The sequence below is a fragment of the Cellulophaga omnivescoria genome, assembly GCF_001999725.1.
Taxonomy (GTDB): Bacteria; Bacteroidota; Bacteroidia; order Flavobacteriales; family Flavobacteriaceae; genus Cellulophaga; species Cellulophaga omnivescoria.
Map to the genome: position 1 here is coordinate 57,672 of NZ_MDDP01000043.1, position 115,343 is coordinate 173,014.

The window sequence follows — 115,343 nt, forward strand, 5'->3', positions numbered from 1 at the left end:
TCTGTATAATACAGAGTTTGTTATACTACTAGTTTCATCTATAAAATATTCAAAACCAACATTTGCATTGTAGTTTTTACTGCTACGGTCATAATTTCTGTATTCGTTTTCAAAACTTGCAGTTGTGCCATCTTCATTAAAGTATTCATTTTCAAAAGTGGCGTTTCCAGGTCCTGTTCTGTCTCTGTAGCTTAAGTTTGTGTACAGGTTAAATTTATCTCTTCTTAAGTTGATATTAGCAGAACCAGCGTATTGTTCTGGATCACCAACTGTTGCAGATACAGATCCGTTTAGGCCAGCAGTTTTACTTTGCTTTAAAATGATATTTAAAATACCAGCAGTACCTTCTGCATCATACCTTGCAGATGGGTTTGTAACAACCTCTACTTTTTCTATAGCATCTGCAGGTAAAGATTTTAAAGCGGCATTGTCTAAACCAGAAAGTGCAGAAGGCTTACCGTTAATTAAAATTTTAACGCTTTCATTACCTCGTAAACTAATAGCTCCCTCTACGTCTACATCTACAGACGGCACATTGTTTAAAACATCTGTAACAGAACCTCCTTTTACGGTTAAATCTTTACCTACGTTATAAACTTTTTTATCTAACCTAAGTTCTACGGTGGTTTTCTCTGCAACTAAAACAACATCGTCTAGCTGTTCTACGTCTAAAGCTAATTTAATAACACCTAAATCTGTAGATTTATTTAGGTTTTGGTTGTTAACAGTATATGTTTTATATGATAAGAACTCTACTTTAATATTGTATAATCCTGCATCTGCAGTAACATCAAATTTCCCTTGTTGGTTTGTTATTCCTCCTGTAACTACAGATGGGTCTTTAACACTTTGTAATACTAGTGTAGCATATTCTAAAGGATCTCCTGTTTCATCATCAACCACAGTACCTGTGATTTTAATTTTTTTAGGATTAGTAGATTTAGCATTGGGACCTTGAGCGTACGTAATTACAGTTGCAAATACCAGTACTAAGGAAAGTAGTTGTTTCATTCTTTTTGTTTAGTTTTTTTCTTTTTCTTTTTTTTAGCTTTTTTAAAGCCTTCTTTTTCTAAAGCAACATAAGCCTCATATTTTTCTTTTGGCAGAGCAGCTTTTAATTCTTCAGTCTGTTGTTCTTTTAATTTTTCTATGCTTTCTTTCATTTTTTCACCATCTAGCTTTAAAATTTGCAGTTCCATATACTTTTTAATGTATTTGGTTAATGTTGTGCTTAATACTGCTTCTTCAAAACTATTAAGATCTATAACTTCTAAAATTTTAGGCATTTGTAGCTCTACAATTTCCTCTGCTGTTAGCGGTTCTGGTTTTTCATTAGATTGTGTTTGTGGCATTTGGTTTCTAACGCGGCCGTTTCCGTAGCCATTATTATAACCGTTACCATAACCATACTGTGCCTCTACAGTTGATAATGAGAATACAAATACTACTGCTGCATAAAAAAATATTTTATTAGTTTTCATAACTTTCTGAATTAGTAAGAGTTTAAAAATTAAAGAAGGTTTAATTTAGTTTGGTTAAAGATTTGTTAAAAGAATTTAGCAATAAAAATGCCAAAAATTAAACTGTTCCTAAATTACAGTTTTTATTGCTTCAGTAGGTCTTCCAATAACGGCTTTATTTCCGTTAATAACAATTGGTCTTTCTATTAGTTTAGGATTGGCAATCATAGCATCAATAATTTCATTATTAGATAGTTGCTTGCCTTTGTAGTTCTCTTTCCAAATAGCCTCATTTTTACGTACTAAAGCTATAGGATCTATAGCTAAAAGGCTAATAATGTTTTGTAGCTCTTGTTTTGTAGGTACATTTTCTAAATATTTTACAATTTCAAAAGGTTTACCAGTTTCTTCTAAAAAAGCTACTCCTGCTCTAGATTTACTACATCTGTTGTTATGGTAAATTTTTATCATTATTAAATTATTAAAAATTAATCTTCATTTTTTTGTCCCATCATCATTAAATAAGCTTTTAAAAATGGGTCTATTTGTCCGTCCATTACAGCATCTACATTGCCTGTCTCTTCGGCAGTACGCACATCTTTTACTAGTTTATATGGGTGCATAACATAGTTACGTATTTGTGAACCCCACTCAATTTTCATTTTACCAGCTTCAATTTCGCTACGTGCTTCTTGTTTTTTACGCAATTCAATTTCATATAATTGAGATTTAAGCATTTTCATAGCAGTAGCTCTGTTGTCATGCTGAGATCTAGAATCTGAGCAAGAAATTTGTATTCCGGTTGGTTTATGAGTTAACTGTACTTTAGTTTCTACCTTATTAACATTTTGTCCGCCAGCGCCACTAGAGCGTGCTGTTGTAATTTCTATATCAGCAGGGTTAATTTCTATTTCTATACTGTCATCTGCAAGTGGGTATACATATACAGAAGCAAAAGAAGTATGTCTTTTAGCATTACTATCAAAAGGAGAAATGCGTACTAATCTGTGTACTCCGTTTTCACCTTTAAGCCAGCCAAATGCATAATCTCCTTCAATTTCTAAAGTAACAGTTTTTATGCCAGCAACATCACCTTCTTGGTAATTAAGTTCTTTAATTTTATAGCCATTTTTTTCTGCCCACATTAAGTACATACGCATAAGCATTGCTGCCCAATCACAACTTTCTGTGCCACCAGCACCAGCTGTAATTTGCAAAATTGCTGTAAGTTCATCACCTTCATCAGAAAGCATATTTTTAAACTCTAGGTCTTCAATATGTATTTTGGCTTTGTTGTAATGGTTTTCTAATTCTTCCGCAGTTACATCACCTTCTTTTAAAAACTCTAATAAAACCTCTAAATCGGTGACAAGTAGTTTTGCATCATCAAAGTCTTTAACCCATTTTTTTTTGGCTTGTAAAACTTTCATTTGGGCTTGTGCTTCCTGAGCATTATCCCAAAAGTTAGGAGCTAGTGTTTTTTCTTCTTCGTTTTCTATTTCTATTAGCTTGGCATCTATGTCAAAGATACCTCCTTAACGCACCAAGGCGATCTAAAAGATCTTTGTATTGATCTGTTGTTATCATTTTTTAAAATAATTTAAAAGCAAAAATAGCACTAAACTATGGTTGTACAATCTATTTTATATAAATTTAGAAAATCAAAAAAAATTTATCTATGAAACGTATTTCTATTTTGTTGTTTATTCTTGTTTATTGTGCTATTTGCAATGCACAGTTTAGTAACAAATACAGTACTTTTAAAAAGTTTGATGGATTATTTTCTTTTTTTTATGATGATAGTACAGATAAAATTTATTTAGAAGTTACAGATTTAGAAAAAGAGTTTTTATATGTAAGCTCTTTAAGCAGTGGTGTAGGTAGTAATGACATTGGTTTAGACAGAGGCCAGTTGGGTAAAACTAGGGTTGTTTATTTTAAAAAAGCCGGTAATAAGTTACTGTTAATACAACCAAATTTAAAATATAGAGCTTTAACTAATAATGCTTTAGAAAAACAATCTGTAGAGCAAGCATTTGCAAAGTCTATTTTAGGTGGTTTTAAAATTGAAGAAGAGGCCAATGGAAAATATTTAATAGATATTACGTCTTTATTTATGCAAGATACCCACGGTGTTGCTAATAAACTTAAAAACACTGCTCAAGGTAATTATAGTTTAGATGCAAGCAAAAGTGCTTTTAACTTAGAGCGTACTAAAGCTTTTCCTAAAAATATAGAGTTTGATGTTTTTTTAACCTTTAAAGGAACTGCAAAGGGAAGGTATATTAGTTCTGTAGCCCCAACTTCTGGCTTGGTAACAGTAGCTCAACATCATTCCTTTGTAGAGTTGCCAGATAACAAATTTAAAAAAAGGAGTTACCATCCGCGTAGTGGTTCTTTTATGTTCTCTTATTATGATTATGCCACGCCTATAGAGCAAGACATTCATAAACGTTTTATAACTAGGCATAGATTACAAAAGAAAAACCCTAATGCCGCAATTAGTGAAGCCGTAGAACCTATTGTTTATTACTTAGATAATGGCACACCAGAACCTGTGCGTACTGCATTGTTAGAAGGTGGTAGGTGGTGGAATCAAGCTTTTGAAGCCATTGGTTATAAAAATGCTTTTCAGTTAAAAATATTACCAGCAGACGCAGACCCAATGGATGTTAGATATAACGTTATACAATGGGTCCACAGATCTACACGGGGGTGGAGTTATGGAGCAAGTGTTACAGACCCAAGAACCGGAGAAATTATAAAAGGACACGTAAGTTTAGGTAGTTTGCGCATTAGACAAGATTTTTTAATTGCACAAGCCTTAACAAATAAACCTTTTGCTAAGAGTGATGATAACAATAACAAAATGCTTGAACTTGCATTAGCACGTATAAGACAGTTGTCTGCACACGAAATTGGACATACTTTAGGTTTTGCTCATAATTTTGCAGCTAGTACCAACAACAGAGCATCTGTTATGGATTACCCGCATCCACAATTTAAGTTGAAAGGAAAAAATATAGATTTTTCTGGTGCATATGTAGAGGGTATAGGTGAGTGGGATAAATATACAGTAGCTTATTCTTATTCAGATTTTAAAGAAGACAAAAATGAAGATGAGGAGTTAAAAAAAATAATACAAAAAGCACAAAAGGAAGGCTATAGGTTTGTATCAGACAGAGATGCCAGAGCCAGTGGAGGTGCACATGCATATGCACACCTTTGGGACAATGGAGGTAATGCAACAGAAGAATTAAATAAGGTGTTAAAAATTAGAGCAGTAGGTATTTCTAATTTTTCTATTGATAATATTAAGGAAGGACAACCAAATTCTGTGTTAGAGGATGTTTTTGCGCCGCTTTATTTTTTTCATAGATACCAAACTGAAGCTGTAACAAAATTAATAGGTGGTTTAGATTATAATTATACTGTTAAAGGAGACCAGCAACTTACGGTTAAAGCTGTCTCAAAAAAAGAACAACAAGAAGCACTACAAAGTTTATTACAAACAGTAAACGCAGAGCAAATTGCAATTCCTAAAAATAAATTATCACTTTTTCCACCTAGAGCTTTAGGTTATGGTAGTACAAGAGAATCTTTTAACGGAAAAACAGGAATTTCTTTTGATGCGCTTTCTGCTGCAGAAACTGCAGCAGATATGACTCTTTCCTTTTTATTGCATCCGCAAAGAGCATCTAGATTAGTACAACAAAAAAGCTTAGATTCAAAACAAATTGGTTTGCATGATGTGCTAGATCAGTTAATAAATAACACATTTAAAAAGAGTTATAAAGATACTTATTTAGATGAAGCGCAACAGAATATTAATTTTAGAGTCTTGTATTATATTAAAAATTTAGCAGCAAGCAAAAGTGTGCACCCAAAAGTAAATGCAATAGCTAATTTTAAATTACAAGAATTAAAAGATAGATTTTTAGATAGAAACAAACCTTATGCATTAGAGGTTGTAAATAGAATAGAACATTTTCAAAAACACCCAGAACTTTTTAAGCCAATAGTTTCTCCTAAAATACCAGATGGTTCACCAATAGGAATGGAATGTATGACTAACTAAAAACACAATATTTAAAATGAAAATAAATCTTATAAGTGACACCGTAACAAAGCCAACATCAGAAATGCTTAGTGCAATGTTTGCATCTGATGTAGGAGATGATGTTTTTAAGCACGATCCTACAATTAATGCTTTAGAAGAAAAAGTGGCGGCAATGTTTGGTAAAGAAGCAGCATTATTTTTTCCTAGCGGTACAATGGCAAACCAAACGGCAATAAAGTTGCATACACAGCCTGGTGATCAATTAATTTGCGACAAATATGCTCATATTTTTAATTATGAAGGTGGTGGAGTAAGTTTTAACAGTGGTGTGTCATGCAGGTTGGTTGATGGCCACAGAGGTATGATGACAGCAAAACAGGTAGAAGAGGCTATAAACCCTCCAGATTTTTATCATAGCCCACTTACTACCTTGGTTTGTATAGAAAACACAACTAATAAAGGTGGTGGCGCTTGCTGGGATTTTGAAGAGCTAAAAAAAATTAAGATGGTTTGTGAAAAACACAACTTAAAATACCATTTAGATGGGGCTCGTTTATGGAATGCATTGGTAGCTAAAAATGAAACTCCAAAACAATATGGAGATTTGTTTGATACTATAAGTGTTTGTTTGAGTAAAGGTTTGGGCTGCCCAGTGGGTTCTGTTTTAGTTGGCTCTAAAAAAGACATACAAAAAGCCATAAGAATACGTAAAATATTTGGGGGTGGTATGAGGCAAGCAGGTTACTTGGCCGGTGCAGCTATTTATGCACTAGATAATAATATAAATAGATTAAAAGAAGACCATACTAAAGCTAAAGAAATAGGTGATGTGTTACAAAAACTAAGCTACATAAAGAGTGTAGAGCCTATAGAAACAAATATTGTTATTTTCTCTATTGATGAAGATAGATTGACACAAAAAGATTTTTTAGACAAACTATTAAAAAACGGAATAGAAATAATTGGTATGGGACAAGGAAAATTGCGCATTGTTACCCATTTAGATTATACTAATGCTATGCACAGTAATTTTTTAACTATATTAAAGAGTTTGTAAATTGTTAATAGATAAAAAACTATTTTTTAAATTTTTAATACCATTCTCCATACCTGCTTCAGATGAGTAAAACTGGCTTTTACCTATAACTTTGCCGTTTAAGGTTTTTAAATTAAATAAAAATTTGCCATTGTAGGCAGTTTTACGTTCAAAAACGTTTAAACTGTTTATAGATGGCATTATTTCTTTTATAGCACTATTTAGTTCTTCTTTTGTATTAAAACTATTGCCATGCAATAACACAACATTGTTTTTAGTTTTTAAACTAAAAGTGAACGTATTATCCTCTTTTTTTACAATATCTATCATAACTACACATTTTTCTTAAAGATAACATTTTTTTTAAAGTTACAGTTAATTTAAATTTAAGACTTTGTTAAGAGTAGTAGTTTATTTTAAAATTAACGCTTGTTAAGCTCTAAAACACTAGTAAAATAGGGTTTTTTTATAAAATAATACAGTTTTTCTATGATTAGTTGAACATAAAAATTATATTTGCACTATAATTATTTAACATATTTTAACATTAATTAAACACATTAACCAAAAATGAAAAAATTATTATTCTTATTTGCAGTTATGACTGCATCTGTTACTATGGCTCAAGATTTGCCTACAAATCCAGAACCAGGTAAATGTTATGTACGTTGTACAACTCCTGACGTATATGTAAATGAATCTATTACAATTACAACTAAGCCTGCATATTCTGTATTAAAAACAGTACCTGCAACTTTTAAAACAGTTACTGAGCGTGTTTTAGTAAAAGACGAGAGCAAAAGTTTAAAAATAGTACCAGCTAAATGGGGAACAGAGACTGTTACTTATGTAGCAAAAGAAGGTGGTAACACATTAAGTATTACTCCTGCTAGTTTTACACCTAGCTCACAAACTATAGAAGTTAAGCCTGCTTACGCAGTATGGGAATTAGGTGCGCCAGCTCCTGATTGTGCTTCTAGCAACCCAGATGATTGTAGATACTGGTGTTATAAAGGTTACCCAGCAGAGTTTACTACAATACAAACACAAGAGTTAGCTTCAGATGCTACTGTATCTAAAACCCCAATTGGTTCTAGAAATGCTACATATAAAAAGACTGTTTTAGTTTCTGGTCCTTCTGTAGTAGAAACTATAATTCCTGCTGAATACAAAGAAATTACAAAAACTGTATTAGATAAGGATGCTTATACTACAAGTGTTTCTGTACCTGCTGTAACTAAAACAATTACTAAAGAGGTATTAAAGCAAAAAGGTGGCCTTACTACTTGGAGTGAAGTTGAGTGCTCATTAGTACAATACCAAGCTTTACCAATAAACTGGAATACTGGTAGCTCTACTTTAACTGCTGAAGCAAAAAGAATTATTGATTCTAGATTAATGCCAGTTTTAAATCAAAACCCAGGAGTTAAATTAGAAATTGCTTCTCATACAGATTCTAGAGGTAACAGTGTATCTAACCAAAGCTTATCTGAAAGAAGAGCTAAATCTGTAGCAGATTACTTAATCTCTAAAGGTGTTAACTCTAGCTTATTAGTAGCTAATGGTTACGGTGAAAACAAATTGAAAAACAGATGTAAAGATGGTGTTTCTTGTACAGAAAGAGAGCACGCTGCTAACAGAAGAACTGAATTTAGATTAATTAACAACTAGTAGTAAAATCTATTATAGTTAATCACTAACCAATAAAAAGGGCTTTCAATTAATTTTGAAAGCCCTTTTACTTTTTTGTTATTGTAACCAGGGTAATATATAAACCAATTTTAATGGTTAGCCAGTTTACATTTTAAAACTAAAATATAGTGTAAGAGTTTCTAAGTCTTGGGTTAGTAATAAACGTAACAGAGCTATTTGTTTTATAAAAAAAATAAGCCTTCAAAATTAATTGAAGGCTTTAAATAAATTTTATTCTATTTAAGATTTTTTAATCTATATATTTTTTTAAAAATTTTATATGGTGTTGTACTTCGCCGTTCATACTATAACCGTGTAATGCACCTTTTTCTCTTCCTTTATTGTCTAGTATTTTTAAGTTAGGAAACACACCTTTCTTGTTGTACTTAGCCATTAAGTCCATATTGTGCTTTAACTGCTTTTCGGTTAATAAATCATTGTTTCTTGGAATATCAATATACAATAACTCATAATTTTTAGAAATTTCTCTAAATTCGTCGGTATCAAACAAATCTTTTTTTAACATTTTGCAAGGTCCGCACCAATCACTACCAGTAAAATAGACTAAAATATTTTTGTCTTCTTTTTTGGCTTTTTTCAATACAGTCTCATAATCTGTGTTCCATTCTACATCTCCAATAACTTTATTAGTTGGTGTAAAACCAAATAATAAAGGAAAAATTAAGGCAATTAATAAGTGTTTCATCTTTATATTTTTTATTATTGATACAAAAAACTTGCCAGTTTTTATTTAAATAACGAATCCATTCCAGGAATATTGGGTAAACCATCTTTTGCAGCTGCGGCTAATTCAGTTTCATTTACCTGTGTTGCTCTTTCAATAGCCTTATTTAAAGTTACTATTAAATAATCTTCAAGCTGTTCTTTATCTTGTAAAAGACTTTCGTCAATATCAATACTTTTAATAGTTCTATTAGCAGTTATAGTAACCTTAATTGCGTTATCAGTAGATTTTTCATCAATTAAAACAGTATGTAATCGTTGTTTTGTTTCTTCAACTTTTTGTTGGGTTTCTTTAAGTTTTCCCATCATACCCATCATATCTCCAAACATAATTTTTTAGTTATAGTTAATATGTTTCAAAATTACTAAATTGTTGGTCAATCAACCTTAAAAAGAAATGAAAGTCATAAAAAAATGTATTGTTCTGTTAGTTAGTATTATTTTTGTTGCTTCATGTAAAAATATAAATAAGCCTATGGCTACTATTAAAACTCCTGTTGCTAAAAAAGTACCAAAAGAATTAATTAAACATAATGATGTTAGAATAGATGATTATTATTGGTTAAATAATAGGGAGGATAAAGAAGTAATTGCATATTTAGAACAGGAAAATACGTATTACAATACCTTAACTGCCCATACTAAAGATTTTCAGAAAACACTTTTTAATGAGATGAAGGAGCGTATTAAGGAAGACGACTCTTCTGTTCCTTATAAGTTAAATGGTTATTGGTATGAAACTAGGTATGAGTTAGGAAAAGAATATCCTATTTACTCTAGAAAGAAAGGGGAAGAAACGGCAGCAGAAGAAATTATTTTTAATTGTAATGATTTAGCTATAGGTCATGATTATTTTAATTTAAGTGGTATTGCAATTAGTCCTAATAACAAGTTAGCAGCTTTTGGTGTAGATATTGTTTCTAGAAGAGAATATACAATTAGAATTAAAAACTTAGAAACAGGGGAAGTTTATAAAGATGTTATAGAGAAAACCACAGGTAGTAGCGTATGGGCTGCAGATAACCAAACTTTGTTTTACACTAAAAAGGACCCTGTAACGCTAAGATCAGACAAAATTTACAAACATAAACTGGGTACGCCAACTTCTGAAGATGTTTTAGTGTATCATGAACAAGACGAAACTTTTAATACTTACATATATAAAACCAAGTCAAAAAAATACATAGTAATAGGGTCTTCTAGTACGTTAACATCTGAGTATAGATTTATTAAAACAGAAGAACCCGATTCAGATTTTGAAATATTTTCTCCAAGAGAAAGGGGACTAGAGTATTCTATAGCACATTACGGAGATAAGTTTTATATTTTAACTAATAAAGATGGTGCTTATAACTTTAAATTAATGACTTGTAGTGAGTCTGCAACGCCAGCTACAAATTGGAAAGAATTTATACCTCATAGAGAAAATGTATTGCTAGAGGATTTAGATATTTTTAAAGATTACTATGTATTATCTGAAAGGGAAAATGGTTTAAATAAATTGAAAATTGTTCGTTGGGATACCAACAAAGGATATTATTTGCCTTTTGAGAGCGAAACCTATACGGCATATGTTGGCATTAACCCAGATTTTAATACATCCATCCTAAGGTATGGTTACAACTCATTAACAACGCCTAGTTCTGTAATAGATTTTAATATGGATACCCATACCAAAGAAGTTAAAAAAGAACAGGAGGTACTGGGGGATAAATTTAATAAAGAGAATTATAAGTCTGAACGAGTTTGGGCAACAGCCAGAGATGGTGTAAAAATACCTATGTCCGTAGTATACCATAAAAACACTAAGTTAGATGGTACAAGCCCTTTATTGCAATACGCCTACGGATCTTATGGATATACAATTGACCCTTATTTTTCAACAGTACGTTTAAGTTTGTTAGATAGAGGTTTTATTTATGTAATTGCGCACGTTAGAGGAGGTGAATATTTAGGTAGAAAATGGTATGAAGATGGTAAACTTTTAAAAAAGAGAAACACCTTTACAGATTTTATAGATTGCTCTAAATATTTAATAGATAATAAATATACTAGCAGTAAACATTTATATGCATCTGGTGGTTCTGCCGGAGGTTTACTTATGGGAGGTATACTTAATATGGCACCAGAATTATATAATGGCGTAATTGCAAGTGTGCCATTTGTGGATGTTGTAACAACAATGTTAGACGATTCTATACCGCTAACCACTGGCGAGTATGATGAGTGGGGCAACCCTAATGATAAAGAGTATTATGATTATATGAAGTCTTACTCTCCTTATGACAATGTAACAGCACAACAATACCCAACAATTTTGGTAACCACTGGTTTACATGATTCTCAGGTACAATATTGGGAACCTGCTAAATGGGTAGCAAAGTTAAGAGAACTTAAAACAGATAGTAACTTACTATTTTTAGATACAAATATGGATGCAGGTCATGGCGGTGCATCAGGTAGGTTTGAAGCTTTAAAGGAAGTAGCAAAAGACTACGCGTTTTTAATAGATTTAGAGGGAAAAATCGATAAGTAAAAAAAAAAACCTAAATTTGTCACGTAATTGATAAGCTAACCAACAAAGTCTTATCATTTTATAACCAAATACGCATGGAAAATAAAATTAATGCCTATAACAATGTTTTAGAGTTAATAGGTAACACTCCGTTAATTAAAATTAATAATGTTACTAATTCCTTTAAAGGAGAATATTACGCTAAAGTAGAGGCTTTTAATCCAGGACATTCTGCAAAAGACAGAATAGCAATTCATATAATTGAAGAAGCAGAACGTAAAGGATTATTACACGAAGACAGTACAATTATTGAAACAACATCTGGTAATACAGGTTTTAGTATTGCAATGGCAAGTATTGTTAAAGGATACAAATGTATATTAGCAGTAAGTTCTAAATCATCTCCAGATAAAATAGATATGTTGCGCTCTATGGGAGCACAAGTATATGTTTGTCCTGCACATGTAAGTGCAGATGATCCTCGCTCATATTATGAGGTAGCTAAAAGGTTACACAGAGAAACAGAAGGTTCTATATACATTAATCAATATTTTAATGAACTTAATAGAGCTGCGCATTACGCTTCTACAGGTCCAGAAATTTGGAAACAAACAAATGGTAATATTACCCATTTAGTTGCCTGTAGTGGTACAGGTGGTACTATTTCCGGTACAGCAAAGTATTTAAAAGAGCAAAACCCAAATGTAAAAGTTATTGGAGTAGATGCTTTTGGTTCTGTATTAAAAAAATATCATGAAACACGTGAGTTTGATGCTAATGAAATTTACCCATACCGTATAGAAGGTTTAGGCAAAAATTTAATACCAGGAGCAACAGATTTTGACGTTATAGACAAGTTTGTAAAAGTTACAGATGAAGAAAGCGCACATACTGCAAGACAAATTTCTGGTACAGAAGGTTTGTTTGTGGGTTATACTAGTGGTGCTGCAATGCAGGCTGTAAAACAATTACACGCAGATGATGAATTTGATGCTAATAGTAAAGTAGTTGTTATATTTCCAGACCACGGTTCTAGATATATGAGTAAAATATATAGTGATGAATGGATGGAGGCTCAAGGTTTTTTACATACAGAAGTAGAACAGGAAAAGCCAGAAATTCAATTTGTTAAGTAATAAACTTAGAAATTAAAAAATAAAAAGACAATGAATTTTACTTCATTGTTTTTTTTTGTTCATAAAATTGTTATGAAACCTTGCTGAAATTCTGTACTTTTGCAGACAGCCAAAATAGCTTAGATGAGAGATTTATTTGATAGAATACTAGCGAACAAAGGACCATTAGGAAAATGGGCATCGCAAGCAGAGGGATATTTTGTTTTCCCTAAATTAGAAGGAACTATTTCTAATAGAATGAAATTCCAAGGGAAAGAAGTAATTACTTGGAGTGTTAACGATTATTTAGGTTTAGCAAACCACCCAGAAGTGCGTAAAGTAGATGCACAAGCAGCAGCAGATTATGGTTCTGCTTACCCAATGGGAGCACGTATGATGTCTGGACACACAGACTTACACGAACAATTACAAAATGAGTTGGCTGAATTTGTTAAAAAGGATGCAGCTTATTTATTAAACTTTGGTTACCAAGGTATGGTATCTACTATAGATGCTTTGGTTTCTAAAGATGATATTATTGTTTACGATGTAGACTCACACGCATGTATTATTGATGGTGTACGTTTGCATATGGGTAAACGTTTTACTTATAAGCATAATGACGTTGAGAGTTTAGAAAAAAACTTAGAACGTGCTACTAAAATGGCAGAACAAACTGGTGGAGGTATATTAGTTATCTCTGAAGGTGTTTTTGGTATGCGTGGTGAGCAAGGTAAATTAAAAGAGATTGTTGCTTTAAAAAAGAAATTTAACTTTAGATTTTTAGTAGATGATGCTCACGGTTTTGGTACATTAGGAAAAACTGGTGCTGGAGCAGGTGAGGAGCAAGGAGTGCAAGATGAAATAGACGTGTACTTTGCTACTTTTGCAAAATCTTTAGCTAGTACTGGTGCATTTATTGCAGCAGATCAAGAAATTATAGATTACTTAAAATACAACTTGCGTTCGCAAATGTTTGCAAAGTCATTGCAAATGCAATTAGTAGTAGGAGCGTTAAAGCGTTTAGATATGCTTAGAACAATGCCAGAGTTAAAAAATAAACTTTGGGAGAATGTAAATGCATTACAAAGCGGATTAAAAGAGCGTGGTTTTGATATAGGAACAACTACTAGTTGTGTTACACCTGTGTTTTTAAATGGTAGTATACCAGAAGCTATGGCATTGGTTAGAGATTTAAGAGAGAACTATGGTATTTTTTGTTCTATAGTTGTTTATCCTGTAATTCCTAAAGGACTTATTTTATTAAGAATGATTCCTACAACGTCTCATACTTTAGAAGATGTAAACGAAACACTTAATGCTTTTGATGCAATACGTGAGCGTTTAACAAATGGTACATATAAAAGATTATCTGCCGCTGTTGCAGCTGCAATGGGAGAGTAAAAAATCTTTTTATTTTATATTAAAAAACCCAAGTATATTATGCTTGGGTTTTTTAGTTTATAAATTTTTTCTGTAAGTTCTTCTTCTTCTAAATATTTTAGGGTCAAAATTTTTCCAAATCTGTCTTATAGCCGTATTTTCTTCTAATTCTGGTGTTCGTATACAGTTTTCTATACCCTTATCTTTAAATGTTTTGTAATATTCATTAAAAATAATTGCTGTTACGCCTTTGTTTTGGTATTCTGGATGTACGCCAATTAAGTAAAAAATAACATCTTTACTCTGCTTTTTAGCTTTAAGTAAATGGTAAGCGCCAAAAGGAAATAGCTTCCCTTTAGATTTTTGTAAAGCTTTAGAAAAAGAAGGCATTACTATAGAGAAAGCAACAAGATTATCATCCTTATCTACAATAAATTTTATGTACTCTGGATTAATAAAACTTATATATTTTTTCTTAAAATGTTCTTTTTGTATGTCGTTTATTGGGACAAAGGAAGATAAAGATGCGTAAGACTCATTAAACAAATCAAACATTTTGTCTGCTAAAGGCATTACGTCTTTAGTTTTTGTAAAATTTATTTCTCTTAAATTATATCTCTTTTTTATTAAACCCTGTATTCTTTCAAAAAACTCTGGCTTGGCATTGGCAAAAGGAAACTTGTTTTCCAAGTATTCTTTTTCCTTTACAAAACCTAAACGCTCGTAATGGTTAACGTAGTATGGGTGGTTGTACCAAGTTATCATACTACCAATATGGTCATAACCTTCTGTAACAACACCCACTTTATCTAAATTAGAAAATCCTACAGGACCTTCCATATATTCCAAATTATGTTTTTTTCCTATTTCTTCAACCTTTTGTAGTAATGCTTCAGATACGTTTATATCATCAATAAAATCAAACCAACCAAAGCGCATTTTTTTTACTTTTTGGTTGTTAATTTCAATCCAGTTAATTATTGCAGCAACTCTACCTACAATTTTAGGTCCGTTGTAAGCTAAAAGAAACCAGGCCTCTGCATCTTTAAAAACGGGGTTTTTTTCTTTATTAAAAGTATCTAATTCATCGTTAATTATTGGAGGTACCCAATATGGTGAATTTTTATATATACTAAACGGAAATTTTACAAACTGTTTAAGTTCAGCCTTAGTTTTAGCCTCTACAATGGTAATCATATTCTAATATCTTTATCTATATCAATATTAGGAATATTAATTAATAAGAGAAAGTTTTAGGCTTATTAAAATTAAAAGATGTTTTTAAAAATCTATTGGTTCATCATCTTTAGATTTCTTTTTCTTACTATTTTTATTTTTGGCATCTCTTTTAGCTTGTTTTCTTTTCTTTTTTAAGTCCTTTTTTCTGATTTTTCCGTCTTTGGTTGTTGCATTCTGATCTTCAATAGCAATTACTTTATCTTTATGCATGTCTAACCTATATGAAAAACCGGCAGCAAAAAATAGGCGGGTAGGAGTATCTTTTATATTGGCACCCAAATGTAAATCTACTTGCATATTTTCATCAATTAAATAAGCAGTACCACCTCTAAAAATTACATCAGAATATCTGTCGCTTTTAATGCCTTGGTTTTCTGCAAAAACACTCCATTTTGGGTTTCTAAATGCGTGAGATAAAGATACAATGTAGCTCCATTCAGGAAAATCTGTTCCTATGCGGTCATACGCTACATTGGTTATAAGTACAAATTTAGGAGAAAGCCTACTTTGTGTAGCAATCATACCTCTAGGCGAAATTGTTGCTTCACCAGGGTAGTATGGATTGTCTCCCAAAACAAAGTTGGCACCTGCATAAACAGATATTGCAGGTATTAAATTTTTTAGCTGAAATGTGTTATTAGCTTTCCAGCTATATAAATTTGGCTTGTTTGCTTCTTCACTCTTGTAAGGGTCAAAAATTAAATATTTTAATCCAATTCTATTTCTTTTAAAATCTGTATACTTTTGATCAGGAAAACCAATGGTAGAATATGTTCTGTTTTCATTAGTATATGTTCCTTCATATATAATTTCTAACTCTTCAAAAAACAAACCATACCTTAAAGCTAAATCTACTCCCAATAATTTAGAATCCGTTTTTAGTGTGTTATGACTTTGTTTTTCGTAAGACATTCCGGCTTCGGCCTGTAAAACTCCTGTGCCAATTGCATATGCACTTACAGATTGTCCTGGTCTGTTAGAGTTTATTACGTCTGTGTATTGTGAGAGTCCTAAAAATGGAAGTGCAAAAAGAAATAAAGAGAATATATTTTTTAATTTTTTCATACCTGTAAGCTTACCTAAATATACTTTTATTATTATTTTAAGAGATATAATCTTTATATACAACGGTAGAATTGTATTTTTGATATAAATTTTTAGAACAAATATGGATTTTTTAATAGCTATTCTTGTAATTATTGCGGTTTATTACCTGCTTAAGTTTTTGATACGCTTATATGCGCCAAAAATGATGAATTATGCAGCTAAAAAAACGGAAGAACATTTAAAGAAAAAATTTGAAGAGTTTAGTCAAAACCCTAATCAGGGATATACAAATACAACCGAAAATTCTTCTACCAAGGTTAATAAAACTAAATTTAAATCTAACCCTTCTAAAAAAGTTGGTGAGTATATAGATTTTGAAGAAGTTGAATAACTAATTGTAAATAACAACCAACCTTTACTAGGTTTAGACTTTAAGCAACTAAAAAATGCTTATTTTGCTAAACTTATGTGTGATATTAATACAACACCAACAACATAATGAAAATTAATTTTAAATCTGTTTTAACAAACTTTTTTGTTCTTGTTTTATTTGTAGTGGCTTCTTTGGCTTACTTTACTCCTGTTTTGCAGGGTAAAAAAATATTTCAGTCAGATATTGCCCAATATACAGGAATGGCAAAGGAGCAAAATAATTTTAGAGAAAAAACAAATACAGAGCCTTATTGGACAAATAGTGCTTTTGGAGGTATGCCAACATATCAGTTAGGAGCTAATTACCCTCATAATTACATAAAAAAATTAGACAAATTAATACGGTTTTTACCTAGACCAGCTGATTACTTATTTTTATACTTTTTAGGATTTTATATTTTATTATGCTGTTTAAAGGTAGATTATAGGTTAGCTGTTGTTGGTGCTTTAGCTTTTGGCTTTAGTACATATTTAATAATAATTTTAGGTGTTGGCCACAATGCAAAAGCGCACGCTCTAGGTTATATACCAATGTTATTAGGAGGTATAGTTTTAATGTTTAGAAAAAAATACATTTTAGGATTTATACTCACAGCATTTGCAATGGCTTTAGAGGTTAATGCCAACCATTACCAAATGACCTATTATTTTATGTTGCTAATTTTAATATTGGGTGTAATTTATTTAGTATACGCATTTAAAGAAAAGCAACTAAAGCATTATTTTATTTCTGTAGGATTACTTTTTGCTGCTGTGTTAATTGGTATTGCAACAAACGCAACTAATTTAATGGCAACAAAAGAATATTCTGATTGGAGTACCAGAGGTACATCTAAATTAACCATAAATAATGATGGATCTGATAGAGAGAATACTGGAGGACTAGATAAAGAATATATTACACAATACAGTTATGGAATAACGGAGTCTTTAAACATATTTGTGCCAAGACTATTTGGAGGGTCTAACTCTGAAAATTTAGGAGAAGAATCCAAAACTTATGAGTTTTTAGTGCGTAAAGGTTTATCTAGAAAACAAGCATTAGATTTTGCAGAAGGTTTGCCGTTATATTGGGGAGACCAACCGGGTGTTTCTGGAGCAGCTTATGTAGGTGCAGTATTATTTTTTCTATTTGTTTTAGGTTTGTTAATTGTAAAAGGTAAATTAAAATGGTGGCTTTTAGGTGGTACTATTATGTCATTAGTGCTTTCATGGGGAAAAAACTTTAGTGGTTTAACCAATTTTATGATAGATAATTTTCCTTTATATGATAAGTTTAGAGCAGTTTCATCTATCCAAGTAGTATTGGAGTTGTGTATTCCTTTGCTTGGTATTTTAGCTTTAATGACCTTATTTAAAGAGAAAGAAAATAGAGCTAAATACAATAAATCATTACTAATAAGTGCAGGGTTAGTTTTAGGAACATTAATACTATTATTTTTAGCTAAAGGAACTTTTACTTTTGATGGGTTAAGTGATGATAATTATAGAAAATATTTTGGAGATGAAGTATTAGCTATGATAAAACTAGACCGACAAGAGGTGTATACTAATGATGTTTTACGTTCTTTAATATATGTATTACTATCAGCAGCTACATTGTCATTATTTATACATAAAAGGTTAAAAAACAACGTTTTTGTAGCGGTAATGGGTGTATTAATTTTAGCAGATTTAGTACCTGTTGCTAAAAGGTATGTTACAGAAAATGACTTTGTACATGCAAGACAAATGGAGCAACCTTTTCCTATAACAAATACAGATAAACAAATAAACCAAGATACTTCTGTATTCCGTGTTTATAACCCAAGAGAAGGGTTAAACGGAGCAAGTACATCTTATTATCATAATTCTATTGGTGGTTACCACGGAGCAAAACCAGCTGCAATGCAGGACTTGTTTGATTTTCATATTTACAAAAACAATGTAAGGGTTTTAAGTATGCTTAACGTAAAATATGTAATTCAGGAAGATGAAGAAGGACGTACTTATCCAGCAGTAAACCCTAATGCAATGGGTAATGCCTGGTTTGTACAAAACCTAAAAAAAGTATCTTCTGCCAATGAAGAGATTATGGCATTGGATAGTTTAAATATTAAAACAGAAGCTGTAGTTAATATAACCGAGTTTCCAAAATTATCTAAATTTAGTTTTGCAAAAGACTCTACAGCCACAATTATTTTAGATAAGTATGAGCCAAACCACTTAACATATACATCTATTACTACAACAGATGCCTTAGCGGTATTCTCTGAAATGTATTATAAAAATGGATGGAATGCTTATATTGATGGAAAAAGTTCGCCATACTTTAAAGTAAATTATACGCTTAGAGCTTTAGAAGTGCCTGCTGGTAAACATAAGATAGAATTTAAATTTGAGCCAGAAGTAGTTGTAAAAGGCAGTAAAATAGCTTTAGCAAGTAACATACTTTTAGCTATAATTGTTATTGGAGGTATTATTTTTAGTTTTAAAAAAACAACTAAACGGGAAGATGCATAATGCAAAAGGTGCTAATTATTGCCTATTATTGGCCACCAGCTGGTGGCCCTGGAGTACAGAGGTGGCTTAAATTTGTGAAATATTTAAAAGATTATAATATTGAGCCTGTAGTATATGTGCCAGAAAATCCTAATTATCCTATAGAAGATGCATCCTTTGTAAATGAAATTCCCAAAGGTGTAAAAATTTACAAACAGAAAATTAATGAACCTTATGGTTGGGCTAATTTTTTATCAAAAAACAAAACAAAAAAAATTAGTTCTGGTTTAATACAAAGTAAAAATCAATCTATAATAGAAAAATTTTTGCTGTGGGTACGTGGTAATTTTTTTATACCTGATGCTCGTAAAAATTGGGTGAAACCTTCTGTTAATTATTTAACTAAGGTTGTAGAAGAGGAAAATATAAATACAATAATAACAACTGGCCCCCCACACAGTATGCATTTAATAGGCCTTAAGCTTAAGGAAAAGTTAGGTGTTAATTGGGTGGCAGATTTTAGAGATCCTTGGACTTCTATTGGGTACCATAAAAAGTTAAGATTAAGTAAGTCATCAGCTAAAAAACACAAAAATTTAGAACATTTGGTTTTAAATTCTGCAGATAGTATTTTAGTAACTAGTAAAACCACTAAAAAAGAATTTTTAAATATTACTAGCAAACCTATTGAGGTGATAACAAATGGTTTTGATGGTGATATCGCCAGTAAAAAAACTTTAGATAAAAAGTTTACAATATCGCACATAGGATCTTTACTTACAGGTAGAAATCCAGAAAATTTATGGAAAGCATTGTCTGAGTTGTGTGAGGAAAATAAAGACTTTAAAAGAAGTTTATGCCTTCAGTTTATTGGTGTTGTAAGTGAAGATGTTTTAGAAACAATTTATAAATACAACTTAAAATCTTGCGTAAATTTATTAGGATATGTCTCACATAAAGAGGCATTAGTGTATCAAGAAAAATCTCAGGTATTATTACTCTCAGAAATAGATTCTCCAGATACAATAGGTATTATTGCAGGTAAGCTGTTTGAGTATATGCGAGCTAAGAGACCAATTTTAGCTATTGGACCAAAAGGATGGGAGGTAAGTAGTATAATAAAAGAGACAAATACAGGCGTGGCTTTTAATTATAGCGATACATATAAATTAAAAAGTTTACTTTTAGATTGGTTTGGTACATACCAAACAGAAAAATTAAATGTAAATTCTACTAACATTAACACATATAGTAGAAAAGAGCTTACAGCTAAACTAGCTAATCATTTATATGGGTATTGTATTTAAACAAACTTTTAGTAATACCATTGTAACTTTTTTAGGCTTTGGTATTGGTGCTATTAATACACTTTTTTTGTACACTAATTTTTTATCTAAAGAAAATTATGGTTTAGTTACAGTAATACTTGCTACAGCAGCATTATTAATGCCTTTGCTAACTTTTGGAGTACAGAATACATTAGTAAAGTTTTATAGTAGTTATAAAGATGGTAATGAAGCAAAGTCTTTTTTAAGCCTTATGCTGTACTTACCAATGCTTATAATTATACCATTTACACTTATTACTTTTTTTGCTACTGATTTTATAGGTGATTTTTTAGCAGAAAAAAACCAAGAAGTTAAAGGATATGTATGGTATATTTTTTTTGTAGGACTAGCAATGTCTTATTTTGAAATATTTTACTCTTGGGTAAAGGTGCATATGAAATCTGTTTTTGGAAACTTTATGAAAGAAGTTTTTGGTAGACTATGTATTGCTATTTTACTGGTATTGGTTTATTACAAGCTTATCTCTGTAGACTTTTTTTTAAAAGCTTTAGTAGGAGTTTATGTTTTGCGCTTGTTAGTGATGAAATGGTATGCTTTTAGCTTAGAAATGCCTGGTTTTAATTTTAAACTTCCAAATAATTATATTTCAATTATAAAGTATAGTGCACTTATTATTTTGGGCGGTTCTGCAGCCGTAATTTTACTAGAGATAGATAAGTTTATGCTTAACCAATATGTAGCTATAGAAAATGTAGCATTTTACGGCGTTTCTGTTTTTATAGCAACAGTAATAACGGTACCCTCTAGAGCTATGCACCAAATAACTCATCCTTTAACTGCTAAGTTATTAAATAGCAAAGACAAGCCAGAATTACTTAAGCTATATAAAAAATCATCATTAACCTTATTTATAATATCAGGAATTATTTTTCTATTAATTGTACTTAACTTGAATGAACTGTATAAATTAATGCCCGTTGCATATAGAGGAGGAATGCTTGTTGTTTTTTTAATTGGTTTAACAAAAGTGTTAGATGCTCTTTTGGGTAATAGTAACTCCATTCTTTTTAATTCTGATTATTATAGAGCAATATTAGTTATGGGAGTTTTGCTTGCTATTTTGGTAGTTGCTTTAAACTATGTATTAATTCCTGCTTACGGTTTAGAAGGAGCAGCTTGGGCATCATTTATTGCTATAGCAGGCTTTAATGCTGTAAAAATAGGCTACGTATATGCCAAGTTTAAAATGCATCCTTTTAGTTTAGATACATTAAAAGTTTTATTGGTTTTATGTGTGTTAGGTGGTTTGTTTTTCTTTGTAAATTTTAAATTTTATCCGGTAATAAATATTGCTTTAAAAAGTATTATAATTAGTGTTGTTTATATTTTTGTGCTTTATAAGCTTGGAGTTTCCAAAGATGTTTACGGTATAGTATCACCTTATTTAAAGAAAAAAAGAAAGCAAAAGTAAAGCCCCAGAAGAATAAATTCTCCTAGGGCTTTAACAACTAACAACCTAAAAAACTGTCTTTATTATCTTCTGCTTCTTGTACTAGAACTAGTTCTACTAGATCTAGATGGAGCTTTTGTGCTACTTGATGTTCTAGAACTGCTTCTTGTTGATGCAGCTCTACTTTTAGATGAACTACTTCTACTAGGAGTTTTTGTTACTCTTATAGTTGTTCTGGTAGTGCTTCTTGTAGCTCTACTATTAGTACTTTGTGGTTTTCTATTAACCGTTGTAGTTCTTTTAGTAGTGATTCTAGCTGGTGTTTTAGCAGTACTTCTTGTATTACCAACTCTGCTATTTGTTCTGCTTTTTGCAGGAGTTTTATATGTTGTAGATCTCGTAACAGATCTAGATGTGTTAGGGTTTCTACTAGTTGTTCTAGTTACAGTAGTAGATCTAGTATTAGCTCTGTTATTTCTATCTATAACAGTTTTATTACTTTTTCTTGAGTTTTGTACAACAGCTCTAGAGTTTGTTCTAGCAATGCCAACTGTTCTGTTACTTCTTGTAGTTACTCTGTTATCATTTCTGTACACTTTAGAAGATCTGTAATTGTCTCTATTGTTGTATTTATATGATTTACCAACTCTTACATAAGATTTTCTATAATTGTTTGTATAAGGTCTATAATACGTATATCTAACAGGAGCATAATACCTTCTGTATGGTCTTGGTTGTACTAAACAAAAGTTAACTGCTGGTCTATGAAAATAACTATTGTATCTGTTAAATGTAAAATTTCTGTTATACCTGTTAATATATCCTCTGTGATAATCATAAAATCCTCTACTATTATAGTAAACATACATACCTCCAAGCCTGTGAACTCTATTGTTTCTGTAATTAATGTTTACATCACCAATTTGTTCTACTCTTCCGTAATAGTCATAATAAATAGGAACATTTTCTACTTGTATTACAGCTCCGTAATCATCATACTGTACATATGCATTATAATTGTAACCTGTATTAAAGGTGATATTTGCGTTTCTGCCTAAATTTATATTAGCATTTACATTTACTCTATTATCAATAAAGAAATCAAACTCACCATCTGGGAAAACTGAAAATGTTACGCCGTTCTCTACAAAAGTAAAAGAGTTGTTTTGTAATAAAGTATTGCTGCTTGCAACCTTATTCTCTGTGTTTTCTGTAGTTACAGCCATTGTACTAAATGTACCAACTAAAAGTGCTGTAAAAAGTAATACTGATTTTTTCATACTATAAGGTTTTATAAATTCAGAATGCAACTATTTACATTCTGATATTTATATTACAAACAGCGTGCCAAAAAACAGTTTTTGTATTTAACTATTTGATTATTAGTAAATTAATTTAGTTTAATTTTTCCTTAAGATATTTAGCTGTAAACGATTTTTTACTTTTTGCAATTTGCTCTGGAGTACCAGTAGCTATTAATTGTCCTCCTTTTGTACCACCTTCTTGCCCTAAGTCAATTATAAAATCTGCACATTTAATTAAATCTATATTGTGTTCTATTACAACAACAGAGTGTCCTTTATCTAAAAGAGCATTAAAAGATTTTAGTAATTTTTTTATATCATGAAAATGTAAACCAGTTGTTGGTTCATCAAAAATAAATAAAGATTTGTTGGTTGTTTTACCTTTTACTAAAAATGAAGCTAATTTAATACGTTGAGCCTCACCACCAGATAGGGTAGAAGAAGACTGCCCAAGTGTAACGTAACCTAAACCAACATCTTGTAAAGGTTTTAGTTTGTTCATTATTTTTAATTGTTGATGCTCTTCAAAAAAGGCAATGGCATCATCAATAGTCATAGTTAAAACATCATCTATATTTGCGTCCTGAAATTTTACCTCAAGTACTTCTTTCTTAAAACGTTTACCATTACAAGCATCACAAAGTAAATGTACATCTGCCATAAACTGCATTTCTACAGTTATTTCACCTTCTCCTTTACATTTTTCACAACGGCCGCCATCTACATTAAAAGAAAAGTGCTTTGCTTGGTATGCTCTAAGTTTGCTTAATTTTTGTGAAGCAAATAACGCTCTAATATCATCATAAGCCTTAATATAAGTTACAGGATTAGATCTAGAAGACCTACCAATAGGGTTTTGGTCTACAAACTCTACATTTTTTATATCCTTATATTCTCCTTCTACAGAAGTAAATTGTCCGGCTTTTTCTCCGTAGCCTCCAATTTCTTTTAATACTATAGGGTAAAGTAATTTTTTAACCAATGTACTTTTTCCGCTACCAGATACCCCTGTTACCACAGTTAGTATGCCTAAAGGAAAAGTAACATCTATATTTTTAAGGTTATTTTCTCTTGCGCCATTTATTCTAATAAAATTGGTAAAGTTTTTTCTTTTTTTAGGTACTTCAATTTTTTTAGTGCCATTTAGGTAACTAGCAGTTAAAGAGGTAGATTTTAAAATATCTTCCATAGTACCATTTGCTACAACCTCTCCACCATGTGTACCCGCCTCAGGACCTATATCTATAACCTGGTCTGCGGCATTCATTATATCCTCATCATGTTCTACAACAATAACAGTGTTACCTAGGTCTCGTAAAGATTTTAAAACATCTATTAAATTTTCTGTGTCCTTTGGGTGTAAACCAATACTTGGCTCATCTAATATATACATAGACCCAACCAAGCTACTGCCTAAAGATGTTGCTAAGTTTATACGTTGACTTTCACCACCAGATAATGTATTAGATTTTCGGTTTAGTGTTAAATATGTTAATCCTACTTTATTTAAAAAACTAAGTCTTGTAGTTATTTCCACCAACAAGCGTTTTGCAATTTGTGCATCATGTTTATTTAGCTTAACCGAGTCAAAAAAATCTGTTAGCGTATCTATAGGTAGTTCTACTAGTTCTGATATGCATTTATCATTAATCTTAACATAGTCTGTCTCTGGACGTAAACGTTTTCCTTTACATGTAGCACACTTAGTTTTGCCTCTGTACCTAGAGAGCATAACACGGTTTTGTATTTTGTAACTCTTTTCTTCTAACATTGCAAAAAAGTTATTTAGGCCTGTAAAATATTTATTACCGTCCCAAACTAATTGTTTTTGCTCTTCTGTAAGTTCAAACCAAGGTTTGTGTATAGGAAAATCAAACTTATATGCAGCAGCTATAAATTCATCCTTATATTTGCCCATACTTTCTCCTTTCCAAGGAAAAATTGCACCCTCATAAACAGACAACGCAGTATTTGGAACAACTAAATCTTGGTCTATACCAATAACATCACCATAGCCTTCACAAGTTGGGCAAGCACCAAAAGGATTGTTAAAACTAAATAAGTGTACGTTTGGCTCTATAAATTTAATGCCATCTAACTCAAACTTATTGCTAAAAGTAGTTTGTTTACCTGTTTCTAATTCTTCAATAATACAATTGCCTTCACCTTCAAAAAAAGCAGTATCAACAGCATTTGCTAATCTATTATAAAAATCTTCATCATCTTTAGTTATAATTCTATCTACCACCAAATAAAACTCTCTATCCATTTGTGTAATAGAATCGTCTATACGTAAAACTTTACCTTTGTGTTTTATTCTGGCATACCCTTGTTTAGAAAACATTTCTAAAGCTTTTAAAGGCTCTCTATCTTCTTTAACCTTAATAGGAGCAAGGAGTAATAGTTTTGTATTTACACTATACTCTTTAATAAAGTTAACAACATCTGTAACAGTGTGTTTTTTTACTTGCTTACCAGAAACGGGAGATATTGTTTTACCAACCCTAGCATACAATAGTTTTAAGTAATCATAAATTTCTGTTGTAGTACCTACAGTAGAACGTGGGTTTGTAGAGTTTACTTTTTGCTCTATAGCAATTGCAGGAGCTATACCTTTTATATAGTCTACTTTAGGTTTGTCCAATTTACCTAAAAATTGGCGTGCATATGAAGATAAACTTTCTACATACCTACGTTGGCCCTCTGCATAAAGTGTATCAAAAGCAAGGCTAGATTTACCAGAACCAGATAAACCAGTAATAACAACAAGTTTATTTCTGGGAATTACAACATCTATATTTTTGAGGTTGTGCAGTTTAGCACCTTTAATAATAATATTATGTTTTGGGTCGACGTCTAAAAGTGTATTCATATCCGTAATTAATACTGTAAAGATACAATTTGTACCTTTTAATAACCATAAAAGACGCTTTTACATCAAAAATAGGGGTAATCACAACATAGATTTTTTGCGAACCTCTTATTTTATATATATTTGAAGTGTAATTAAACTTATAGGCCTATATAGCGAACATTACTTTTTTAAAATTATTAAACACTATTAAATGAACTTATTCCCATATAGGGAGGCGGTACGCATTAAATAACCAAAAAAAGTAACTCGAAATGGATCTACAAATTGAAGACTCAGTATTAGTAAAAAAGTATATTACAGGAGATGAAAAATCTCTAGAAATATTAATTAATAGACACAACCAAAGAATTAGTAGTTTTATTTACTCTAAAGTATTAGATAGAGACATTACTGAGGATATATTTCAAGATACTTTTATTAAAGTGATAAAAACTTTAAAAAAGGGTTCTTATAGTGAAGAAGGTAAATTTTTACCGTGGGTAATGAGAATTGCACACAATTTAATTATAGATCACTTTAGAAAAAATAAGCGTATGCCTATGTTTGAAGGTAGCGATGATTTTAATATTTTTTCTGTAATAAGTGATGATAAGTTAAATGCAGAAAAACAATTAATAAAAAACCAAATTGATTCTGATTTAAAAGTTCTTATTGAAGAATTACCAGAAGATCAAAAAGAAGTTTTATTAATGCGTATCTACAAGGATATGAGTTTTAAAGAAATCTCTGAAAATACAGGAGTTAGCATAAACACTGCATTAGGAAGAATGAGATATGCTTTAATTAATATGAGAAAAATAATAGAAAAGCACAACATCGTTTTAACGAATTAATAGGTTTTTAACCTAAGAGTATAATATTTCTAAAATAGTAGCGTTATCTTACTATAACAATACTATTTTATATGGAAAAAATTTACTCTAAACAACAAAACAACTCTTGTGCAATAATGGCAACATCTAAAAGTACAGTTCAGTTTTTACTGAATTATTCTAAATCGATGAATGTAATTACATACAATGAGATGCAATTTGAAAACATTTTGAACTAAAAAAAGAGCCTTAACGGCTCTTTTTGGTTTTATAATATTCTTCAATCACTGTTTTTCTCCCTATTGTTTTTGTAATTATATCTTTATCTAAATCCCAACCTCTGGCTGGAGAATACTCTCTACCGTACCAAATAATTTGCAAATGTAGATCGTTCCATAATTCTTTAGGAAACAATCTTTTTGCATCTTTTTCTGTTTGTATAACATTTTTTCCATTTGTAAATCCCCATCTGTACATTAGTCTGTGTATGTGGGTGTCTACAGGAAATGCAGGTATTCCAAAGGCTTGTGATACTACCACTCCTGCTGTTTTATGTCCAACAGCTGGAAATTTCTCTAACTCATCCATATCTTTAGGAACAATGCCATTGTGTTTTTCTATTAACATTTGTGATAAACCGTGTATTCCTTTGGCTTTCATAGGAGATAAACCAACAGGTTTAATTATGTCTCTAATTTCATCTACAGTTAATTTAACCATATCATAAGGGTTGTCTGCCTTTGCAAATAGTAATGGCGTAATTTTATTTACACGTACATCTGTGCTTTGTGCAGACATTAAAACTGCAATTAATAAAGTATATGGATCTTTATGGTCTAAAGGAACTGGTATTGTAGGGTATAGTTCTTTAAGTTTGTTTATTGTAAAAGTAACTTTTTCTGCCTTGGTCATTTTTGATTAGCTTTACTAAAAATTAGAAAAAACGAATTTAAATAATTTACTTATGAATACTTTAAAAGTAGGTGATAAAGTAGCAGATTTTACATCTAAAGATCAAGATGGTAATGCTGTAAGCTTATCTGATTATAAAGGAAAGAAATTAATTGTATTTTTTTATCCAAAAGCAAGTACTCCTGGTTGTACTGCAGAAGCTTGTAATTTAAGAGATAATTATAAAGAATTGCAAGCGCAAGGGTATGAGCTTTTAGGTGTTAGTGCAGATTCTGCTAAAAGACAATCTAATTTTAAAACAAAGTATGAGTTTCCTTTTCCGCTATTGGCAGATGAAGACCATACGGTGTTAAATATTTTTGGTGTTTGGGGTACAAAAAAGTTTATGGGTAAGGTTTACGATGGTATTCATAGAAAAACATTTATTATTGATGAAGATGGTGTAGTAACTAAAGTTATAGACAAGGTTAAAACCAAAGACCATGCAGCACAAATATTAGAATAAAAACATTAAAAAAAGCCACATTTAAAATGTGGCTTTTTCAATTATTTTTTATCTGCCTTACGTACAAATAACTCTTTTCGTTTTATAATTTCGGCAATACCTTCTGGTAACATTTTTTCCCAGTCTTTATCTCCGTTGGTAATTTTCTTTAATACATCTCTAGAGAAGATATGTAATATCTCTGGGTCATAATCAAAGATATCCATTACCTTGCCGTTATACTTAAAGAATTTGTAAAGCTCTTTCATTCTTGGGTGTACTTTAACGTTGTTACTTGTCATAATCTGACCAGTTTCTTCGTTTTTCATTGGGTATAAGTATACCTTTAAATCTTTAAAGAATAATTTGCCAAATGCTTCAAGTATACCGCCACTTAAATGTCTATAATACTTTTCATCAAAAACCTCTACAAGGTTATTAACACCCATAGTTAAACCAATTTTAGCTTTTGTATAATTATTAAAGTATTCTACAAGTCTAAAATATTCCTGAAATTTAGATATCATTACTGTATGGCCAAGAGAACATAATAGTTCTGCTCTATCCATAAAATCTTGCTCATCTATTTCTCCACTAGCTTTTAAATTGGCAAGTGTAATTTCAAAAATTACAATAGTTTTGTCAGGGTTTACTGTTTGTTCACTCATAAAAATATTATGAGATTTTTCAAACATATCCATATTTACTTTGGTTACTGGTCTGTAACTACCACGTAACGCTAGTATATTTTTTTTGTAAAGTACAGCAGCTGGTAAAAGGTTATTACCATCAGGGCCAAACATAACGGCATCCGTCATATCATTCTTAATTAGCTGTAAGCTAATTAGTCTATTGTCTACTTTTTCAAAATTTGGACCAGAGAAATTAATCATATCAATTTCTACAGTATCCTTATCTATATGGTCATAAAGGTATTTAAGTAGTTTACGTGGTTTGTGATATTTGTAAAACGCTCCATAAATAAGGTTAACACCTAAAATTCCTAAAGTTTCTTGTTGCAACCTAGCTTCGTTTTGCTTAAAACGAACGTGCATAATAATCTCGTCAAACTCTTTCTGGTCTGGATCTAACTGAAAACGGATACCAACCCAACCGTGACCTTTGTATTTTTTGGCAAAATCTATAGTAGCAACAGTGTTTGCGTAAGAGAAAAATAAACGTTCTGGGTGCTTTTCTCTACTAATACGTTCTTCCATTAATCCCATTTCATGAGAAAGCATTGTTTTTAAACGTGCTTGGGTAACATATCTACCATCGTTTTCTACGCCATAAATAGCGTCACTAAAATCTTTATCATACGCACTCATTGCTTTGGCAATGGTTCCAGATGCGCCACCAGATCTAAAAAAGTGTCTGGCAGTCTCTTGTCCGGCACCAATTTCTGCAAAAGTACCGTAGATATCAGGATTTAAATTTATTCTTAGGGTTTTGGCTTTAGTAGAAGGAATATTCTCAAAAGCAAAATCTTTTTTTAAGACTGATGACATTCTTTGTTGTTTTTTACGGTATACAAAGTTAACAAGATAGATTTATCTATTAAATAAATATGTTATAAATTTGATAAAAAAGGCCGAATTGTTAAAAATCACATTTTTGGGTACAGGAACATCTCAAGGAATACCAGTTATTGGTAGTAAACATCCTGTATGTTTAAGTAAAAATCCAAAGGATAAAAGATTAAGAGTATCTGTTTTAATTTCATGGGAAGAGTACAATTATGTAATAGATTGTGGTCCAGATTTTAGACAGCAAATGTTGCAAAACCCTATACCTAGTTTAGATGGTATTTTGTTTACTCATGAGCACTCAGACCATACTGCAGGTATAGATGATATAAGACCATTTTTCTTTAGACAAGGGGATATACCTATATATGCAGATAGACAAGTAATTGAAGCTCTTAAAAAGCGTTTTGCTTATATTTTTGCAGATATTGACAGGTATCCTGGGGCTCCTGCTGTTGCTATACATGAAATTAAAGAAAATACTCCTTTTAAGTTAGGAAATAAAGTAGCTATACCTATAAAGGCATTACACAATAGGTTAGAAGTATTTGGTTTTAGAATAGATGATTTTGTTTATTTAACAGATGTAAAAAGTATTTCTAAAAAAGAGATTGCAAAATTAAAAGATGTAAAAGTATTGGTGGTAAATGCATTACGTATAGAGGCGCATCATTCTCATTTTAATTTAAAAGAAGCATTAGAGTTTATAAATACAGTAAAACCTAAAACAGCTTACTTAACACATATAAGTCATTTATTAGGTTTTCATGCAGAAGTAGAAAAATCTTTGCCAAATAATGTACATTTGGCCTATGATAATTTAACCATAAACATTTAGAATAATACCAAATGAAAAAGTATTTATATTTATACCTATTTATTTTTGCAGCTTTAATTGCATTATATCAGTTTGTAAGTGCTAATAAAATGATTGATGCTACTAATACGAAGTTTGCTCAGTTACAAGATAAAATTGAGAGTCTTGAAACTAAAAATACTAGACTTGAAGATTCCATACAGCAGTCTACTATTAATATGTTAGATCTTAAATACTTTTTATTAGAAAATAATGATGATGCGTTAACAAGTTTTGATCATTTAAGGTTAGAAAACCCTGCAAGATATATTGAAGATAAACTAATAGAAACCAATGAGTCTAAAGGAGATAATCCGTTAGTGCCTTACGCTGGTATGGAAGGTAATTTTAAAATTAACAAGATAAAAGTTTTAAACCACAAATGGATTATTGCGGATTTTTCTGATGGTAAATATTGGGGTGAATTGTTAATTAAGTATAATCTTAAAGATGATTTAGGAGTGGATTTTACAATGATGGATCATTTATTATACAGAAGAGATTAGTCTTTTTTACAAAAAAAAAATAACCCCCTGAATAAAATATTCAGGGGGTTATTTTTTTGTAATATTATTTTTAAATTTTATCAGATAACCATTCTTTAAAAGAATAAAAACCTTGTGGAGAAACACCATGACCAACAGGGTATTCTTCATAAGTACACGCTATACCTAAACCTTTTAAATAATTAGGTGTTTTTTGTGCCCAGCTAATTGGTATTACTTGGTCTACAGTACCGTGAGAAGCATAGATATTTAGTTTGCTAGGGTCTTTATCTGTCCTTAATTTGGCTATTAAATTCTCATTAATATATCCACTAAGTGCAATTACATTTTTTACTTTTTCAGGATAACAAATTGCTGTAGCGTAGCTTAAAATTGCACCTTGACTAAAACCTAAAAGTGTAACATTACTTTCATCTAAATTATAGGCTTTACAGGCCTCATCTATAAAAACAAGTATTTTTTCTATAGATTCTGCGGCTTGCTCGTCATCACTCCATTTTCCTTTTTCCGCATCAAAATTTATGGCATACCAAGCATTACCATATGGTTGCATAGGGTAGGGAGCACGTACAGATATAATGCAAAGCTCTTTTTGTAATTCTGTAGCAAAAGAAAAAAGATCTTCTTCATTACTGCCGTACCCGTGTAGCATAAATAAAACGGGTGTTTTTTCTTGTTCTACAGTTGCTGGTTGTATAATGTGTTCTAAAGATAAAGGTGCTGTAGTCATACTAATTTATAAAAGTGAACCATTTTTGAGAAGCTTTTCCTATAAGCGGAATTGCTTGTTTTTTGTTATTTAACATACCAATAAAACCATAGGTCCATAATACTATGTAAGAGATGTACAAACCAGCCGAAGCATATAAGTTTAACCATTGGCTTATAAATAGCGCAAAACCTAAAAAAAATAAATTTAAACCAAAGTTTTGTCTAATATGAAAACGAGCAAAATCGTGCTTATCATCCATATTCATAGTAATTGCAATTAAGGTGCCTACACCAGTTAGGTAAGCTACTATTGCTGTAGTTTTTCCTTTAGGATTTGTACTCATTATATTTTTTTGTGCAAGGTAAAAATTTTGTAAAAAAAAAGAGGTCTAATTAAGACCTCTTTTTATTTTTTATTATTTGTATTGTAACTTTTTAAAAAAACAATATGCTTGTAACTATTTGCCAAATACCTAATGCAATAGCTGCCATACCTAATTTCCCTTGTAAAGGTCTTAGTTTAGCTAATAAAACTTCTCCTTTTGCTTTTGCTTCTTCATTTTTAGCTAATAAATGTTTGTTTATCATTCCATAACCTAAAATAAATCCTAAAGCAGCCAAAAGTACGTTTACAGCTAGCCAAGTTATCCAGTATATTGGACTGGTAGTTAATATACCTAATCTTAATATACAAGAAATAATCCCCCAGACTCCCCAAATACAAAATGCCAAACCTATCCAACCTTGGTAAGGTGTAATTTTGTCTAATAGTTCTTGGGCATTTGGCTTTTTAGATAATAGTAAAGATGGTGCGGCTAAAATACCTAGTAGTATTAAGGTAATTCCAAAAATCATAATTTATTAATTAGTTGGTTAAAAAAAGTTGACTATCTTTTAGTCTATTTAATAACGCAACTAAATACCTTAAAGTATTGCCAGGCTATCACAATTTAAAATTCCAAAAACTTGACCTTTTAATTTTTCTTTAAAAAACATACAGTTTTTAGCAGTGCTAATAGATGTGTTTTTATCAAAAAAATGCAATGTATCTTCATCAAACAAAGTAAAACAAGCCTTAGCTCCTTCCTTTATTTCTGGCTTTTGTAAGCCGTAACGTTCTCTTCCTTTTGTTAAAATTTGTACAGTAGTTTCTGTGTTAAAAATAGTATTTAACATACCAAATGATGATTCTAGACCAATGGTACCATAAGCTGCATTATCAAATTCAACTTTTTTCTGTTCTATATCTAACGGTGTGTGGTCTGTGGTTACAAAATCTATTGTACCATCTGTTACACCACTAATAAGGGCTTCAATATCTTTATTAGTTCTTAAAGGAGGTAGTACTTTATAAGTGGTATCAAATTCAGTTAATTTTTCATCGGTAAAAAGTAAATTGTGTAATGCTACGCTACAGCTTATATCTAATCCTTTTTTCTTAGCTTCGGCTATTAGTTTAACAGATCCTGCAGTAGAAATTGTAGGTATGTGTAATTTACCACCGGTATATTCTAAAATAAATAAATCTCTGGCTACTTGTAACTCTTCTGCTAATGCCGGAATACCTTTTAACCCTAAACTTGTAGATACTTCACCTTCGTTCACAATTCCTTTTCCTGCAATTTTTGTGTCTAACGGAAAAGAATAAATTAACCCGTTAAAATTTTGTGCATATTGTAGTGCTATTTTTAAAAGGTTAGAGTTGGTTGTAGCTTTTTTATAATCAGAAAACCCAACAGCGCCAGCGTTTTTCATATCATACAATTCCGCTAAATCTACAGTTTCACTATTTACAGTTAATGCACCTAGCGGATGTAAATTTGTTACTTCTTCTTTGGCTTTATCTTTAATATAAGCAAGCGTAGAGCTAGTGTACGGAATTGGATTGGTATTTGTGTTTAAAATAATATCTGTAAAGCCACCTTTAGCAGCAGTTTTTAATCCGTTTGCTATTGTTTCTCTTTCTTCAAAACCTGGTTCTCCAAAACACACACTAGTGTCTAGCCAACCAATAGATATACATAAGTTTTTTTTAGATATAACCTTTGTTTCTTGCTCTGGAGTTATTGCATCTGCAATTTTACTTATAACACCATTTTTAACTAAAATATCTTTAGTTTTTAGGTGAATATCCTTGTTTGAGTTATCAAAAATTTTGGCAGATTTTATTAATATATTCATTTAAAATATTTTTGAATAAGAACTTCTAGTATTACAAAAAACAAAGCAAAAATAACAAACCATTTCCAAAGCTCATGTACCTTTTGGTTATTTTCTAAATTGGTTAATAATTGACTAATACTATTGCTTTCTGTACTATTAATTATAGTGTTAGTGTTTATGTATTGTAGTTTACTTTCTTCCCTGTTGTAATTAAAACTTATAGTACCTAAATCTATATTTCCTTTTTTAATAGTGTATATACCCGCATTTTTTGGGGCGTTTGTAAACGTTAATGTAGTTTTGTTGGTAAACGCTTGTTGTTGTGGAATAATTTCAGACTTATCTTTTACAATTTTTAAAACTACATCTTTATCTAATGTTGTTTCTATATCTAAATTAGTAGGTTTATTAATTGTGGAATACAGCTTAGGAATATTAAAACTATTGTAGCCAATGTTGTATATTGTTGGTACTATTAGTGGAGACCCTTTAAAGTTAGAGTTTTCTGTAGATAAACTACTAGTAAAAAAATAAAAGCCATTTGCGCCTAATAAAAAAGGTGATCCGTCTTGATAATTTAAAATTGATGGGGAAGTAGTTGATACAATAAATGAGCTATTAACAGTTGGATACTGAAAGTTTGTAACTCTTTTTTGAAACACATTTTTATATAAATTATGAGAAAAATTAATACCAGTAATTTTACGCTCTATTTTGGTAATTCCTTTAATATTTGTGTTAAAATAATTAAATAGTAATGCATTGTAGTTTTTAGGTTCTACCTGTAAAGAAGGTATTACTAATAAACTACCTCCATTTTTGGTAAATGCAATTAAAGCATTTTTTAATGATTCTGGTATGGAGTTAATCTCATTTAAAACAATTAAGTTTTGACTAGTAATTTTACTGTAGTTTAATTGATTTAGTGTTGTTACAGAAGTCGTAAACTCATCATTAGACAATATTTTATTTAAAAAATTAGTTTCTGTGTTTGAAATTATTAATGCTTTTATTTTTTCTTTTTTATTAATGGTAAAATAAAAGTTGTTGTCGTATAATAAGCCGGCATCAGTAAGCTCTATTCTGCCATTTATTTTTACATTTTTTGGTAACGTAAATTTTACTTTTGCTTTTTTTGTTTTATTAAATGCAGCAGATGTTTTTGCTATTAAAGTATCATTATTATATAATGCCACAGCAGTATTATTGGCGTTTTTATTAGCAGTTAAATTAGCGCTAAGTTCTATGTTTGTTGCATCTGTATTAGAAACGTATACACTATCTATACTAATATTTGTAAAAGTGTTAGGTTGTTGTTTAACTGTATAAACGTTTATATTTGCTATACTGTCTATTACGGCAGAATTATTTTTTTTCTGAAAATCTGATATAATTATAAAGTCTTTAATACTACTGCCATTACTGCTAAAAAGTGTATTTGCTTTTAATATAATATCTTTTAATTGTAGTTGGTTGCTACTAAACTCTAACGACAACAAATTGTTTTGTATTTCCTTTAAAACAACATTTTTATAAGTATCAGTATTGGTAAAAAGACTAAATTCTTTTTCTTTAGGAGTATTTTTTATGAGCTCTTGTATGGTATTTTGTAAAATACTTGTACCATTATTTGGTGCTTGCATACTAAAAGAATTGTCTATATAAATAATAGTTTCTCTTTTTTTAAATACATCTTTTTTGGCGAAATACGGCTGGGCAAAAGCAATTATTAAAGAAGTAAATAATAAAAGTCTGGTACATAAAAGTAACAACTTTTTTAAGTTTTTAGCTTTTTTAGACTGTGTTTTTACCTTTTGCAAGAGTGCAACATTGGTAAAAGGAGTTTTTTTAAATCTTCGGAGTTGAAAAAGATGAATAAATATAGGAACTAATAGTAAAAATAAAGCCCAAAGAAGATCCGGATATTTAAACTGCATTCCTTAATTTGATTTGTCAAATATAATGAAATTGATGCAAAGCAAATAATACTTTAGCAAAAGAAAAAATAATCTTTTACTGTGTTTAATTTAAGGGTATTAAGGTAAGCCCTTATGCTTGTTTGTTCTTTATGGTTAGCAACAGTAATAATAATTTGCAAATCTTTTACTTCTTTAACTGTTGTAAAGTGTTGTAGTTTTATATTATAAATGTTTTTACCTATTTTTTGTTGGTTGTTACAAACCCAGGTAAAGTTTATATTTTTAGTTTGTAGTTTTTTAGCAATTTCTTTCCCTTTTTTACCAGCACCCCAAACAATTAGATTTTTAGTTGCTTTGTACTCTAGCTCTAAAAAATAATCAAGTTTTATGTCTAAAAAGTAATTTTGAGCGTAATGATCACTAGTTCTAGAGGTTCTTTTACTGTAATCTCTCCATTTATGTAAAATAATATTACAAGGTATACATTTAATATTGTGTTTGTAAAATCTAAATGCTAAATCATAATCTTCAGGATAAGTAGTAGGGTTAAAAGCATCCACCAAATCAAAGTCAGTTTTATGTACCATCCAACACGGAGAAGGTATTACGCATTCTTTATATATTTCAGAATAGTTATTACCTGTTTCGGTTAGCTTGTTTAACCATTCCTCGTACTTTTTATAACCATCATTTACCCCATTTTTAGCAAAATATTTTACTTTACCAATAGCTATATGTTTTGGGCCATTTGTTAATAGTGTAGAGAGCATAACTTCAATCTTATTAGGTAGCATTATATCATCAGAATCCATTCTAGTAATATACGTGCCGCTACTTAACTTATAGGCATATTGTAAGGCACTAATAATACCCTTGCCTGTATTTAATGCAGATTTTATTCTTTTGTCTTTTACAGCGTATTTTTCTAATATAATAGCACTTTTATCTGTAGAGTGATCATTAATTGCAATAATTTCCCAGTTAGTGTATGTTTGAGAAATGATTGAAGAAATACACTCATCTAAAAATTTCTCAACATTTTTAAAAGGAATTAAAATACTTACTAGAGCGTTATGCATAGCACTATTGTTTTAGTGCTTTGGCTATAGCTTCTTCTGCTAAAGGAGCCATAACTTGATATCCTTTTTTATTTGGATGTACGCCATCACCAGAGTGTTCTTTTTTTAGCCCATAGTCTTTGGTAGCCATAGCAGAAAAATAATCTAAATAAATTAAATTATTATCTGCAGCATAAGCTTTTAGTTTTTTATTTAAGGCTGGTATTTTTATATTAGGTTCTTTGTTAGGAGACCAAGGATAATCAAAAGCGGGTAGCGTAGAACAAATAATTACTTTTATATTATTTGTAGTGGCAAGTTCTGCCATACTTTTTATATTATTTGTAATTTCCTCTAGAGTAGTAGGACCAGTATTTCCAGCAATATCATTTGTGCCAGCTAATATTACAACAACTTTGGGTTTTAGGTTTATAACATCTTGCCTAAAACGTATAAGCATTTGAGGTGTAGTTTGTCCGCTTATTCCTCTATTAATAAAATTTTTATTTTCAAAAAAGCTAGGCATCGCATTACTCCAACCTTCGGTTATAGAATTGCCCATAAAAACAACTCTGTTATCACTTTCTGTTGGAGCTTTAAGTTCTTTATTTGCCTGTTTATATTTATTTAAATTAGCCCAATCTTGAGCTTTAGAATTACACGACATAAAAAAACATAAAATTAAAATATAAACAGTATGTACTATTTTCATTTCTTTTTTGCTTGATGAAAACACCAAGGTACTAAAAATAAAAATATAGTTAACAAAATTAAATATTAGGGGTAGGTAATCCTTAATATATAATTAAATTTATGCTGTTTTATATTTTTTTAATGTTTGCGTTTAAGCCTTCTACAATACCAAGAATATTATTAATTGTTTCTGTAAAATGATGCTTTATTAAATCATTGGGGATACGAATAGTTGTAAAGCCATTTTTAAAAGAATGCATTGCTTCTTCTAAATCGTTTATTGCTTGTTCATGTGTTAACATATGGTACTCGGTATCAATTTCTATATTTAGTTTAACTCTAGAAATAGCTATATCTATAGATTTTTTACCGTCCCACCATTCTAGCATTGGTGTTAAGCCTCTTTCTTTAAGACCATAATATAACTGTATAGCTTCTTTAGGCGTATTGTTTTTTATAATAAGCCTGTTTAATCTCACTTGATGCTTTGCACATAACTCAACTCCAAATGCATCAATAGCATTTTTATGGTCAATATAGCTTAGCTCTTTCTTACATTCTAAACATGTCATTAATAGTAGGTTTAATAAGGTTTGGGATTATTATAACCGTGCTTTTTTAGGTTTATTATTTACGTTTCGATGAAATACACACAAGTTTTTGATTTTTAGATGAAATGCACACTTTTTAGACATTAACATGTGGTTTATGCCTGATTCTAATGAAATATAAAATAGTGATGTTTGTTAAATTATTATGAATATTTGTTAAAAATAAGCTAAATTATTGTTGAAAATTTATATTTGAATAGCCAACCAAAGTTATTAGTATACAAATGAATTATAAAATCACACTATACATAGTGTTTATTACTATGTTTACTGTTCCACTTCACTTATGCAGTCAGTCATCAAGTAGTAAACTTACAAAGCACGATGAGGCTATTTATCGATGGTTTGATAAACAAATTGGGTTAGAAAATACATTATTATATAATGGATATTTAGATGATGGAGATGCTTATTTTGAAAAAGAAAATGCTTACAAGGATAGTCATAGGTACTATAATCAGTTTGATTTTTATGAAGGATCATTAATTTATGATAATCAGTTCTTTAATAACATTAATATTAAATACGATTTATTTGAAGAAAGTTTACTACTTACTTTAAAAAACAGTGATAATAATTTAAGAACTATAAGGCCATTAAATAATAAGGTAAAAAGCTTTTCTATTGATGATAAATATTTTGTAAATATTGATTTTTTGGAAAACAATGGTGAGGTATTAAAAGGTTATGCAGAATTATTACTAAATACAGCAAATTTTAATTTTTACAGAAAGCATTTTAAACAAAAAAATGAAGTTTGGTCTACAGGTAAGCTACAATATAAATTTTCTTATAAGTCTCAAGATTTTTTATACTACAAAAATGAGTTTATAAGAATAAATAAAAGCCGGCAATTATTTAAAATTTTTCCTGAATATAAAAAGGTAATTAAGGAATACTCAAACGGAAAAATGAACAATGACAAAAATACTATTGTTCTTTTGAAAAGGTTAAACATGTTAATGAGTAAAAAAGCTAATTCTTTATAGATGAAAAAATTTACTATAATAGTTTTAATACTAATTTTTTGCAATAAAGCATCTTCTCAAGAAAAAGAAAACTTAATTTCTTTAGATTTTAATAGTTCTTCAATAGAAGAGGTTTTAAATAAAATAGAGAGTGTTTCTGAGTATAATTTCTATTTTTCTAATAAATGGTTTCTCAATTTAAAAATATCAGGTAAGTTTAGTGATGCCAACTTAACCACAGTTTTAGATAAAATTTTTGAAAATACAGATTTAAACTATTTTATAATTAATAAAAATGTTTACGTTTTACAAAACAGAGTAATTTATAATAAACTACCTAGTAGCTTTGATGAGCCAATTTATGATAGTATTAGCAAATTAAAACCAAAAGTTAATTTGCAAAATCCTGTTTTTATAAGTAAAAAAAATAAAGATATTGAAAATGATTTTGTAGAAACGATTAGGATTGGAAAGTCCAACTTAAATGATTTAAGGGATAAATTTATTTTAACGGGTTATGTTAAACAACATTCAAGTAAATTACCCTTAGCCGATGTAACTATTTATGTTAAAAATAAAAATATTGGAGTTTCAACAAATAGTAAGGGGTATTATAAATTAGAATTACCTAAAGGAATAAACCTAATAGAAGTTAGCTCTATAGGAGTTAAAAAACAAGTAAAAAGAGTTTTACTGTTTAATGATGGGAATTTAAATTTTAATTTACTTGAAGATGTTGAAGAGTTAGATGAAATTGTTTTAGATGGTGAGCAAGATCAAAATCTAGAAGAGACTTTAATGGGTACATCTGAGGTAGATTCCGAAGAGTCTAAAAATATACCTTTAGTATTAGGGGAAAGAAATATCCTAAAAGTTGCAACAACATTACCAGGTATAACAACAGCAGGAGAAGGAGCTACTGGCTTTAATGTTAGAGGAGGAAAAACAGATCAAAATTTAATACTTTTAGATAACGCTGTTATCTACAATCCATCTCATTTTTTTGGTATTTTTCAGGCTTTAAATCCATTTACTACAAAAAGTCTAAAAGTTTATAAAGGGAGTATCCCTTCAGAATTTGGAGGACGATTGTCTTCTGTTTTTGATATCAAATCCAAAGAAAGTAATGTAAATGATTTTAAAGGAGAGGCATCTATAGGTCCTATCACTAATAATATTGCAGTAGAGATTCCGGTTATAAAAGATAAATCATCATTAATGTTAGGTGGCAGATCTACTTATTCAGATTGGGTTTTAAAATCATTAAATGATGATAATTTAAGTAAAAGTAAAGCAAATTTTTATGATTTAATTGGAAAATATAATTATAAAATTAATGATAATAATGATCTTAAAGCCACTGCATATTACAGTAAAGATGTTTTCAGTATCACTTCAGATTCTTTATATAGTTATAATAATACTTTGTTTTCTTTAAGTTGGGATAATAAGATAAATAGTAAAAATTTAGGAAGTTTATCATTATTCAACACTAACTATGGCTTTAATATAGATTATGAAGGAGAAACAAATAACGATTTTACTTTTGATTATGGAATTAGAGAAACAGGATTTAAATATAAAATAATTTATTTGTACAATAACAAGCACAAATTTAACTACGGTATAACAAGCAAATTATACAATGTAACTCCTGGTAATAAACAACCAATTGGTGAAGATTCTGATGTAGAAACAGTTAGTTTGGATAAAGAAAAAGGGGTAGAATCAGCCATTTTTTTAGCAGATGATTTTGAGGTTAACAATAAATTAATGTTTAATTTGGGGGTTAGATATTCAACTTTTACAGCCTTAGGGAGAAACACTACAAGAGTTTACAGAGAAGGAGAACCTAAAAGTGATGAAACAGTTGAGGAGGAAATAAACTTTGGCAATAATGAAAAAGTTAAAACTTATGGAGGTATTGAAACTAGAATTGCAGCTAGGTATTTGCTAAAAAATAATTTATCTATTAAAGGTAGTTATAATAAAATGTATCAATACATACATACTTTATCAAATAATACAACAGGATCTCCAATTGATACCTGGAAATTATCTGACTATAATATAAAACCACAAAAAGCAGAACAATTTACTTTGGGCCTATATAAAAATATAGATGGAAATGATTACGAAATTAGTTTAGAGGGTTATTATAAATTATCTAAAAATGTACCCGATTTTAAAACAGGAGCCCAACTAAATTTAAATGAAAATATTGAAACTGAAATTTTACAAGGAAAAGGAAAGGCCTATGGTGTAGAATTTTTAGTGCGTAAGAATTCAGGAGATGTTAATGGCTGGTTAAGTTATACGTATTCTAAATCTTTAATACAGTTAAACAGTAAATATCCCGAAGAACAAGTAAATGGCGGAGATTATTTTCCTGCTAATTATGATAAACCTAACAATTTTAATTTAGTTTCCAATTACAAAGTAACAAGGCGATTTAGCTTTTCTGGAAATTTTACTTATCAAACTGGTAGACCTGTAACATATCCAACAGGTAATTTTACATATCAAGGATCTAACTATACAACCTATAGTGAACGTAATAAATTTAGAATACCAGATTATTACAGACTAGATTTAAGTTTTAATGTAGAGGGAAATCACAAACTTAAAAAAATAGGTCATAGTTTTTGGAATATTTCAATCTATAATGTTTTAGGAAGAAATAACCCATATTCTGTTTATTTTGTTACAGATAATGGAGAGGTAAAAGCTTATAAAAGTTCAATTTTTTCTATTCCAATACCAACAATAACGTATAATATAAAATTTTAAACTTTATGAAAAATTATATAATAAAACAATACAGAGTTGTACACACACTTTTAGTTTTATGTATTTTATTAATTGGTTGTATAGAAGAGTTTACACCAGAAACAAAGGACTACGAGAGTCTTTTGGTAGTTGAAGCAGTATTGACAGATGAATATAAGTATCAAAAGGTAAAATTAAGTAGAACCTTTAAGTTTGAAGAGGAAGGAGCTAAAAAAGAAGAAGGTGCTGAAATTTTTATTTTAGATAACTTAAATAATAAGTATAATTTTAGTGAATTAGAGCCAGGTGAGTATGTGTCTGATGTAGCTTTTAAAGCAGAAAAAGAAGAATATCAATTGTTTATTAAGACAGCAAATGGTAAAGAATATGTATCATCGCCAAATACATTAAGTGAGGGGAGTGGTATTACTAACTTATTTGGCAAAATAACTACAAACTCAGACAAAGTAGAGGGTGTTTCTTTTGTTGTTAATGTTCAGGAAGCTTCTGGTGATGCAAAATACTATAGATACGAGTACGAAGAGACACATAAAATAATTGCCCCGTGGTATAGAAATAGAAGGGCTGTGATAGTTTCTGAAAATCCGCCTCAAATAGAAATAGAATACAAATCTGATCAAATTGGAAAAATTTGCTATAGTACAGCCATATCCTCATCTATGATTATAGCTTCAACAGAAGGTTTAAATAATGGTCAATTAGTGGATTTTCCAATAAGATTTCTAGAAAGAGATGATTATAAGATTTCCAACCGTTATTCAATCTTGGCAAAACAATATGTTATATCTAGAGAAGCTCATACTTTCTATAAAACTTTAAATGACTTATCTAGTTCAGAGAGTTTATTTTCTCAAATACAACCCGGATTTTTAAAAGGAAATATAGAGAATATTAATGATGAAAGTGAAAAGGTAATAGGATTTTTTGAGGTTTCATCTGTATCCTCCAAAAGGATATTTTTTGAGTATAATGATATTTTTACAGATGAGGTTTCAAGGGCTAAATATCCTTTTAGTTGTTCTTTTATTGCACCTGAAGAAATTAACAGGGTAATTAATATTATTAAAAATAAGTCACACACATGGGTAACTGATGAACCAGAACTTTGTTCAATAGAATTTTGTCCTTACGGTAATATTGAATCCGGACCTAATGTATATGTTTCAATTGCTTGTGGAGATTGTACCGTTTTTAGTAGTAGTATTGTCCCAGATTTTTGGGAAGATTAAAAAAAAAGAATAATGAAAAAATTATACAAAGTTTTTATTTTTTGCCTTTTAGTTCATTTATCTAATAATCTACTTGGTCAACAAAATTACAAAACCAAAAGTGTTTCAAATGCTTTAAAAGAACAAGTCTATATTCATTACAATTCTAATTTACTGTTTGTTGGTGAGTATGCACATTATACAATGTATTGTACATATTTAAAAAATCAAAAACCTAGTGAAATCAGCAAAATTGGTTATGTTGATTTAATAGGGGAAGGTAATAAAGTTGTTGTTACTCAAAAAGTTTTTTTAAAAAATGGTATTGGTAGAGGAGATTTTTTTATACCAACTTCTGTTGCTAGTGGAAACTATAAAATTATTGGTTACACAAGTTGGATGAAAAATAACAAAGTGTCAGCATTTTTTTCAGGAGACATAATTATTATTAATCCTTATCAGGAAAACCAAAATATAAACTTTGTTTCAAAAACAAATATGCCTTCTAATACAGTAAAGTTTATTGGTGAAAATTTAAATAAAGGAGATTTAAATATAGAGTTTTCTAAAAATGCATACAACAAAAGGGCAAAAGTAACACTGCAACTATTTCCAGAACAAAAACATATAAACGGTACTTATTCTTTATCTGTTCATAAAACTAATGCAATTGTTTTAAATTCTCAGGAATATTCTAATAATTACAATTCCTTTAAGGATGAGATTAATCCATACGTACTGCTAAAAGAAGAAAAAGATATTACTTTACCAGAATTACGTGGAGAAATTATAGAGGGCAATATACAATCAATTAGTGATTCTATACCAATTAATAATATTTCGGTTTGTATCTCTATACCAAGCAAAAAAGGATATTTTTTTAAAAATTCTAAAACTAATAATTTGGGTGAATTTAAATTTATTATAGATAAAGAATACGATACCTCAAAAGCAATTATACAAGTATTTAATAAAAATAAAGAAAATTACACCATAAATATTAACAATCCTAAACCTGTAAATTTATCATCTCTAACCTATAAAAATCCGTCAATTCCTTTTTCCGCAAATAAAGAAATTAAAAAAAGAAGTATTCACAATCAAATAGAGAATGCATATTTTGAGCTTAAACCGGATTCTATTTTGGTAAAAGATAAAATTTTGCAATTTACTACAGAAAATAAACTTACTTACCAGTTAGATGATTATACTCGTTTTAAAACAGTAAAAGAAACATTGGTAGAAATAGTAAATAATGTCTGGTCTAAAAAAATTGGCGATGATAAATATATTTTCCAAGTTAGAATGGTAAATAGTAATAATGATTATTTTGATTATTCTAATATTAAAGCACTTGTAATTGTTGATGGTATTATGGTTCAGGATCATACAATACTAATGAATTATGATGCTAGAAATATAGATACTATTAGTATAGTAAGGAATAAGTATGTATATGGTGAGGAAATTTATGAAGGAATAATAGAAATTAATACAAAAAAAGGAGATTTTAAATTGCCTTACTCTAGTTTAGGTATTTTAAATTATAGCTTATCTCCTCCAACAAAACATTTAATCTATTATAAACCTGATTATGATAATTTAGAAAATAAAAAAAATATTCCAGATTTAAGATATCAATTACTTTGGCAACCATATATTAGTTTTGATACTAAAAACATTAAGAAGATAGAGTTTTACACATCAGATATTACAGGAGAATTTAAAGCAACTCTAAGAGGATTTACCAATGAGGGCGAAGACGTTTTTTTTGAAAAATATTTTACGGTAAATTAATTTCTCAAAAAAATTATTGTCAATAAATAAAATTTTTTTAATATTGCTATAACAATGAAAGCAAACAATATAATTATTATCGTATTAGTCATTATTATCTCTCTCGGGGGATGATGCGGTCTTATATTGATTTTAAGAAAAGCCTGTGTCATACTAAAATTGACACAGGCTTTTTTTTGTTTTTAACGTAACTAAAACCATAATACATTTAAACTATTAAAGTAAATAAAATAGCTGAATGTGATACATTTTAAGGTTTTAAAACACTGAATATCAGATTTTTAAATAAATATATGGTGAGTTGAATTTATACTAAAAAACATTGTTAAAAAAATGAAGAAAGTGAAAGAATTATATTTGAATAGTAAATTATATTCAATAAACAATAAGAATTACAAGATATAGCCAAATGGAGTTAAATAAGTACAGTAAAAATGTAACACAAGATCCAACACAACCTGCAGCACAAGCAATGTTGTACGGTATAGGTTTTAAAGATGAAGATTTTAATAAACCTATTGTGGGTATTGCAAGTACTGGTTACGAGGGTAATCCGTGTAATATGCATTTAAATGACTTGGCTAAAGAAGTTAAAGAAGGTGTAAATACAAACGAGTCTGTTGGTTTAATATTTAATACTATTGGCGTAAGTGATGGTATTTCTATGGGTACACCAGGAATGCGCTTTTCATTACCTTCAAGAGACATTATTGCAGATTCTATGGAAACTGTGGTACAAGGTATGTCTTATGATGGTTTGGTAACCGTTGTAGGTTGTGATAAAAATATGCCAGGTGCTCTAATGGCAATGATTCGTTTAAATAGACCATCTATTTTAGTTTATGGGGGTACAATTGCTTCCGGTTGCCATAATGATAGAAAACTAGATATTGTTTCTGCGTTTGAAGCTTGGGGAGAAAAGGTAGCTGGCACAATGCAGCAAGAGGAGTTTGGTTGTATCATTAAAAAAGCAATACCTGGTGCAGGTGCTTGTGGTGGTATGTACACAGCAAATACAATGGCTTCTGCTATAGAGGCGTTGGGTATGTCTTTACCATACAATTCTTCTAATCCTGCAATTGGTAAAGAAAAAAAACAAGAGTGTGTAGAGGCTGGTAAGCAAATGTATCATCTACTTAAAAATGATATTAAACCTTTAGACATTGTTACCAGAAAATCATTAGAAAATGCTATTCGCCTAGTTACAATTATGGGTGGTTCTACTAATGCAGTATTACACTTTTTAGCTATCGCAAGAGCAGCAGATATAGATTTTACGCTTCAGGATTTTCAAAAAATTAGTGATACCACACCTTTTATTGCAGACCTAAAACCTAGTGGTAAATATTTAATGGAAGATGTACACCGTATTGGTGGTATTCCGGCTGTGTTAAAATATTTATTAAAAAACGGATTATTACACGGTGACTGTTTAACTGTTACTGGTAAAACATTGGCAGAGAATTTAGAAAATGTGCCAGATTTAATAGAGGGACAAGATGTTATTCGTCCTCTAGAAAATCCAATAAAAGCAACAGGCCACTTACGTATGCTGTACGGTAATTTGGCAGAAAATGGTTCTGTAGCAAAAATTACAGGTAAAGAAGGATTATTATTTAAAGGTACAGCTAAAGTTTTTAATAGTGAGTATGATGCTAATGATGGTATTAGAGATGGTAAAGTTAAAAAGGGAGATGTAGTCGTCATTAGGTACGAGGGACCAAAAGGCGGACCAGGAATGCCAGAAATGCTTAAGCCAACAGCTGCAATTATGGGTGCTGGTTTGGGTAAAGATGTAGCCTTAATTACAGACGGTCGTTTCTCTGGAGGTACGCACGGTTTTGTTGTAGGTCATATTGCGCCAGAAGCCCAAGACGGTGGTACTATTGCTCTTGTAAAAGACGGTGATATTATTACAATAGATGCAGAAACTAATGCTATTAATGTAGATGTTACACCAGAAGAATTGGCTAAACGTAAAGCTAATTGGGTGGCTCCAGAATTAAAATTTAAAAAAGGTGTATTGTACAAGTACGCTCGTTCAGTATCATCTGCAGCCCAAGGTTGTGTTACAGATGAGTTTTAATAAAAAATAAAAAATTGAAAAAGTACTATTGTTTAAGCTCTAAAACAGGACAATAACACTTTTTACTTTAACTCTTTGAAAATGGAAACAGTAAAAGAACAAAAGACAACATCAAAAAATAATAAAACCATAAAAATTAGTGGAGCAGAAGCTATTATACATTGTTTATTAGCAGAGGGTGTAGATTTAATTTATGGTTATCCGGGTGGAGCAATTATGCCTGTTTATGACGAATTATACAAGTTTCAAGATAAACTAACACACATTCTTACTCGTCATGAGCAAGGAGCAACACACGCTGCACAAGGTTACGCAAGAGTTTCTGGTAAAGTAGGTGTTGCTATGGCAACTTCTGGTCCGGGAGCAACAAATTTGGTTACAGGATTGGCAGATGCCCAAATAGATTCTACTCCTATGGTATGTATTACAGGCCAAGTTCCAAGACATTTATTAGGTACAGATGCTTTTCAGGAGACTGATATTATAGGAATTTCTACTCCTGTAACCAAATGGAATTACCAAGTTACCAGAGCAGAAGAAATCCCAGAGATATTAGCAAAAGCCTTTTACATTGCCAGGTCGGGTAGACCAGGACCAGTACTTGTAGATATTACCAAAAATGCACAGTTTGATGAGTTAGATTTTACTTATGAGGCTTGTACAGGTGTACGAAGTTATAATCCGTATCCTAAAGTAGATGTTAACCAACTTAAAGCTGCTGCAGATTTAATAAATTCAGCAAAAAAACCATTTATAGTATTTGGTCAAGGTGTAATTTTAGGAGAAGCAGAAGAGCAATTAAAGAAGGTTATAGAAAAAACCGGTATTCCGGCTGCTTGGACAATTTTAGGTGTTGCAGCTTTAGATAGTGAACACCCTTTAAATGTTGGTATGGTTGGTATGCACGGTAATTATGCGCCTAATGTTTTAACTAATGAGTGCGATGTTCTAATTGCTATTGGTATGCGTTTTGATGATCGAGTAACAGGTAATTTAGATAGCTATGCTAAACAGGCTAAAATTATACATTTTGATATAGATCCGGCAGAAATAAACAAAAATGTTCCTACGGATGTTGCTGTACTGGGTAATGCTAAAGAAAGTTTAGAGGCTCTAATTCCGCTATTAAATAATAATAAGCATACAGATTGGCACAATGTCTTCAAAGAAAAATATCAATTAGAGTATAGCACAGTTATAGAAAAAGATATTCATCCTACTAAAGAAAAATTAACAATGGGTGAGGTTATAGAGCAAATAAATGTTGCCTCTAATAACAGTGCCGTTATTGTTAGTGATGTTGGTCAGCACCAAATGATAGCTTGTAGATATGCTAAATTTAACCAGACAAAAAGTAATATTACTTCTGGTGGTTTGGGTACTATGGGCTTTGCTTTACCTGCGGCTATAGGTGCAAAAATGGGAGCAATGAATAGAGAAGTTGTTGCAATAATAGGAGATGGAGGTTACCAAATGACAATACAAGAGTTGGGCGTAATTTTTCAGCATAACGTACCTGTAAAAATTATTGTTTTAAATAATGATCATTTAGGTATGGTACGCCAGTGGCAAGAGTTATTTTTTGATAAAAGATATGCGTCTACAGTAATGGTAAACCCAGATTTTGTAAAAATAGCAGAAGGGTACCATATAAAATCTAAACGAGTAAGTGAGCGTAGTGAGTTAAAATCTACTATAGAAGAAATGTTAGCTTCTAAAGATCCTTATTTTTTAGAGGTTAAAGTAGAAAAAGAAGATAACGTTTTTCCTATGATTCCTTCGGGTGCTTCAGTATCAGAAGTTAGGTTAAAATAAGTTTAATTAAAAAATTCCAAAATAGCTTTTGTGTAAAGTAATATTGGGGCAATAAAAAAATGGAAAATAATTGGTATACCATATCGGTTTATTCAGAAAACAACGTAGGGTTGTTAAACAGAATATCGGGCATATTTTTAAAACGACATATTAATATTGAGGCTTTAAATGTTTCTAAATCAGAAATTAACAGTGTTTCTAAATTCACTATTGTTGTAAACACAACAGAAAAATGGGTGCAGAACATTGTTGGTCAAATTGAAAAACAAGTAGAAGTAATTAAGGCTTTTTATCATAACGATGAAGAAATTATTTATCAAGAATCTGCTTTATTTAAAATTAAGTCAGATTTATTATTTGATGAACGTAATATTCAAAACATAATTAAAGAAAACAACTCGCAAATTGTAACGGTGGCCAGAGATTTTTTTGTGATTTCTAAATCAGGAAAAAGAGAAGAAATAAATAAAATGCATGACCAGCTAGAACCTTACGGTATTATGCAATTTGTACGTTCTGGTAGAATTGCAGTGAGTAAAGCAGAAATGCGTATTAGTAGCTTATTAGAAGAATTTCAACATAATTAATTAATCATTCTCAGTTTAGATATTGAGAGAAAAAAGAGTACAGAAAATGTCAAATTATTTTAACACCTTATCATTAAGAGACAAATTAACCCAATTGGGTAAATGTAGATTTATGGATACTACAGAATTCTCTGATGGGGTAACAGCATTAAAAGGCAAAAAAATAGTAATTGTTGGCTGTGGAGCACAAGGTTTAAATCAGGGTTTAAATATGAGAGACTCTGGATTAGACATTTCTTATGCTTTGCGTGATGCTGCTATAAATGAAAAAAGAGCATCGTACAAAAACGCAACAGAAAATGGTTTTACTGTTGGTAATTATGAAGAATTAATACCAACGGCAGATTTAGTAATCAATCTTACACCAGACAAACAGCATACAAATGTTGTAAATACGGTAATGCCGTTAATGAAAAATGGTGCTACACTTTCATATTCTCACGGTTTTAATATTGTTGAAGAAGGCACCCAAGTGCGTAAAGATTTAACCGTAATAATGGTAGCTCCTAAGTCTCCAGGATCTGAGGTTCGTGAGGAGTATAAAAGAGGTTTTGGTGTGCCAACACTTATTGCTGTGCACCCAGAAAATGACCCAGAAGGTAAAGGTTTAGCACAAGCAAAAGCATATGCTGCTGCAACTGGAGGTCATAAGGCGGGTGTTTTAGAATCTTCTTTTGTAGCAGAAGTAAAGTCAGACCTTATGGGAGAACAAACTATTTTATGTGGTTTATTGCAAACAGGATCTATTCTTTGTTTTGATAAAATGGTTGAAGAAGGTATTGATGCTGGCTACGCATCTAAATTAATACAATACGGATGGGAAACTGTTACAGAAGGTCTTAAATATGGTGGAATTACTAATATGATGGATCGTTTGTCTAACCCAGCTAAAATAAAGGCTTTTGAATTGGCTGAAGAGCTAAAAGATATTATGCGTCCGTTATTCCAGAAACATATGGATGATATTATGGAAGGTGAGTTCTCTAAAACTATGATGGAAGACTGGGCTAACGGAGATAAAAACTTGCTAGATTGGCGCGCTGCTACAGGAGAAACTAATTTTGAAAAAACTCCTGCTGGTGATGTAGAAATTTCTGAGCAAGAATTTTATGATAATGGTGTGTTAATGGTTGCTATGGTTAGAGCAGGTGTAGAGCTTGCTTTTGAAGCAATGACAGAATCTGGTATTATTGCAGAATCTGCATATTACGAGTCGTTACATGAAACACCACTTATTGCCAATACAATTGCCCGTAAAAAGTTATTTGAAATGAACAGAGTAATTTCGGATACTGCAGAATATGGTTGTTATTTATTTGATCATGCTTGTAAGCCTTTATTAAAAGATTTTATGGCTAAAGTAGATACCTCTATTATTGGCAAACCATATGCTGCAAACGCAGGTAATGGTGTAGATAATGCTAAATTAATTGCTGTAAATAAAGCATTAAGAGAGCATCCGGTAGAAATTGTTGGAGCAAGATTAAGAGCATCTATGACTGCAATGAAACCTATAGTGTAAACCCAACTAAACTATTCTATAGCCTGTCTGGTTTTTTAGAAACTGGGCAGGTTTTTTTATTTTAACTAAAATGAATTATTTCCCAAATATAGAAGATATAAAAAATGCTGCACAAACCATAAGTGCAGTGGCAGATGTAACCCCTTTGTTAGAGAGTATCCGTTACTCTAAATTATTTAATACAAATATCCTTTTAAAAAGAGAAGATTTACACCGTGTTAGATCTTATAAAATTAGGGGAGCATTTAATAAAATTAGCTCTTTAAGTAATAAAGAAAGACAAAAAGGTGTTGTTTGTGCTAGTGCAGGCAATCACGCTCAAGGTGTAGCATTTGCGTGTAACCATTTAGGAATTAAAGGCACAATTTATATGCCATCGGTTACGCCAAAACAAAAGGTAGAGCAAACAGAAATGTTTGGTGGAGATTGGGTTACTATTGTTTTAGAAGGTGATACTTTTGACGATTCTTCTAAAGCTGCTCTTCAATTTTGTGAAGAACACCAAAAAGTTTTTGTACACCCTTTTAACGATCCAAAAACTATAGAGGGGCAAGCTACTGTTGGTTTAGAAGCCATTCATCAATCTAAAAAACCAATAGATTATATTTTTGTGGCTATTGGCGGTGGTGGTTTAGCTGCTGGTTTATGTGGTGTTTTTAAAGCGTTATCTCCTACTACTAAAATTATAGGAGTAGAGCCTGCTGGTGCACCATCTATGAAAACTAGTATAAAAAACGGAGTAAATACAGAACTAAAAGATATAGATAAATTTGTTGATGGTGCTGCAGTACAGCGCGTGGGCGATTTAACTTTTAATATTTGCAAGCAGTATTTAGACGATGTTATTACTGTGCCCGAAGGTAAAGTATGTCAAACTATTTTAGACTTGTACAACAGAGATGCTATTGTTGTAGAACCTGCGGGAGCTTTAACTATTGCAGCATTAGACCAATATGCAAAACAAATAGAAGGCAAAAATGTGGTTTGTGTTGTAAGCGGTAGTAATAATGATATTACAAGAACTGCAGAAATTAAAGAACGTGCTTTGTTATTTGCCAATTTAAAGCATTACTTTATAGTGCGTTTTCCGCAACGTCCTGGTGCTTTAAAAGAGTTTGTTGCAGAAATTTTAGGACCAACAGATGATATTACTCATTTTGAATATTCTAAAAAATCTAGTAAAGAAAATGCTCCTGCTGTAGTTGGTATAGAGTTAAAAAAACCTGAGGATTTAAAGCCATTAATTGCTAGAATGAAAGAAAATAATTTCTTTGGCGACTACTTAAATAATAAACCAGACCTGTTTCAATATTTAGTATAAAAAGACACATTTTACTAAATTTTTATTAAAAAATGAAATTGAAAACGTTTTCGTATTAAAAGCAATAAATATAATGGTTTATAACCTCTGTTTTAAGCGTAAGATTTAGTAAATTCACTATTCAAGATACTAGTAATAGTCTTTAAATTGATAAAAAATGAGTACAACAGTTATTCCTGAAGAATATAAAATAACCGAGTTAATAGAACAAAAAGAATACTTGGTTGGTGGTGATCTTAAAAAATGGAGCGGACCAACTACAGAAGTATTTTCTACAATATCATCTACAGAAGAATACAAACCTACATTATTAGGTAGTATTCCAGATATGGGAGAAGAAGAAGCTTTAGATGCATTAAATGCTGCTTTAAAGGCGTATGATCAAGGTCAAGGTGCTTGGCCAACTATGCGTGTTAAAGAGCGTATAGATTGTATGGAGAAGTTTGTAGAAAAAATGATTACTAAGCGTGATGAAGTTGTAAAACTTTTAATGTGGGAAATTGGTAAGTCTTTACCAGATTCTGAAAAGGAATTTGACCGTACAGTAATATATATTAAAGACACTATTGAAGACTATAAACAGTTAGATAGGGATGCGGCTAAGTTTCAAAAACACGATGGTGTTTATGCCCATATACGTAGAGGTCCTTTAGGTGTTGTACTTTGTTTAGGGCCTTACAATTACCCGTTAAACGAAACTTTTGCATTACTTATTCCTGCAATAATAATGGGGAATACTACAATATTTAAACCTGCTAAACACGGTGTTTTATTAATTACTCCTTTGTTAGAGGCTTTTCAATCATCTTTCCCAAATGGTGTTGTAAATATTATTTTTGGTAGAGGTAGAGCTGTAGCTAGTCCTATTATGAAAACAGGTAAAGTAGATGTACTTGCTTTAATTGGTAATAGTAAATCTGCAAATGCTTTACAAGACCAACACCCAAAAAGTAACAGATTGCGTTTGGTTTTAGGTTTAGAAGCTAAAAATCCTGCAATTATTTTACCAGATGCAGATTTAGATTTAACTATAGATGAATGTATTGCTGGTACATTATCTTTTAACGGTCAGCGTTGTACAGCTCTTAAAGTTGTATATGTACATGAAAGTATTGCAGATGAGTTTAACAAACGTTTTGCTAAACGTGTAGACGAACTTAAATTTGGTAACCCTTGGGATAACGGAGCAAAACTTACACCATTACCAGAGCCTAATAAACCTGCATATATACAAGAACTTATAGATGATGCTAAAGCAAAAGGGGCATCAATTTTAAATAAAAAAGGAGGCGAAACTACAGATAATTACATATGGCCAGCAGTTTTATACCCTGTTTCTAAAGATATGCGTGTGTACCAAGAGGAGCAATTTGGACCAGTAGTGCCTGTTGTTTCTTTTAGTAATATTGAAGAACCTTTAGATGATATGGCTGCGTCTAATTACGGACAGCAAGTAAGTTTATTTGGTAAAGATGTATACACATTAGCTCCGTTAATAGATACTTTGGTAAACTTGGTATGTAGGGTTAACTTAAATAGCTCTTGCCAAAGAGGTCCAGATGTTTACCCTTTTACCGGCCGTAAAGACTCTGCACAAGCAACTTTAAGTGTACATGATGCTTTACGTTCTTTCTCTGTACGTACGTTTGTAGCGTCTAAAGACAATGATATTAATAATGAAATTATAGAACAATTGTTAGAGACTAGATTGTCTAACTTTATTAGCACAGATTATATTTTATAATACCTATAGTTTTAAGTTATATAAAAATCCTCTCAATTAATTTTGAGAGGATTTTTTTTCACAGTTTTCTAATATTTCTTTAGCTCTTTCTAAACCACTATACGGGTAAAATTTAATGGTTTGTTCTTCTTTTTTAAATAATTCTATAGCTTTTTTTACATCTTTACAAAACGGTTCTAGTGGTTGTCCAAAGAACTTTGCTGCTCCCATATCCCATTCTGCTTTACCTAAAACTACTCTTGGGTTATTTGGTGCAATTGCTAATGCTTTGTTATAAATAGCTACGTTTTTACCAGATAATGTCATTCCGTATTTTTGTCCATCAAAAGCAATATATGCTGTGTTTAGTAACGCATATGACATTAATATTTCTGGGTTATTTTCAGATAATTTGTCAGCAGCATCTAATAACGTTTTTGCTTTGTTTAGTTTAGCAGTTAGTTCTGCTTCATCTTTTATGTCAAAAGCACTTATAATTTCTACGGTAGCTGCATAATATGGCGGTAACCAATTGTCTTTTTCTACACTAGAAATACGCTCAAACATTTGCACTGCTTTTGCACTCTCGTTATTTTTCCATAGCTCAAAAGCTTTGGTCATTCCTTTTTCATACTGTGTTTGTGCACTTAAACTTGTTACACATATAAAGGCTAATAATATGGCAATCTTTTTCATTTTTTTAAGGTTTTATATTGTTATTTATTTCTTTGTTCAAATATCATAACCTTTGGCTAGTTATGCATTTTTATGTTACTCAGCTGTAGTTTTAAGTAGCTGAAATGTATATTTATAAATTGTCTAACTGGTTATCTTTTTTATTATCACTAATGGTCCAAAAGAAACCAACAAAAAAGAAACGGTCAGCAGCTGGTTTAATAGTTCTGCTTTCAAAAATGCCGTTGGTATTTGCTTGGTTTTTAAATTGATAGCCGTTTACATTTTGAGTACCAAATACATTGCTAACAGAAAAATAAAGTATTTTTTGTGGACTAATTAAGTATGCCCAATTGGCATTTACAGCATTGTAATTTTTTGCTTTACTATTTAAAAAACCACTTTTATTTGGGTCTGTATAGTTACGCCCAGAAGCAAAATTATAGCTTAATCCAACCTGACTTTTTAAATCGCTAATAAAATGTTTTAGAACTACTGAAGCGTTGTGTTGCGATGCAAAACTAGGTGTAGCTCTGGTCGGATAATTTTTATAGTCTCGTTCCGTATCTAAATACGAATAAGACACCCAGTATTCTGTATTTTTAATAGTTTTATTATCTCTCCAAAATATATCTAAACCCTTAGCAAAACCACCACCATTATTGCTATAGTTTGCTGTTGGTAGTGGTTGCTCTGTGTTGTATTTAACAAGCTTGTTATAATCTTTGTAATAAGCTTCAGCCCTAAATATTTGCTTGTTTTTTACATATTGATAATTGGCAATTAAATGTGATGTATTTTCTGCAGAAAAATTGGTGTTAAATTTTAAATATTCATTTTTAGGGTTTTGGTAAAATTGCCCATATGCTAATGATACCTGAGAATTAGCACCAGATTTATATGCTACAGAAGCTCTAGGTGAGGCGGTAAATTCATTTAATAAACTAGAATACTCGCCGCGTAAACCTATGTTCGCTGCCAGTTTTTTAGAGAAGAAAATATTTGCTTCTGCAAAAGATGCAGTTATATTGTTATTAAACGTATAATTATAAGTATCCTCATTTAATGCAGTATAGTCTTCATTAAAACTTGTAATAAAATATTCTGCTCCAAAATTTAAACGAAATCTGCTGTTGTAAAATTTACTTAACTTTAATTTTAAATGAGCAGCGTTTTCTGTGTCTTGTACACTATCGTCTATAATATCTAAATCAGAATAATCATTGGCATAAGACAAGCCAGTTTGTATGCTCCAATCATTTTTTAAAAAGTCTTTATAGGATGCATTAAAATATAAATTTCTATTTTTCATACCAAAACGTATACCTTCTTGCATGTTTATATCTTGTTGTGTTACATCAAAATTTACAGTGCTAAATGCTCCATATAGCTTAAGTAAACCATTAGTATTAATTTTATGTCTGTATACAGCTTCACCACCAAAAGACTGTACCGGTTTATGCCATTCATTATTGTCTGGGTAAAGCTCTTGGTACGGTTGTAAGTTTATGTATGATGCATTTATACTAAGTGAATTTTTTTTCCACTTTTGTGTATTTCCTATACCTAAACCAACAGTCATTAAAGATATGTCTGTACGTTCTTCCTCTGGCTCATCAATACTATTTAAAAGTAAAACACTAGATAATGCTTGTCCGTATTCTGCCGAATAACCACCAGTAGAAAAAGTAATACCTTTAAATAAAAAAGTAGATAGTCTACCTCTTGTAGGTATACTATTTGCTGTAGGTGAGTATGGACTAAATACGCGCATGCCATCTACAAAAATTTGTGTCTCTTCGGCATCACCACCGCGTACAAACAAGCGTCCATCTTCTGCAACGTTAGAGGTGCCTGGTAAGGTTTGTAAAGCTCCAACAAAATCACCCATAGCGCCAGCTGTAGTAACAACATCTAACGGTTTTAATGCTGTAACTTTTGCATTTTCACCTGCTTTAAAAGCGCCTGCGTTAACAATTACAGCATCTAAAGTATTTACATCTTCTTTAAGTTTTATTGTTAAATTTTGTAAATTTTTAACCAAGTTAGTTGTACTATAAGTTTCAAAAGAAATAAAGGATACTATTAAAGTTTGTTCTCCTGTTTCTTCAGTGGTAAATGTAAATGTTCCATTGTCTATAGTTGCAGTACCATCATAAGTACCATCTAAATACACATTGGCACCACTAATAGGCGCTCCTTTTTTATCTGTTACAATACCACTTATGGTTGTTTGTGCAAATAAAGAACAAGTTGTAAGCACAAAGAGTAAAAAAAATAGTTGTTTCATTTTAAAAAAAGTTTAAATGTTTTTTGTTGATTGATGAAGCAAATGTCTATTAGTGAGAGTTATTCTGACAAAAAGAAATACCCAATTGTAGAATTTTACAGACCAGTTGTTTTTTATATATTAATTAACATAAATGTGTTAATACTGCATACAAGATTGGGTAGTATTCTAGTTACCTTTGTTTGCTTATTTCATCTAAAAAGAGCTATCTAGCTACTATAGAAAGACCTAGAAAAAAATGAGCACGAAAAAAATGAACAAAAAGGCGTTAATAGCTTTAGCAATAGGCGGTTTTGGCATAGGAATGACGGAGTTTGTTATTATGGGAATTTTGCCAGATGTAGCAAATGCACTACACATAACAATACCAGAGGCTGGTCATTTTATTGCTATTTATGCATTAGGTGTTGTTGTTGGCGCACCAATACTCTCTAGTCTTGGCAGTAAGTGGCCGTCTCATAAAATGTTATTAGGTTTAATGCTGTGGTTTACAGTTTTTAATACACTGTCTGCTTTTGCAGATAATTATACGTCGTTACTAATTTTTAGGTTTTTATCTGGCTTACCACACGGTGCTTTTTTTGGCATAGGGGCTGTTGTAGCAGGTAAATTGGCTGCCCCTGGTAAAGAACCTCAAGCAATGGCAATTATGTTTGCGGGGCTAACTATAGCTAATGTTATTGGTGTACCAATAGGTACATATTTTGGACATCATTTTAGTTGGAATGTAGCTTTTATGATGGTAGGTGTTGTAGGTATATTGGCAATGGTAACCGTTTATTTTTGGATGCCCACGCTACAACCTGCTTCTAAGGTAAGCATTAAAGAAGATTTTAAGATTTTTAAAAGAGTAGAACTTTGGGTTTTAATACTACTTACGACCATAGGTACAGGTGGCTTTTTTGCTTGGTACAGTTATATAGCACCGTTAATAACTGATGTTACTAAATACCCAGAGTATATGATTGGCTATGCTATGATTTTAGCTGGTTTAGGTATGGTAGCTGGTAATTTTTTGGGAGCAAAACTAACAGAAAAGCTATCCCCAATGCGAGCTGTAATTACAAGCTTAGGCTTAATGGCAACTGTTTTAATAATTAATGCATTAGTGGCTGCTAGTCCGGTTTTAGTTTTAATACTTACATTTATTATTGGCGCAATTTCTTTTAGTGTGGTAACACCTTTACAAATGGCAATTATTAATGCCTCTAAAGGATCAGAAATGTTAGGTTCGTCTATGAACCAAAGTGCATTTAATATGGGTAACGCTTCTGGTGCGTTTTTAGCAGGCTTACCTATTGCAATGGGATATAGTGTGGTATCTTCTAGTTATTTAGGGGCTGTGTTAGCTAGTACAGGAGTATTAATGGCTGTAGGAATTGTAATTAGTAGAAGACAAAAAAGAAAATCATAGATCAGTAATGATCAACACCTAAATAATTTTAGTTTGCTTGCCTTACTTTTTATTTCTAGTTTAGTTTGATATAATACTAACTTATGATATTCAAACACTATTGCTATTTCTTTTTGTTTCTTTTATTAGTTACATCTTGTAAAGACCAAAACAAAGAGGAAATAGATTATTCTGCAATTGAAGAAGCAGTAATTTATGATGATTCAATTGATGAAATAGTTATAGAGTTAAACACAATTGAAGAAAAGGAAGAAGGGAAAGTTGAAGTTGCTGAAAATGAAGATTATATAACAAATGTAGAAATACCTGAAGAAATAGTTGAGAATGTAGCTTCTGATGAAGCAACACTAACTAAACAAACTAACGGGCCTTACAAATATCCTGTTTTTACGGCGCCAACATATTCAAATAGGGAAATAGATTATTACTCTATATTAGAAATTCCTAAACCTAGAGGAGAGGGTGTTTTAGGCTACGTATCTGATCCTGATGGTTATATTTCTGCTATTTACGAAGAAGAAATTAATAAAGTATTATTTGAGTTAGAAAGGAATACATCTGCAGAAGTTGCCATTGTTGTTGTTAAAAGTATAGGTGATGAAATACCTAAAAAATTTGCGACAAAACTTTTTAATAAATGGGGAATTGGCAAAGCTGATAAAGACAACGGCTTGCTAATTTTAACGGTAATAGACCAGCGTAGAACCGAGTTTGAGACGGGTTATGGCTTAGAGGCTGTATTAACAGATAATATTTGTTACAGAATTGGTACAGATGAAATTGTTCCGTTTTTTAAAGAAGGTAATTATGGAGAGGGACTTTTAAAGGCGGTAGACAGGGTTAAAGAATTTTTAGAAAATCCAGATGCTATAGATTACATATATTCTAATGATATTACCTATGAAGTAGATAATGGCGATTCTGCATTTTTATTATTTATAGACGACATACTAGCAATAAACAAATGGGTTCTTTTTTCAGTACTATATGTATTTTTCTTAATTTTTCTTACCATTTATTATTCTCTTAAAATTAAATTTATAGATGCATCTAAAGAAGATTATTATGATAAATATAATAGTCTTAAAAAAGTTGAAATAGGATGTTTTGCGTTCTTATTTCCTTTTCCGTTATGGGGAATAAACGAAACTATAAAGACAAGGTTAAAGCAGTATAGGTACGACCCAAGATTTAGTAAGGTAAATGGTAAACCTTTAATTTTATTAGATTCTAAGAAAGAAAGAGATTTTTTAAAAGAAGGTGAAATAGTAGAAGAAAATATAAATTCTGTAGATTATGATGTTTGGGTAACAGAAGATAAAAGTGATATTTTAATATTGAAATATGATGGTAATTCTAGTAGAAAATACTCAAAATGTTACCAATGTAATTATAAGACTAAAGGAAAAACAAGGTCTGTAGTTACTAAAAGGCCAACTTATGATAGAGAAGGAGAGCGTGTAGACTATTACGAATGTAAAAATTGTAATGATAAAACATCTAACATAGCTATTTTAGCTAAATTGGTAAGAGAAAGCTCTAGTTCATCAAGCAGTTCTAGTTCCTCAAGTAGTAGTTATTCTTCATCATCTTCTTCCTCTTCATCATCTTCAAGCTTTGGCGGTGGTAGATCTGGTGGTGGTGGTAGCGGAGTTAGCTGGTAATAAATAAAATAAAAGCCTCTAATAATACATTTAGAGGCTTTTAAACTACTATATAATTGTACTAAGATTATACGTTTTTAGCTAACCAATCTCCAACTTCACTGGTTTTGTATGCTTTTGCTCCTTCAGATAAATCTTCAGTAACAATACCTTCGGCTAAAGATTTGTTTACAACATCTCTTATAGCTTGTGCTTCTTCAACCAATTTAAAATCTTCAAATAACATTGCGGCAGATAAAACTGTTGCTAAAGGGTTTGCAATATCTTTACCAGCTGCTTGCGGATATGATCCGTGTATAGGTTCATATAACTTTGCTTTTTCACCTACAGATGCAGATGGCATTAATCCCATAGAGCCAGATATAACAGAAGCTTCATCAGTTAAAATATCACCAAAAAGATTTTCAGTAATCATAACATCATAAGAGTTTGGCCATTGTACCAAACGCATTGCCACAGCATCTACAAACTCATAAGAAACTTCTACCTCTGGGTATTCTTTTTCCATTGCTTGTACAGTTTCTCTCCATAATCTAGAAGATTCTAAAACATTTGCTTTATCTACGCAACAAAGCTTTTTAGAACGCGTCATAGCCAATTCAAATCCTTTTTTAGCCAAACGTTGTACTTCTGCTCTTGTGTATGTACAAGTATCAAAAGCAGTATCGCCATTGTCTTTACGTCCGCGTTCTCCAAAATAAATTCCGCCCGTAAGTTCTCTTAAAATAATAAGATCTGTACCTTCTATACGCTCTCTTTTTAAGGGAGATTTATCTATTAAAGAAGGAAATGTAAATGTTGGTCTAACATTAGCAAACAAACCTAATTTTTGTCTCATTTTAAGCAAACCTTGTTCTGGTCTTACTTTGGCAGATGGGTCATTGTCAAACCTAGGATGACCAATAGCACCAAACAAGACAGCATCTGCAGCTTCGCAAATAGCATGTGTTTCATCTGGGTAAGGTTCTCCAACTGCGTCAATGGCTGCAGCACCCGTTAATGCTGGTGTCCAATTAATTTCATGATTAAACTTCTTTGCAATAGCATTAGATACTTTTACTGCTTGGTCTATTACTTCTGGACCAATACCGTCTCCTGCTAATAGTGCTATATTTAATTTCATAAGTATATTTTTCTCTTTAATTTATTATTTTAATTCTGCTAAATAATGTTCAACATTTTTTCTGTTGCTTTTATTGCCGATACAGTTTGGTCTGAATCTAAACCTCGTGTTTTAAATTCATTTTCTCCATTTTGCCATGTAATAATGGTTTCACAAAGTGCGTCAGAATTACTGCCAGGTGGTATACGCACAGCATAATCTATTAATTTAGGAAGCTGAATTTTTTTAGTTTTAAAAATTTTGGTAACTGCATTCATAAAAGCATCAAATTGTCCGTCTCCCTGCGCATTTTCTTCAAACAATTCATTTTCTATTTCTACGGCAACCGTTGTGCTTGGTTTTAAGCCCTTAGAATGGGTAAGCACATAGCTTTTTACAATAACTTTATCTTGGTAACTATCACTATCAAGAACATCAGAAATTATATAAGGTAAATCCTCTTTAGTTACTTTTTCCTTTTTATCACCCAACTCAATAATTCGTTGTGTAACTTTTCCTAAATCATCATCATTTAGTGTAAGACCTAGCTCTTGTAAGTTTTTTAAAATATTAGCCTTGCCAGATGTTTTTCCTAAGGCATATTGTCTTTTTCTACCAAAACGCTCAGGAAGCAAATCATTAAAATAAAGATTCTTTTTGCTATCGCCATCTGCATGAATACCTGCGGTTTGTGTAAACACATTTTCGCCAACAATAGGTTTGTTTGCAGGAATACCAAAACCAGTAAATGTAGATACTAGTCTGCTTACCTTGTATAAAGATGTTTCTTTTAAATCAATTTCTACATCAGGTAAAAAATCATTAATTACCGCAACAACACTTGCCATTGGTGCGTTACCGGCACGTTCTCCCATACCGTTAATGGTTAGGTGTAAACCGTGACAACCAGCTTTAATAGCCTCCATTACGTTAGCAACACTTAAATCATAATCGTTATGACCGTGAAAATCAAAATGAAGGTTTGGGTATTTTTTTACCAGTTCTGAGATGTACGTAAATGTTTCAGTGTGTGTTAGTACACCTAATGTGTCTGGTAATAAAACTCTTTTTATAGGTTGATGAGATAAAAAATCTAAAAACTGATACACATATGCTTTAGAATTTCGCATACCGTTGCTCCAATCTTCTAAATATACATTTGTTTCTATTTGATGATTTTGAGCAAGAAGAATAGTTTCTTTAATTTCTTTAAAGTGCTGTTCTGGTGTTTTTTTTAACTGATGAGTTAAATGATTTAAAGATCCTTTGGTTAATAAGTTTTGCACTTTAGCACCAGCATCTTGCATCCATTTAATAGATACACCTTTATCTACAAAAGTTAAAACCTCTACATTGTTAATGTAGTTGTGTACAGTTGCCCAACTTGTAATTTGTTGTACAGCTTGCAGTTCACCATCAGACACACGTGCAGATGCAACTTCAATCCTATCAACCTTTAACTCTTCTAATAATAATTTAGCAAGAGTTAATTTTTCAGAAACAGAAAAGGACACTCCAGAGGTTTGTTCACCATCACGGAGTGTGGTATCCATTATTTCAATCTTTCTTTTCATTATAGTATTGGCGGGTTATTCTGGTACGTATTAAATTACAAAGGAGTATTTTCAGCAAAAGCTGTAATTTCTTCTTTCATATTTAACAGGTAGTCAATATCATCAAAACCATTAAGCATATTTTCTTTTTTATACGCATTAATGTCAAAAGATTCTTTGTCGCCAGTATTAACAATAGTAATTGTTTGTTCTTGTAAATTTACCTCTACTTGTGAGTCAGCGTCTTTTTCTGTCTCTGCAAATATTTTTTCTAAAAATTCAGGAGAAACCTGTACAGGTAATACACCAACGTTTAAACAGTTGTTTCTAAAAATATCTGCAAAAAAACTAGATACTACACATCTAAAACCATAGTCATATACAGCCCAAGCTGCGTGCTCACGAGAAGAACCAGAACCAAAGTTTTTACCACCAACTAGTATTTTACCAGAGTATTTATCTTGGTTTAAAACAAAATCTTTTTTAGGAGAATTGTCCGCATTGTAGCGCCAATCTCTAAATAAATTATCTCCAAAATCTTTACGTTCTGTAGCTTTTAAAAATCTTGCTGGTATAATTTGGTCGGTATCAACGTTTTCTATTGGTAGCGGAACAACACTACTTTTTAGGATATTAAATTTATCGTATGCCATTTTAAATTTAGTTTTTATCAATAGCTATTGGCCATTGTAATATTTTAAATATTGTTTTTAAGCTTTAAATTGAGAGTTAAACTATATAATCTCATACGGTTTATAGCAATTCTCTAGGGTCTGTAACCTTACCTGTTACTGCAGCAGCGGCAGCTACTAAAGGGGAAGCTAACAATGTTCTAGATCCAGGACCTTGCCTACCTTCAAAATTTCTGTTAGATGTACTTACGGCATATTTACCAGCTGGTACTTTATCATCATTCATAGCTAAACACGCAGAACAACCAGGTTCTCTTAACTCAAAACCAGCAGCTGTTAAAATATCTAATAAACCTTCTTCTTTAATAGCTGCTTCTACTTTATGCGAGCCCGGCACCAACCACGCAGTTACATTTGGCGCTTTTTGCTTGCCTTTTACAATTTCTGTAAAAGCTCTAAAATCTTCAATTCTTCCGTTAGTACAGCTTCCTAAAAACACAAAGTCAATTGGCTTACCAATCATAGAATCTCCTTCATTAAAAGCCATATATTGTAAAGACTTTTTATAGGTAGATACACCACCCTCTAAACTCTCTGCAGTTGGTATATCTTTGCCAATACCCATTCCCATACCAGGATTAGTACCATAGGTAATCATAGGTTCTATATCTGCTCCTTTAAAAGTAAGTTCTTTATCAAATGTAGCGTCTTCTTCTGTGTATAAAGTATCCCAGTATGCTTTTGCTTTATCCCAAGCAGCACCAGTTGGTGTAAACTCTCTTCCTTTAACGTATTCTAATGTTTTTTCGTCAGGAGCAATCATACCTCCACGGGCACCCATTTCTATACTAAGGTTACAAACCGTCATACGGCCTTCCATAGTCATATTTTTAAATACATCACCTGCGTATTCTACAAAGTAGCCTGTAGCACCAGATGTGGTAAGTTGAGATATAATGTATAAAGCAACGTCTTTAGGTGTTACCCCTTTATTTAGGTTACCCACAACGTTAATACGCATACTTTTTGGTTTAGGTTGCATAATACATTGTGTAGCTAAAACCATTTCTACCTCAGATGTTCCAATACCAAATGCAATAGCGCCAAAGGCACCGTGTGTAGACGTGTGTGAGTCTCCACAAACAATAGTGGCTCCTGGTTGTGTAATACCATATTCTGGACCAACAACGTGTACAATACCGTTTTTTTCATGACCTAATCCCCAATAACTAATACCGTGAGCTTTAGAGTTTTCTTCTAATGCTTTTAATTGGTTAGCAGATAAAGGATCTTTAACGGGTAAGTGCTGATTAATAGTTGGTGTGTTATGATCCGCAGTAGCAAATGTTTTTTCTGGGTGTTTTACGCCAATATTTCTACTTTTTAATCCTAAAAAAGCAACCGGACTAGTAACTTCATGTACCATATGGCGATCTATAAAAAGAACATCTGGTCCGTTTTCTATTTTTCTTACTACGTGGGAATCCCACACCTTGTCAAACAGTGTTTTCATGTATTATTTATTTTCATCTTAGTTTAGCAAAAGAATAGGGTAGTTTTACTCTAATCTTGTTTTACAAACCGTGTAAAACCTCTAACTCTCAAAAATAAAGAATACCATAAATTAATTGTTAAAAGATGATTTTAAATTACGATGTTCAACTTATGTAGGTCCATATGTTTTTATGCTTTACAAGTTGCGCGTAAGCTTGTGAAACCACGTTATTATTGGGGTGGCTAAGGCTAGGGTCTTCTTTTAAAATTTTAATAGCATAATGCCTAGCTGTTTGTAAAATGTCATTATCTTTTACAATATCTGCTATTTTAAGATTTAAAACTCCACTTTGTTGTGTACCCATAATGTCTCCTGGACCGCGTAGTTTTAAATCTACCTCTGCAATTTCAAAACCATCATTGGTGCGTACCATAGTTTCTAGTCTTGTTTTTGCGTCTTCAGATAGTTTATGACCAGTCATTAAAATGCAATAACTTTGGTCTGCACCTCTACCAACTCTGCCACGCAATTGGTGTAATTGAGATAGGCCAAAACGTTCTGCACTTTCTATAATCATTACAGATGCATTGGGTACGTTTACACCAACCTCTATAACAGTTGTGGCAACCATAATTTGAGTTTCTCCTTTAATAAAGCGTTGCATTTCAAACTCTTTATCATCTGGTTTCATTTGCCCGTGTACAATAGATATTTGGTATTTTGGAGCCGGAAAATCTCTAGCAATACTCTCATAACCATCCATTAAATCTTTATAATCTAAAGCTTCAGATTCTTTTATTAATGGATATACTACATACACTTGTCTTCCTATATTTATTTCATCTTTTAAAAATCTAAAAACTTTTAAACGGTTTGCATCAAACCTATGCACAGTTTTTATTGGTTTACGTCCTGGTGGTAGTTCATCTATTACAGAAATGTCTAAATCACCATACAAACTCATAGCTAATGTTCTAGGGATTGGTGTGGCCGTCATTACCAAAATATGAGGAGGCATTGTGTTTTTACGCCATAATTTTGCGCGTTGCGCTACTCCAAATCTATGTTGCTCATCTATAATTGCTAGTCCTAAATTTTTATACTGTACTTTGTCTTCTAAAAGTGCGTGAGTGCCAATTAAAATGTGTAAGTCGCCACTCTCTAGTTCTTCATGTATAATTCTTCGGGCCGATTTTTTTACAGAACCTGTTAGTAAAGATACTTTAATATTTAAACCTTGTAACAACTCCGTTATTCCGTTGTAATGTTGCGTGGCTAAAATTTCTGTAGGTGCCATTAAACACGCCTGAAAACCATTGTCTAAAGCCAATAACATTGTCATTAATGCCACAATGGTTTTACCAGAGCCAACGTCTCCTTGTAAAAGTCTATTCATTTGTGCGTTACTACCCAAATCTGCCCTAATTTCTTTTACAACACGTTTTTGAGCATTGGTAAGCTCAAAAGGTAAATAATTATTATAAAAGTCACTAAAATAGGTGCCAACAGCGTTAAAAGGAAAGCCTTTAATTTTATTTTTACGCACCATTTTTTTAGCAATAAGTTGTAATTGTATATAAAACAACTCTTCAAACTTTAGCCTAAATTGTGCTTTTGCTAAATCTTGCTGACTTTTAGGGAAGTGTATATTCAGTAACGCATCACTTTTACTTATTAATTTTAAATCTTTTAATACACTAGCAGGTAAAGTTTCTACAAACTGTACTTTTGTATCTATAAATAACTGCTGTAAAAGTTTGCTTGTTACTTTATTTGTAATGCCTTTGTTAGTTAGTTTTTCTGATGAAGGGTATATAGGCTGCATGCTAACTTTAAGCCCCTTTTTGTGGTCTTCTAATAATTCCATTTCTGGGTGAGGCATAGAAAATGTACCATTAAACCAATTTGTTTTGCCATAAATTACATAAGGCACATTTAGTTTAATATTTTCTTTAATCCATTTTTGGCCTCTAAACCAAACTAGTTCCATTTTACCTGTATCATCTACAAAAGTGGCAACTAGCCTTTTTCCTCTTTTTTGTTCTACAGCTTTTAAATGTATAATTTTACCAATTACTTGTACCTCTGCACTGTTGCGCTGTAACTGACTAATTTTATAGTATTGGGTTTTATCCAGATACCTGTTAGGAAAAAGATTAAGTAAATCCTGATAGGTATATACACCCAACTCACTCTGTAGGGTTTGGGCTCTACTTGGCCCAACACCTTTTAGGTATGCAATAGGAGTTTGTAAATAATTAGGATTCATAGGACTAAAATAAACCGAATCTGAACAACCACAAAAGATGAAAATGCTTATTTTGGTTGAAAATTAAAAAGATGATTTTTTTTAGATACTTTATACTGTTTTTAATTTGTATGCAATGCTTTGTTTTACAGGCACAAGAACAACAAAATGTAGATTTTTTAACTGCAAATATAGATGTACAACCAAATGAGCAATCTAAAAAAATTAGCGGTACTGTAACATATACTTTTAATGTGTTAGCTACTATAGATTCTGTTTTTTTAGATGCCAAAAAAATGGACTTTACAACAGTGTTACTTAACAATAAGCGTGTAAAATATAAGGTAGATGAAAATAGAATTACCATTTATAAAAAGCTAAAAAAGGGTAAAAAATATAATTTAAAACTTACTTATCAAGCACAACCAAAACAGACACTGTATTTTGTAGGTTGGAATAAAAAAGATGATAAAAACAATCAAATTTGGACACAAGGTCAAGGGAAATATACAAGCCATTGGCTACCAAGTTTTGATGATATGAATGAGAAAGTTATTTTTAACTTAACTATTACTTTTAATAAAAATTACCAAGTTATAGCTAACGGTAAGTTAAAAACAACTAGTGTAAAGGATAACTTAAAGGAATGGGAATTTAGGATGAAAAATCCAATGTCTAGTTATTTGTTAGCCTTTGCAATTGGTAATTACAGCGTACATAAAGAAGTCTCTGCTTCTGGTGTGCCTTTAGAGTTGTATTACTACCCAAAAGATTCAGCAAAAGTAGAAACCACTTATAAATACAGTAAAGCTATTTTTAATTTTTTAGAGGCAGAAATTGGTGTTGCTTATCCTTGGCAAGTGTACAAACAAATACCTGTGCGCGATTTTTTATATGCTGGTATGGAAAACACAACAACTACTATTTTTTCTGATGCTTATGTGGTAGATTCTCTGGCGTATAATGATACCAACTATGTAAATGTAAATGCCCATGAATTAGCCCATCAATGGTTTGGAGATTTAGTTACTGAGGTTAGTAGTAATCATCATTGGTTACATGAAGGTTTTGCAACTTACTATGCCTATTTAGCAGAAAAAGAAGTATTGGGAGAAGAGCACTTTAATTGGAAACTGTTTGCTACAGCTTTACAACTAGATAAGGTTAATCAAAAAAATAAAGGAGAAGCCTTAACAAATCCTAAGGCCAGTAGTTTAACCTTTTATGAAAAAGGTGCTTGGGCTTTACACGCATTAGTAGATTTAGTTGGTAAAAATGCTTTTAAAGAAGGAGTAAAAAACTATTTAGAAAAGCATAAATACAAAAATGTTACTGTAGCAGATTTTTTATTTAGTATAGAACAGGCAAGTGGTATTAATTTACAAGACTATAATTCTACTTGGTTAACAGCAAAAAACTTTCCAACAAATAAGGCAAAGGAAATTTTAAAAAAATCATCATCATCTATAACTACTTTTTATAAATTACAGAAAGAGCTTACCGTTAGTAAAGAGCTAAATAGTGTAATTATAGATAGGTATTGGAACAAGGCAACATCAAATCAATTAAAAAAATACATTGTAGAATTTTATTCTAAATCCCTATCAAATGCTGTTAAAAACGGTATTTTAAAGTCTAATGATGTTAAATTAAGGCAAAAATTACTCTTAAATACGCAAAAATTTACTTTAGAAGATATTGCCTATTTTGAATCTTTTTTAACGGATAAAAGTTATACTACTGTAGAAAATGCACTCTATAAGCTTTGGATTTACAATCCAGACAAGCGTGCAGTTTATTTAGAAGAAACCAAAGATATATTGGGCTTTTCTAATAAAAATGTGAGATTGCTTTGGCTTTCTCTCGCTATTATGACCAAAGAGTATAATGTAGCTTTAAAAAATGATTATTTAAAAGAATTAAGAAGTTATACAAGTGAAAAAGAGTATTTTGAAACTAGGCAGTTGGCTTTTTCTTATTTAAACGATTTATTTTATTTAGATGAAACTAATTTAGTAGATTTAATACACGCAACCAACCACCCTGTTTGGCAATTTAAAAGTTATGCAAGGAACTTGGTTAATGATATTTTAGAAAAGAAAGAGTATAAAAAAATGCTTTTAAAACTAGAGCCACAAGTATCTAAAGAAGATTTTAAATACATTAAAAGTAGATTGTAATTATGCGCGCAATGGTAATTTCTGGAGGAGGTAGTAAAGGCGCTTTTGCAGGAGGTGTTGCACAGTATTTATTGCAAGATGCTAAGCACAAATACCATATGTTTATTGGCACCTCTACAGGTAGCTTGCTTATTTCTCATTTAGCTTTGCAAAAAATTGAAAAAATTAAGAAAATTTATACATCCGTAAATCAAGATGATATTTTTAGCTCTTGCCCTTATACTATAACTAAAAAACAAGGTATAGAGACTATTGCAATTAATCATTTTAAAGTGTTAAAAAACTTATTACGAGGTAGTAAAACTTTTGGAGAGAGTTATCACCTTTTAAATCTGATAAAAAACTCTATTACGGAGCAAGAGTTTCTTCAACTTAAAAAAAATAATACAGAGATTGTAGTTACTGTAGCCAATTTGTCTTTAAATAAAGTAGAGTATAAATCTATTAAAAACTGTACTTATAATGAGTTTTGTGAATGGGTTTGGATATCTTGTAACTATACGCCTTTTATGAGCTTAGTTAAAAAAAATGGATGCGAATATGCAGATGGAGGACTAGGTAGTATGGTACCAATTGAAGAGGCTATAAAAAGAGGCGCAACAGTTGTAGATGCTATTATTTTACAAACAGAAACCAATTTATTTAATAGAATGCCATCTAAAAATGCTTTTTCATTATTAACTAATATGTTTGCTTTTATGGCAGATAGAATAGAGCAACAAAACATACGTATAGGTAAGTTTGTAGCCAACCATAACAATGCAATTATTAACTTTTATTATACTCCTACAGTTTTAACTACAAATTCTCTTATTTTTGAAGAGAAAAAAATGACCACTTGGTGGAGTAGTGGTTATAATTTTGCAAAAAACAAGAATACAGAAACCAACCATATAGATATAGAATGAGAGCATTAGTAATTAGTGGCGGCGGTAGTAAAGGTGCATTTGCTGGTGGAGTTGCTCAGTATTTAATGGAAATTGAAAATAGAGATTATGATATTCTTGTGGGAACATCTACAGGTAGTTTGTTAATTTCTCATTTAGCATTAAACAATGTTGGCTTATTGTATGATTTGTATACAAATGTAAACCAACGTAAAATTTTTAGTTTAAATCCTTTTGTGGTTAAACGAAAAGGAGATAGGGAGTTTGTTTCTATTAATTATTTTAATGTTTTATTACAGTTTATAAAGCGCAAAAGAACATTTGGAGAAAGTAGATCTTTGCGTTCTACTATAAAAAAGAACTTTACAATATCAGACTTTAGACAAATAATAGAAAACACGTCTAAAGATGTTGTGGTAACTGTCTCTAATTTATCAAAAAATAGAGTAGAGTATAAGTCTATTAGAGATTTTACTTATGAAGAATTTTGCGATTGGGTGTGGATTTCCTGTAACTATATACCTTTTATGTCTTTAGTAAAAAAAGATGGTTATGAGTACGGTGATGGTGGCTTGGGTTGTGTTTTACCTATTAGAGAAGCAATAGAACGTGGAGCTACAGAGGTAGATGCCATTATTTTAGAATCAGAAAAAATGGAACATAACAAAGTATTGGGGAAAAATCCGTTTTCTTTAATGCTTAGTATTTATGGGTTTGTTTTAGATCAAATAGAATATCATGATATCTCTGAAGGGGTTATTTATGCCAAACACAAAGGCGTTAAATTAAACTTGTATTATACTCCAACAAAACTAACAGAAAACTCTTTGGTTTTTAACAAAAAACTAATGGCGCAATGGTGGGAGCAAGGGTTTAGTTATGCAGAAAAAAAAGCAGCAAAATTAAAAGTTAGCATTCCTAACTCTAAATAATAAACAATTGTTGTTATAAAAAAAAGACTGCTTTTAAAAGCAGTCTTTAGTATAAGTTAAAACGGATATAAGTTTACCAAAGTTCACTAATTTCCTTTTTAATGTAGCTTAATGCTGTAGCAGATGGAGATGCCTTATCCATTGTATCATTTAAAATATCTTCACGTAATTTATCTGCAGAATCTGCTTCACTCATAGCGGCTTTGCGTATGGTTTGTATTGTAGCGCTTTTAGCCGTTTTAATAATATTCCAGCTTTCATCAGACAAATATATTTGTTGAGACAAGTTGTGGTCAAACTCTTTTTCAATATTCTTTATTAATAAAGTTTCATATGCATTTTTATCATTACCAACAGGAGCAACACGTACTACTAAACTAGGTATAGATATACGCTCTAAAAATAAAGCCATACGCTCATAAGCTTGTAATCTGGTAGGTATGGTATTTTTTTGAGAATCTTTATGTAATAAAAAACGTCTTCTGCCTTCCTCATTTTTAGTATGCATTTTAAAAAAATAAAAAGCTACCATACCAGTTACTACACTTGGTAATAAATAGGCAAACATTTGTAATATTATTTCTGTTGTCATTGCGCGTTATATTTAAAGTTTGATTACGGTTGTAAAACGCACAATTTGCATAAAAATTATATGAATATTAAATATCAACAAACATCACATTAGTTAATACTTTTCATATGCTCTCTAACTCGCAAATAAAAGTTAGCATAGTCTGTATGTATTTTAAACAAAACAGTATTGTTATTCTGTGTAGTACTTTCTAAGCTAATACGCTCTGTAATAACATTAAACTTACTAACTAGGTTATTTTGTAATGCAGATAAGCTAGGGCTTGTACTAGTTATAGTTAATTTAGAGTCTATATTTAACTCTAGTATTTTAGATATTTTTTCAAGAAAAGCTTCTCCTGTAGCGCTTACTTTTGTTTTAGTAGCATCTAATATATTTTGCTCTGTCTCTGTAATAACAACTTCACCATTGGTTACTGCAATTTTAGCATTTTCGCCTAAAGACTGTTTAGCGTTTGTTAATATAACAATAGCAGTAGAATCGTTTTTACTAAAATAGTCTTCAATAATGGACAGTTGAGATTCCTTAGCCTTTAAAGCTTCTAAAGTTCTTGCCATATTTTTAGAATTTTGACTAGATACTTGCGTAAAGTTTTTAAGGTTGGTTAATAATGATTTATTTGCGTTTTGTAATTCTGTAGCTTGGTTTTTATACAAATCTGCTTCAGCCACACTTACTTTAGCAACTTTGTTTGCTTCTGCTAAGGCTATATTTGTTTGCGCAATACTATCTTTTAGTGCATCTATTTGTGCAATTAAATCGCTCTTTTTTTGTGAAACAGATACAATTGTAAAACATAAAAGTAGTAGGGTAGATAGGGTATTTTTTTTCATAAAAAGTATAAGATTTAAGAGACAAATTTAAACATTTAATTTAGCTTACAAATTATATTTTATAAGTTACATTTAATAGAGATGAATACATATGTAACTTAATAATAACGTAAAGATGTGTGGTAATAATGACTGGCATATTGTTTTTTAATATCTTGCACCCCAAAATTAATTAGTGTTGCATATGTCATATACTACCTGTGTAGTAATACCTTGTTATAATGAAGTTAAAGAACTTAAAAATAAAGTTTATAATGGCTTTCTAAATAAAGATACAGATACGCTTATTTGTTTTGTAGATGATGGCTCTACAGACGGTACATATACAGAACTAAAAAGTTTAGAAAAACAGTACCCAACCAAGGTTGTAGTTTATAAAAACCCCAATAATGTTGGTAAAGCAGAATCAGTTAGAAACGGAGTAAATTTTGCTTGTGAAAATTATGAAATAAAACTTGTGGGTTATTTAGATGCAGATTTGGCTACATCTTTAGAAGAGTTTTATGCATTAACAAGCCATATAAACCAAAATGTTTCTTTTGTTTTTGGATCTAGAATTATGAAGCTTGGCTCTACAATAGAGCGCAAAGCATCTCGTTTTTTTATTGGTAGGTTTATAGCTACAGTAATTTCTACAATTTTAGATTTAAAAGTTTACGATACACAATGCGGCTGTAAAATATTTAAAAAAGATTTGGCTTTAGAAGTTTTTAATAAACCATTTGTTTCTCGTTGGCTTTTTGATGTAGAAATATTTAATAGAATTGTAGTATTTTACGGTAAAGAAAAAGCATTAACAAAAATGTTAGAAGTTCCTTTAAAACGATGGGTAGATCAAGGAGATTCTAAAGTTAAAACCTCTTATTTTTTTCAGCTCTGGCTAGATCTTTATAAGATTAATAAAATATGTAAGGAAGGTGATAAAACACAATAATAATATAAATATGACTGATAAGAAAACTACCATAAATTATATGCTGATAGCTGTATTGTCTATCGTAGTATTTAGGTTTATAATTACAGGGGCCATACCTTTATTAGATAAAACAGAAGCTAGGTATGCAGAAATATCTAGGTTAATGCAAGAAACAGGGGAATGGGTTGTTTTGCAAATAGATTATAATGAGCCTTTTTGGGCAAAACCGCCATTATCTACTTGGATGTCTGCCGTTAGTTTTGAGCTATTTGGAGTAAATGAATTAACAGCAAGGTTACCATCATTTTTATTAGGTGTAGCAATGCTTTTTATACTGGGGTATTTTGTTAAAAAAACAAAAGTATCTCCGTTAGTGCCAGCTTTAGTTTTAGTTACTACACCAGAGTTTTTAATTCATATGGGCGTGGTTTCTACAGATTCTGCTTTGTGTTTTAGTGTAATGTTAATTATGCTATCATTCTGGAAAAGTATCTCATCAGACAAAAAAACAATTTGGAATTATCTCTTTTTTGTTGGTTTAGGCCTAGGTTTTTTAGCCAAAGGACCATTAGTACTGGTGTTAACTGGTGCTCCTGTGTTTTTCTGGTTATTGTTAAACCGCAAAACATTTTTCTCTAACTTAGGTAAATTACCTTGGATTGTTGGTTTATTAATTACTATAGCCATTGCATTGCCTTGGTATTTGTTAACAGAACAAAGATCACCAGGTTTTATAGATTATTTTATAGTTGGTGAGCATTTTAATAGGTTTTTAAAACCAGGATGGAGCGGAGATTTATATGGTCAGCCAAAAACACAACCATTAGGTTTAATTTGGGTATTTATGTTGTCTTTTTGTTTGCCTTGGTTTTATATAGTATTGGCAAAAATAGTAAAGTTTAAAAAGCGCATTTTAGATGATAAGTATGTAGCGTTTTTATTGTTTTGGTTGTTTTGGACACCAATTTTCTTTACCATATCTAAAAATATTTTACATACCTACATTTTGCCTTCTACAGTACCAATGGCACTTTTAATTGCACATTGGTGGCCAGAATACAAGCATAAAAAGAAGGCACTAATTGCCTGTTCTATATTTCCTATTTTAGTTTTTATAGCAGGTGCAGGACTTTTGGTTACGGACCAATGGAAAGTATATATGAACTCTGATAAATTACTAGTAGCTAAATCAGAAGAATTAAAAATTGATAAGAATCCGCCTATTTTGTACCTTGATTCTAAAACCTATTCTAGTCAGTTTTACAATAAGGGTAATGTTACAGACACCAGAGATAAACCTGCTAAAATAGACTCTATTTTAGAGGCTTATGATAAACTTTATATTTTATCGGATAAAAGAGAGTTTTACCTTTTACCTAAAAAGTACGTAAGTAAATTACAGGTAATAGATACAACAAAAAAAGCACGGCTTTATTTGTACAATAAATAAGTGCTTTTGCTATTATAATTTAAAAAGAAACGAGCCTATTTTTTAGGCTCGTTTTTCATATATTCTTTTCCGCCTAAGTGTACACAATCATAAAGTTCTTGCATACCATTAAAAGGAACTTTTGCTTTGTTGTAACCATAAGTAAAAGCTAAACTTCTATTTAACTCGTTATCATCTAAGTTAACCTGTATGTCATCCATAGTGTATTGGCAAGGATGCTCATAACCAGATGCATGGGTAATCTCTATTAATTCTTTTCTAAAACTTTTAAAGTACTGAGCTAAACGATCTGACTTAAGAGGAACATTTATGCCTCTTTGTAACCATTGGTTTTGCGTTGCTATACCAGCCGGACACGTGTTTGTATGGCAAGATTGTGCTTGTATACAGCCTATACTCATCATAGCTTCACGTGCAACATTTATACAATCTACTCCCATTGCAAACGCCATTGCAGCTTTAGCAGGGAAACCAAGTTTACCACTACCAATAAACACAATTCTGTCTGTTAATTTTTTTTCTAAAAATAGTTTGTATAAGCTAGAGAAACCATAAACCCATGGTAAAGAAACGTGATCTGCAAAACTTGGTGGAGCAGCACCAGTACCACCTTCACCACCATCTACAGTAATAAAATCTGGTCCTTTACCTGTTTTTAACATAATATCTGCTAGCTCTTCCCACTGATCTAATTTTCCTATAGCTCCTTTAATACCTACCGGCAATCCTGTTTTTTCTGCTATTTCTTCAATTAAATCTACCAATTCTGGTACAGTACTAAAAGCTTTATGTGTAGCCGGTGACAAAACATCTTTACCAATTTCTACGCCACGTATTTCTGCTAACTCAGCAGTTATTTTAGCACCGGGTAAAACACCTCCTTTACCAGGTTTTGCGCCTTGAGATAGCTTTATTTCTATAGCTTTTATGCAAGGGTTATTTTCTACTAAAGCAACTAGTTTTTCTAAAGATAAATTACCATCCTCAGATCTAACTCCAAAATAACCTGTTCCAAAATGAAAAATTACATCTCCTCCTTGTTTATGGTAAGGAGATAAACCACCTTCACCTGTATTATGGTATGCGCCACTTTTTAAAACACCAATATTCATGGCTTCTACTGCTGCTGCAGATAAAGAACCAAAACTCATTGCAGATACATTTATTGCAGATGCAGGTCTAAATGGTTTTTTACGTTTATTGTATGCACCTATTACTTTAGCACAAGGTAAAAATGTTTTGTCTTTTGCGTTAGGATGGTTATCGTTAATTTTATAAGCCATCATTTGGTTTTTAACAAAAATATGCTGGTGTGCATACACATCTCTGTCTGTACCAAAGCCTTCGTAATTATTTTCTTTTTTGGCAGATGCGTAAATCCATCCGCGTTCTATACGGTTAAAAGGTAATTCTTCTCTGTTGTTAGCCACAAAATACTGTCTCATTTCTGGACCTATGCTTTCTAGCATATAACGTATATGCCCTACAATAGGAAAGTTGTGAGAAATAGTGTGCTTTTTCTGAAAAAAAATGTCTCGTATAGCAACTAAAGCCAATGCTAATAATACCCATATCCACCATGATATGTTAGCTATAAAACTTAAAAAAGAATCCATTAAAATTGTATTTGTTAAGTAAAACCATAAATAATTTAAATATGGTTTATTAATTATATTACAAAAATAACCAAATATAAAGTCATTTATTGTTTGGTTTTAGGTTATTTATTTAAATAATCTAAACTCATTTCTGTTAGTGTTTTTACACCTAAAAGCATTCCCTTATCATCAATTTTAAAGTCTGGAGTATGGTGTGGATACGCTTCTTTGTTTCCAGGAGTCATTCCGCCTAAAAAGAAATAGAAACCAGGTACAACCTCCTGGAAATAAGAGAAATCTTCTCCGCCAGTTGTAGCTTTAGTTAATTGCACATTTTTATTCCCTGCAACTCGTTGCATTGTTGGTAACATTTGGTTTACTAAGGCAATATCATTATAAGTAATAGAGGTCTGACTTTCTACACTAAATGTTGCACTACCACCATATGCTTTAGCAATAGTTTCTGTCATTTCTTTCATTCTACGTAAAATAAGCTCACGCATATCTGGGTTTAAAGTTCTTACAGTGCCAATAAGTTCCGCACTTTCTGGAATAATGTTAAAACGTACACCACTTGTAATTTTACCAACAGTAATAACAGCTGCTTCTTCAGTTAAATTAGATTCTCTACTAATAATTGTTTGTAAACCATCTATAATTTTTGCAGAAATTACTATAGGATCTACACCAGACCAAGGTTGTGAACCGTGTGTTTGTTTACCTTTTACGTTAATAACAAAACGCTCTACTGCGGCCATTATACCCTCGGTTTTGTATTTAATAACACCTACTGGTGTACCAGAATTAATGTGTAATCCAAAAATAGCATCTACTTTAGGGTTTTCCATAACACCTTCTTTTATCATTAAAGCTGCACCACCTTCTTCTCCTGGAGGTGCACCTTCTTCGGCAGGTTGAAAAATAAACTTAACAGTACCATTTATTTTGTCTTTATTTTTAGCTAAAATCTCTGCAACACCCATTAAAATTGCTGTATGCGTATCATGGCCACAAGCATGCATAACACCAGTTTCTACACCCAAAAAAGTATCTGTAACGTTAGATTTAAATGGTAAATTATTGCGTTCAGTAACAGGTAAAGCATCTATATCTGCCCTTAAAGCAATTACTTTGCCTGGTTTTTTACCTTTTAATATACCTACAACACCTGTTACAGCAACCTTAGTTTGTACCTCAATACCCAAAGATTTTAAATGAGCAGCGATTTTTTCTGCAGTTTTAAATTCTCTGTTAGATAGTTCTGGGTTTTGATGAAAATGATGCCTCCATTCTATAACCTTTTTTTCTATGTTTTTGTAATCGTTCTCTAACTTATAATTTTGTGCTTGTAGGGCAGCACCGCAAAGTAAGAGAGTTAAAATAAATTTGTTTTTAGTTTTCATATAATTCTAGTTAGTTAGTTAGTTAGTTAGTTAGTTAGTTAGTTAGTTAGTTAGTTAGTTTTTTGTCAGTAATTAAATTTTCATTCTCATATTTACCAAGTGCTTTTTAAAACCAGCTTTTTCGTATGCTTGTAATGCAGCGGTATTTTTGCTATACACATCTAGTCTAACTTCGGTAATGTGCTGCTTTTTTATCCAAATAAATAAAAAATCTATAATTTTTTTATTTATTCCTTTGCCGCGGTATTGGGGATCTACATACATAAAACCCAAATACGCGTAGGTGTTGTGTTTTAAATGTTTTTTAGCTTCTTTAACAGTGGCGTAAGCAGAACCAATAAGCGTATTGTTTAATGTAGCAACAGCCACAAGTGTTTTAGGGTCTTTTAATAAATCTTCAATACTGTAATAAGAAATTGGATCTGGTTTAAGAGTTTCATCAAAAGGGCGCTCTGCATAAATAATGCCTTGTTCAAAAGATTTTAAAGTTTCTAAATCTTTTAATTCTGCTGCTCTAATTTCAATTTCTTTCAATATTCTTATGGTTTAAATTGTAGTATTCTCTAAAGATATTTAAAATTAAACTGCTATTAAATTTTATTGTTTATAATTATTAAAACTACTTGTTTTATCTGGACTTAATTATGGTTAAATTTACACTTCTCTAAATTATATAAGAAAAAACAATTGGAAGAATTTATTGCCCAACTAAACGAGGCTCAAAAAGCACCTGTTTTACACACAAAAGGACCATTAATGGTAATTGCCGGAGCTGGTTCTGGTAAAACTAGGGTGTTAACATACCGTATTGCATATTTAATACAGCAGGGTGTAGACCCTTATAACATTTTATCGCTTACGTTTACTAACAAGGCTGCAAGAGAAATGAAAGTGCGTATTGCAGATATTGCTGGTAGTGCAGAGACCAAAAGTTTATGGATGGGGACTTTTCACTCCATTTTTGCAAAATTATTGCGTTATGAAGCAGATAAGTTAGGGTACCCTAACAATTTTACTATTTATGATACGCAAGACTCACAGCGTTTAATTGCATCTATAATTAAAGAAATGCAGTTAGATAAGGATATATATAAGTACAAGCAAATACAAAATAGAATATCATCTTACAAAAACAGCTTAATTACTGTTAAGGCATATTTTAATAATCCAGATTTAATAGAGGCAGATGCAATGGCAAAACGCCCACGTACTGGTGAAATTTATAAAAATTATGTGGATAGATGTTTTAAGGCAGGAGCAATGGATTTTGATGATTTATTATTAAAAACCAATGAGCTTTTAAACGTTTTTCCAGAGGTGTTGCAAAAATACCAAAATAGGTTTCAGTACATAATGGTAGATGAGTACCAAGATACAAACCACTCACAATATTTAATAGTAAAAGCTTTATCAGATAAATTTCAAAATATTTGTGTGGTAGGGGATGATGCACAAAGTATTTATTCTTTTAGAGGAGCAAACATTAGTAATATTCTAAACTTTCAAAAAGATTATGATAATGTTGCAATGTATAGGTTAGAGCAAAACTACAGATCTACTGGTAACATTGTAAATGCCGCAAACTCTATCATAGAAAAAAATAAAAATCAGCTTGAAAAAGTTGTATGGACCTCTAATGATGATGGACCACTAATTAAAGTTCATCGTAGTATTACAGATGCAGAAGAAGGTAGGTTTGTTGCAGGAACTATTTTTGAAACTAGAATGAACGAGCAATTGCATAATGGAGAATTTGCAGTATTGTACCGTACAAACTCACAATCTAGAGCAATTGAAGATGCTTTGCGTAAAAGAGATATACCTTATAGAATTTATGGTGGATTATCTTTTTACCAACGTAAAGAAATTAAAGATGTTTTGGCATACTTAAGGTTAGTAATTAACCCTAAAGATGAAGAGGCATTAAAGCGTGTTATTAATTTTCCGGGCAGAGGAATTGGACAAGCCACAATTGATAAATTATTGGTGACAGCTAACCATTATGGCCGTTCTATGTTTGAAGTTATGGAAAACATAGATAAAATAGAATTAAAAATAAACGCTGGTACCAAACGTAGATTAACAGAATTTGTTAATATGATTAAAGGTTTTCAGATAATGAATAAAGGAGCAGATGCTTTTTCTTTGTCTGAACACGTAGCTAAAAAAACAGGTATTCTTTTAGAGTTTAAAAAAGATGGTACACCAGAAGGTATTGCCAAAATGGAAAACATAGAAGAGCTTTTAAATGGTATAAAGGATTTTGTTGAAGGGCAAATGGAACTTGCTGATGCAACAGGTAATATAGCAGAATTTTTAGAAGATGTTGCACTTGCTACAGACTTAGATAATGATAAAGGTGATGATGACCGTGTTGCTCTTATGACTATACATATGGCAAAAGGGTTAGAGTTTCCGCACGTATTTATTGTTGGTATGGAAGAAGACTTGTTTCCATCAGCAATGAGTATGAACACGCGTACTGAGCTTGAGGAAGAACGAAGATTATTTTATGTAGCTCTAACCAGAGCAGAAAAACAAGCGTATTTAACGTATACAGAAAGTAGATATCGTTGGGGTAAATTAGTAGATGCAGAGCCAAGTAGGTTTATAGAGGAAATAGATGAAAAGTATATAGAAAACCTAACTCCGGTAAGTAATTATAAGTACAAATCTTTAATAGATAAAAACATTTTTGGTGAAGTAGATAAAAGTAAACTTAGACAAGTTAAACCTGTGTCTGGCATACCACCAAGTGTCCCTAAACCAAATGAAAACCAGCTGCGTAAGTTACGTAAGTTAAAACCAGAACTTGCACAACCAATAGCTAATAATACCAACCTAGATCCTAATTTGGTAGAAGGTGCAGCAGTTAACCATACTAGGTTTGGTAGGGGAGTTATACTTAAAATTGATGGTGTTGGGAACGATAAAAAAGCAGAAATTAAGTTTGATAAGGGTGATATAAAAAAATTACTGCTACGTTTTGCTAAGTTAGAAGTACTGTAAGCCGTGATGTATTTTTCTTACTAAATAGTTTTATTTGCATTATATTTATTACAAATAACAACCACAAAGCCTTTTAGTATGATTTTTTACGGATCTAATTCATCACATTTAAAAACAAAATTAACAAGACAAATACCTTGTGCTAACTGTAATGAGAGTGCAAAATTTAATGTAGAAGTTTATGGTAAGTACGCACATTTGTATTGGATACCAATTTTTCCAATAGGTAAAACAGGCGGTGCTGTTTGTTCCAATTGTAATACTGTTTTTGAGCCAAAGCAAATGGATCATAACTTAAAACTAGAATACCAAAATGTTAAAGAAGAGGCTAAAACACCTATTAAGCACTTTTCTGCATTGTTTTTAATTGTTTTAATAATAGGAGGTCTAGCTTTTTCTTCATTTTTAGACAACAAAAATTCTGAAAAATATATTGCTAACCCTATGGTTAATGATTTGTATGAGTTTAAAACCGAAGCTAATTATTATTCTACAATGAAAATATCTACAATTTCTGATAGTATTTACTTTAGGTTTAATGAATACGAAACCAATAAAAAATCTGGAATTTCTGAAATTGATATCCCCAAGAATTATGAAGATGAGGAATTTGGATATACAACTGAAGAATTACAGGGACTTTTTAAAGACAATATTATTTATGAGGTAAAAAGAAACTAAGGGTATTGTAAGTTTTTTTATAATACTAAGACTTATTTTTATCTGCTATTAAATACATAAAATTATGGCTCAGTTTATTAAAATATACCCAGAGAATCCTAATGCAAATGCAATTAAAAAAGTTGTAGATGTGTTAAAAAAAGGAGGTTTGGTTATATACCCTACAGATACTGTTTACGGTCTAGGTTGTGATATAACCAATACTAAGGCTTTAGAGAAAATAGCACGTATTAAAGGAGTTAAGCTTGCCAAAGCTAATTTTTCATTTATTTGTGCAGACCTTAGCAATTTGTCTGAGTATGTAAAACAAATTGATACAGCTACATTTAAAATTTTAAAAAGAGCATTACCAGGGCCTTATACTTTTATATTGCCTGGTAATAATAATTTACCTAAAGATTTTAAAAAGAAAAAGACTGTAGGTATACGTGTGCCAGACAACTCAATAGCCAATGCCTTGGTACAAGCACTAGGTAACCCCATAGTGTCTACATCTATTAGAGATGAAGATGAGTTGTTAGAATATACTACAGACCCAGAATTAATTTATGAAAAATGGGATAATTTAGTAGACATTGTTATAGATGGTGGTTACGGAGACAATACGGCATCTACTGTTGTAGATTTATCTGATGGCGAACCGGAGATAATAAGGGAAGGTAAAGGAAGTATAGATATATTTTAATTGTAAATAAAAATATAAGTTAAGGAATAAAAAAAGCCTCGCATAATGCGAGGCTTTCTTATTATAAATAATAATTAATACTATTTGTTTATTGCAGGATCTTTCATTCCTTCTTCAATCATACTATAAAACTGATCAATTTTAGGAAGTACTACAATTCTTGTTCTTCTGTTTTTAGCTTTATCTGTAGAAGATACTGGTATGTATTGAGATCTACCTGCAGCTGTCATACGCTTAGGATCTACTCCGTACTCATTTTGTAATATACGAACTACAGCAGTTGCACGCTTAACACTTAAATCCCAGTTGTCTAATAAAACACCTTTTCTGTAAGGTACAGCATCTGTGTGTCCTTCTACCATAAATTCAAAATCTGGCTTGTTATTTACAACTTGTGCAACTTTACCTAATACTTCTTTAGCTCTTGTTGCTACGTTGTAGCTACCGCTGCTAAATAATAATTTATCAGATATAGAAACAAAAACTACACCTTTTTCTACGCTAATTTCAATATCCTCATCATCTAAGTTTCCAAGAACACCTTTTAAACTTTGTACTAAAGATAAGTTTACAGAGTCTCTACGTGTAATAGCGTCATTTAATTTACGTATTGTTAAATCTTTTTCTTTTAAACTTTCTAAAGATTTCTCTAAATTTTCTGCACCCTTAGCAGATAAATCTGTTAGGTTACCCATATTATCTACTAACACTTGGTTGTTTGCTTTAAGAAAATCGTTTTGGTCTTCTAAAGTTCTTAACCTTGCATCTGCTGTAGCTTTTTCTTCTATGCAGCTATTTAGCTTAACTGTTGCTGAGTTTAATAAATCTTCAGTTTCTTTATTTTTTGCCTCTAACTCCGCATATTTCTTTTGCGATACGCAAGAAGATAATAATATTGTAGCTCCTAAAGCGCCTAAAAAAATCTTTTTCATATTCATATTACTATTAATTGTTATTTGTTTCAAAATTATATAAAATGTTCTATCTATCGGTATTATAATTTAGTTAATCTTTTACTAAATTGTTAAATTCCTTATTACCATTTACGAAATAAGACCACACAACGGATTTAATTAAATAATATTTTTTTGTATTATTGTTTAATCTTCTCTTTTTTAGTGTTTTAGGGATATTCCAGTAAAAACTAAAGTGTGCTTTTACAATAGCCAAACAATGCTTAAATCTCATTTGTGTCAAAAATCGTAAACCTGCTATACCATCCAACAATAACCTTGCCATAACTATAAAAAATGCCTTATAAAGTGATGTATTTTTTACAATACTAAATAAAGAATTTCTAAAGTTTAAAAATGTTTTTTTCGGATTCATTTCACTAAGTGTAGATCCGCCTAAATGGTATACTGTAGATGCACCTACGTACATAATTTTTAAACCTCTATTTTGCGCACGCCAACATAAATCTATTTCTTCTTGGTGAGCAAAGTAATCTTCATCAAAACCACCTAAATCAAAAAATGTAGTTTTACGTATAAATAAGCAAGCGCCACTTGCCCAAAATATGGGCAAATTGTCATTGTATTGCCCTTTGTCTTCCTCTAATGTGTCAAAAATTCTTCCTCTACAAAAAGGGTATCCAAAACTATCTAAAAAACCACCAGCTGCACCGGCATACTCAAAATGAGTTTTCTTTTTTAAATCCAAAATTTTTGGTTGTACAATAGCTGTGTTTAAATCTTCATTAAAATAATTTAAAATAGGAGTTAACCAATTAGGTGTAACTTCTACATCAGAATTAAGCAAACAAAAAATATCTTCTTTTACGTGCTGCAATGCATCATTATAGCCTTTGGCGTAACCGCCATTACTAGCGTTTAATATTATCTCTACGCTAGGGAAATTATCTTTAATAAATTGTACAGACGAGTCTGTAGATGCATTATCTGCAACATAAATTTTTTGGTTGTTAGCATATTTTATAACCGAAGGCAAAAAACGTTCTAATAGTTGTACGCCATTCCAGTTTAAAATAACAACAGCAATTTTAGGCATAATTTATATGTTACTTTATCTATGTTCTGTTACAAATTTAACGGTTAAAATCAGGAATATCACGTAAAAACGTATAATTATCTTCTGTACTATTTGTTTTACAATAAAAATGATTTAATCCGTTAGTTACCATTAAATAATTTGCATCTAATTGCATATTGTAACGTGCAATTTGGTCAAAAGTAGCTTGTGTAATTGTAATTTCAGGAGCTTTACATTCTACCAAAATGTTAATGTTTCCATTAGGTTTAAAAACAACAACATCATACCTTTTTTTTAAGTTATTAATAACCAGTTGTTTTTCTACATTAATAAGGCTAATTGGGTATTTTTTTTGATAAATAAGATGGTGTACCACGTGTTGCCTAACCCATTCTTCAGGTTGTAAAACCACAAACTTTTTTCGTATTACATCAAATATATAGACTTTATTTTCGCTATTTTTGAAACGGAAGTTGTACGTAGAAAAATTTAGCTTCTGCATACTGCAAATTTGATGATTTTTTTTAAATGGACGAAGTAAAAAAACTAATCTCCGATATAAAAAACGGAAACGTAAAACCTATTTATTTTTTAATGGGAGAGGAGTCTTATTACATTGATAAGATATCTGAATATATTGAAAAATCTGTATTAACAGAAGAGGAGCGCGGTTTTAACCAAATGGTGCTTTATGGTAAAGATGTTACTATTGATGATATAGTGTCTAATGCTAAGCGCTACCCAATGATGGCAGAAAAGCAAGTTGTAGTTGTAAAAGAAGCCCAGCATTTGTCTAGAACTATAGATAATTTGGCTAGTTATGCTAATAACCCGCAGTTAACAACAGTGTTGGTCATTTGTTACAAATATGCTAAGCTAGATAAGCGTAAAAAGTTGTACAAAGCAGTACAAAAAAGTGGTGTATTATTTGAGAGTAAAAGTTTATACGAAAATAAAGTTGCAGACTGGATAATGAAAGTTCTTAAAGGTGGTGGTTATACTATAACGCCGGTTGCCGCACAATTACTTGTAGAGTATTTAGGAACTAGCTTAAGTAAAATTAATAATGAGTTAGAAAAACTAAAAATTGTAATTACTAAAGACACACAAATTACACCAGCCACTATTGAAGAGCATATAGGAATTAGCAAAGATTTTAATAATTTTGAGCTTAAAAAAGCAATAGGTGAGCGTAATACCTTAAAAGCTGCTAGAATTATAAATTATTTTGCTCAAAATCCAAAAGACAATCCTTTTGTGGTTACGGTAACTGTTTTACATACTTATTTTACACAAATACTACAATACCACGGATTAAAAGACCACTCTAAGAGCAATGTGGCTAAAGTTTTAGGAGTAAACCCTTATTTTGTTAATGAGTACCAAACAGCTGCCAGAAATTTTCCAATGAAAAAGGTAAGCGGAATTATATCTGCATTACGAGATTTAGATCTTAAAGGCAAAGGTGTTGGTGCGTATAATATGTCTCAGGCTGACTTGTTAAAAGAGCTTTTGGTAAAAGTTTTTTAATTATTTACCATCTACACTTAATCTACCAGGACCTAATAGAAATATAATTACAAAAAATAAAAGATAAAGTACCGCCATTTCTTTTACACTAAACGGATCTGCACCGTGTTGAACAAATGCCGCAATTAGCATTGTTACAGCAGTTGGTACGGCAAACCATCTTGTTTTGTATCCTAATATTATAAAAATTGGACATAAAACCTCGCCAATAACTGCTAAAAATAATGATGGGCTAGCTCCAATACCTATAGGGTCTGGAAATTTTATTTCATCACCACTAAAAAAGTTTTGTAATTTAGGTATTCCGTGTGTAAGCATCATTGCAGACGGCACAATACGTAAAAGTGCCAATCCTATGTTTGTCTTAATATTATCTCTCATTATCTTAGGCTCCGGGGATAAAAAAATCTATGTATTCCAAATTTAGAAATATTTTTCTAATACACGAAAAATAACAGCTAATAATAGAGTAAAATTTAGACAAAAAGTGTTATTTACAACAATTACCTCAATTTTGGAAAATTACTAGGATTAGTTTCGTGCATTATTGCGTATATTTTTTCAAAAATATCTTCAGCATTTGGCTTAGAAAAATAATCGCCATCTGTTGCATATGCAGGTCTATGGGCATTAGCAGTTATTGCTTGTGGCATACTGTCTAAATACTTATAAGCTCCTTGCTTTTCTGTTATTTCTTGTATTAAATAAGCAGAACATCCACCAGGTACATCTTCATCTACAACTAGTAGTCTGTTGGTTTTTTGCACACTTTTTAATACATCATGATTTATATCAAAAGGTAGTATACTTTGTGCATCTATTACTTCTATATCAATACCAACTTCTAGTAATTCTTTTGCAACTTGTTGCACAATACGTAATGTAGAACCATAAGATAATACAGTTAAGTCTGTACCTTCTTTTACTGTTTCAACAACACCTATAGGTGTACAATGTTCGCCTAAGTTTGCTGGCTTATCTTCTTTTAATCTGTAGCCATTTAAACATTCTATTACTAAAGCAGGCTCATCAGACTTTAATAGCGTATTGTAAAAACCAGCTGCTTTAACCATATTACGTGGCACAAGAATATGCATGCCTCTTAATAAGTGTATAAAACCTCCCATTTGTGAACCAGAATGCCAGATACCTTCTAATCTGTGTCCTCTTGTTCTAATAATTAACGGCGCTTTTTGTTTGCCAACTGTACGGTATAACAATGTAGCTAAATCATCACTTAATGTTTGTAAGGCATACATTAAATAATCTAAATATTGTATTTCGGCTATTGGTCTTAAACCCCTAAGAGCCATACCAATTCCTTGGCCAATAATAGTAGCTTCTCTAATGCCAGTATCTGCAACTCTATGTTCTCCGTATTTAGCTTGTAAGCCCTCTAGTCCTTGATTTACATCTCCAATAGCTCCTGCATCTTCACCAAAAATTAAAGTGTTAGGGTTGCTTCCAAAAATGTGATCAAAATTATCTCTTAGTATTACTCTACCGTCTACAGATTCTGGGTTTTCATCATAAACTGGTTTAACCTCTTCTATATTTGTAGCTTTGTTAGGTAAATTACTATATAAATGAGAGCTATACTTAGGTTGCATTTCATTTAAGTAATCTGTAATCCAGTTGGTTAAAGCTTGTTTTTCAGGTGAGTTTTCACCTATTAAATAACGCAAAGCTTTCCTTGCACTAGATGCTAAGTCTCTTTTTATAGGTTCTTCAATTGCAATTAAATCGTTTTTAATTTTTGCAATAAAGTTTTTGTTTGGGCTTTTACTAGCAGCATTTTCTAAAAGAACAACTAACGTTTTTTTAGCTTCTTTATTAGGGTTAATAAATTCTGCCCAAGCTTCTTTTTTGGCAGTACGTACTTCTTTTTTTGTTTCTTTATCTATAGCTGTTAGTTCTTCTTCTGTAGCTATATTGTTTTCTATAATCCACTCTTTAAAACGCTTGTTACAATCGTTTTCTTTTTCCCATTCTAATCTTTCAGGAGATTTGTATCTCTCGTGAGACCCAGAAGTAGAGTGGCCTTGTGGTTGCGTTAATTCTTTTACATGAATAAGTACAGGAACGTGCTCTGTTCTTGCAATTTCAGATGCATTCTCGTAAGCATGAATTAAAGCGGTATAATCCCAGCCATTAACTTTTATAATTTCATATCCTTTATTGTCTTCATCTCTTTGAAAACCTTTAAGAATTTCAGAAATATTTTCTTTTGTAGTTTGGTGTCTTGCGTGTACAGATATACCGTAAGCATCATCCCAAACACTAATTACCATAGGTACTTGTAAAACACCTGCGGCATTTATAGTTTCAAAAAAATGGCCTTCGCTTGTACTTGCGTTACCAATTGTACCCCAAGCAACCTCATTACCGTTATTTGAAAATTTGGTGGCATCAATACCAGAAACATTTCTGTATATTTTAGATGCTTGTGCTAAACCTAATAATCTAGGCATTTGCCCAGCAGTTGGAGAAATATCTGGACTACTATTTTTTTGTTCAGTTAAGTTTTTCCAGCTTCCATCTTCGTTTAAGCTATGTGTGCCAAAATGCCCACCCATTTGTCTTCCAGCACTCATTGGATCTTTGGTAATATCTGTGGTGGCGTATAAACCGTGAAAAAACTGTTTAGCGTTTAACAGTCCTAAAGCCATCATAAAAGTTTGGTCTCTATAGTAACCACTTCTAAAATCACCATTTTTAAAAGAACGCGCCATTGCTAATTGTGGAAGTTCTTTACCGTCACCAAAAATGCCAAATTTAGCTTTACCAGTTAAGACTTCTCGTCTTCCTAATAAGCTGCACTCCCTGCTTAGTACGGCTATTTCATAATCTTTAATGATTTGCGATTTAAAATCGTCGAAAGAAATATCGTCTTTTGTTTGTGGTTTTACGCTCATAGCTTACGAAGTTATATTTCTGCAAAAGTACCAAATTTGATTGGTTTTTGCAATAGCTATTAATGATATGTTATTGAATATTTAATAAAATAAGATGTAGTAGTGGGTTTTAAATTATGAAATATGTAAAATATTTTGTTTAAAATGATAATTTGTTATTTAATTAAAACCATTTTCTTGTAAATAACCCAGTTAAGGACTTTGGACTTAAGGTTACAATAAATCGTATTTTTTCTCCGTAATTTGGTTGAGACACTTCCCATCCGTTGTTAGAATACATAGGGAAAAATAATTCAAAATAATCAGTTACTAAGTTTAAACGTATACCAGCATCATATACAAAGCGTGCATTAGAGCCTTTGTTTTTTAAGTAGCCAATATCTCCGTAAGCTTCTATCCACCTATAAATATTGGTACTTGCGTTTGTTGTAGCTATCCAATCATTAGCAAAGGGGTTATCTAATTTAGACTTAAATCCGCCCTCTGCAATAATTATTTGTTGGCTATAAATACCAGAAGATGCCGATCTACCTAAATAAGAGTAATCAAATAAATAATCTGTAGGTCTGTCTAATGCATAACTAAAATAGTCATCATCAGTTTTATTGTTTATAAACTTACCAGCAAAAAACCTTAAATTAAATTGTCTGTTATTTTGAAAAAGTTTGCGATATTCTAAGTCAAAAGAAAGTTTAGAAAATTTACCTGCATATTGTGCATCTACAAACCAAGATAAATAATTTATTAAGTCGTTATTTGTATCTCTAAATCTTGCATTTAAAACACTATAATCTGGCTCTAGTTCATTGGCTTCAACAAAAGCTGGGTCAAAATCACGAAATACATTTATATAGCGCACAAAAAGACTTTGACTTCTGTTAGATCTTAGGTCTTTTGGTCTCCATCTTAACCCAAAAGAAGGAGTAACGGTAGAGTACCTAGAATTTTTTTGAAAATGAAACGTAGAAAAGCTTAATGAATACGTACTTAGAAATAAGTTTTTGTTTTTATGTTGATCTCTAATCGTAAAATTACCAGAACCTACAAAAGCATTTTCTTTTGTTGCGTAGCCAGGGTTTAGTGCAAATACAAAAGGCCTATCTAGTAAAGTTTTATTGTGTAGTTTTAGAATTGGAGTAAAACCATCATAGGCATTAAACCTCATTTCTGGATTGTAAAATATTTGATTGTAATAAGGATTTTCTGCATCCTTAAAGAATTGTAATCTTAATTTTTTGTTGCTAGCCAAAAAACCTTTTAAAGATTTCCAGTTATCTCTTTGGTTAAATTCTGGTATTTTTTTATCATAATTTAGTACCAGTTTATCTTCACCGTTTCTGGGTATTGTAATTTTTTTCTGGTTTATTACATTGGAGACCCAATATTTAGATATTACAGAGTCTTTTTGTAAACCAAATAAGGATATTGGAAGATTTGTAGATGTTTTATTTTTTATAGTGACAGTTAGTGAGTCTTCTGTTTTTTCTATGTTTTTTATTTTAAAATCTATTCTGTCATTAGTAGATATAAATTCATTAAAAAACCAATCTATATCTTTGTTGGTAGATTTTTTTAATATATTTTCAAAATCGTTAGTAGTAACATTTTGTTGTTTGTATTTTTTGTAAAATTCTTTAATGCTCCCTTTTACATTGTTATAACCAATATATTCTGATAAATAAGTTAAACCTAAACCAGATTTATAACTATTTGCTATTTGTTGATTAAACTTAATTAAAGAGTCATTTGAAGCAGTTAAGGGTTGATCTAAGTTTTTTCGGCTAGTTAACATAGACATTAAAGCATACTGGTCATTAAAATCGTACTTTGCTATTTCAAAACTTCTAACGCCCCAAATTTTTGAAAATTTACCTAATAATTTTTGACCGTTATAGTATTCGTCTACATAGGTAATCATTAAATAATTAACAATAGCATCTGTAACCCATTTTTCTTTTCTAGGGTTTAAGTATAGGCTTTCATTTAAAATTTTATACAATGAAGTTTTTAACAGTTTTAATTCGTAATTAAATGCCTCAGAATACGGTACTATAAATGACGGTAATTGATTTATACCATATAAAGGATTTTTTTTATAATCCAATTCACTTACTAATACTTTTTTATGTGGATATTCTCCTAAATTATCTTTTATATATTTGGTAACTTTATTAATAGAAATTCCTTGTAAAATTTCGGGGTATTTTGAAGCTTTAAAATCGGTTTCTATTGTAAGGTCTGGAGTAATATGGGTAATAAACTCTTTTTGATTACTTAAAATTACTTCGGCACTTTTTCTGTTTTCTCCATCAATAACTATTGTTTTATTCCCGTTTAAACTGTATTCATTAGTTTTGTTAAGGTTTGTAGTAACGTTATAGTCTTTATTAATAGTTAAGTAGAGTTTGGTTGTAGTAGCATCTGTTTGTAAGTCCTCTAGGTTTTTATTGGAGTAAAGGTTCCATTTGCCATTGTAGGTTGCAGGTGTTAAATACCAGTCTTTTAGGTAGTAAGTGCTATCATTACTATAACCAAAATTAGTATATTTGTTTGGTGGTAATTGTACTTTGTAGTTTATTTTTAGTGTTAAGGTAGTATCTGGAGCTAGTGGTTTATTAAGTATAAACATTACTATGTCTTTACTTTTTGTATGTTTATTAGCAAGTGTGTTACCTTTACTATCTTTGGCCTTAATAATATTTGTAAATCCTCTTTCTTTTGGTTTTGCTAAGTGTAAACTTTTTTTAAATTCTTCTGTAAAACGTTTAGCTAAGGCAGTTTTTTTGCTAGAGTAAGCGTTTGCCCAATCATTAAAGTACAATACTTCTAGTGTATCTTTAGAGGTGTTTTTATAACTAAACTCTTGCTGAATAGTAATTTCATGGCAAGATGTATCTAATGAAGCATTTATAATAGTTTTGTGTTGCCCATGCAATTGTACACAGTATAGGAAAAGTGCTCCTATAGCTGTGTATATTACATTGCTTTTTATTTTAAATGCTGTCATACTTTATTAGAAGTTAGGACTTAAGTCATGTCCTTTGTAGAAGGCATCAATTATTTCTACAACTTCATCTGCGGTATCTACTATTTTAATAAGATCTAAATCTGAAGCGCTAATATTACCCTCACCAAGCATAGTTTCCTTAACCCAGTCCATTAATCCGGTCCAAAAACTAGTACCAACAAGTATAATAGGAAATTTACCAATTTTATTAGTTTGTATAAGTGTAATAGCTTCAAAAAGCTCATCTAAAGTTCCAAACCCACCAGGCATAACTACAAAACCTTGTGAATATTTAACAAACATTACTTTTCTAACAAAAAAGTAATCAAAATTAATACTCTTGTCGTGATCTATATACGGATTGTCATGTTGTTCAAAAGGTAATTCTATATTTAAACCAACCGATGTACCGCCTGCCAAATGCGCTCCTTTATTACCGGCCTCCATAATACCTGGGCCACCACCAGTAATAACACCATAACCGGCTTCTGCAATACTTTTAGCTACATCTACAGCAAGCTCATAGTATTTACTACCTTCCTTTGTACGTGCAGAACCAAAAACAGATACACAAGGACCAATGGCACTCATTTTTTCAAATCCGTTTACAAATTCTCCCATTATTTTAAAAAGTGCCCAAGAATCGTTTGTTTTTATTTCATTCCAGCCTTTTGGGTGTTTTTCTCTTCTCATTTTATTCTAATTTATTACCTGCAAAACGTTATTCTGTCTGCAATATTTTTAATTTTATAATTCTTTTTTAAGAAATTTAGCTGTGTAGCTTTTTTTGTCTTTGATAATTTCTTCAGGGGTGCCTTTAGCAACTAATTTGCCACCTCCACGGCCACCTTCATAACCTATATCAATAATATAATCTACCATTTTAATTACATCCATGTTATGTTCTATAACTAAAACCGTATTACCTTTGTCTACTAATTTGTTTAAAACTTCCATTAATACACGTATATCTTCAAAATGTAAGCCAGTTGTAGGCTCATCTAAAATATAAAATGTATTTCCAGTATCTCTTTTAGATAGCTCTGTAGCCAACTTTATACGTTGCGCTTCACCACCAGATAATGTAGTAGATTGTTGTCCTAATGAAATATACCCTAAACCAACATCTTGTATAGTTTTTAATTTGCGATTAATTTTTGGGATATTTTCAAAAAAAGTAACGGCTTCATTAATAGTCATTTCTAATACATCTGCAATAGATTTTCCCTTATATCTAATTTCTAAGGTTTCTCTGTTAAAACGCTTGCCATTACAAGTTTCACAATCTACATATACATCTGGCAAAAAGTTCATTTCTATTACACGTAATCCTCCACCTTGGCAAGTCTCACACCTACCACCAGTAACATTAAAACTAAAACGACCTGGTTTGTAGCCTCTAATTGCTGCTTCTTGTGTTTTAGCAAATAAGGCTCGTATTTCTCCAAAAACACCTGTATATGTTGCTGGGTTAGAACGTGGAGTTCTACCAATTGGAGACTGGTTAATATCTATTACTTTATCTATATGCTCTAAGCCTGTAATTTTTTTATACGGCATTGGTTTTTTAACACCGTTAAAATAGTAAGCATTTAAAATAGGGTAGAGGGTTTCATTAATTAAGGTAGATTTTCCACTGCCTGAAACTCCTGTTACTCCAATCATTTGACCTAAAGGAAATTCTACCGAAATATTTTTTAAATTGTTACCAGTACAACCCGTAAGTTTTATTTTTTTACCATTTCCTTTTCTTCGTTTTTTAGGAACGGAAATTTCTCTCTTACCTGTAATATAATCAGCAGTAAGTGTATTGTAATTTTTTAAATCTTCAGGTTTACCTTCAGAAATTATTTGTCCGCCGTGCTTGCCCGCTTTTGGTCCAATATCTATTACGTGGTCTGCACGCTCTATCATATCTTTGTCATGCTCTACAACAATAACGGAGTTTCCTATGTCTCTTAAATCTTCTAATGATGCTATTAAACGTTCATTATCTCTTTGGTGTAAACCAATACTTGGTTCATCTAAAATATATAAAACACCTACTAGTTGAGAGCCTATTTGTGTGGCCAAACGTATACGTTGTGCCTCACCACCAGATAAAGATTTAGAGCTTCTGTTTAATGATAAATAATCTAAACCAACATTTAATAAAAATTGTAGCCTAGTTTTTATTTCTTTAATAATTTCTTCGGCAATTTTAAGTTGATTTTTAGTGAGCTTTTTATCAACCTTACTAAAAAAATCTGCCAAGTCAACAATATCCATTGTTGCTAAATCTGCAATATTTTTATCATCAAATTTAAAATATAAAGATGCTTTTTGCAGTCTAGAGCCTTCACAGGTAGGGCAAACAACTTTATCCATAAACTCTTTAGCCCAACGTTTAATAGGAGCAGAGTTAGCCTCGTTATATTGGCTTTCAATAAAATTAGAAATACCCTCGTATTCTATTTTATAGTTTCTTTTTATACCCAATGTTTTGGAGTCCACCTCAAAACTCTCGTTCCCACCATTTAAAATTACCTCTATTGCTTCCTCAGGTATTTTTTCAATAGCATCTGTTAACTTAAAATTATAGCGTTGTGCAATAACATCTAACTGTTTAAAAGCCCAAGAATTTTTATATTTTCCTAAAGGAGCAATACCACCATCTTTTATAGATAATTTAGTATCTGGAAAAATTTTAGTTCTATTAACCTCATATTTATGCCCCAAGCCATTACAACTTGGACACATACCCTTTGGAGAGTTAAAGGAAAATGTATTTGGTTCTGGTTTTGGATAAGATATACCTGTAGTAGGGCACATTAAATCTCTACTAAAATAGCGAGGTTCTTTTTTACCTTCTTCCAAAATCATTAATACATTGTCTCCACTATACATTGCTGTATTTATGGTTTCTGTAATACGTTTATCTAGGTCCGCGCTATCTGATATTTTTAACCTGTCTATAACTATTTCTATATCATGTACTTTGTAGCGGTCTAATTTTAAACCTTTAACAATGTCTACAATTTCACCATCTACTCTTACTTTAACAAAACCTTGTTTAGCAATTTGTTCAAACAACTCACGGTAATGCCCTTTTCTAGATTTAATAACAGGGGCAAGAACGTTTATTTTTTTGTCTTTAAAATCGTTAATTATAAGCTCTTTTATTTGAGCATCACTATAACTAACCATTTTTTCTCCTGTGTTGTAACTATGTGCATCTGCAGCACGAGCAAAAAGGAGTCTTAAAAAGTCATATATTTCGGTAATTGTGCCAACTGTAGATCTAGGAGACTTAGACGTTGTTTTTTGTTCTATAGCAATTACTGGCGATAATCCATCTATTTTATCCACATCAGGACGCTCTAAACCACCTAGAAACTGACGAGCATAGGCAGAAAAAGTTTCTATATACCTACGCTGGCCTTCAGCATAAATAGTGTCAAAAGCTAATGAAGACTTACCACTACCAGACAGGCCTGTAATAACAACGAGCTTTTCTCTAGGTATTGTAACGTCTATATTTTTAAGGTTGTGCACACGTGCACCTTTTACCTCTATGTTTTCTTCGTATGTAATCATTTACTAATTTGGCAAAGTTGCTAAGTTACGATTTTGGATTTTAATTTAATAATTGCGTCTATTTAGTTTTTGTTAATTAGTGCTGTAATTATATTTTAGCAGCATTAACTAAAAAAATACAACAATGCAATTATTAGGAATAGGCTCTAGAATACAACATAATGAATTAGGAAAAGGCGTGGTAACCAATGTTACAAGTAAACATTATTGGGTTACTTTTATAGAGAATGGTTTAGAAACTATAGATATAGATTCTGATTTTGAGGTTATTGAAGCTGTTGAAGATGAAGTAGATAGTGTAAGTTTTTCTGATGTGGAAAATTCTTTAATTGCAATTTTAAGAAAATGGAGTGATGCTACTAGTATAACACCAATTGCTGATAAATGGAAAAAAGGAACCTTGGTATTAGAACCTGGAGACGGTAAATCTGCAAATAAAGAAATGCCTATTGATACTTTTTTTCATAAAATAGTTATGGTGCGCGACAGAATTAGAGTAATGGAGCAAAAAATTAATTCAAGTAAAAATCTTGTAGATCAAGAAAAAGTAGATTTACAACAATATATTACGCGTATTTATGGTAGCTTAACGTCTTTTAATGTGTTATTTAAAAGTAAAGAAGATCAATTTGTAGGAGAACGTAGTAAATAGAGAAAATATTAAAAAAGCCCAGACTAAAACATAGTCTGGGCTTTTAATCTATTAATTTTAGATTAGTTATTCTTTTTCGAAAAAATATTCGTAAATATCTACTTCTATACCATCATAAGAATCTGATTCTGTAATTTTTAAAGTAGAATCAGAAAGATCTAATGGACCATCTAATCCTAAATCACCAAATTCGTATGTTTCAGATTCTATTTCATCACCATAATCAAACACATCAGAAAAAATAACTAGAGTAAGTCTGTTTTCTTCCTCATTGTATGCCCACTTACCTGTAGATTTATAAGTGAAATCTGATTCTTTATAGATAACCTGGCAAGCAGCTTCACTTTCTTGATAGTTTAAGTATTTCTCAGTTTGAGAAGTATTTAATTCGTAAGTTCCATCATTGTTAAATTTTAGCTGAATAGAGTTTAATATATCGCATTCATCAACTTCATATTCTTGGTTACAGATGTAATTAGTAAAAGATTCACAATCTTCCTCAGTAACTTTTATTTCTTTTTCGTTTTCAATTTTTTTTGTAAAATTCCAAGTGCCAACTAAGTCACTATTACCACCCCAAGCTTCAACAGTTACGCAAACCTCTGTAGGTTCACTAATGTTGCCTTCATCATCATACAAGCAAATAACATAACAAAAAGTACCTGCTGTAACACTCTCGTCAAGGTTTACTTCAATAACAGCATCGTTTTCTTTACCAGCAGATTTACCTTTTAAAAAGCCTCTGTTTTTTTTAGTTTGTTCTCCTTTACCGGATACATAAATCTCAGATCTAGGAACATCAAAATAAGAATCTGCCATTCCGTTTTCATCTTTTAACTGTATATATGCGCCAGTATAATTTGATGCAGAATTAAATTCAATTTCAAATCCGTTTTTCTGAAAAGCAGACTGTTTGCTGTAGTCCATAGTAAATTCTAAACCACCTGTAGGGGTAAGAGTGCCTGTTTTTTTAGTAGCTCCTTCTATAATAAGTGCAGAACTTACGCTGTTTATTTCTAAAGGTTCGTCTTCTTGAGCATTAATTTCTGCGTCGTTAATTTTTGCAGGTGAGTCATCATCAGACGAACAAGAGAAAAAATTTAGTGCTAAGAAGCACACAAGCATAATGTTAATTTTTTTCATTATAAGATTGATTAAGGTTATAAGTTAGATAAACGAATGTAGTACTAATTTAGTATTTATTTGTAAGATATTTCGTGTATTATTAGTAGTTGGTATATAAAATAAAAGCCCAAACTAAAAGATAGTTTGGGCTTTTATTTTATTAATTTTCTGATTTTAAATTAGTTATTCTTTTTTAAAATAATACTCATATATATCCTCTTCTAAACCAACATTTTCAAATAATTCTTTTATAATTAATGAAGATCCAGAAACTGTAACTTCTCCTTCAATATCTAATGAACCATTCTCATAAACATAAGATTCTTCTTCGTCATTATAAGTTTCTGTCTCAGAAAAAGCAACTAAAGTAAGCTGGTTCTTTTCCTCATTGTACGCCCATTTTCCAGAGGTATCTGAAGAAGATTCATCATTGTCATAAATAACTTCACAAGCTTCGTCACTATCAATCCAATTTATATTTTTATCAGAAAATGAATTATTATATGTAAATGTTCCATCATTATTAAATTTTATTTTTAAAAAATTAACGGTAGAACATTCTTCAACAATTACTTCTTCATTACATAAAGTGTAGTCAAAAGTAAAACAATCCTGTTCATTAACTTTTACTTCATCACCATCAGAAATTTCTTTTGTAAAGTTCCAAGTCCCAACTAAATCACTATTACCACCCCAAGCTTCAACAGTTACACAAACCTCTGTAGGTTCGCTAATGTTGCCTTGTGCATCATATAAACAAATAACATAGCAAAAAGTACCAGCAGTAACACTTTCGTCAAGGTTTACTTCAATAGCAGCATCATTTTCTTTACCAGCAGACTTACCTTTTAAAAAGCCTCTATTCTTTTTAGTTTGTTCCCCTTTTCCAGAAACATAAATCTCAGATCTAGGAACATCAAAATAAGAATCTGCCATTCCGTTTTCATCTTTTAACTGTATGTAAACACCTGTATAATCTGCTGCAGAATTAAATTCAATTTCAAATCCGTTTTTTTGAAAAGCAGACTGTTTGCTGTAGTCCATAGAAAACTCTAAACCACCTGTAGGAGTAAGAGTGCCTGTTTTTTTAGTAGCTCCTTCTATAATAAGTGCAGAACTTACGCTGTTTATTTCTAAAGGTTCATCTTCTTGAGCATTAATTTCTGCATCGTTATTTTTTACAGATGAGTCATCATCAGACGAACAAGAGAAAAAGTTTAGTGCTAAAAAGCACACAAGCATAATGTTAATTTTTTTCATTATAAAAAATTGATTAAGGTTATAAGTTAATTTAACGCCATAAGAGATGTTTTAGTATTGTTTTTGTAGGTGTTTACATTAATTAGCTATCTTAAGGATGGATTTAATCCATTTTTACGATGGATTTATTCCAAAATAGCTATATTAGCGTATGGGAAATGATTATAGTATAGAAGTAAAACGTTTTATAGAGGTGCGTAGAGATCTTGGTTTTACGCAAGCAGAGTTTGCAAAACTTTTAGGTGTGTCTACTACAACTGCAGATATAGAACGGGGACGCACAAAATTATCTGGTAAAGTAGTTACAGAACTTTTAAAACAATTTAAAATTAATCCGCTTTGGCTTTTTGGAGATGGCAATCAAAAATATATGTCTGCTAAGGCCAATAGTGTAATTCCAAAATTTGTAACTGTAGATGCGGAAGAGAATGAGAATATGGTTCTTGTTAATGCAAAAGCAGCTGCGGGTTATCCACAAAACATTCAGGATGCAAACTGGTATAAACAATTACCAGCTTTTGATTTACCTATACCGGAATTTAGAAACGCAACTTACAGGGGGTTTCAGGTTGAAGGTGATAGTATGTTACCTAATTTATATCCAGGAGAATGGGTTTTGGCTAAAGCAACAGAGAGTTTAGATGATATTAGTGCAAATAAAATGTATGTAGTTGTGTTGTATGATGCTGTATTGGTTAAAAAAATAGAAAAAGTACCTAATAGCAACTTTGTATCATTAATTTCTTTAAATGAAACCTATCCGCCATATCAAGTAGCTGCAGATCAAATACAAGAACTTTGGCAGGTAAACAGTAAAATTTCTTTTGGGCTAGATACTACTACAGAAAAAGGTTTATTAAAGGAATTGCAACAATCTATGGAAGAACTAAAGAAAAGAATTAAATAAAATGGTTTAGGCCATACCTTGCATTGCTAAATAGGTAAGCACCCATACAATTACAGAAGAAAAGAATATACCAATGGTGTTCGCTAAAAATGCTTTCTTTCTCTCAATTTTAAATAAATAAGTAGCTATTGTACCTGCGTATACACCAGTACCAGGTACAGGTAACATAACAAAAAATATTAAACCCCAAAAACCATACTTTTTTATTTTATCTCCTGAGCCAGTTTTTGCTTTTCTAGCCACAAAAATGGCTCCTTTTTTATATACACGCCATTTTAATAGGTAATGGTTTATTTTATTTAAAAAAAATAGCATCATAGGAAAAACAAGTACGTTAGATGCAAAACATAAAATAAAAACAACGTATATGTTTAAACCGTTATACATACCATAAGGTATGCCAACCTTAGCCTCTCCAAACGGAGATAAGCTCCATAACATTGCTATAATATATTCTGTAATCACTATTGGTTAGGTTTTAATTTTGCAAATCTAACATTCCACTTTTAATATTAACATATTATAAACATAAAAAAATATTAATTTTAAGTGTAGATCGGTTTAATAACGGTTTATTAGTCGTAATATTATTTTATTCATATAAAACGTTTTTACGCTTTATTATTTTTCTATTCTCATAAATATGGGGTATGTGCACAAAGTAAATACAATATTTATTTGTGATGCTCTTAATTTTTTATTACCATATCTTAAGAAGTAAAATTTGTAACAAGTTTATTTAAGTCCAATATACTATTGTTACACGTATATTTTATAGAAATTTGGGTATGAGAGAGCATAATGAGAAGAAAAAAATAAACAAATTAACACGTAACTATGGTTACAGTAATTTTAATACAAATTCTAATCTAAAAAAATATATACCAGCAATACTAAGTTCTTTAATGTTATTAATAGGTATTGCTGCAGACTACTATAATTTTAGTCCTTTTTTTAAAAGTTGGTTTAGAGTTCTTTGGTATAGTACAGCATATTTGCCAGTTGGGTTACCTGTTTTAAAAAAAGGAATAGAAAGTATAAAAAGAGGTAGCTATTTTACAGAGTTTTTACTAATGTCTATTGCCACATTAGGTGCTTTTGTTATAGGAGAATATCCAGAGGGCGTTACTGTAATGCTTTTTTATACAATTGGAGAATTTTTTCAAAGTGCAGCGGTAACCAAAGCAAAACGTAACATAAAAGCATTGTTAGATGTTAGACCTAATAAGGCCTTAGTTTTAAGGTCTAATTCTTACGTTTCAGTTTTGCCAAGTTCTATAAAAATAGGAGAGACTGTGCAGGTAAGAACGGGAGAAAAAATTCCGATAGACGGAGTTTTGCTTTCTACAAATGCATATTTAAATACAGCAGCTGTAACAGGAGAAAGTAAACCACAGAGAATAATAAAAAATACAATAGTTTATGCCGGTAGTATAAACTTGCAAAATGTAATAGAAGTAAAGGCAACCAAAGAATTTAAGAATAGTTCTATTGCACGCATTTTAGATTTGGTACAAAATGCAACCGCCCGTAAATCTAAAACCGAGTTGTTTATTAGAAAATTTGCAAAAATATATACCCCTGCAGTTGTATTTTTAGCTATTGGATTAACCTTTTTACCGTACTTTTTTGTTCCCAATTATGTGTTTGCAGATTGGCTATATAGAGCGTTAATTTTTTTGGTAATTTCTTGCCCTTGTGCACTGGTTATTTCTATACCATTAGGTTATTTTGGGGGCTTAGGTGCGGCGTCTAAAAATGGAATTTTATTTAAAGGAGCCTCTTTTTTAGATACAATTGCAAAAGTGAATACTTTAGCTATGGATAAAACGGGCACTATAACTAAAGGTATTTTTACCATACAAGAGATTAAGGCTTTTACCATTAGTGAGTCTGAACTAATGAAATATACGCTTGCATTAGAAGCAACTTCTACACACCCAATTGCAAAAGCTTTGTTAGACTATCCATTAAGAGAACCGTTTACCGCAACAGATGTAAAAGAAATTGCAGGCAAGGGCATTAGGGGTATTGTTAACAATAAAAAAGTATTAGTTGGTAATGCAGCCCTTTTATTAGATTATAAAATTGATGTATTAACAGAAATAGAAGATATTGTAGAGTCTAGTGTTTTGGTTGCCATAAACGGTGAATTTGTTGGTTATGTAATTATAGCAGACGAAATTAAGGAGGATGCCAAAGAAACTGTTTCTGAAGCTTACAAAATTGGCGTAAAGGATTTTTATATGTTTTCTGGAGACAGAGAATCCATCACTAAAAATGTAGCCAAACAAATTAATGTTTTACGTTCTAAAGGAGATTTATTACCAGAACAAAAACTAAAGGAGGTAGAAGAGCTAATGAAGAATCCTAATGCAATTGTGGCTTTTGTTGGAGACGGTATTAATGATGCTCCTGTATTAGCGGTAAGTGATATTGGTATAGCAATGGGTGGTTTAGGTAGTGATGTAGCTATTGAAACTGCAGATGTTATTATACAAACAGACGAGCCAATTAAAATTGTAAAGGCAATAAAAATTGGTAAATCTACAAGAGCAATTGTTTGGCAAAACATAGCATTAGCTTTTGGAGTAAAACTAATTGTACTACTTTTAGGCGCTGCCGGATTGGCAACAATGTGGGAAGCGGTTTTTGCAGATGTTGGTGTTGCTTTGTTGGCAATATTAAATGCTGTTAGGTTGCAAACAAAAAAATGGTAAAAACTACAAGTTAGTATATGAAAAATATAGAGAAAATATCACCTTTTATATTTACTAATCAGGAGTCAAGTTTTGGTGTAGTTACAACATTAGAAATTCCAAACGGAATATCTGTAAAAAATAGTATTTCTTATAAAGATCAAACTTTAGTGGCAAGTTATGCTTATAATGAAGACGGTGGTTATAATCTGGTATATACAATTATAGATAACAAGGGGAAAGCAGAAAACTTTAAAGAAGAAGATGGGGTTTTGCCTACCTTATTTTTTAGTCCGTCTTTAGAAAATTACGTGTCTGTTGTTCCTTACCACCCAAGCAAACAATTAGAAATTAGTATTCCGCTTTTTAATAGAGAAGAAACTAAATTACCAAAAGGGAATAGACCTTTCACAGGTAAATTTATAGGGGTTTCTAATCAGTTTTCAATTTTTTATGATGTTGATATTTGGAACGATAAAAAACCAGATAAACTATTAGCAATAGAGTTTAAAGATAATATCCTCAAAAAAAAACATAATATAAAAGTACCATTACCTAGAAACAATAAAATATTTATACAAAATAACGAAATTCATTTACTGTCTAATGCTGGAACTACTTGGCTACACAGGCAAATAGATGAAAAGGGAAAAGAAATAAAACGTAGGGAATTTATAGCTTCTACTAACTTTTTTAGAGAAATTATTAGTTTATCTTTTGATTCTAACTCTTTTGTATTAACCGAAGAAAATGGGAAGCTAAGTATTGAAACAATATCGGTTAATGCTACTTGTACGTCTAAATTATTAGTAGATATAAAAGATGAATTGTTTAACACCTGGCAACCAGAAAAAATTAATGTTAATACCTGTATTGTACGTTTTAATGCAGAATTTGGCAACGGTTGGTTAGTTATAAAAAAGGATAAAATTTTAGAGCTCTTTTACAGTAAAGATACCCGTGGATTTAAAAATTTAATTAATGGAGAGGTTATAGAGTTTAGCTACTCTAATTTAATTATATCTAACATTAATAAAACAAGTGATAACGGCTATGCAGTTGTTATGTATCCTGTGGTAGAGCGTAAAGAAAAGAATAAAGAAATGCTTGTATTACAAAGAAAACTAGAGTAAGATAATAAGAGTATTTTTATCATCAATAATTTAATTATGCTGCAAAATTTTAAAATCTATCTTATCAGTAAAATGGGGGTAAAAGCCACAGCTTATAAAGAATTAGAATCCCAAATAAAAATTAAAAAAGTACTAAAAGGAGAACAACTTTTAAAAGCAGGAGATATTTGTAAGCATACATTTTACGTAGAAAAAGGACTGTTACGCTTGTATGGTTTAGATGAAAATGGTAAAGAAAATATTCTGCAATTTGGCACAGAAAATTGGTTTGTAACGGATAGAGATAGTGTGTATTTTAAAGAACCATCAAACTATTTTATAGATGCTTTAGAAGACACAACAGTTGTGCTATTAGATGAAGATTTTATAGAACTAGTAGCAAAACTTAATCCTTCTTTTAGAAAAAAAAATGAAAAACTATTACACAATCATATTCGTCATTTAAACCGAAGAATACATTTACTGTTAGGAGCTTCTGCTAAAACTAGGTATGTAGAGTTTGTAAAATTATATCCAGATGTTTTGTTGCGTGTGCCACAATGGATGATAGCATCATATTTAGGTATTACACCAGAGAGTTTAAGCCGAATACGTAAAGACTTGGCAAAGTAAAACTTTACCAAGTATTAAATATATGGTTAAATAACCATAGGAACCTCCATTAACAATACTTTACTATTTTTACTAGCATTTATAGTTATATTGTCTGTTTCCCATAAACCAACACCATCACGTTTACTCAATTGCTCACCTTCAATACTAACATTACCTTCTAAAACAAAAGCATAAACACCATTGTTTTTTTTGTTTAAAGCATAGTTTGTAGTAGTATTTTCTGTAAAAGTACCTAAATTAAACCAGGCATCTTGGTAAATCCACACACCATCATCATTAGTGTTGGGAGATAATATTTGATAGAACGAGTTCGGTTTTTCTAGCTCTTTTAAAGATATTTGATCATATCTGGGTTTAACATTAGTTTTATTAGGAATAATCCAAATTTGCAAAAACTCTACTGGCTTGTCTTTGTTTTTATTGTACTCACTATGCATTATACCTGTGCCAGCGCTCATTACTTGTATATCTCCTTCTTTAATAATGGTAGCATTTCCCATATTGTCTTGGTGCTGCAAGTCGCCTTTTAATGGTATAGATATTATTTCCATATTTTTATGAGGATGTGTACCAAAACCTCTACCTTCACTTACTTTATCATCGTTTAGTACCCGCAGTGCACCAAAATTCATTCGTTCTAAATCTTGGTAATTTGCAAAGCTAAAAGTATGGTAGCTTTTTAACCAACCGTGATTAGCGTGTCCTCTTGTAGTTGCTTTGTGTAATACTGTTTTCATAACTATCTAATAGATTAGTACAAATTTAAATAGCTATTTTTTAATTTACATTGATGTATGATAAGAACTAAATTATGGCTTTATATTACTCTAATTAACTTAAAAGTAATACTTACTTTTGTAGCTTATTTTTAATCCCCAATTATTATGAGTAAATCATCTAACACAACATTAATAATATTGGCTTTTTTCTCTATATATGTTATATGGGGATCTACCTATTTGCTAAATAAAATTGCAGTAACAGAATTACCTCCTTTTATGTTAGCGGCAATACGTTTTATAACGGCAGGTACGCTTGTATTTATAATTAGTAAATTTTTAAAATTTAAATTAAAAATTACGGCTAGGCAATTAGTAAATACTGTAATTGCGGGTTTTTTATTTTTAGCCTTAGGCAATGGAGTAGTGGTTTGGGCATTAAAATATGTTGATAGTGGTTTTGCTGCTTTAGAAATATCTGCACAACCTTTAGTGGTTTTGTTGTTAATGAGGATTGTACAAGGAAAAAAAATACAACCAATGTCTATTGTAGGCGTAGTTTTGGGCATTATTGGTATTTATCTATTAGTAAGCCAAAAACAAGTGGTAAATAAAGAAGGGTCTTTATTAGGAATGATAATGATTTTTATTTGTATGGTTAGTTGGTCTAGTAGTAGTTTGTTTGTTGCAAAATCCGATTTGCCAAAAAATTATTTTGTAAACACTGGTTACCAAATGTTATCTGGCGGTCTGTTTTTATTAATTGCAAGTTTTTGTTTTGGAGAAACCTGGTCCTTCCCAACACAGTGGCAAAGTAAAACGCAAATGGCAATGTTGTTATTAATTGTTTTTGGAAGCATAGTAGCATTTACCTCTTTTAATTATTTATTAAAGTTTGTTTCCCCAGAAAAAGTAGCTACATCTACGTATGTTAACCCAATAATAGCATTGCTTTTAGGATGGTATTTTTTAGATGAAAACATTACAACCCAATCTATTGTAGCTGCGGTTGTACTTTTAACAGGAGTTTATTTTATTAATACCAAGAAAAAAATTATGATATTCTCTAGATTCTCTAACCGAATAGGAAAAAAGTCTTAAATTTTACGATATCCATATTTTTTTGAAAAATTGTGAATAGTTTTTTAGCTAATTATTCGTTAAAAACGCAGTAAAGGGCGTATTTTTGCAGCCCAATTAGAAATGGATACTATGACGAAGACTGCTTTCGAACTACAAGAAAAGAAGACAGATAAAGAGCTGTACGACTACCAAAAAGGAGCTCTAAATGAGATTTTTGAGCGATTTGAAACAGCTCCAGATGACCACCATTTATTGTACCAATTACCTACAGGTGGTGGTAAAACGGTTATTTTTTCTGAAATAGTTAGGCAATACCTTAAGCATCACCAAAAAAAGGTGTTGATTATGACGCACCGTGTAGAACTGTGTAACCAAACGTCTAAAATGTTAGATAGTTTTGGTGTAATTAGTAAGGTAGTAAACAGTACAGCAAATTTAGATGACCAAGAAAGGTATAGTTGTTTTGTTGCAATGGTAGAAACACTTAACAATCGTTTAAATGATGATATGTTAGATATTTCTGATATTGGATTGGTTATTATTGATGAGGCGCACTACAATTCATTTACAAAACTGTTTAAGTTTTTTGATAAATCTTTTATACTAGGTGTAACCGCTACGCCTTTAAGTTCTAACAAGAACTTGCCTATGAAAGATAATTATGATGAGTTAATTACAGGAGAAAGCATTGGTTCTCTTATAGAAAACGAATTTCTGGCACGTGCAGAAGTTCACCAATATAATATGGGGTTAACCTCATTAGAAATTGGTTCTAACGGAGATTATACTGTAAAATCTTCTGAAGATTTATACTCTAGTACTGCAATGTTAGATAAGCTTGTAGAAGCTTATAAAGAACACTCTAAAGGTAAAAAAACATTAATATTTAATAACGGTATTAATACATCTATACAGGTGTATTATACGTTTAAAGATGCTGGTTTTCCTGTAATGCACTTAGATAATACAGCTACAAAAAAACAGCGTAAACAAATACTAAAATGGTTTAAAGAAACTCCAGATGCCATACTAACATCTGTTAGTATATTAACTACTGGTTTTGATGAACCTACTATAGATACCATTATCCTTAACAGGGCTACTAAGTCGTTAACTTTGTATTACCAAATGATTGGTCGTGGTTCTCGTATACTTAATAACAAATCTAAATTTACAGTAATAGATTTAGGTAATAATTACCATAGATTTGGACCTTGGGGAGCAGATTTAGATTGGCAAACAATTTTTCATAATCCTAATTTCTATATGGATCGTTTAAAGAACGATGAAGAAATAGAAAGCACTTTTAAGCATGAAATGCCTGAAGAAATTAGGGAGCAATTTGCAAAGTCTGAAGAGGTTTATTTTGATATCAAAGAAACTTATGTAAATGCAGTTTCTGCGGGTGAATCTTCTAAAGTTGTATTGGAGCGTTCTATAGAGCAGCATGCAAAAATTTGTATAGAAAATAGCGAAGATGTTTATGATGCCTTAGCTTTAGCCAAATTATTAGACGTAGATATAGATTACCGTATACAAATGTATGCAAAGTGTATAAGTAGAAGTACCTATAATTTTTTAAGCTGGTTAAAGGACGATTATAAGAAGAGATTAACGGCTTATTTAAGAGAAAATTTTGATAGAGATTTTGAATTAATTCACGGGTATCCCCCAGAGGATTAATTTTTTAAAATAAAGTAATATAAAAAAGTGTTTAGTGTAAAACTGAGCACTTTTTTTTATGCAGGGTATTTAAAAGCTAAAAAGGGGTTAAATTGAAAAAGAGTCTTGTCGGCAAAAACAAGACTCTTTTTACGAGAACACTATATGAAAATGAAAATTTTATTATATTTTAATTACACTTCTAATATATAACTACTTTATTCTTTATTGAATTTATTGTTGTAAAAGCACTCTTTTTTGTGGTAAGCATAGTCTTTTTTGATGTTACAAATTTTACAGCGCTCTATAAATGCTTTTAAAAAAAGAATAATTAACTCTAAGCTAGTGTTTTAAATAAAAAAAAAGAGTCTTGTCGGCAAAAACAAGACTCTTTTATGAGAACACTATATGAAAATGAAAAATTTTATTCTAACTAAACTACACTGTAAATATATAATCTATGTAAAGTTTTAAAAATTTATTGTTGTAAACAGCTTCATATTTGTGGTTATAACAAGTAAGTATGTTGTAGTACTTTTCTAATTTTTTATTGCACTTGTAATTCCGCCTAAAAAACCATTTAAATCAAAAATAGGGTAGGTAGCTAAACCGGTTCTAACTACAACTAAATTTTTAGATGGTATAACAAAAACATATTGTCCTTGGTAGCCACTAGCGTAGTACATATCTTTAGGAACATCTGGGAACCTACCTTCTGCATTTAGCCAAAAATGTGCACCATAGGTGCCGTTAGAGTGGATTGTTGGTTTAGAAACATAATCTACCCAATTGGCATCAAAAATTCTTTCTCCGTTCCAATTGCCTTTATGTAGGTATAATAAACCAAATTTAGCCCAATCTCTTGTAGTTGCCCAACCATAAGAAGAACCTACGTAATTGCCCTCCATATCTGCTTCAATTAGCATAGAATGCATTCCTATTTTATCTATTAAGCTAGCGTACGGAAAATCTAAATATTCCTGATGAGATTTAAAATTCTTTTTGAGTAACCCAGACAACAGGTTAGAGGTGCCCGAAGAGTAGTTCCAAATTTCTGTTGGTTTCGCTATTGCTTCTTTCTTTTGTTGTACCAAGGTCATATCAGCCTCTAAAAACAACATTTTAGTAGCGTCAGATATTTCAGTGTAATTTTCATCCCATTCTAAACCACTTTGCATGCGTAATAAATGATTATAAGTAATATTTTTTCTATCATCATTTTGCCATTCTTTAATGGGTGCCAATTGGTTTACATTTAACTTACCGTTACATTGTAAAATACCATATAGGGTAGAAACTATACTTTTTGTCATAGACCAACCTAAAATTTTAGTGTCTTTAGTAAAGCCACCAGCATACTGTTCTGCAATAATTTGGTCTTTATATATAACAATGGTACTTCTAGTTTTTTGTATATCAGGATTAGAGAATCCTAAATCTATTGCTTTTGATAACTTGGTATAATCTACATTGTTAAAAACAGTATCTTTCTTGTCTTTATTGCCATAAGGAAAAGGTAAACCTGTTTTAGTAAAGTCTCTTTTGGGTTGTAGTATAAACTTAGTTGGGTCATAATCATCATTAATTAAAACAGCTCCCAAGCCGTCTCTGTATACCGCTTTACGAGGCATTAAACCATATACAGAAGACGTAGCACTTTTAGTGCTTTTATCAATTTTAGAGTTTGCTAACTTTATTAAAGGCACATTGTTATCTACTTTATTTACGTCTTGGGCTTTTCTATTAGCAACATATACATTAGAAGCCATATTTTTAGCTGCATAACCAGAAATCATGTTTAATTTAGGGTAATTGTAAACCACAGCTACAATTAAAACAACTAACAAAACAAGTAAAACTCTTTTTAAATTTTTCATAAATAACATATTAAGCTAGTACCAAAAATAGTAGTTTTTACAAAACAGATTTAATTTTAGTAAAAAGATTGTAATATGATAATTAGATGTAGTTTATAGTATCAATTAAAAATACTTATTGAGGTTATACAACATTTTTAGATATACAATAACAAAGGTTAAAGTATATCTAAAAATATGAGAGCTTGGCAAAATAAATATTGTAAGTCTGCTAAAGTGTTATAGGTTATTATTAATAGTTAAAAAAACAATTAGTATCCAAAACCTGTAATTACCTGTTGTGGGTTTCTTAGGATTGCCGTTAGCATTGTAAAACTAATTATTACAATACTAACAAATACACTTAATACAAATGCTTTGTAAATTGCTGGTTTGTTGCCTATGGCACTTTCGTGGATAATTTCTTTTAGTATTCCCATTTTAATGATGTTATAGTGTTAGTAATTGGTTTGCAATTGTATTTTAAATACAAACAAATTGCTTGGTATATTATTAAAACAACTATAGCTAAGAAAACCCTACTTTTAATGCATAAAAAAAGAGCTTCTTTTTATAGAAGCTCTTATAATTATAGTTTATAAATTTTATATTATAAGCTGCAACCACCAGTAAACCCGTCTGCACTAAATTTGGTTTGTACAGCGCCTTCTCTGCCATCTTTTTTAACTTGTATAACCAAATTACTTGTGCCACTACCGTCTCTTTTAGGAGTACAGTACTCAAATAAGTAAAAACTATTTGCTCTTTCAGATATTTTAGCAGAAATTTCATTAAATGTAGTTTCTAATTCTTCTTTATTACTTGCAAATACACTAAATGTTTTACCCAGCTCTTTTAATATATCAGTATCAATTTCACTACCTAAACCAATAGTAAAAAAGGATAGGTTGGGGTCTGCATCCGTTACCTTTTTTAATGCAGCAGCTTTAGTGTATCTAGATGCTTGGTCTGTACCATCTGTAAATAAAACTACAGACGCTGCTCCAATAACATCTTTTGCTGTATTATCTTTTAAATATTTACTAGCTAAATCTGTAGATCTTATTGCTGCTCCATATAAATCTGTTGAGGCATCAGAACTAATATTGCCTGTTATACTTTCTATAGCAGCTATTAATTCGTTTCTAGATGAAGTTAAAGGGTTTAATTCATGTAATTTATCTTCGCCATCAAACCAATGAATACTCATTGTAAAAGAATCACTTTTTTTGTCTTCCTCTGGCATTACATTATTTATAAAACTAATAGACGCAGCTTTTAATTCTTCTAAACTACTATCTAATACACTTTTACTTAAATCTAATACAAGTAATGTGCTGTTATTAAATATTTGTCCGTTAGGAGATATATTTTTTGAAGACTCGGTAGTAGATATTTTATTAAAGCAATCATCATTTCTACCTTGTTCATATATTGTAAAGTCATCTTCTACTAAACCTACTACAGGGTTACCGTTAGCATCAGATACTTTAAAAAAAACGGATACCTTAGAAGGTTTAGCTGTGTATTGTTCTTGTATTGATAATATTAGATTATTCTCGCCAAAACCAAGGCAATCGTCTACTGTTGTTCCTTTTCCTAGTTCTCCTTTGTCATTAAAGTCAAATTTTACATCATCATCTGCGTTACCACAAGCAATTGCTAGTAACGTTAAACAAAAAACAGAAAAAATTTTCCAATTCAATTTCATATATAATAATTTATGTTCATTAGTGTTAACGCCTGTAAACGTACAAAATTATGGTTTACTACAGTAAAGCCTGTTAAAAAATGTTAAGGTTTGTTATTAAATAGTTACACAGCTAGCATTAGTTAAAATTGTACCAATTAATCCTAATTTTTTTGGTAAATTGTGTTTGCAAAAAATATACTCTTAATTGTTTCACCAATAAACTTGCAAATATGCCAACATACTCAATAAAGATTAACGGAAAACAACAAACAGTTAATGTTAGTGAAGATACACCTTTATTGTGGGTGTTAAGAGACCAATTAAATTTAGTAGGTACTAAGTTTGGTTGTGGCATAGGCCAGTGTGGTGCTTGTACGGTTCACATTAATGGTACGGCAATGCGTAGTTGCTCTACGCCAATAAGTGTTATTGCAGATAAAGAAGTTACCACTATTGAAGGCTTGTCTACAGATGGTTTACATCCTGTACAAGAGGCTTGGAAAGAAGTAGATGTGCCACAATGTGGTTACTGCCAAGCCGGACAAATTATGACGGCTTCTGCTTTTTTAGCAAAAAATAGTAGTCCGTCTTCAGAAGAAATTAAAAACGCAATGCACGGTAATATATGTAGGTGTGCTGCCTATAACCGAATTCATAAAGCAGTAGAAGTTGCTGCAACTAAATTAGTATAATCTCTTAATTTAAAAGCAACAACTATGTCAGACAAAAAAATAACATTTAGTAGAAGAAATTTTATAAGAACGTCTTCTTTAGCAAGTGGCGGATTATTAATTGGTTTTAATCTTTTTAACTCTTGTAAGCCTAATGCAAAAGCGCCTGTAGATTTAGCAGATTTAGATTATAAAGACTTTAACGCCTATATAAAAATAGCAGAGAACGGGGCAGTAACTTTATTTTCTCCCAATCCAGAAATAGGTCAGGGTGTAAAAACAGCAATGCCTATGTTAATTGCAGAGGAGTTAGATGTAGCTTGGAGTAATGTAAATGTAGTACAGGGAGATTTAGATACTGTAAACTATCAAAGGCAAGTGGCAGGTGGTAGCCAGTCTATTCGCTTAGGTTGGGAGCCGCTACGCCAAACAGGTGCTACAGCTAGGCAAATGTTAGTAAATGCAGCAGCAGCCCGTTGGGGAGTAGACCCTAGTAGCTGTACTACAAAAAACGGTGTAATTACCAATGCCAATGGTGATACTTTAGGTTACGGCGAAGTTGTTACTGAAGCGGCAGCACTGGATGTTCCAGAAAATGTTAGTTTAAAACACCCTAAAGATTTTACCATAATTGGAACAGATGCTGTAAATGTTGATATAGATAAAATTATTACAGGTAAACCTTTATATGGTATAGACTATAAGGCAGATGGTATGCTGTATGCTGCTGTAGTACGTTCGCCAGCTTTTGGTAAAAAACTTGTTTCTTTTGATGCTTCAGAGGCTAAAGCATCTGGTAACGTTATAGATATTATTGAGTTTGATAATAAAATTGCCGTACTAGCAAAAGATACTTGGTCTGCTTTTAAAGCTAAAAAAACTATAAAGGCAGAATGGAGTATAGATACACCATTAGAGAGTACAGAAGACCACGATAAAATACTTAAAAAATTATTACAAGATAAAGAAGCTAAGGTATTAAGAGAAGATGGTAATGTAGATAAAGCATTTGCAGAAGCAGATAAAATATTAGAGCGCATTTACGAAGCTCCTTTTTTACCTCATAACTGTATGGAACCTATGAATTTTTATGCAAATGTAACTGCAGATAAAATTCATTTGGTTGGTCCTATACAAACACCACAGCGTACGGCTACAACTATAGCTAGTAACTTAGGAAGAAAGCCTGATGAGGTGCATTTAGAAATGACTCGTATGGGCGGTGGTTTTGGTAGACGTTTGTATGGAGATTTTGCCATAGAGGCAGCAACTATATCTAACTTAGCAAAAAAGCCAATTAAGGTTGTATACTCTAGAGAAGATGATATGACGGCAGGTATATACAGGCCAGCATCTAAATATAAGATAAAGGCAGCTATAAAAAATGGTAAAATAACTGGTTACCACTTAAGGGAGGCTGCTGTAAATGGCAATATGTATGGGTTAATTCCTAACTTTTTTCCTGCAGGAGCTATAGAGAATTATAAGGTTGATGCTGCAAATTACCAAAGTAAAGTTACAACAGGTGCTTGGCGTGCTCCTTATACCAATTTTTTAGCTTTTGCAGAGCAAAGTTTTTTTGATGAACTTGCAGATGAGTTAAATGTAGACCGTGTACAAATGAGACTAGACCTTTTACAAAAAGTAAAAGGTACTACAGATGAGAAAATAGAGTATTCTCCAGAGCGCTTAGAGAATGTTATAAAATTGGCGGTAGACAAATCTAACTGGGGAAAAACAACAGCAAACATCTATCAAGGTTTTTCAGCGTATTACTGTCATAATTCTCACGTTGCAGAAGTAGCAGATGTTGAGGTGGTTAATGGCCAACCTGTAGTTAAAAAAGTTACTTGTGTTATAGATTGTGGTATTGTAGTAAACCCAATAGGAGCAGAAAACCAAGCTCAAGGTGGTGTTGTAGATGGTATTGGCCATGCAATGTATGGAGATTTTGCTTTTAACAAAGGTGTGCCATCTTCTAAAAACTTTGATACGTATAGGTTAATAAGAATGAAAGAAGCTCCTGTGGTAGAAACTCATTTTGTGCAAAATACTTTAGCACCAACAGGTTTAGGAGAGCCAACTTTACCACCAGCAGGTGCAGCTGTTGCAAATGCATTAAAAGCGGTAACAGGACATAGGTTTACACAACAGCCTTTTACTAAAAACCCAGAGCATTTAAAAGTGCAGAAAAAAGAGATTATTGGTTAACTATGAAAATTTTACTATTTGGAATAACCAAAGATATTATTGGTTCTAGTGTGTTAGACATTACAAACTTTACCAATACACAAAAAACAGTAGGAGATTTACATTCTTACTTGCAAAAAACATATCCAGATTTAAAAAAGCTGTCGTCTTTAGCCATAGCTGTTAATAATAGTTATGCAGAAGAAAGTACTACTTTAAAAGAGACAGATGAAATTGCTTTAATACCCCCAGTTAGTGGCGGATAATAGTTGTACAAACGAAAGGAGAATAATGTTGATAGATAATCATAATAGAAAAATAAATTACTTACGCTTAGCCGTTACAGATAGATGCAATTTGCGTTGCAACTATTGTATGCCGTCTGAGGGAATTAACTTTGCAAAAAATAATAAGCTTTTTACTATTGATGAATTGGTAAAGCTTAGTGAGATAGTGGTTTCTGAGGGTATTAATAAAATTAGAATTACTGGAGGCGAGCCTTTTGTACGTAAAGACCTTATGGTTTTATTACGTAGACTAGCCGTTTTAAATGGTTTAGATGATATATCAATTACTACAAATGCAACATTAATTGGTCCGTATATAAAAGAATTAAAAGAATTAGGTATTACTAATATAAATGTAAGCTTAGATGCAATTAACAAGCAAACATTTAATAAAATTACACGTAGAGATACGTATGATACTGTTTATGGTAATTTAATTAAACTAATTTCTGAAGGTTTTAATGTGCGTATAAACTTTATTGTTTTAGACGGACAAAATACAGAGGATATAATTTCTATTTTAGAACTAATGAAACATTACAACGTTTCTATTAGGTTTTTAGAAGAAATGCCGTTTAATGGTGGCTCTAAAGAGTTTTCAACCATAAAGTGGGATTATAAAAGTATATTTAACCATATTAAAACAGCTTTTTCAGATATTGAAAAATTAGAGTCGCCTTCAACATCAACATCTATTAATTATAAAATTAAAGGTCATAAAAGTACGTTTGGGTTAATACCCTCTTTTAGTAGAACATTTTGTGGTTCTTGTAATAGATTACGTATTTCTGCCACCGGAGATATAATTACATGTTTGTATGCTAAACCAAGTGCTAATGTACGAGCCCTTTTAAGAGAAGGTAATTCTAATGAAGCTGTTAAACAACAAATTATAAAAGCCATTGGCAGTAGGGCTAAAACAGGATTTGAAGCTCAAAAAAAATACGAAGGCATTTTTAGCAACTCAATGACATCTATTGGTGGTTAATGACCAGCAAAAAAATCATAAACAATTTTTATTTTGAATAAAACACAACTATACGGACTAGTATTGGCTGGTGGTAAAAGCACTAGAATGGGAACTGATAAAGGTGCAATTACCTACCATAATATTCCGCAAAGAGATTATTTATACAATTTACTAAACCAAGTATGTGATGCTACTTTTTATAGTATAAGAGAAAATCAAAAGCAAGAATTTGCTGACCAAGAAAGGGTTATTGTAGATGAAAATAAATTTAAAGGACCGTACAATGGTTTGTTAAGTGCATATAATACCAATTCTAATGTTGCTTGGTTAATTTTGGCTTGTGATTTGCCTTTGATAGACTTAACTGCTCTA

The 115,343-nt window shown here is 31.2% G+C and carries 95 protein-coding genes (2 of these 95 cut by a window edge); 47 read left to right on the forward strand and 48 right to left on the reverse strand.

Annotation, left to right across the window (positions count from 1 at the left end):
• From BFJ87_RS13430 to prfB, 4 genes are all read right to left on the reverse strand, one after another.
• Positions 1-1,011 carry the 5' portion of a TonB-dependent receptor gene (locus BFJ87_RS13430; protein WP_077405557.1) on the reverse strand. It extends 1,503 nt beyond the left edge of the window, so the window shows 1,011 of its 2,514 coding nt (coding positions 1-1,011); the start codon lies at positions 1,009-1,011; its stop codon lies beyond the left edge, outside the window.
• Positions 1,008-1,481, reverse strand: a complete 474-nt coding sequence (locus tag BFJ87_RS13435; protein WP_077405560.1) for a hypothetical protein — start codon at positions 1,479-1,481, stop codon at positions 1,008-1,010. Before BFJ87_RS13435 ends, BFJ87_RS13430 begins: the two co-directional genes overlap by 4 nt.
• A gap of 108 nt (positions 1,482-1,589) precedes the next feature.
• Positions 1,590-1,931 (reverse strand): arsenate reductase (glutaredoxin), encoded by a 342-nt coding sequence (gene arsC, locus BFJ87_RS13440; RefSeq protein ID WP_077405563.1) that lies wholly within the window; start codon positions 1,929-1,931, stop codon positions 1,590-1,592.
• A 17-nt stretch (positions 1,932-1,948) separates the two neighbouring features.
• Positions 1,949-3,047, reverse strand: a protein-coding gene (gene prfB, locus BFJ87_RS13445) for a peptide chain release factor 2 (protein WP_139344252.1) whose coding sequence is annotated in 2 segments (ribosomal slippage) — positions 1,949-2,983 and positions 2,985-3,047 — 1,098 coding nt in all. Because the reading frame shifts where the segments join, the coding sequence is not laid out codon by codon here.
• 91 nt (positions 3,048-3,138) lie between these two features.
• Between prfB and BFJ87_RS13450 the strand changes: the two genes are divergently transcribed.
• Both BFJ87_RS13450 and BFJ87_RS13455 read left to right on the forward strand, forming a co-directional pair.
• On the forward strand, positions 3,139-5,538 hold the full coding sequence (locus BFJ87_RS13450; RefSeq protein ID WP_077405568.1) for a zinc-dependent metalloprotease: 2,400 nt from the start codon (positions 3,139-3,141) through the stop codon (positions 5,536-5,538).
• A gap of 16 nt (positions 5,539-5,554) precedes the next feature.
• Positions 5,555-6,577: a threonine aldolase family protein gene (locus BFJ87_RS13455; RefSeq protein WP_077405572.1), complete on the forward strand. Its 1,023-nt coding sequence runs from the start codon at positions 5,555-5,557 to the stop codon at positions 6,575-6,577.
• Here BFJ87_RS13455 and BFJ87_RS13460 read toward each other — a convergent pair.
• Positions 6,563-6,886, reverse strand: coding sequence for a YegP family protein (locus BFJ87_RS13460; protein WP_077405575.1), 324 nt, complete (start codon positions 6,884-6,886; stop codon positions 6,563-6,565). The two genes, BFJ87_RS13455 and BFJ87_RS13460, sit on opposite strands and share 15 nt — an antisense overlap.
• Before the next feature lie 240 nt (positions 6,887-7,126).
• Between BFJ87_RS13460 and BFJ87_RS13465 the strand changes: the two genes are divergently transcribed.
• Positions 7,127-8,227, forward strand: a complete 1,101-nt coding sequence (locus BFJ87_RS13465) for an OmpA family protein (RefSeq protein ID WP_077405578.1) — start codon at positions 7,127-7,129, stop codon at positions 8,225-8,227.
• Positions 8,228-8,498: 271 nt separating this feature from the next.
• On the opposite strand, the gene BFJ87_RS13470 is transcribed toward BFJ87_RS13465, so the two are convergent.
• Both BFJ87_RS13470 and BFJ87_RS13475 read right to left on the reverse strand, forming a co-directional pair.
• On the reverse strand, positions 8,499-8,954 hold the full coding sequence (locus BFJ87_RS13470) for a thioredoxin family protein (RefSeq protein WP_077405581.1): 456 nt from the start codon (positions 8,952-8,954) through the stop codon (positions 8,499-8,501).
• 41 nt (positions 8,955-8,995) lie between these two features.
• Positions 8,996-9,322: a YbaB/EbfC family nucleoid-associated protein gene (locus tag BFJ87_RS13475; protein WP_077405584.1), complete on the reverse strand. Its 327-nt coding sequence runs from the start codon at positions 9,320-9,322 to the stop codon at positions 8,996-8,998.
• A 67-nt stretch (positions 9,323-9,389) separates the two neighbouring features.
• Between BFJ87_RS13475 and BFJ87_RS13480 the strand changes: the two genes are divergently transcribed.
• From BFJ87_RS13480 to capB, 3 genes are all read left to right on the forward strand, one after another.
• Positions 9,390-11,528 carry a S9 family peptidase gene (locus BFJ87_RS13480; RefSeq protein ID WP_077405587.1) on the forward strand — a complete coding sequence of 713 codons (2,139 nt, stop codon included), beginning with the start codon at positions 9,390-9,392 and terminating at the stop codon, positions 11,526-11,528.
• Between the two features lie 74 nt (positions 11,529-11,602).
• A complete protein-coding gene (capA, locus tag BFJ87_RS13485) occupies positions 11,603-12,643 on the forward strand; it encodes a cysteate synthase (protein ID WP_077405590.1) in 1,041 nt (346 codons plus the stop codon).
• Between the two features lie 123 nt (positions 12,644-12,766).
• Positions 12,767-14,026 carry a cysteate-C-fatty acyltransferase gene (capB, locus tag BFJ87_RS13490; RefSeq protein ID WP_077405593.1) on the forward strand — a complete coding sequence of 420 codons (1,260 nt, stop codon included), beginning with the start codon at positions 12,767-12,769 and terminating at the stop codon, positions 14,024-14,026.
• A gap of 57 nt (positions 14,027-14,083) precedes the next feature.
• Here the strand turns inward: capB and BFJ87_RS13495 are convergent, their stop codons facing one another.
• Both BFJ87_RS13495 and BFJ87_RS13500 read right to left on the reverse strand, forming a co-directional pair.
• The gene (locus tag BFJ87_RS13495) at positions 14,084-15,202 is read right to left on the reverse strand and encodes a GTP cyclohydrolase (RefSeq protein ID WP_077405596.1); all 1,119 of its coding nucleotides are present in this window, start codon (positions 15,200-15,202) and stop codon (positions 14,084-14,086) included.
• An 84-nt stretch (positions 15,203-15,286) separates the two neighbouring features.
• Positions 15,287-16,309 (reverse strand): transporter, encoded by a 1,023-nt coding sequence (locus BFJ87_RS13500; RefSeq protein WP_077405599.1) that lies wholly within the window; start codon positions 16,307-16,309, stop codon positions 15,287-15,289.
• A gap of 103 nt (positions 16,310-16,412) precedes the next feature.
• Between BFJ87_RS13500 and BFJ87_RS13505 the strand changes: the two genes are divergently transcribed.
• From BFJ87_RS13505 to BFJ87_RS13520, 4 genes are all read left to right on the forward strand, one after another.
• Positions 16,413-16,682 (forward strand): DUF4834 family protein, encoded by a 270-nt coding sequence (locus BFJ87_RS13505; RefSeq protein ID WP_077405602.1) that lies wholly within the window; start codon positions 16,413-16,415, stop codon positions 16,680-16,682.
• Between the two features lie 107 nt (positions 16,683-16,789).
• Positions 16,790-19,225, forward strand: a complete 2,436-nt coding sequence (locus tag BFJ87_RS13510; RefSeq protein WP_077405605.1) for a YfhO family protein — start codon at positions 16,790-16,792, stop codon at positions 19,223-19,225.
• Positions 19,225-20,511 (forward strand): glycosyltransferase family 4 protein, encoded by a 1,287-nt coding sequence (locus BFJ87_RS13515; protein ID WP_077405607.1) that lies wholly within the window; start codon positions 19,225-19,227, stop codon positions 20,509-20,511. The genes BFJ87_RS13510 and BFJ87_RS13515 overlap by 1 nt, the downstream gene beginning before the upstream one ends.
• Positions 20,495-21,964, forward strand: a complete 1,470-nt coding sequence (locus BFJ87_RS13520; RefSeq protein ID WP_077405610.1) for a lipopolysaccharide biosynthesis protein — start codon at positions 20,495-20,497, stop codon at positions 21,962-21,964. The genes BFJ87_RS13515 and BFJ87_RS13520 overlap by 17 nt, the downstream gene beginning before the upstream one ends.
• Before the next feature lie 62 nt (positions 21,965-22,026).
• On the opposite strand, the gene BFJ87_RS13525 is transcribed toward BFJ87_RS13520, so the two are convergent.
• Both BFJ87_RS13525 and uvrA (BFJ87_RS13530) read right to left on the reverse strand, forming a co-directional pair.
• A complete protein-coding gene (locus tag BFJ87_RS13525; RefSeq protein ID WP_077405613.1) occupies positions 22,027-23,223 on the reverse strand; it encodes a hypothetical protein in 1,197 nt (398 codons plus the stop codon).
• Between the two features lie 115 nt (positions 23,224-23,338).
• The gene (uvrA, locus tag BFJ87_RS13530; RefSeq protein ID WP_077405616.1) at positions 23,339-26,119 is read right to left on the reverse strand and encodes an excinuclease ABC subunit UvrA; all 2,781 of its coding nucleotides are present in this window, start codon (positions 26,117-26,119) and stop codon (positions 23,339-23,341) included.
• 254 nt (positions 26,120-26,373) lie between these two features.
• Between uvrA (BFJ87_RS13530) and BFJ87_RS13535 the strand changes: the two genes are divergently transcribed.
• A complete protein-coding gene (locus BFJ87_RS13535; protein WP_077405619.1) occupies positions 26,374-26,955 on the forward strand; it encodes an RNA polymerase sigma factor in 582 nt (193 codons plus the stop codon).
• Positions 26,956-27,183: 228 nt separating this feature from the next.
• On the opposite strand, the gene BFJ87_RS13540 is transcribed toward BFJ87_RS13535, so the two are convergent.
• The gene (locus BFJ87_RS13540; protein WP_077405622.1) at positions 27,184-27,846 is read right to left on the reverse strand and encodes an endonuclease III domain-containing protein; all 663 of its coding nucleotides are present in this window, start codon (positions 27,844-27,846) and stop codon (positions 27,184-27,186) included.
• A gap of 52 nt (positions 27,847-27,898) precedes the next feature.
• Here BFJ87_RS13540 and bcp point away from each other — a divergent pair, with 52 nt between their 5' ends.
• Entirely contained in the window at positions 27,899-28,351 is a 453-nt protein-coding gene (gene bcp / locus BFJ87_RS13545; RefSeq protein ID WP_077405625.1) for a thioredoxin-dependent thiol peroxidase, read from the forward strand.
• Positions 28,352-28,392: 41 nt separating this feature from the next.
• Here bcp and BFJ87_RS13550 read toward each other — a convergent pair whose 3' ends face one another.
• Positions 28,393-29,838: a nicotinate-nucleotide adenylyltransferase gene (locus BFJ87_RS13550; RefSeq protein WP_077405628.1), complete on the reverse strand. Its 1,446-nt coding sequence runs from the start codon at positions 29,836-29,838 to the stop codon at positions 28,393-28,395.
• A gap of 106 nt (positions 29,839-29,944) precedes the next feature.
• On the opposite strand from BFJ87_RS13550, the gene BFJ87_RS13555 reads away from it, so the two are divergent.
• Together BFJ87_RS13555 and BFJ87_RS13560 are read left to right on the forward strand one after the other, a co-directional pair.
• Positions 29,945-30,694: an MBL fold metallo-hydrolase gene (locus BFJ87_RS13555; protein ID WP_245799636.1), complete on the forward strand. Its 750-nt coding sequence runs from the start codon at positions 29,945-29,947 to the stop codon at positions 30,692-30,694.
• 11 nt (positions 30,695-30,705) lie between these two features.
• Positions 30,706-31,218: a hydrolase gene (locus BFJ87_RS13560; protein ID WP_077405634.1), complete on the forward strand. Its 513-nt coding sequence runs from the start codon at positions 30,706-30,708 to the stop codon at positions 31,216-31,218.
• Between the two features lie 70 nt (positions 31,219-31,288).
• Here BFJ87_RS13560 and BFJ87_RS13565 read toward each other — a convergent pair whose 3' ends face one another.
• The 8 genes from BFJ87_RS13565 to BFJ87_RS13600 all read right to left on the reverse strand — a co-directional run bounded on the left by BFJ87_RS13565 (position 31,289) and on the right by BFJ87_RS13600 (position 38,334).
• Positions 31,289-31,948 carry an alpha/beta hydrolase gene (locus BFJ87_RS13565; RefSeq protein ID WP_077405638.1) on the reverse strand — a complete coding sequence of 220 codons (660 nt, stop codon included), beginning with the start codon at positions 31,946-31,948 and terminating at the stop codon, positions 31,289-31,291.
• Position 31,949: 1 nt separating this feature from the next.
• Positions 31,950-32,273 (reverse strand): hypothetical protein, encoded by a 324-nt coding sequence (locus BFJ87_RS13570; RefSeq protein ID WP_077405641.1) that lies wholly within the window; start codon positions 32,271-32,273, stop codon positions 31,950-31,952.
• A 91-nt stretch (positions 32,274-32,364) separates the two neighbouring features.
• Positions 32,365-32,784, reverse strand: a complete 420-nt coding sequence (locus BFJ87_RS13575; RefSeq protein ID WP_077405644.1) for a hypothetical protein — start codon at positions 32,782-32,784, stop codon at positions 32,365-32,367.
• 69 nt (positions 32,785-32,853) lie between these two features.
• Complete coding sequence (locus tag BFJ87_RS13580; RefSeq protein WP_077405647.1) at positions 32,854-34,110, reverse strand: dihydroorotase; 1,257 nt, start codon at positions 34,108-34,110, stop codon at positions 32,854-32,856.
• Positions 34,107-36,029, reverse strand: coding sequence for a BatA domain-containing protein (locus BFJ87_RS13585; RefSeq protein WP_077405650.1), 1,923 nt, complete (start codon positions 36,027-36,029; stop codon positions 34,107-34,109). The genes BFJ87_RS13580 and BFJ87_RS13585 overlap by 4 nt, the downstream gene beginning before the upstream one ends.
• A gap of 53 nt (positions 36,030-36,082) precedes the next feature.
• Positions 36,083-37,090, reverse strand: coding sequence for a glycosyltransferase family 2 protein (locus tag BFJ87_RS13590; RefSeq protein WP_077405653.1), 1,008 nt, complete (start codon positions 37,088-37,090; stop codon positions 36,083-36,085).
• 4 nt (positions 37,091-37,094) lie between these two features.
• Complete coding sequence (locus tag BFJ87_RS13595; protein ID WP_139344253.1) at positions 37,095-37,781, reverse strand: SGNH/GDSL hydrolase family protein; 687 nt, start codon at positions 37,779-37,781, stop codon at positions 37,095-37,097.
• A gap of 109 nt (positions 37,782-37,890) precedes the next feature.
• The gene (locus BFJ87_RS13600) at positions 37,891-38,334 is read right to left on the reverse strand and encodes a hypothetical protein (protein WP_013622305.1); all 444 of its coding nucleotides are present in this window, start codon (positions 38,332-38,334) and stop codon (positions 37,891-37,893) included.
• Positions 38,335-38,597: 263 nt separating this feature from the next.
• On the opposite strand from BFJ87_RS13600, the gene BFJ87_RS13605 reads away from it, so the two are divergent.
• The 10 genes from BFJ87_RS13605 to BFJ87_RS13650 all read left to right on the forward strand — a co-directional run bounded on the left by BFJ87_RS13605 (position 38,598) and on the right by BFJ87_RS13650 (position 54,211).
• Positions 38,598-39,362 carry a hypothetical protein gene (locus tag BFJ87_RS13605; protein ID WP_139344254.1) on the forward strand — a complete coding sequence of 255 codons (765 nt, stop codon included), beginning with the start codon at positions 38,598-38,600 and terminating at the stop codon, positions 39,360-39,362.
• The gene (locus tag BFJ87_RS13610; protein ID WP_077405659.1) at positions 39,363-42,131 is read left to right on the forward strand and encodes a carboxypeptidase-like regulatory domain-containing protein; all 2,769 of its coding nucleotides are present in this window, start codon (positions 39,363-39,365) and stop codon (positions 42,129-42,131) included.
• A 5-nt stretch (positions 42,132-42,136) separates the two neighbouring features.
• On the forward strand, positions 42,137-43,360 hold the full coding sequence (locus tag BFJ87_RS13615; protein WP_077405662.1) for a DUF4249 domain-containing protein: 1,224 nt from the start codon (positions 42,137-42,139) through the stop codon (positions 43,358-43,360).
• A gap of 12 nt (positions 43,361-43,372) precedes the next feature.
• Positions 43,373-45,136, forward strand: coding sequence for a hypothetical protein (locus BFJ87_RS13620; RefSeq protein WP_077405665.1), 1,764 nt, complete (start codon positions 43,373-43,375; stop codon positions 45,134-45,136).
• A gap of 409 nt (positions 45,137-45,545) precedes the next feature.
• Entirely contained in the window at positions 45,546-47,222 is a 1,677-nt protein-coding gene (gene ilvD / locus BFJ87_RS13625) for a dihydroxy-acid dehydratase (RefSeq protein ID WP_077405668.1), read from the forward strand.
• An 81-nt stretch (positions 47,223-47,303) separates the two neighbouring features.
• Positions 47,304-49,037 (forward strand): biosynthetic-type acetolactate synthase large subunit, encoded by a 1,734-nt coding sequence (gene ilvB / locus BFJ87_RS13630; RefSeq protein WP_077405671.1) that lies wholly within the window; start codon positions 47,304-47,306, stop codon positions 49,035-49,037.
• Positions 49,038-49,096: 59 nt separating this feature from the next.
• Positions 49,097-49,624 (forward strand): acetolactate synthase small subunit, encoded by a 528-nt coding sequence (gene ilvN, locus BFJ87_RS13635; protein ID WP_077405673.1) that lies wholly within the window; start codon positions 49,097-49,099, stop codon positions 49,622-49,624.
• A gap of 46 nt (positions 49,625-49,670) precedes the next feature.
• Positions 49,671-51,146, forward strand: a complete 1,476-nt coding sequence (ilvC, locus tag BFJ87_RS13640; RefSeq protein WP_077405675.1) for a ketol-acid reductoisomerase — start codon at positions 49,671-49,673, stop codon at positions 51,144-51,146.
• A 70-nt stretch (positions 51,147-51,216) separates the two neighbouring features.
• Positions 51,217-52,467, forward strand: a complete 1,251-nt coding sequence (gene ilvA, locus BFJ87_RS13645) for a threonine ammonia-lyase IlvA (RefSeq protein WP_077405678.1) — start codon at positions 51,217-51,219, stop codon at positions 52,465-52,467.
• 157 nt (positions 52,468-52,624) lie between these two features.
• Positions 52,625-54,211: an NADP-dependent glyceraldehyde-3-phosphate dehydrogenase gene (locus tag BFJ87_RS13650; protein ID WP_077405681.1), complete on the forward strand. Its 1,587-nt coding sequence runs from the start codon at positions 52,625-52,627 to the stop codon at positions 54,209-54,211.
• A 36-nt stretch (positions 54,212-54,247) separates the two neighbouring features.
• Here BFJ87_RS13650 and BFJ87_RS13655 read toward each other — a convergent pair whose 3' ends face one another.
• Both BFJ87_RS13655 and BFJ87_RS13660 read right to left on the reverse strand, forming a co-directional pair.
• Positions 54,248-54,886, reverse strand: coding sequence for a hypothetical protein (locus tag BFJ87_RS13655; protein ID WP_077405684.1), 639 nt, complete (start codon positions 54,884-54,886; stop codon positions 54,248-54,250).
• Positions 54,887-54,998: 112 nt separating this feature from the next.
• Positions 54,999-57,155: a TonB-dependent receptor gene (locus BFJ87_RS13660; RefSeq protein WP_077405687.1), complete on the reverse strand. Its 2,157-nt coding sequence runs from the start codon at positions 57,153-57,155 to the stop codon at positions 54,999-55,001.
• A 238-nt stretch (positions 57,156-57,393) separates the two neighbouring features.
• Between BFJ87_RS13660 and BFJ87_RS13665 the strand changes: the two genes are divergently transcribed.
• The gene (locus tag BFJ87_RS13665; RefSeq protein ID WP_077405690.1) at positions 57,394-58,569 is read left to right on the forward strand and encodes an MFS transporter; all 1,176 of its coding nucleotides are present in this window, start codon (positions 57,394-57,396) and stop codon (positions 58,567-58,569) included.
• An 83-nt stretch (positions 58,570-58,652) separates the two neighbouring features.
• A complete protein-coding gene (locus tag BFJ87_RS13670) occupies positions 58,653-60,233 on the forward strand; it encodes a TPM domain-containing protein (protein ID WP_077405693.1) in 1,581 nt (526 codons plus the stop codon).
• A gap of 67 nt (positions 60,234-60,300) precedes the next feature.
• Here the strand turns inward: BFJ87_RS13670 and leuB are convergent, their stop codons facing one another.
• The 5 genes from leuB to recG form a co-directional block, all read right to left on the reverse strand.
• On the reverse strand, positions 60,301-61,356 hold the full coding sequence (gene leuB / locus BFJ87_RS13675; protein ID WP_077405696.1) for a 3-isopropylmalate dehydrogenase: 1,056 nt from the start codon (positions 61,354-61,356) through the stop codon (positions 60,301-60,303).
• Positions 61,357-61,394: 38 nt separating this feature from the next.
• Entirely contained in the window at positions 61,395-62,912 is a 1,518-nt protein-coding gene (locus BFJ87_RS13680) for an alpha-isopropylmalate synthase regulatory domain-containing protein (RefSeq protein WP_077405699.1), read from the reverse strand.
• Between the two features lie 32 nt (positions 62,913-62,944).
• On the reverse strand, positions 62,945-63,541 hold the full coding sequence (gene leuD / locus BFJ87_RS13685) for a 3-isopropylmalate dehydratase small subunit (protein WP_077405702.1): 597 nt from the start codon (positions 63,539-63,541) through the stop codon (positions 62,945-62,947).
• 100 nt (positions 63,542-63,641) lie between these two features.
• Entirely contained in the window at positions 63,642-65,033 is a 1,392-nt protein-coding gene (gene leuC, locus BFJ87_RS13690) for a 3-isopropylmalate dehydratase large subunit (RefSeq protein ID WP_077405705.1), read from the reverse strand.
• A gap of 145 nt (positions 65,034-65,178) precedes the next feature.
• Entirely contained in the window at positions 65,179-67,284 is a 2,106-nt protein-coding gene (gene recG, locus BFJ87_RS13695) for an ATP-dependent DNA helicase RecG (RefSeq protein WP_077405708.1), read from the reverse strand.
• A gap of 110 nt (positions 67,285-67,394) precedes the next feature.
• Between recG and BFJ87_RS13700 the strand changes: the two genes are divergently transcribed.
• From BFJ87_RS13700 to BFJ87_RS13710, 3 genes are read left to right on the forward strand one after another with little or no spacing between them, the layout of a single operon-like run.
• The gene (locus BFJ87_RS13700; RefSeq protein WP_245799638.1) at positions 67,395-69,443 is read left to right on the forward strand and encodes a M1 family metallopeptidase; all 2,049 of its coding nucleotides are present in this window, start codon (positions 67,395-67,397) and stop codon (positions 69,441-69,443) included.
• Between the two features lie 2 nt (positions 69,444-69,445).
• Positions 69,446-70,351 carry a patatin-like phospholipase family protein gene (locus BFJ87_RS13705; RefSeq protein WP_077405715.1) on the forward strand — a complete coding sequence of 302 codons (906 nt, stop codon included), beginning with the start codon at positions 69,446-69,448 and terminating at the stop codon, positions 70,349-70,351.
• A complete protein-coding gene (locus BFJ87_RS13710; RefSeq protein ID WP_077405717.1) occupies positions 70,348-71,262 on the forward strand; it encodes a patatin-like phospholipase family protein in 915 nt (304 codons plus the stop codon). Before BFJ87_RS13705 ends, BFJ87_RS13710 begins: the two co-directional genes overlap by 4 nt.
• A gap of 73 nt (positions 71,263-71,335) precedes the next feature.
• On the opposite strand, the gene BFJ87_RS13715 is transcribed toward BFJ87_RS13710, so the two are convergent.
• Entirely contained in the window at positions 71,336-71,854 is a 519-nt protein-coding gene (locus BFJ87_RS13715) for a DUF7935 family protein (protein WP_013622324.1), read from the reverse strand.
• A gap of 89 nt (positions 71,855-71,943) precedes the next feature.
• On the reverse strand, positions 71,944-72,687 hold the full coding sequence (locus tag BFJ87_RS13720; protein WP_077405720.1) for a hypothetical protein: 744 nt from the start codon (positions 72,685-72,687) through the stop codon (positions 71,944-71,946).
• Between the two features lie 184 nt (positions 72,688-72,871).
• Here BFJ87_RS13720 and BFJ87_RS13725 point away from each other — a divergent pair, with 184 nt between their 5' ends.
• Positions 72,872-73,621 carry a glycosyltransferase gene (locus BFJ87_RS13725; protein ID WP_245799639.1) on the forward strand — a complete coding sequence of 250 codons (750 nt, stop codon included), beginning with the start codon at positions 72,872-72,874 and terminating at the stop codon, positions 73,619-73,621.
• 10 nt (positions 73,622-73,631) lie between these two features.
• Positions 73,632-75,053, forward strand: coding sequence for an ArnT family glycosyltransferase (locus BFJ87_RS13730; protein ID WP_077405726.1), 1,422 nt, complete (start codon positions 73,632-73,634; stop codon positions 75,051-75,053).
• A gap of 35 nt (positions 75,054-75,088) precedes the next feature.
• Here the strand turns inward: BFJ87_RS13730 and BFJ87_RS13735 are convergent, their stop codons facing one another.
• From BFJ87_RS13735 to BFJ87_RS13745, 3 genes are all read right to left on the reverse strand, one after another.
• Positions 75,089-76,669 (reverse strand): FMN-binding glutamate synthase family protein, encoded by a 1,581-nt coding sequence (locus BFJ87_RS13735; protein ID WP_077405729.1) that lies wholly within the window; start codon positions 76,667-76,669, stop codon positions 75,089-75,091.
• Between the two features lie 104 nt (positions 76,670-76,773).
• Positions 76,774-78,054, reverse strand: coding sequence for an amidohydrolase (locus tag BFJ87_RS13740; protein WP_077405732.1), 1,281 nt, complete (start codon positions 78,052-78,054; stop codon positions 76,774-76,776).
• Positions 78,055-78,126: 72 nt separating this feature from the next.
• Positions 78,127-78,588, reverse strand: coding sequence for a GNAT family N-acetyltransferase (locus BFJ87_RS13745; RefSeq protein ID WP_077405735.1), 462 nt, complete (start codon positions 78,586-78,588; stop codon positions 78,127-78,129).
• 153 nt (positions 78,589-78,741) lie between these two features.
• On the opposite strand from BFJ87_RS13745, the gene BFJ87_RS13750 reads away from it, so the two are divergent.
• The 3 genes from BFJ87_RS13750 to BFJ87_RS13760 all read left to right on the forward strand — a co-directional run bounded on the left by BFJ87_RS13750 (position 78,742) and on the right by BFJ87_RS13760 (position 82,429).
• Positions 78,742-81,063, forward strand: coding sequence for an ATP-dependent helicase (locus BFJ87_RS13750; protein WP_077405738.1), 2,322 nt, complete (start codon positions 78,742-78,744; stop codon positions 81,061-81,063).
• Between the two features lie 78 nt (positions 81,064-81,141).
• The gene (locus BFJ87_RS13755; RefSeq protein ID WP_077405741.1) at positions 81,142-81,744 is read left to right on the forward strand and encodes a zinc ribbon domain-containing protein; all 603 of its coding nucleotides are present in this window, start codon (positions 81,142-81,144) and stop codon (positions 81,742-81,744) included.
• Between the two features lie 64 nt (positions 81,745-81,808).
• Positions 81,809-82,429, forward strand: a complete 621-nt coding sequence (locus BFJ87_RS13760) for an L-threonylcarbamoyladenylate synthase (RefSeq protein ID WP_077405743.1) — start codon at positions 81,809-81,811, stop codon at positions 82,427-82,429.
• A gap of 80 nt (positions 82,430-82,509) precedes the next feature.
• Here the strand turns inward: BFJ87_RS13760 and BFJ87_RS13765 are convergent, their stop codons facing one another.
• The 3 genes from BFJ87_RS13765 to BFJ87_RS13775 all read right to left on the reverse strand — a co-directional run bounded on the left by BFJ87_RS13765 (position 82,510) and on the right by BFJ87_RS13775 (position 84,923).
• Positions 82,510-83,361: an OmpA/MotB family protein gene (locus tag BFJ87_RS13765; protein WP_077405746.1), complete on the reverse strand. Its 852-nt coding sequence runs from the start codon at positions 83,359-83,361 to the stop codon at positions 82,510-82,512.
• A gap of 73 nt (positions 83,362-83,434) precedes the next feature.
• A complete protein-coding gene (locus BFJ87_RS13770) occupies positions 83,435-84,439 on the reverse strand; it encodes a glycosyltransferase family 2 protein (protein WP_077405749.1) in 1,005 nt (334 codons plus the stop codon).
• Between the two features lie 37 nt (positions 84,440-84,476).
• Positions 84,477-84,923 carry a type I restriction enzyme HsdR N-terminal domain-containing protein gene (locus tag BFJ87_RS13775; protein WP_077405752.1) on the reverse strand — a complete coding sequence of 149 codons (447 nt, stop codon included), beginning with the start codon at positions 84,921-84,923 and terminating at the stop codon, positions 84,477-84,479.
• Between the two features lie 26 nt (positions 84,924-84,949).
• Between BFJ87_RS13775 and holA the strand changes: the two genes are divergently transcribed.
• On the forward strand, positions 84,950-85,951 hold the full coding sequence (gene holA / locus BFJ87_RS13780; protein WP_077405755.1) for a DNA polymerase III subunit delta: 1,002 nt from the start codon (positions 84,950-84,952) through the stop codon (positions 85,949-85,951).
• On the opposite strand, the gene BFJ87_RS13785 is transcribed toward holA, so the two are convergent.
• From BFJ87_RS13785 to uvrA (BFJ87_RS13805), 5 genes are all read right to left on the reverse strand, one after another.
• A complete protein-coding gene (locus BFJ87_RS13785) occupies positions 85,952-86,332 on the reverse strand; it encodes a DoxX family protein (protein ID WP_077405758.1) in 381 nt (126 codons plus the stop codon).
• A gap of 122 nt (positions 86,333-86,454) precedes the next feature.
• On the reverse strand, positions 86,455-88,866 hold the full coding sequence (locus tag BFJ87_RS13790) for an alpha-ketoacid dehydrogenase subunit alpha/beta (RefSeq protein WP_077405761.1): 2,412 nt from the start codon (positions 88,864-88,866) through the stop codon (positions 86,455-86,457).
• 163 nt (positions 88,867-89,029) lie between these two features.
• A complete protein-coding gene (locus BFJ87_RS13795) occupies positions 89,030-91,873 on the reverse strand; it encodes a gluzincin family metallopeptidase (RefSeq protein WP_077405763.1) in 2,844 nt (947 codons plus the stop codon).
• Between the two features lie 6 nt (positions 91,874-91,879).
• Positions 91,880-92,566 (reverse strand): LOG family protein, encoded by a 687-nt coding sequence (locus BFJ87_RS13800; protein WP_077405766.1) that lies wholly within the window; start codon positions 92,564-92,566, stop codon positions 91,880-91,882.
• 54 nt (positions 92,567-92,620) lie between these two features.
• On the reverse strand, positions 92,621-95,449 hold the full coding sequence (gene uvrA, locus BFJ87_RS13805) for an excinuclease ABC subunit UvrA (RefSeq protein ID WP_077405769.1): 2,829 nt from the start codon (positions 95,447-95,449) through the stop codon (positions 92,621-92,623).
• 124 nt (positions 95,450-95,573) lie between these two features.
• Between uvrA (BFJ87_RS13805) and BFJ87_RS13810 the strand changes: the two genes are divergently transcribed.
• Positions 95,574-96,101, forward strand: coding sequence for a hypothetical protein (locus BFJ87_RS13810; RefSeq protein ID WP_077405772.1), 528 nt, complete (start codon positions 95,574-95,576; stop codon positions 96,099-96,101).
• Positions 96,102-96,167: 66 nt separating this feature from the next.
• On the opposite strand, the gene BFJ87_RS13815 is transcribed toward BFJ87_RS13810, so the two are convergent.
• Both BFJ87_RS13815 and BFJ87_RS13820 read right to left on the reverse strand, forming a co-directional pair.
• Positions 96,168-97,244, reverse strand: coding sequence for a copper resistance protein NlpE (locus BFJ87_RS13815; RefSeq protein WP_245799640.1), 1,077 nt, complete (start codon positions 97,242-97,244; stop codon positions 96,168-96,170).
• A 165-nt stretch (positions 97,245-97,409) separates the two neighbouring features.
• Positions 97,410-98,486, reverse strand: a complete 1,077-nt coding sequence (locus tag BFJ87_RS13820) for a hypothetical protein (RefSeq protein WP_245799641.1) — start codon at positions 98,484-98,486, stop codon at positions 97,410-97,412.
• A 151-nt stretch (positions 98,487-98,637) separates the two neighbouring features.
• Here BFJ87_RS13820 and BFJ87_RS13825 point away from each other — a divergent pair, with 151 nt between their 5' ends.
• Positions 98,638-99,393, forward strand: a complete 756-nt coding sequence (locus BFJ87_RS13825; protein WP_077405775.1) for an XRE family transcriptional regulator — start codon at positions 98,638-98,640, stop codon at positions 99,391-99,393.
• A gap of 6 nt (positions 99,394-99,399) precedes the next feature.
• On the opposite strand, the gene BFJ87_RS13830 is transcribed toward BFJ87_RS13825, so the two are convergent.
• On the reverse strand, positions 99,400-99,834 hold the full coding sequence (locus tag BFJ87_RS13830) for a COG2426 family protein (RefSeq protein WP_408612219.1): 435 nt from the start codon (positions 99,832-99,834) through the stop codon (positions 99,400-99,402).
• A gap of 347 nt (positions 99,835-100,181) precedes the next feature.
• On the opposite strand from BFJ87_RS13830, the gene BFJ87_RS13835 reads away from it, so the two are divergent.
• From BFJ87_RS13835 to BFJ87_RS13845, 3 genes are all read left to right on the forward strand, one after another.
• Positions 100,182-102,113 (forward strand): heavy metal translocating P-type ATPase, encoded by a 1,932-nt coding sequence (locus BFJ87_RS13835; RefSeq protein ID WP_077405781.1) that lies wholly within the window; start codon positions 100,182-100,184, stop codon positions 102,111-102,113.
• Positions 102,114-102,130: 17 nt separating this feature from the next.
• The gene (locus tag BFJ87_RS13840) at positions 102,131-103,225 is read left to right on the forward strand and encodes a hypothetical protein (RefSeq protein ID WP_077405784.1); all 1,095 of its coding nucleotides are present in this window, start codon (positions 102,131-102,133) and stop codon (positions 103,223-103,225) included.
• A 72-nt stretch (positions 103,226-103,297) separates the two neighbouring features.
• Complete coding sequence (locus BFJ87_RS13845; RefSeq protein WP_245799642.1) at positions 103,298-103,837, forward strand: Crp/Fnr family transcriptional regulator; 540 nt, start codon at positions 103,298-103,300, stop codon at positions 103,835-103,837.
• A 26-nt stretch (positions 103,838-103,863) separates the two neighbouring features.
• Here BFJ87_RS13845 and BFJ87_RS13850 read toward each other — a convergent pair whose 3' ends face one another.
• On the reverse strand, positions 103,864-104,577 hold the full coding sequence (locus tag BFJ87_RS13850) for a pirin family protein (protein WP_077405790.1): 714 nt from the start codon (positions 104,575-104,577) through the stop codon (positions 103,864-103,866).
• Between the two features lie 147 nt (positions 104,578-104,724).
• Here BFJ87_RS13850 and BFJ87_RS13855 point away from each other — a divergent pair, with 147 nt between their 5' ends.
• Positions 104,725-105,660: an EamA family transporter gene (locus tag BFJ87_RS13855; RefSeq protein ID WP_077405793.1), complete on the forward strand. Its 936-nt coding sequence runs from the start codon at positions 104,725-104,727 to the stop codon at positions 105,658-105,660.
• Between the two features lie 111 nt (positions 105,661-105,771).
• Positions 105,772-107,325 carry a DEAD/DEAH box helicase gene (locus BFJ87_RS13860; protein WP_077405796.1) on the forward strand — a complete coding sequence of 518 codons (1,554 nt, stop codon included), beginning with the start codon at positions 105,772-105,774 and terminating at the stop codon, positions 107,323-107,325.
• A gap of 518 nt (positions 107,326-107,843) precedes the next feature.
• Here the strand turns inward: BFJ87_RS13860 and BFJ87_RS13865 are convergent.
• From BFJ87_RS13865 to BFJ87_RS13870, 3 genes are all read right to left on the reverse strand, one after another.
• Positions 107,844-109,181, reverse strand: coding sequence for a serine hydrolase domain-containing protein (locus tag BFJ87_RS13865; RefSeq protein WP_077405799.1), 1,338 nt, complete (start codon positions 109,179-109,181; stop codon positions 107,844-107,846).
• A 251-nt stretch (positions 109,182-109,432) separates the two neighbouring features.
• Entirely contained in the window at positions 109,433-109,600 is a 168-nt protein-coding gene (locus BFJ87_RS16930; protein WP_171974518.1) for a hypothetical protein, read from the reverse strand.
• A 170-nt stretch (positions 109,601-109,770) separates the two neighbouring features.
• Positions 109,771-110,871, reverse strand: a complete 1,101-nt coding sequence (locus BFJ87_RS13870; protein WP_077405802.1) for a vWA domain-containing protein — start codon at positions 110,869-110,871, stop codon at positions 109,771-109,773.
• A gap of 212 nt (positions 110,872-111,083) precedes the next feature.
• On the opposite strand from BFJ87_RS13870, the gene BFJ87_RS13875 reads away from it, so the two are divergent.
• The 5 genes in view from BFJ87_RS13875 to BFJ87_RS13895 are tightly spaced (at most 33 nt apart) and all read left to right on the forward strand, a layout consistent with a single transcriptional unit that may run on beyond the window.
• Positions 111,084-111,545: a (2Fe-2S)-binding protein gene (locus BFJ87_RS13875; RefSeq protein ID WP_077405805.1), complete on the forward strand. Its 462-nt coding sequence runs from the start codon at positions 111,084-111,086 to the stop codon at positions 111,543-111,545.
• A gap of 24 nt (positions 111,546-111,569) precedes the next feature.
• A complete protein-coding gene (locus BFJ87_RS13880) occupies positions 111,570-113,735 on the forward strand; it encodes a xanthine dehydrogenase family protein molybdopterin-binding subunit (protein WP_077405808.1) in 2,166 nt (721 codons plus the stop codon).
• Between the two features lie 2 nt (positions 113,736-113,737).
• Complete coding sequence (locus tag BFJ87_RS13885) at positions 113,738-113,980, forward strand: MoaD/ThiS family protein (protein WP_077405811.1); 243 nt, start codon at positions 113,738-113,740, stop codon at positions 113,978-113,980.
• Positions 113,981-114,005: 25 nt separating this feature from the next.
• On the forward strand, positions 114,006-114,989 hold the full coding sequence (moaA, locus tag BFJ87_RS13890; protein ID WP_077405814.1) for a GTP 3',8-cyclase MoaA: 984 nt from the start codon (positions 114,006-114,008) through the stop codon (positions 114,987-114,989).
• Positions 114,990-115,022: 33 nt separating this feature from the next.
• On the forward strand, positions 115,023-115,343 hold the 5' portion of the coding sequence (locus tag BFJ87_RS13895; protein WP_077405817.1) for an NTP transferase domain-containing protein. It continues 282 nt past the right edge of the window; only the first 321 of its 603 coding nucleotides appear in the window; its start codon is at positions 115,023-115,025; the stop codon falls past the right edge of the window.

Excerpts from the sequence above, each read along its gene's own strand:
- BFJ87_RS13790 (WP_077405761.1), bottom strand. The coding sequence starts at position 88,866 with ATGAGCGTAAAACCACAAACAAAAGACGATATTTCTTTCGACGATTTT.
- BFJ87_RS13500 (WP_077405599.1), bottom strand. The coding sequence starts at position 16,309 with ATGAAAAAATTAAAAAATATATTCTCTTTATTTCTTTTTGCACTTCCA.
- BFJ87_RS13585 (WP_077405650.1), bottom strand. The coding sequence starts at position 36,029 with ATGCAGTTTAAATATCCGGATCTTCTTTGGGCTTTATTTTTACTATTA.
- BFJ87_RS13620 (WP_077405665.1), top strand. The coding sequence starts at position 43,373 with ATGAAAAAATTATACAAAGTTTTTATTTTTTGCCTTTTAGTTCATTTA.
- BFJ87_RS13550 (WP_077405628.1), bottom strand. The coding sequence starts at position 29,838 with ATGTCATCAGTCTTAAAAAAAGATTTTGCTTTTGAGAATATTCCTTCT.
- BFJ87_RS13435 (WP_077405560.1), bottom strand. The coding sequence starts at position 1,481 with ATGAAAACTAATAAAATATTTTTTTATGCAGCAGTAGTATTTGTATTC.
- BFJ87_RS13590 (WP_077405653.1), bottom strand. The coding sequence starts at position 37,090 with ATGCATAACGCTCTAGTAAGTATTTTAATTCCTTTTAAAAATGTTGAG.
- BFJ87_RS13720 (WP_077405720.1), bottom strand. The coding sequence starts at position 72,687 with ATGAAAAAAAATACCCTATCTACCCTACTACTTTTATGTTTTACAATT.
- uvrA (WP_077405769.1), bottom strand. The coding sequence starts at position 95,449 with ATGATTACATACGAAGAAAACATAGAGGTAAAAGGTGCACGTGTGCAC.
- BFJ87_RS13610 (WP_077405659.1), top strand. The coding sequence starts at position 39,363 with ATGAAAAAATTTACTATAATAGTTTTAATACTAATTTTTTGCAATAAA.
- BFJ87_RS13560 (WP_077405634.1), top strand. The coding sequence starts at position 30,706 with ATGAAAAAGTATTTATATTTATACCTATTTATTTTTGCAGCTTTAATT.
- BFJ87_RS13525 (WP_077405613.1), bottom strand. The coding sequence starts at position 23,223 with ATGAAAAAATCAGTATTACTTTTTACAGCACTTTTAGTTGGTACATTT.
- BFJ87_RS13835 (WP_077405781.1), top strand. The coding sequence starts at position 100,182 with ATGAGAGAGCATAATGAGAAGAAAAAAATAAACAAATTAACACGTAAC.
- ilvA (WP_077405678.1), top strand. The coding sequence starts at position 51,217 with ATGAATTATTTCCCAAATATAGAAGATATAAAAAATGCTGCACAAACC.
- BFJ87_RS13765 (WP_077405746.1), bottom strand. The coding sequence starts at position 83,361 with ATGAAAAAGATTTTTTTAGGCGCTTTAGGAGCTACAATATTATTATCT.
- BFJ87_RS13785 (WP_077405758.1), bottom strand. The coding sequence starts at position 86,332 with ATGAGAGATAATATTAAGACAAACATAGGATTGGCACTTTTACGTATT.
- BFJ87_RS13510 (WP_077405605.1), top strand. The coding sequence starts at position 16,790 with ATGAAAATTAATTTTAAATCTGTTTTAACAAACTTTTTTGTTCTTGTT.
- BFJ87_RS13705 (WP_077405715.1), top strand. The coding sequence starts at position 69,446 with ATGCGCGCAATGGTAATTTCTGGAGGAGGTAGTAAAGGCGCTTTTGCA.
- leuB (WP_077405696.1), bottom strand. The coding sequence starts at position 61,356 with ATGAAATTAAATATAGCACTATTAGCAGGAGACGGTATTGGTCCAGAA.
- BFJ87_RS13535 (WP_077405619.1), top strand. The coding sequence starts at position 26,374 with ATGGATCTACAAATTGAAGACTCAGTATTAGTAAAAAAGTATATTACA.
- BFJ87_RS13800 (WP_077405766.1), bottom strand. The coding sequence starts at position 92,566 with ATGAGAAGAGAAAAACACCCAAAAGGCTGGAATGAAATAAAAACAAAC.
- BFJ87_RS13505 (WP_077405602.1), top strand. The coding sequence starts at position 16,413 with ATGGATTTTTTAATAGCTATTCTTGTAATTATTGCGGTTTATTACCTG.
- ilvD (WP_077405668.1), top strand. The coding sequence starts at position 45,546 with ATGGAGTTAAATAAGTACAGTAAAAATGTAACACAAGATCCAACACAA.
- BFJ87_RS13740 (WP_077405732.1), bottom strand. The coding sequence starts at position 78,054 with ATGAAAACTAAAAACAAATTTATTTTAACTCTCTTACTTTGCGGTGCT.
- leuD (WP_077405702.1), bottom strand. The coding sequence starts at position 63,541 with ATGGCATACGATAAATTTAATATCCTAAAAAGTAGTGTTGTTCCGCTA.
- BFJ87_RS13825 (WP_077405775.1), top strand. The coding sequence starts at position 98,638 with ATGGGAAATGATTATAGTATAGAAGTAAAACGTTTTATAGAGGTGCGT.
- BFJ87_RS13570 (WP_077405641.1), bottom strand. The coding sequence starts at position 32,273 with ATGAGTACAAATCCTAAAGGAAAAACTACAGCAATAGTAGCTTACCTA.
- BFJ87_RS13860 (WP_077405796.1), top strand. The coding sequence starts at position 105,772 with ATGACGAAGACTGCTTTCGAACTACAAGAAAAGAAGACAGATAAAGAG.
- BFJ87_RS13845 (WP_245799642.1), top strand. The coding sequence starts at position 103,298 with ATGGGGGTAAAAGCCACAGCTTATAAAGAATTAGAATCCCAAATAAAA.
- BFJ87_RS13710 (WP_077405717.1), top strand. The coding sequence starts at position 70,348 with ATGAGAGCATTAGTAATTAGTGGCGGCGGTAGTAAAGGTGCATTTGCT.
- leuC (WP_077405705.1), bottom strand. The coding sequence starts at position 65,033 with ATGAAAACACTGTTTGACAAGGTGTGGGATTCCCACGTAGTAAGAAAA.
- BFJ87_RS13850 (WP_077405790.1), bottom strand. The coding sequence starts at position 104,577 with ATGAAAACAGTATTACACAAAGCAACTACAAGAGGACACGCTAATCAC.
- capA (WP_077405590.1), top strand. The coding sequence starts at position 11,603 with ATGGAAAATAAAATTAATGCCTATAACAATGTTTTAGAGTTAATAGGT.
- capB (WP_077405593.1), top strand. The coding sequence starts at position 12,767 with ATGAGAGATTTATTTGATAGAATACTAGCGAACAAAGGACCATTAGGA.
- holA (WP_077405755.1), top strand. The coding sequence starts at position 84,950 with ATGGACGAAGTAAAAAAACTAATCTCCGATATAAAAAACGGAAACGTA.
- BFJ87_RS13735 (WP_077405729.1), bottom strand. The coding sequence starts at position 76,669 with ATGGATTCTTTTTTAAGTTTTATAGCTAACATATCATGGTGGATATGG.
- BFJ87_RS13575 (WP_077405644.1), bottom strand. The coding sequence starts at position 32,784 with ATGATTTTTGGAATTACCTTAATACTACTAGGTATTTTAGCCGCACCA.
- BFJ87_RS13615 (WP_077405662.1), top strand. The coding sequence starts at position 42,137 with ATGAAAAATTATATAATAAAACAATACAGAGTTGTACACACACTTTTA.
- BFJ87_RS13565 (WP_077405638.1), bottom strand. The coding sequence starts at position 31,948 with ATGACTACAGCACCTTTATCTTTAGAACACATTATACAACCAGCAACT.
- BFJ87_RS13460 (WP_077405575.1), bottom strand. The coding sequence starts at position 6,886 with ATGATAGATATTGTAAAAAAAGAGGATAATACGTTCACTTTTAGTTTA.
- BFJ87_RS13655 (WP_077405684.1), bottom strand. The coding sequence starts at position 54,886 with ATGAAAAAGATTGCCATATTATTAGCCTTTATATGTGTAACAAGTTTA.
- BFJ87_RS13840 (WP_077405784.1), top strand. The coding sequence starts at position 102,131 with ATGAAAAATATAGAGAAAATATCACCTTTTATATTTACTAATCAGGAG.
- BFJ87_RS13830 (WP_408612219.1), bottom strand. The coding sequence starts at position 99,834 with ATGTTATGGAGCTTATCTCCGTTTGGAGAGGCTAAGGTTGGCATACCT.
- BFJ87_RS13865 (WP_077405799.1), bottom strand. The coding sequence starts at position 109,181 with ATGAAAAATTTAAAAAGAGTTTTACTTGTTTTGTTAGTTGTTTTAATT.
- BFJ87_RS13880 (WP_077405808.1), top strand. The coding sequence starts at position 111,570 with ATGTCAGACAAAAAAATAACATTTAGTAGAAGAAATTTTATAAGAACG.
- BFJ87_RS13855 (WP_077405793.1), top strand. The coding sequence starts at position 104,725 with ATGAGTAAATCATCTAACACAACATTAATAATATTGGCTTTTTTCTCT.
- BFJ87_RS13475 (WP_077405584.1), bottom strand. The coding sequence starts at position 9,322 with ATGTTTGGAGATATGATGGGTATGATGGGAAAACTTAAAGAAACCCAA.
- BFJ87_RS13810 (WP_077405772.1), top strand. The coding sequence starts at position 95,574 with ATGCAATTATTAGGAATAGGCTCTAGAATACAACATAATGAATTAGGA.
- BFJ87_RS13875 (WP_077405805.1), top strand. The coding sequence starts at position 111,084 with ATGCCAACATACTCAATAAAGATTAACGGAAAACAACAAACAGTTAAT.
- BFJ87_RS13815 (WP_245799640.1), bottom strand. The coding sequence starts at position 97,244 with ATGAAAAAAATTAACATTATGCTTGTGTGCTTCTTAGCACTAAATTTT.
- BFJ87_RS13580 (WP_077405647.1), bottom strand. The coding sequence starts at position 34,110 with ATGAATATATTAATAAAATCTGCCAAAATTTTTGATAACTCAAACAAG.
- bcp (WP_077405625.1), top strand. The coding sequence starts at position 27,899 with ATGAATACTTTAAAAGTAGGTGATAAAGTAGCAGATTTTACATCTAAA.
- recG (WP_077405708.1), bottom strand. The coding sequence starts at position 67,284 with ATGAATCCTAATTATTTACAAACTCCTATTGCATACCTAAAAGGTGTT.
- BFJ87_RS13730 (WP_077405726.1), top strand. The coding sequence starts at position 73,632 with ATGACTGATAAGAAAACTACCATAAATTATATGCTGATAGCTGTATTG.
- BFJ87_RS13520 (WP_077405610.1), top strand. The coding sequence starts at position 20,495 with ATGGGTATTGTATTTAAACAAACTTTTAGTAATACCATTGTAACTTTT.
- BFJ87_RS13480 (WP_077405587.1), top strand. The coding sequence starts at position 9,390 with ATGAAAGTCATAAAAAAATGTATTGTTCTGTTAGTTAGTATTATTTTT.
- BFJ87_RS13665 (WP_077405690.1), top strand. The coding sequence starts at position 57,394 with ATGAGCACGAAAAAAATGAACAAAAAGGCGTTAATAGCTTTAGCAATA.
- BFJ87_RS13870 (WP_077405802.1), bottom strand. The coding sequence starts at position 110,871 with ATGAAATTGAATTGGAAAATTTTTTCTGTTTTTTGTTTAACGTTACTA.
- uvrA (WP_077405616.1), bottom strand. The coding sequence starts at position 26,119 with ATGAATACACTTTTAGACGTCGACCCAAAACATAATATTATTATTAAA.
- BFJ87_RS13660 (WP_077405687.1), bottom strand. The coding sequence starts at position 57,155 with ATGAAACAACTATTTTTTTTACTCTTTGTGCTTACAACTTGTTCTTTA.
- ilvB (WP_077405671.1), top strand. The coding sequence starts at position 47,304 with ATGGAAACAGTAAAAGAACAAAAGACAACATCAAAAAATAATAAAACC.
- BFJ87_RS13760 (WP_077405743.1), top strand. The coding sequence starts at position 81,809 with ATGGCTCAGTTTATTAAAATATACCCAGAGAATCCTAATGCAAATGCA.
- ilvN (WP_077405673.1), top strand. The coding sequence starts at position 49,097 with ATGGAAAATAATTGGTATACCATATCGGTTTATTCAGAAAACAACGTA.
- ilvC (WP_077405675.1), top strand. The coding sequence starts at position 49,671 with ATGTCAAATTATTTTAACACCTTATCATTAAGAGACAAATTAACCCAA.
- BFJ87_RS13470 (WP_077405581.1), bottom strand. The coding sequence starts at position 8,954 with ATGAAACACTTATTAATTGCCTTAATTTTTCCTTTATTATTTGGTTTT.
- BFJ87_RS13450 (WP_077405568.1), top strand. The coding sequence starts at position 3,139 with ATGAAACGTATTTCTATTTTGTTGTTTATTCTTGTTTATTGTGCTATT.
- BFJ87_RS13775 (WP_077405752.1), bottom strand. The coding sequence starts at position 84,923 with ATGCAGAAGCTAAATTTTTCTACGTACAACTTCCGTTTCAAAAATAGC.
- BFJ87_RS13515 (WP_077405607.1), top strand. The coding sequence starts at position 19,225 with ATGCAAAAGGTGCTAATTATTGCCTATTATTGGCCACCAGCTGGTGGC.
- BFJ87_RS13595 (WP_139344253.1), bottom strand. The coding sequence starts at position 37,781 with ATGAAAATAGTACATACTGTTTATATTTTAATTTTATGTTTTTTTATG.
- BFJ87_RS13670 (WP_077405693.1), top strand. The coding sequence starts at position 58,653 with ATGATATTCAAACACTATTGCTATTTCTTTTTGTTTCTTTTATTAGTT.
- BFJ87_RS13820 (WP_245799641.1), bottom strand. The coding sequence starts at position 98,486 with ATGAAAAAAATTAACATTATGCTTGTGTGCTTTTTAGCACTAAACTTT.
- BFJ87_RS13715 (WP_013622324.1), bottom strand. The coding sequence starts at position 71,854 with ATGACAACAGAAATAATATTACAAATGTTTGCCTATTTATTACCAAGT.
- BFJ87_RS13465 (WP_077405578.1), top strand. The coding sequence starts at position 7,127 with ATGAAAAAATTATTATTCTTATTTGCAGTTATGACTGCATCTGTTACT.
- BFJ87_RS13770 (WP_077405749.1), bottom strand. The coding sequence starts at position 84,439 with ATGCCTAAAATTGCTGTTGTTATTTTAAACTGGAATGGCGTACAACTA.
- BFJ87_RS13725 (WP_245799639.1), top strand. The coding sequence starts at position 72,872 with ATGTCATATACTACCTGTGTAGTAATACCTTGTTATAATGAAGTTAAA.
- BFJ87_RS13455 (WP_077405572.1), top strand. The coding sequence starts at position 5,555 with ATGAAAATAAATCTTATAAGTGACACCGTAACAAAGCCAACATCAGAA.
- BFJ87_RS16930 (WP_171974518.1), bottom strand. The coding sequence starts at position 109,600 with ATGGGAATACTAAAAGAAATTATCCACGAAAGTGCCATAGGCAACAAA.
- BFJ87_RS13755 (WP_077405741.1), top strand. The coding sequence starts at position 81,142 with ATGATTTTTTACGGATCTAATTCATCACATTTAAAAACAAAATTAACA.
- BFJ87_RS13795 (WP_077405763.1), bottom strand. The coding sequence starts at position 91,873 with ATGACAGCATTTAAAATAAAAAGCAATGTAATATACACAGCTATAGGA.
- BFJ87_RS13885 (WP_077405811.1), top strand. The coding sequence starts at position 113,738 with ATGAAAATTTTACTATTTGGAATAACCAAAGATATTATTGGTTCTAGT.
- arsC (WP_077405563.1), bottom strand. The coding sequence starts at position 1,931 with ATGATAAAAATTTACCATAACAACAGATGTAGTAAATCTAGAGCAGGA.
- BFJ87_RS13540 (WP_077405622.1), bottom strand. The coding sequence starts at position 27,846 with ATGACCAAGGCAGAAAAAGTTACTTTTACAATAAACAAACTTAAAGAA.
- BFJ87_RS13605 (WP_139344254.1), top strand. The coding sequence starts at position 38,598 with ATGAATTATAAAATCACACTATACATAGTGTTTATTACTATGTTTACT.
- BFJ87_RS13650 (WP_077405681.1), top strand. The coding sequence starts at position 52,625 with ATGAGTACAACAGTTATTCCTGAAGAATATAAAATAACCGAGTTAATA.
- BFJ87_RS13495 (WP_077405596.1), bottom strand. The coding sequence starts at position 15,202 with ATGATTACCATTGTAGAGGCTAAAACTAAGGCTGAACTTAAACAGTTT.
- BFJ87_RS13700 (WP_245799638.1), top strand. The coding sequence starts at position 67,395 with ATGCAATGCTTTGTTTTACAGGCACAAGAACAACAAAATGTAGATTTT.
- moaA (WP_077405814.1), top strand. The coding sequence starts at position 114,006 with ATGTTGATAGATAATCATAATAGAAAAATAAATTACTTACGCTTAGCC.
- BFJ87_RS13600 (WP_013622305.1), bottom strand. The coding sequence starts at position 38,334 with ATGACATGTTTAGAATGTAAGAAAGAGCTAAGCTATATTGACCATAAA.